77 protein-coding genes and 1 pseudogene are annotated in these 84010 nt (G+C 64.3%); 40 read left to right on the top strand and 38 right to left on the bottom strand.

The features are described 5' to 3' along the window. The first annotated feature begins 228 nt into the window (after positions 1 to 228). A complete protein-coding gene (gene nadB, locus IE083_RS07935; protein WP_189353075.1) occupies positions 229 to 1812 on the top strand; it encodes an L-aspartate oxidase in 1584 nt (527 codons plus the stop codon). Positions 1813 to 1859: 47 nt separating this feature from the next. Here the strand turns inward: nadB and IE083_RS07930 are convergent, their stop codons facing one another. Beyond that, positions 1860 to 4163 carry a PAS domain-containing sensor histidine kinase gene (locus IE083_RS07930; protein ID WP_189353074.1) on the bottom strand — a complete coding sequence of 768 codons (2304 nt, stop codon included), beginning with the start codon at positions 4161 to 4163 and terminating at the stop codon, positions 1860 to 1862. A 168-nt stretch (positions 4164 to 4331) separates the two neighbouring features. Here IE083_RS07930 and IE083_RS07925 point away from each other — a divergent pair, with 168 nt between their 5' ends. The 5 genes from IE083_RS07925 to IE083_RS07905 all read left to right on the top strand — a co-directional run bounded on the left by IE083_RS07925 (position 4332) and on the right by IE083_RS07905 (position 10061). Next, positions 4332 to 5330: a TRAP transporter substrate-binding protein gene (locus IE083_RS07925; protein ID WP_189353073.1), complete on the top strand. Its 999-nt coding sequence runs from the start codon at positions 4332 to 4334 to the stop codon at positions 5328 to 5330. A 57-nt stretch (positions 5331 to 5387) separates the two neighbouring features. Then, positions 5388 to 6044 (top strand): TRAP transporter small permease, encoded by a 657-nt coding sequence (locus tag IE083_RS07920; protein WP_189353072.1) that lies wholly within the window; start codon positions 5388 to 5390, stop codon positions 6042 to 6044. Then, complete coding sequence (locus tag IE083_RS07915) at positions 6041 to 7321, top strand: TRAP transporter large permease (protein WP_189353071.1); 1281 nt, start codon at positions 6041 to 6043, stop codon at positions 7319 to 7321. Before IE083_RS07920 ends, IE083_RS07915 begins: the two co-directional genes overlap by 4 nt. A 135-nt stretch (positions 7322 to 7456) precedes the next feature. Then, positions 7457 to 9733 (top strand): NADP-dependent malic enzyme, encoded by a 2277-nt coding sequence (locus tag IE083_RS07910; RefSeq protein ID WP_189353070.1) that lies wholly within the window; start codon positions 7457 to 7459, stop codon positions 9731 to 9733. Between the two features lie 82 nt (positions 9734 to 9815). Then, positions 9816 to 10061 carry a PhaM family polyhydroxyalkanoate granule multifunctional regulatory protein gene (locus tag IE083_RS07905; RefSeq protein WP_189353069.1) on the top strand — a complete coding sequence of 82 codons (246 nt, stop codon included), beginning with the start codon at positions 9816 to 9818 and terminating at the stop codon, positions 10059 to 10061. Positions 10062 to 10115: 54 nt separating this feature from the next. Here the strand turns inward: IE083_RS07905 and IE083_RS07900 are convergent, their stop codons facing one another. From IE083_RS07900 to IE083_RS07830, 15 genes are all read right to left on the bottom strand, one after another. Next, positions 10116 to 10610, bottom strand: a complete 495-nt coding sequence (locus IE083_RS07900; protein ID WP_189353068.1) for a hypothetical protein — start codon at positions 10608 to 10610, stop codon at positions 10116 to 10118. A gap of 78 nt (positions 10611 to 10688) precedes the next feature. Beyond that, on the bottom strand, positions 10689 to 12071 hold the full coding sequence (locus tag IE083_RS07895) for a sodium-dependent transporter (protein WP_189353067.1): 1383 nt from the start codon (positions 12069 to 12071) through the stop codon (positions 10689 to 10691). 274 nt (positions 12072 to 12345) lie between these two features. Then, positions 12346 to 13509, bottom strand: coding sequence for an acetylornithine deacetylase (argE, locus tag IE083_RS07890; RefSeq protein ID WP_189353066.1), 1164 nt, complete (start codon positions 13507 to 13509; stop codon positions 12346 to 12348). A gap of 6 nt (positions 13510 to 13515) precedes the next feature. Then, on the bottom strand, positions 13516 to 14478 hold the full coding sequence (gene flgL / locus IE083_RS07885; protein ID WP_189353065.1) for a flagellar hook-associated protein FlgL: 963 nt from the start codon (positions 14476 to 14478) through the stop codon (positions 13516 to 13518). Positions 14479 to 14499: 21 nt separating this feature from the next. Then, entirely contained in the window at positions 14500 to 16350 is a 1851-nt protein-coding gene (flgK, locus tag IE083_RS07880; protein ID WP_189353064.1) for a flagellar hook-associated protein FlgK, read from the bottom strand. Between the two features lie 46 nt (positions 16351 to 16396). Continuing rightward, a complete protein-coding gene (flgJ, locus tag IE083_RS07875; protein WP_189353063.1) occupies positions 16397 to 17302 on the bottom strand; it encodes a flagellar assembly peptidoglycan hydrolase FlgJ in 906 nt (301 codons plus the stop codon). Positions 17303 to 17416: 114 nt separating this feature from the next. After that, entirely contained in the window at positions 17417 to 18514 is a 1098-nt protein-coding gene (locus IE083_RS07870; protein WP_189353062.1) for a flagellar basal body P-ring protein FlgI, read from the bottom strand. 11 nt (positions 18515 to 18525) lie between these two features. Further along, positions 18526 to 19212 (bottom strand): flagellar basal body L-ring protein FlgH, encoded by a 687-nt coding sequence (locus IE083_RS07865; RefSeq protein ID WP_189353061.1) that lies wholly within the window; start codon positions 19210 to 19212, stop codon positions 18526 to 18528. Positions 19213 to 19228: 16 nt separating this feature from the next. Continuing rightward, positions 19229 to 20011 (bottom strand): flagellar basal-body rod protein FlgG, encoded by a 783-nt coding sequence (flgG, locus tag IE083_RS07860; protein WP_047967015.1) that lies wholly within the window; start codon positions 20009 to 20011, stop codon positions 19229 to 19231. A 23-nt stretch (positions 20012 to 20034) separates the two neighbouring features. Continuing rightward, a complete protein-coding gene (locus IE083_RS07855; protein ID WP_189353060.1) occupies positions 20035 to 20778 on the bottom strand; it encodes a flagellar basal body rod protein FlgF in 744 nt (247 codons plus the stop codon). Positions 20779 to 20814: 36 nt separating this feature from the next. Then, entirely contained in the window at positions 20815 to 22101 is a 1287-nt protein-coding gene (flgE, locus tag IE083_RS07850) for a flagellar hook protein FlgE (RefSeq protein ID WP_189353059.1), read from the bottom strand. A 32-nt stretch (positions 22102 to 22133) separates the two neighbouring features. Further along, positions 22134 to 22799 (bottom strand): flagellar hook assembly protein FlgD, encoded by a 666-nt coding sequence (locus IE083_RS07845; protein ID WP_189353058.1) that lies wholly within the window; start codon positions 22797 to 22799, stop codon positions 22134 to 22136. A 16-nt stretch (positions 22800 to 22815) separates the two neighbouring features. After that, positions 22816 to 23226, bottom strand: coding sequence for a flagellar basal body rod protein FlgC (flgC, locus tag IE083_RS07840; RefSeq protein WP_189353057.1), 411 nt, complete (start codon positions 23224 to 23226; stop codon positions 22816 to 22818). 2 nt (positions 23227 to 23228) lie between these two features. Next, positions 23229 to 23639 carry a flagellar basal body rod protein FlgB gene (gene flgB / locus IE083_RS07835; RefSeq protein ID WP_189353056.1) on the bottom strand — a complete coding sequence of 137 codons (411 nt, stop codon included), beginning with the start codon at positions 23637 to 23639 and terminating at the stop codon, positions 23229 to 23231. Between the two features lie 231 nt (positions 23640 to 23870). Beyond that, entirely contained in the window at positions 23871 to 24290 is a 420-nt protein-coding gene (locus IE083_RS07830; RefSeq protein ID WP_047967021.1) for an OsmC family protein, read from the bottom strand. A gap of 106 nt (positions 24291 to 24396) precedes the next feature. On the opposite strand from IE083_RS07830, the gene tsaD reads away from it, so the two are divergent. Continuing rightward, entirely contained in the window at positions 24397 to 25422 is a 1026-nt protein-coding gene (gene tsaD / locus IE083_RS07825; protein ID WP_189353055.1) for a tRNA (adenosine(37)-N6)-threonylcarbamoyltransferase complex transferase subunit TsaD, read from the top strand. A gap of 151 nt (positions 25423 to 25573) precedes the next feature. After that, positions 25574 to 27475: an ATP-binding cassette domain-containing protein gene (locus IE083_RS07820; protein ID WP_189353054.1), complete on the top strand. Its 1902-nt coding sequence runs from the start codon at positions 25574 to 25576 to the stop codon at positions 27473 to 27475. A gap of 86 nt (positions 27476 to 27561) precedes the next feature. Here the strand turns inward: IE083_RS07820 and IE083_RS07815 are convergent, their stop codons facing one another. From IE083_RS07815 to IE083_RS07805, 3 genes are all read right to left on the bottom strand, one after another. Further along, positions 27562 to 29481 (bottom strand): B12-binding domain-containing radical SAM protein, encoded by a 1920-nt coding sequence (locus IE083_RS07815; RefSeq protein WP_189353053.1) that lies wholly within the window; start codon positions 29479 to 29481, stop codon positions 27562 to 27564. A gap of 125 nt (positions 29482 to 29606) precedes the next feature. Continuing rightward, positions 29607 to 32024, bottom strand: a complete 2418-nt coding sequence (locus IE083_RS07810; RefSeq protein ID WP_189353052.1) for a S8 family serine peptidase — start codon at positions 32022 to 32024, stop codon at positions 29607 to 29609. A gap of 418 nt (positions 32025 to 32442) precedes the next feature. Then, positions 32443 to 32766, bottom strand: coding sequence for a hypothetical protein (locus IE083_RS07805; RefSeq protein ID WP_189353051.1), 324 nt, complete (start codon positions 32764 to 32766; stop codon positions 32443 to 32445). Between the two features lie 260 nt (positions 32767 to 33026). Between IE083_RS07805 and IE083_RS07800 the strand changes: the two genes are divergently transcribed. After that, a complete protein-coding gene (locus IE083_RS07800; protein ID WP_189353050.1) occupies positions 33027 to 33353 on the top strand; it encodes a hypothetical protein in 327 nt (108 codons plus the stop codon). A 220-nt stretch (positions 33354 to 33573) separates the two neighbouring features. On the opposite strand, the gene IE083_RS07795 is transcribed toward IE083_RS07800, so the two are convergent. Next, positions 33574 to 35274, bottom strand: a complete 1701-nt coding sequence (locus IE083_RS07795; RefSeq protein ID WP_189353049.1) for an AMP-binding protein — start codon at positions 35272 to 35274, stop codon at positions 33574 to 33576. A gap of 132 nt (positions 35275 to 35406) precedes the next feature. Here IE083_RS07795 and IE083_RS07790 point away from each other — a divergent pair, with 132 nt between their 5' ends. From IE083_RS07790 to IE083_RS07725, 16 genes and pseudogenes are all read left to right on the top strand, one after another. Beyond that, the gene (locus tag IE083_RS07790) at positions 35407 to 35808 is read left to right on the top strand and encodes a MerR family transcriptional regulator (RefSeq protein ID WP_189353048.1); all 402 of its coding nucleotides are present in this window, start codon (positions 35407 to 35409) and stop codon (positions 35806 to 35808) included. A gap of 179 nt (positions 35809 to 35987) precedes the next feature. Then, positions 35988 to 37157: an isovaleryl-CoA dehydrogenase gene (locus IE083_RS07785; RefSeq protein ID WP_189353047.1), complete on the top strand. Its 1170-nt coding sequence runs from the start codon at positions 35988 to 35990 to the stop codon at positions 37155 to 37157. Positions 37158 to 37283: 126 nt separating this feature from the next. Then, positions 37284 to 38882, top strand: a complete 1599-nt coding sequence (locus tag IE083_RS07780) for a carboxyl transferase domain-containing protein (protein ID WP_189353046.1) — start codon at positions 37284 to 37286, stop codon at positions 38880 to 38882. 142 nt (positions 38883 to 39024) lie between these two features. Continuing rightward, entirely contained in the window at positions 39025 to 39810 is a 786-nt protein-coding gene (locus IE083_RS07775; RefSeq protein ID WP_189353045.1) for an enoyl-CoA hydratase/isomerase family protein, read from the top strand. A gap of 186 nt (positions 39811 to 39996) precedes the next feature. Further along, positions 39997 to 40128: a hypothetical protein gene (locus tag IE083_RS15960; protein ID WP_268245123.1), complete on the top strand. Its 132-nt coding sequence runs from the start codon at positions 39997 to 39999 to the stop codon at positions 40126 to 40128. Then, positions 40118 to 41455 (top strand): annotated as a pseudogene (locus IE083_RS07770) (acetyl-CoA carboxylase biotin carboxylase subunit); the annotation flags it as partial. The gene IE083_RS15960 and the pseudogene IE083_RS07770, both read left to right, overlap by 11 nt. Beyond that, positions 41429 to 42085 (top strand): acyl-CoA carboxylase biotin carboxyl carrier protein subunit, encoded by a 657-nt coding sequence (locus IE083_RS16085; protein ID WP_444545828.1) that lies wholly within the window; start codon positions 41429 to 41431, stop codon positions 42083 to 42085. The pseudogene IE083_RS07770 and the gene IE083_RS16085, both read left to right, overlap by 27 nt. 130 nt (positions 42086 to 42215) lie before the next feature. Continuing rightward, positions 42216 to 43109 carry a hydroxymethylglutaryl-CoA lyase gene (locus IE083_RS07765; RefSeq protein WP_189353043.1) on the top strand — a complete coding sequence of 298 codons (894 nt, stop codon included), beginning with the start codon at positions 42216 to 42218 and terminating at the stop codon, positions 43107 to 43109. Positions 43110 to 43301: 192 nt separating this feature from the next. Continuing rightward, positions 43302 to 44369, top strand: a complete 1068-nt coding sequence (gene rfbB / locus IE083_RS07760; RefSeq protein ID WP_189353042.1) for a dTDP-glucose 4,6-dehydratase — start codon at positions 43302 to 43304, stop codon at positions 44367 to 44369. Continuing rightward, entirely contained in the window at positions 44366 to 45274 is a 909-nt protein-coding gene (gene rfbD / locus IE083_RS07755; protein ID WP_189353041.1) for a dTDP-4-dehydrorhamnose reductase, read from the top strand. Before rfbB ends, rfbD begins: the two co-directional genes overlap by 4 nt. Then, a complete protein-coding gene (gene rfbA, locus IE083_RS07750) occupies positions 45271 to 46140 on the top strand; it encodes a glucose-1-phosphate thymidylyltransferase RfbA (RefSeq protein WP_189353040.1) in 870 nt (289 codons plus the stop codon). The genes rfbD and rfbA overlap by 4 nt, the downstream gene beginning before the upstream one ends. A gap of 59 nt (positions 46141 to 46199) precedes the next feature. Continuing rightward, entirely contained in the window at positions 46200 to 46742 is a 543-nt protein-coding gene (gene rfbC / locus IE083_RS07745; RefSeq protein ID WP_189353039.1) for a dTDP-4-dehydrorhamnose 3,5-epimerase, read from the top strand. A 138-nt stretch (positions 46743 to 46880) separates the two neighbouring features. Then, positions 46881 to 47213 (top strand): DUF2249 domain-containing protein, encoded by a 333-nt coding sequence (locus IE083_RS07740; protein ID WP_189353038.1) that lies wholly within the window; start codon positions 46881 to 46883, stop codon positions 47211 to 47213. Between the two features lie 307 nt (positions 47214 to 47520). After that, positions 47521 to 48060 carry a VOC family protein gene (locus IE083_RS07735; protein ID WP_189353037.1) on the top strand — a complete coding sequence of 180 codons (540 nt, stop codon included), beginning with the start codon at positions 47521 to 47523 and terminating at the stop codon, positions 48058 to 48060. Positions 48061 to 48256: 196 nt separating this feature from the next. Beyond that, positions 48257 to 50218 carry an acetoacetate--CoA ligase gene (locus IE083_RS07730; RefSeq protein ID WP_189353036.1) on the top strand — a complete coding sequence of 654 codons (1962 nt, stop codon included), beginning with the start codon at positions 48257 to 48259 and terminating at the stop codon, positions 50216 to 50218. A gap of 182 nt (positions 50219 to 50400) precedes the next feature. Then, positions 50401 to 51249: a hypothetical protein gene (locus tag IE083_RS07725; RefSeq protein WP_189353035.1), complete on the top strand. Its 849-nt coding sequence runs from the start codon at positions 50401 to 50403 to the stop codon at positions 51247 to 51249. Positions 51250 to 51290: 41 nt separating this feature from the next. Here IE083_RS07725 and IE083_RS07720 read toward each other — a convergent pair whose 3' ends face one another. From IE083_RS07720 to ilvD, 3 genes are all read right to left on the bottom strand, one after another. Further along, the gene (locus IE083_RS07720; RefSeq protein WP_189353034.1) at positions 51291 to 53228 is read right to left on the bottom strand and encodes a RecQ family ATP-dependent DNA helicase; all 1938 of its coding nucleotides are present in this window, start codon (positions 53226 to 53228) and stop codon (positions 51291 to 51293) included. A 124-nt stretch (positions 53229 to 53352) separates the two neighbouring features. Then, positions 53353 to 54969 (bottom strand): methyl-accepting chemotaxis protein, encoded by a 1617-nt coding sequence (locus tag IE083_RS07715; protein WP_189353033.1) that lies wholly within the window; start codon positions 54967 to 54969, stop codon positions 53353 to 53355. Positions 54970 to 55381: 412 nt separating this feature from the next. Beyond that, complete coding sequence (ilvD, locus tag IE083_RS07710; protein ID WP_189353032.1) at positions 55382 to 57238, bottom strand: dihydroxy-acid dehydratase; 1857 nt, start codon at positions 57236 to 57238, stop codon at positions 55382 to 55384. Positions 57239 to 57447: 209 nt separating this feature from the next. Here ilvD and lgt point away from each other — a divergent pair, with 209 nt between their 5' ends. The 10 genes from lgt (at position 57448) to IE083_RS07660 (ending at position 66566) form a co-directional block, all read left to right on the top strand. Next, a complete protein-coding gene (gene lgt / locus IE083_RS07705; protein WP_189353031.1) occupies positions 57448 to 58251 on the top strand; it encodes a prolipoprotein diacylglyceryl transferase in 804 nt (267 codons plus the stop codon). A gap of 141 nt (positions 58252 to 58392) precedes the next feature. Next, entirely contained in the window at positions 58393 to 58851 is a 459-nt protein-coding gene (locus IE083_RS07700) for a type IV pilin protein (protein ID WP_308426737.1), read from the top strand. Then, positions 58848 to 59345, top strand: coding sequence for a GspH/FimT family pseudopilin (locus IE083_RS07695; protein WP_189353030.1), 498 nt, complete (start codon positions 58848 to 58850; stop codon positions 59343 to 59345). Before IE083_RS07700 ends, IE083_RS07695 begins: the two co-directional genes overlap by 4 nt. Beyond that, on the top strand, positions 59336 to 59929 hold the full coding sequence (locus tag IE083_RS07690) for a prepilin-type N-terminal cleavage/methylation domain-containing protein (protein WP_189353029.1): 594 nt from the start codon (positions 59336 to 59338) through the stop codon (positions 59927 to 59929). The genes IE083_RS07695 and IE083_RS07690 overlap by 10 nt, the downstream gene beginning before the upstream one ends. Then, positions 59926 to 61815, top strand: a complete 1890-nt coding sequence (locus IE083_RS07685) for a hypothetical protein (protein ID WP_189353028.1) — start codon at positions 59926 to 59928, stop codon at positions 61813 to 61815. The genes IE083_RS07690 and IE083_RS07685 overlap by 4 nt, the downstream gene beginning before the upstream one ends. Further along, positions 61812 to 62192: a type IV pilus modification PilV family protein gene (locus IE083_RS07680; RefSeq protein ID WP_189353027.1), complete on the top strand. Its 381-nt coding sequence runs from the start codon at positions 61812 to 61814 to the stop codon at positions 62190 to 62192. The genes IE083_RS07685 and IE083_RS07680 overlap by 4 nt, the downstream gene beginning before the upstream one ends. A gap of 138 nt (positions 62193 to 62330) precedes the next feature. Beyond that, positions 62331 to 63173 (top strand): putative selenate ABC transporter substrate-binding protein, encoded by an 843-nt coding sequence (locus IE083_RS07675; RefSeq protein ID WP_189353026.1) that lies wholly within the window; start codon positions 62331 to 62333, stop codon positions 63171 to 63173. Beyond that, a complete protein-coding gene (locus IE083_RS07670) occupies positions 63170 to 63964 on the top strand; it encodes a phosphonate ABC transporter ATP-binding protein (RefSeq protein WP_189353025.1) in 795 nt (264 codons plus the stop codon). The genes IE083_RS07675 and IE083_RS07670 overlap by 4 nt, the downstream gene beginning before the upstream one ends. Beyond that, entirely contained in the window at positions 63958 to 65532 is a 1575-nt protein-coding gene (locus IE083_RS07665) for a PhnE/PtxC family ABC transporter permease (protein ID WP_189353024.1), read from the top strand. Before IE083_RS07670 ends, IE083_RS07665 begins: the two co-directional genes overlap by 7 nt. A 359-nt stretch (positions 65533 to 65891) precedes the next feature. Continuing rightward, positions 65892 to 66566, top strand: a complete 675-nt coding sequence (locus IE083_RS07660; protein ID WP_189353023.1) for a flagellar biosynthesis anti-sigma factor FlgM — start codon at positions 65892 to 65894, stop codon at positions 66564 to 66566. Between the two features lie 148 nt (positions 66567 to 66714). Here the strand turns inward: IE083_RS07660 and IE083_RS07655 are convergent, their stop codons facing one another. Continuing rightward, positions 66715 to 67158, bottom strand: coding sequence for an Lrp/AsnC family transcriptional regulator (locus IE083_RS07655; protein WP_189353076.1), 444 nt, complete (start codon positions 67156 to 67158; stop codon positions 66715 to 66717). 125 nt (positions 67159 to 67283) lie between these two features. Here IE083_RS07655 and IE083_RS07650 point away from each other — a divergent pair, with 125 nt between their 5' ends. Beyond that, positions 67284 to 67916, top strand: coding sequence for a LysE family translocator (locus IE083_RS07650; RefSeq protein ID WP_189353022.1), 633 nt, complete (start codon positions 67284 to 67286; stop codon positions 67914 to 67916). Between the two features lie 100 nt (positions 67917 to 68016). Here IE083_RS07650 and IE083_RS07645 read toward each other — a convergent pair whose 3' ends face one another. The 12 genes from IE083_RS07645 to IE083_RS07590 all read right to left on the bottom strand — a co-directional run bounded on the left by IE083_RS07645 (position 68017) and on the right by IE083_RS07590 (position 79333). Further along, positions 68017 to 70020, bottom strand: a complete 2004-nt coding sequence (locus IE083_RS07645; RefSeq protein ID WP_189353021.1) for a methyl-accepting chemotaxis protein — start codon at positions 70018 to 70020, stop codon at positions 68017 to 68019. Between the two features lie 332 nt (positions 70021 to 70352). Further along, positions 70353 to 71147, bottom strand: coding sequence for an aminodeoxychorismate lyase (pabC, locus tag IE083_RS07640; protein WP_189353020.1), 795 nt, complete (start codon positions 71145 to 71147; stop codon positions 70353 to 70355). Then, the gene (locus IE083_RS07635) at positions 71147 to 72445 is read right to left on the bottom strand and encodes an aminodeoxychorismate synthase component I (RefSeq protein WP_189353019.1); all 1299 of its coding nucleotides are present in this window, start codon (positions 72443 to 72445) and stop codon (positions 71147 to 71149) included. Before IE083_RS07635 ends, pabC begins: the two co-directional genes overlap by 1 nt. A gap of 259 nt (positions 72446 to 72704) precedes the next feature. After that, the gene (gene fabF / locus IE083_RS07630) at positions 72705 to 73946 is read right to left on the bottom strand and encodes a beta-ketoacyl-ACP synthase II (protein ID WP_189353018.1); all 1242 of its coding nucleotides are present in this window, start codon (positions 73944 to 73946) and stop codon (positions 72705 to 72707) included. Between the two features lie 164 nt (positions 73947 to 74110). Next, positions 74111 to 74350 carry an acyl carrier protein gene (gene acpP / locus IE083_RS07625; RefSeq protein ID WP_047965576.1) on the bottom strand — a complete coding sequence of 80 codons (240 nt, stop codon included), beginning with the start codon at positions 74348 to 74350 and terminating at the stop codon, positions 74111 to 74113. 197 nt (positions 74351 to 74547) lie between these two features. Further along, entirely contained in the window at positions 74548 to 75309 is a 762-nt protein-coding gene (gene fabG, locus IE083_RS07620; protein WP_373295178.1) for a 3-oxoacyl-ACP reductase FabG, read from the bottom strand. An 18-nt stretch (positions 75310 to 75327) separates the two neighbouring features. Further along, positions 75328 to 76257, bottom strand: a complete 930-nt coding sequence (gene fabD, locus IE083_RS07615; protein ID WP_189353016.1) for an ACP S-malonyltransferase — start codon at positions 76255 to 76257, stop codon at positions 75328 to 75330. A gap of 170 nt (positions 76258 to 76427) precedes the next feature. After that, positions 76428 to 77387 (bottom strand): beta-ketoacyl-ACP synthase III, encoded by a 960-nt coding sequence (locus IE083_RS07610; RefSeq protein WP_189353015.1) that lies wholly within the window; start codon positions 77385 to 77387, stop codon positions 76428 to 76430. Continuing rightward, the gene (gene plsX, locus IE083_RS07605; RefSeq protein ID WP_189353014.1) at positions 77384 to 78430 is read right to left on the bottom strand and encodes a phosphate acyltransferase PlsX; all 1047 of its coding nucleotides are present in this window, start codon (positions 78428 to 78430) and stop codon (positions 77384 to 77386) included. The genes IE083_RS07610 and plsX overlap by 4 nt, the downstream gene beginning before the upstream one ends. A gap of 62 nt (positions 78431 to 78492) precedes the next feature. Continuing rightward, complete coding sequence (gene rpmF / locus IE083_RS07600) at positions 78493 to 78672, bottom strand: 50S ribosomal protein L32 (RefSeq protein WP_017509929.1); 180 nt, start codon at positions 78670 to 78672, stop codon at positions 78493 to 78495. Between the two features lie 30 nt (positions 78673 to 78702). Continuing rightward, positions 78703 to 79203, bottom strand: coding sequence for a YceD family protein (locus tag IE083_RS07595; RefSeq protein WP_189353013.1), 501 nt, complete (start codon positions 79201 to 79203; stop codon positions 78703 to 78705). Beyond that, a complete protein-coding gene (locus tag IE083_RS07590) occupies positions 79196 to 79333 on the bottom strand; it encodes a hypothetical protein (protein WP_189353012.1) in 138 nt (45 codons plus the stop codon). The genes IE083_RS07595 and IE083_RS07590 overlap by 8 nt, the downstream gene beginning before the upstream one ends. Between IE083_RS07590 and IE083_RS07585 the strand changes: the two genes are divergently transcribed. Both IE083_RS07585 and IE083_RS07580 read left to right on the top strand, forming a co-directional pair. Next, positions 79332 to 79910 (top strand): Maf family nucleotide pyrophosphatase, encoded by a 579-nt coding sequence (locus IE083_RS07585; protein WP_189353011.1) that lies wholly within the window; start codon positions 79332 to 79334, stop codon positions 79908 to 79910. The two genes, IE083_RS07590 and IE083_RS07585, sit on opposite strands and share 2 nt — an antisense overlap. Beyond that, positions 79910 to 80614, top strand: a complete 705-nt coding sequence (locus IE083_RS07580) for an SAM-dependent methyltransferase (RefSeq protein ID WP_189353010.1) — start codon at positions 79910 to 79912, stop codon at positions 80612 to 80614. Before IE083_RS07585 ends, IE083_RS07580 begins: the two co-directional genes overlap by 1 nt. Positions 80615 to 80670: 56 nt before the next feature. On the opposite strand, the gene IE083_RS07575 is transcribed toward IE083_RS07580, so the two are convergent. Continuing rightward, on the bottom strand, positions 80671 to 81534 hold the full coding sequence (locus IE083_RS07575) for a Rossmann-like and DUF2520 domain-containing protein (protein ID WP_189353009.1): 864 nt from the start codon (positions 81532 to 81534) through the stop codon (positions 80671 to 80673). A 69-nt stretch (positions 81535 to 81603) separates the two neighbouring features. Here IE083_RS07575 and IE083_RS07570 point away from each other — a divergent pair, with 69 nt between their 5' ends. Beyond that, positions 81604 to 82173: a LemA family protein gene (locus IE083_RS07570; protein ID WP_189353008.1), complete on the top strand. Its 570-nt coding sequence runs from the start codon at positions 81604 to 81606 to the stop codon at positions 82171 to 82173. An 11-nt stretch (positions 82174 to 82184) separates the two neighbouring features. After that, positions 82185 to 83066 (top strand): hypothetical protein, encoded by an 882-nt coding sequence (locus tag IE083_RS07565; protein ID WP_189353007.1) that lies wholly within the window; start codon positions 82185 to 82187, stop codon positions 83064 to 83066. On the opposite strand, the gene IE083_RS07560 is transcribed toward IE083_RS07565, so the two are convergent. Next, a complete protein-coding gene (locus IE083_RS07560) occupies positions 83063 to 83806 on the bottom strand; it encodes an aminotransferase class I/II-fold pyridoxal phosphate-dependent enzyme (protein WP_229799652.1) in 744 nt (247 codons plus the stop codon). The two genes, IE083_RS07565 and IE083_RS07560, sit on opposite strands and share 4 nt — an antisense overlap. Between the last annotated feature and the right edge of the window lie 204 nt (positions 83807 to 84010).

The following is an 84010-nucleotide window of genomic DNA, read 5'->3' as shown; positions in this document are numbered from 1 at the left end:
GACCACCGGCGTCAACACCCGATAGCGGAGTTTTTGGCATCACAGCGGCAAGTCGTTGATTTCAAAAACACCTCAACACTAAAGAAAAATGAAAAAGGTTGGCAGAAAAATGAAAAAGGTTGGCCGCAACGATTCTTTGGCGTGACGCAGCACGCGGCAGGCGATTCTGCTAATCTTGCTTTTTTGTTTCAGCGTGTGCTTTCACCACGGTTTCAGAGCGATTCGACAATGACAACACTGAAGTTTGATGTCCTGATTATTGGTAGCGGCCTGGCCGGCATGACCCTGGCGCTGCATCTGGCCGAGCATTACGAGGTCGGCCTGATCACCAAGCGGGATTTGCTGGAGGGTAGTTCTTCTTATGCGCAGGGCGGCATTGCCGCAGTGCTGGACACCGGTGACTCGGTCGCCAAGCATATAGATGACACGCTGATCGCCGGTGCCGGGCTATGTAATGAAGAAACCACCCGCTTCATCGTCGAGAACTCGAAAGATGCCATTGACTGGCTGGTGGACCTCGGCGTGCCTTTCACCCGGGATGCCAGCCACCAGACCGGCTTTCATCTGACCCGCGAGGGCGGCCACAGCCATCGCCGCATCATCCACGCCGCCGATGCCACCGGCGCGGCGGTAACGTCCACGCTGGGTCAGAAGATCAGGGCTCATCCGCACATCAGTGTGCTGGAAAACCATATCGCGGTCGACCTGATTACCGGCAAGAAGCTGGGGCGTGCCGAGAACCGCTGCTATGGCGCCTATGTGCTGGACAAGGAACAGGACGAGGTGGTGACCATTGCGGCCAACCATACCATTCTCGCCTCCGGCGGCGCCGGCAAGGTGTACCTGTACACCACCAACCCGGACACCGCCACCGGCGACGGCATTGCCATGGGCTGGCGCGCCGGCTGCCGGGTCGGCAATATGGAGTTCATCCAGTTCCACCCGACCTGCCTGTATCACCCGCACACCAAGTCGTTCCTGGTCTCGGAGGCGGTACGCGGCGAAGGCGGCATCCTGCGCCTGCCGGACGGCACCCGCTTCATGCCGCAGCACGACGAGCGCGCCGAGCTGGCGCCGCGCGACGTGGTGGCGCGTGCCATCGACTTCGAGATGAAGAAGCACGGCCTCGACTGCGTGTATCTGGACATTTCCTACAAGCCGGCCAGCTTCATCCAGGAGCACTTCCCCAATATCTATGCGCACTGCCTGGAGCTGGGCATCGACATCACCCAGCAGCCGATTCCGGTGGTGCCGGCGGCGCACTATACCTGCGGTGGCCTGGTCACCGATCTGGAAGGTCGCACCGATATTGACGGCCTGTACGCGGTCGGCGAGGTCGCCTGCACCGGTCTGCATGGCGCCAACCGTCTGGCCAGCAATTCGCTGCTAGAGTGCATGGTGATCGGCAAGGCGGCCGCGGCCAATATCGTGGCGTCGAAGACGGTGCCGCTGCCGGCGATTCCGGACTGGGACGACAGCCGCGTCACCGATCCGGATGAAGAGGTGGTGATCTCGCACAACTGGGACGAGCTGCGCCGTGCGATGTGGGACTACGTCGGCATCGTGCGCACCAACAAGCGGCTGGAGCGGGCGCTGCATCGCATCAACCTGCTGTCGGAAGAGATCAACGAGTACTACAGCCACTTCCACGTCACCAACGACCTGATCGAGCTGCGCAACCTGGTGCAGACCGCCGAGCTGATCGTGCGCTCTGCCCTGCTGCGCAAGGAGAGCCGCGGCCTGCACTTCAGCCGCGACTATCCGCAGACCGACGCCAGCTGCCACGATACCGTGCTGACGCCGGCAGGCTGAAGCACAAGGTTGGCCGCAGCCGTTGCGGCCAACCTTTGCGCGCCCGGCTACTGCGCGCCGTTGTGGCCGGACAGCGGCAGGGTGAACCAGAACACGCAGCCGCCGGCCAGCGTGTCGTTGACACCGAATTCGCCATGGTGGAATTCGACGATGGAGCGGCAGATATTGAGGCCGATGCCCATCCCGTCCGGCTTGGTGGAATAGAACGGCGTAAACAGGTTGTCCTTCACCTCCTGCGCCAGCCCCGGCCCGCTGTCGCTGACCTCCACCCGCCAGAAGCGCTCGCCGGCCTCGGTACGGATCGCCACCAGCGGCCGCCGCACGTCGGCCTCGCGCATCGCCTCCACCGCGTTCTTGATCAGGTTGAGCAGCACCTGCTCGATCAGCACCGGATCCATCTGCACCGTCACCGGCTTGCCGCCCGGCTCCCACAGCAGCTGAGCGCCGTACTTCTCCGCCAGCGGCAGCGCCAGCGCATGGGCGCGCGATACCGCCAGATCGGGATCGGCATTCTCCAGCTGCGGCGCGTGCTTCTTGACGAAGGCGCGGATGCTGTTGACGATCTGCCCGGCCCGGCGCGCCTGCTGCACGATGGCCTGGATCGCCTCCTGCACGCCGTGCTGCTGCTGCACCGCCTCCGGCAGCCGCCGCGACACGCCGGCGGCGTAGGTGGAAATGGCGGTCAGCGGCTGGTTCAGCTCGTGCGCGAGGCTGGACGCCATCTCGCCCATCGCGATCAGCCGCGAGGTGGTCTGGAAGCGCTCGTCCTGCGTGCGCGCCCGTTCGTCGCGCTGGCGCTGCTCGGTCACGTCGACCAGCATCGCCAGCCACGCCTCTTCCTCGTTGACCCAGCTGATCTTGCGGTACTGCAGCTGGAACCAGTGCTCGTCGTGGTCTGGCGAAAACTCCAGTGACACGCGATCCGCCGGCGCCGCGCCGGCCAGCCCCGGCAGCATCGGACAGTACAGTCCCGCCGGCTCGAACTGCGCCCACATCTCGGCGAAGGCCGGGTTGGCGTATAGCAGTTGCGAGCTGGCGCCGTCGGTCACGCACAGGCCGACGTCAAGGCCGTTGAGCACCGACAGGAAACGCTGGTGCGAATAGTTGAGCGCCAGCCGCTTTTTCTTCAGCTCGGTGATGTCGTACAGCGACGCCACCCAGCCGGTATGGCGGCCGTCGTTGCCGCGCAGCGGCGTGGCGTAGAAGCGCACCTCGAAGCGTTCACCGTCGCGATGGCAGAACGGCAGCTCGAAGCCGTGCTCCGGCAATTCGCCATTAAGCACCGCCTGCATCGCCGCCTGCAGCAACGACGCCTCGTCCTGCGGCCAGAAGGAATACGGCGGCGACTGGCCGACCAGCTCGGCCGCCTCCAGCCCGGTCAGCTCGCAAAAGGCACGGTTGACGTGCACGATCCGGCCGCGCAGGTCCAGCGCCAGCAGCCCGCTTTTCATGCTGTTCTCGATCGCCTGGCGCAGGATCATCTCGTGCTGCAGCGCCTTTTCCGCCTGCGCCCGCTCGCGCACGTGGCCGCGGATGCGCCACAGCGAATACAGCAGCGCCAGCGTCAGCAGGCCGATGAAGCTGGACAGCACCGGCAGCGCCAGCCCGACACCGGCGCGGTAGCTGACCGCGCGCAGGCTAAGGCCGTAACCGGGCGGATCGAAACTGATCTGGTGGAACAGCGTGTTTTGCGGCGGCGTCTGTTCAAACTTGCTGGCCAGCGTCCTGCCCTCCAGATCGACCACGCTGATGTGGTATTGCGAGGCGATCCACCACGGCACCTGGTGGTGCAGCAGCCCTGCCATGTCATAGACGATACGCACCCCGCTCTGGTAGCGGCCGTGCACCAGCACCGGCACCGCCAGATCGAAGCGGTATTTGCCGTCCGCAGCCCGGTACGGCACGCCGAACACCGGCCGCTTCAGGCGCTCGGCACGCCACAGGGCATCATAACTGCTGCCTCCTAGCTGCTGGCCACCATTGACGACTCCGTTGGTATCGAGCAGCACCTGGCCACGGCCGTCCACCCATTGCACTTCGGCAATCTCGCGGCTCTCGCGCCGCAACAGGTTGGCGGCGGCGACAAAACGCCGCCGCCCGGCGTCTCCACCCAGCAGGTCCGGCGTCATGCTCTCCGCCGTCTGCTGATGCCCTTCCAGATGCAGGCGCAGGCTCTGCTCCAGCCATAACAGCTCCTGCACCAGGCTGTCGCGCTGCTCGTCGACCCAGTCGCGGTAGACCACGGAATAGAGGCCGGCCAGCGCCGCCAGCAATGCGGCCAACGTTAGCGCGACACCCAGCCATAGCCGGCGGGGCGAGGATTTCAGGGGCGGGGTATCGATGATGCGCATGCTGGCGACCTGAGGCAATCACAATCAATCATCAGGGAAAACCCCAATGCGGAAGTCCCTAATGGCCAGTCCCCATTGCGGGAACTACTGTTGATCTGGTGGACAGTCCGTTTGTCCGAACACGGACGATAACACGCACAACACGACAAATAACAGGAGAGTATAGAGATGAAACTGAAATACGCAGCCCTTGTGATCGGCGCCACTTTCGGTCTTGCCGGCGCAGCCCATGCCGCCGATTTCGTGATCAAATTCAGCCACGTAGTAGCCCAGGACACCCCGAAAGGCAAGGCCGCCGAATACTTCAAAAAGCTGGCCGAACAGCGCACCAAGGGTCGCGTGCAGGTACAGGTATTCCCGAACAGCCAGCTGTACAAGGACAAGGAAGAAATGGAAGCGCTGCAGCTGGGTGCAGTGCAAATGCTGGCACCAAGCCTGGCCAAGTTCGGCCCGCTGGGCGCCAAGGAATTCGAAGTCTTCGACCTGCCGTACATCTTCGACAACTACGATGAACTGCACAAGGTGACCCAGGGCCCGATCGGCATGCAGCTGCTGGCCAAGCTCGAGAACAAGGGCATCAAGGGCCTGTCGTTCTGGGACAACGGCTTCAAGGTGATGTCCGCCAACAAGCCGATCAAGACCCCGGCCGACCTCAAGGGTCTGAAGATGCGTATCCAGTCGTCCAAGGTGATCGAGGAGCAGATGCGCAGCATGGGCGCACTGCCACAGGTGATGGCCTTCTCCGAAACCTACCAGGCGCTGCAGACCGGCGTGGTGGACGGCACCGAGAACCCGCCATCCAATATGTACACCCAGAAGATGCACGAAGTGCAGAAGCACGCCACGGTGACCAATCACGGCTACCTGGGCTACGCGGTAATCGTCAACAAGAAGTTCTGGGATGGCCTGCCAGCCGACGTGCGTGTCACGCTGGAAGGCGCCATGAAGGAAGCCACCGTTTACGCCAACAAGATCGCGCAGCAGGAAAACGAAGGCGACCTGGCCAAGATCAAGGCTTCCGGCAAGACCCAGATCTACGTCCCGACAGCCGCCGAGCGCGCTGCATTCAAGAAAGCACTGGTACCGGTCCACACCAAGATGGACGACCGTATCGGCGAAGGCCTGGTTCAGCTGATCTACAAGCAGACCGGTTACACACCACAGTAAGGCCTTGGCACAAGGGCGCCCGCTTGATGCGGGCGCTTTTCTATACGGAGAACCACCGTGCTCAAACTACTCGACTATCTGGAGGAGTGGCTGATCGCCTTCCTCATGGCTGCGGCCACCCTGATCACCTTTGCCTCCGTGCTGCACCGCTACGGCAGCGGTATCGAGGCCCTGCAGCCCGTTTTCCTTGAAATCAACATGGGCTGGGCGCAGGAGCTGACCATCTACATGTTCGTGTGGATGGCCAAGATCGGTGCCGCCTACGGCGTGCGCACCGGCATCCACGTCGGCGTTGATGTCTTGATCAACACCTTCGAGACCCCGCTGCGCAGCAAGTTCGTACTGTTCGGCCTGTTTGCCGGGGCCTTGTTCACCGGCATCATTAGCGTACTTGGCAGTCATTTCGTATGGGAAAACGGCATGGCTTATGCCACCTACACCACCCTTGGCATGGACAGCGGCGACTTCTTTGAAGGCCCGACCACCCCGGACCTGGAATGGTCAACCTGGAAAGTCTACTCCGCCATTCCCGTAGCCTCGCTCCTGATGTGTTTCCGCTTTTTGCAGGTGGCGTGGATATTCAGCAAGACCGGTGAATTGCCGCATCATGACCAAGGTCATGTCGAAGGTATCGAGGATGATGCCGTTGCGGTGACCACAGAAGGACAAGAGCAAGCTGCCAGCAACAATGCTCGCAAAGGAGGCCAACAATGACCGCCCTCATCATCTTTGGCATCCTTACCGTACTGATGCTGACCGGGATGCCGATCTCGATTTCCCTCGGCCTGACGGTACTGACCTTCCTGTTCACCATGACCGACGTGCCGGTCGAATCGGTGGCACTGAAGCTGTTCACCGGCATCGAGAAGTTCGAGATCATGGCGATCCCGTTCTTCATCCTCGCCGGCAACTTCCTCACCCACGGCGGCGTGGCCAGGCGCATGATCCACTTCGCCTCCTCCATCGTCGGCCACTGGCATGGCGGCCTGGCACTGGCCGGGGTGGTGGCCTGTGCACTGTTTGCCGCGGTGTCCGGCTCCAGCCCGGCGACGGTGGTGGCGATCGGCTCTATCCTGCTGCCGGCGATGGTGAAACAGGGCTATCCAAAGGAATTCGGTGTCGGCGTCATCGGCACCGCCGGCGGCCTCGGCATCCTGATTCCGCCGTCGATCGTGATGGTGATCTATGCGGTGTCCACCAACTCCTCGATCGGCAAGCTGTTCATGGCCGGCGTGGTACCGGGGCTGCTGTTGGCCATGCTACTGCTGGCCGTGACCTGGATCGTCGCCAAGAAAAAGAACTACCCGCGACTGCCGAAAGCCAGCTGGGGCGAGCGCATCAGCGCCTTCCGCGAAAGCTTCTGGGGCCTGTTCCTGATCATCGTGGTGATCGGCGGCATCTACTCCGGCATTTTCACCGCCACCGAGGCGGCGGCGATGTCGGCGGTGTACGCCTTTGTCGTGGCGCTGTTCGTGTACAAGGACATCGGCTGGAAGCAGGTGCCCAAGGTGCTGATCGACTCCGCCAACATGTCGGCGATGCTGCTGTACATCATCACCAACGCGGTGCTGTTCTCCTTCCTGCTGACCAGTGAAAGCATCCCGCAGAACCTGGCCGGCTGGATCAACGAGCAGGGCCTGTCGCCGTGGATGTTCCTGCTGGTGGTCAACCTGCTGCTGCTGGTCGCCGGCAACTTCATGGAGCCGTCGTCGGTGCTGCTGATCACCGCGCCCATCCTGTTCCCGGTGGCGATGTCGCTGGGCATCGACCCGATCCACCTCGGCATCGTGATGACCGTCAACATGGAGATCGGCATGATCACGCCGCCGGTGGGGCTGAACCTGTACGTGGCCTCCGGCATCGCCAAGATGGGGTTGACCGACGTCACCAAGGCCTGCGCACCGTGGATCCTGGTGATGATCGCCTATCTGATGCTGATCACCTATGTGCCCGCCGTTTCACTGTGGCTACCCAATGCACTAGGCATGTAAAGGTTGGCCGCAAAACGCGACGGGATTTTCCCGTCGCGTTTTTTGTCGGACACGGCATAGCCCGTAACCAAGGGTTGGCCCTATAATGTCAACCCTCTCCACACCCTCATGAAATAATAATCAGGAGCCAACAGAATGGACGAGCAACTGCGCCAAGCCGCACTCGATTTCCACCAGTTTCCGCAGCCGGGCAAGATCCAGGTCGCCCCTACCAAGCCGCTGGCCACCCAGCGCGACCTGGCCCTTGCCTACTCGCCAGGTGTGGCAGCACCTTGCGACGCGATCGTGGAAGACCCGCTGAACGCCTACAAGTACACCGCCCGTGGCAACCTGGTGGCCGTGGTCACCAACGGTACCGCCGTGCTGGGCCTGGGCAATATCGGCCCGCTGGCCGGCAAGCCGGTGATGGAAGGCAAAGGCGTGCTGTTCAAGAAGTTTGCCGGCGTCGACGTGTTCGACATCGAGCTTAACGAAAACGACCCGGACAAGCTGGTCGACATCATCTGCGCGATGGAGCCGACCTTCGGCGGCATCAACCTGGAAGACATCAAGGCTCCGGAGTGCTTCTACATCGAGAAGAAGTGCCGTGAGCGCATGAACATCCCGGTGTTCCACGATGACCAGCACGGCACCGCCATCGTGGCCGCCGCCGCGGTACTGAACTCGCTGCGCCTGGTGAACAAGGAAATCGGCAACGTGCGCGTGGTCGCCTCCGGCGCCGGCGCCGCCGCCATCGCCTGCCTTGAGCTCTTGGTAGCGCTGGGCGTGAAGCGCGAGAACATCACCGTCTGCGACTCCAAGGGCGTGATCTACCAGGACCGCGACGACAAGATGGACGAATCGAAGAAGCGCTTCGCCATCCCGGACAACGGCCAGCGCAAGCTGGCGGACGCCATGGTCGGCGCCGACATCTTCATGGGTCTGTCCGGCCCGAAACTGGTCACCCAGGACATGGTGAAATCCATGGCCGCCTACCCGGTGATTCTGGCCATGGCCAACCCGGAACCGGAAATCCTGCCGCCACTGGTGAAGGAAGTCCGTCCGGATGCCATCATCGGTACCGGCCGTTCCGACTTCCCGAACCAGGTCAACAACGTGCTGTGCTTCCCGTTCATCTTCCGCGGTGCGCTGGACGTGGGCGCCACCACCATCAATGAAGAGATGAAGCTGGCCACCGTGCGCGCCATCGCCGACCTGGCCATGGCCGAGCAGAACGACGTGGTCGCCACCGCCTATGGTGACCAGGAGCTGTCTTTCGGCCCGGAATACGTGATTCCGAAGCCGTTCGACCCGCGCCTGATCGTGAAGATCGCCCCGGCAGTGGCCAAGGCGGCGATGGATTCCGGCGTTGCCACCCGCCCGATCAAGGACTTCGACGCCTACATCGACCAGCTGGCGCAGTTCGTGTACAAGACCAACCTGTTCATGAAGCCGGTGTTCTCCCAGGCCAAGAAAGCACTCAAGCGCGTGGTCATGGCCGAAGGTGAAGACGAGCGCGTGCTGCACGCCACCCAGGAAATCGCGGCACAAGGCCTGGCGTTCCCGATCCTGATCGGTCGTCCGGCCGTGATCGAGAAGCGCATCAAGAAACTGGGCCTGAAGCTGGAAATCGGCAAGGATTTCGAGCTGGTCAACAACGAATCCGATCCGCGCTACGCCGAGTACTGGAAGGACTACTACCAGCTGATGAAGCGCAAGGGCGTGTCGCAGGAACAGGCACGTCGCCGCGTGATCGGCAATACCACCCTGATCGGCGCGCTGATGGTACGTCGCGGCGAGGCCGATGCGCTGATCTGCGGTACCTACGGCCCGTACCGCCAGCACTTCGACATCATCGAGAACGTGATCGGCTACGCCCGCGAGGACAAGGTAGCCGCCGCGATGAACGCCCTGATCCTGCCAAACGGCAACATCTTCATCGCCGATACCTATGTCAATGCCAATCCGGATGCCAAGCAACTGGCAGCCATTACCGAGATGGCGGCACAATCGGTACGCCGCTTCGGCATCAACCCGAAAGTGGCACTGCTGTCCAACTCCAGCTTCGGCACCTGGAACACCGAAGGTGCCTGCAAGATGCGCGATGCTCTGGATCTGATCCAGCAAGCACACCCGGGGCTGGAGGTAGACGGCGAGATGCAGGGTGACGCGGCACTGGTGGAAAGCATCCGCCAGCAGGCAATGCCGGACAGCCCGCTGAAAGGTGCGGCCAACCTGCTGGTGATGCCGAACGTGGAAGCGGCCAACATCAGCTACAACCTGCTGCGCGTATCGGCGTCCGACGGCGTGACCATCGGCCCGATCCTGATGGGCATGGCCAAGCCGGTGCACATCCTGACCCCGATCTCCTCGGTACGCCGCATCATCAACATGGTGGCGCTGGCGGCGGTGGATGTACAGGCAAATGGCTAAGCGCCGATAGTGGTTATACTGAACGGGTGAACGTCATGTTCACCCGTTTTTTTATGTTGCGGCCAACCTTGTGGAGATTACGATGAGTGCCGATTTCAACCCTGCCGATCCGTTCGCCCTGTTCCGCCAGATGATGCAAAACGCAACACCGCCGGGTGCGCAGCCCTTCCTGCCGCCGATGAGCGAAGAGGAAATCGACCGCCGCATGGCCGAGCTGCGCGTGGTGGAAAGCTGGCTCACCATGAACCTGGGTGCGCTGTCGATGCAGATCCGTACCCTGGAAATGCAAAAGGCCGCCCTCGCCGCCCTGCGCCCGAAAGGCGAATGAAAAACGTTGGCCGCAATCACTTGCGGCCAACGTTTGCCTGATGGCGTGACCGGCTCAGCCCGCCAGCGCCGCGATGTCGAAACGGCAGGGATTGAGCGGCGTTTCCCCGTGCGGAATGCGGCTGGCGCTGCGTTCGTACTGCTGCCACAGCTGGCGCCGCGCCGGGGTATCGAACATCCGCGCATGCAGCAGGTCGAGGAAGTGCAGCATGGTCTGCGCATCAACCCTGGCCTTGCCCAGCGTAGGCTCACCCAGCACACAGGACATCGCGTAGCGTACCTGCGTCACCTCCGGCCCCAGCCTGGCCGGATCGGTCTGCCGCACCGCGCGCTGCCACGCCCGCGCCAGCTGGCTGCTGGCGGCAAACGCCGCGGCATTGCCGGCAAAACGCGCGGCGATCATGTCGCCCACGTCGTCACGCAGCAGGTCGCCATTGCGATCCGGCGGAAACACGGACTCCGCCACCGGCAGGCGCTCCGGCGCCAGCAGCAACCACAACCCCAGTACGCCACCGCAGGCAGCGGCACTGATCAGCAATCGGCTGGCCATCCTCATCTCCCGTTTCCGCTCGTTCTGCCCCTGCTTGTTCTATAGCAGAGACCGCCGATACGGCAGCCCCTGCCCGACTTACAGCAGCCCCAGCCCCTTCAGCATCACCAGCAGGATCAGCAGCGGGGTCACGTACTTCAGCAGCGCGTACAGCAGCTGCACCACGACACGGTTGTGCAGCACACCCTCGTTCGACAGCGCCACCATCATCTTGTCCTTGCCCCACATCCAGGATACGAACAGGCAGATGAAGATGCCGCCTATCGGCAACAGGATGGACGACGACACGAAGTCGAACAAGTCGAAGAAGGTCATGCCCAACAGTTTGACGTCGGCCAACACACTATTGGACAGCGCGCAGCTGGCGCCGATCACGACCAGCAGCAGCAGGTTGATCAGCGTCGCCCTGGCACGGCTGATATTGAAACGCCCCACCATCACCGATACCGGTACCTCCAGCAGCGACAGCATCGCCCCGGTGGCTGCCACCGCCGACAGCACGAAGAACAGCACCATGAACAGGTGCCCCATCGGCATGCTGGCGAACACCGCCGGGATGGTGATGAACAGCAGCGACGGCCCGGCTTCCGGCTTGAAGCCGAAGGTGAACACCGCCGGGAACACCACGATACCGGCCAGCATCGACACGAACAGGTCGGCGCTCATCACCCGCACCGTGGTGGTGGGGATGTTCTGGTCGTCACGGAAATAGCTGCCGTAGGTCATCATGGTGCCCATGCCGATCGACAGCTTGAAGAACGCCAGCCCCATCGCGATCAGCGCCACTTCGGCGGTGATCTTGGCAAAATCGGGGGCGAACAAAAAGGCCAGCCCCTGCGCCGCGCCCGGCAGCATCAGGCTGCGCACGCCCAGCACCAGCAGCAGGATGAACAGCACCGGCATCAGCCGCTTGGTGACCGCCTCGATGCCCTTGGCCACGCCCAGCAACAGGATGCTGCCGATGAACAGCAGCACGCCCCACTGCCACAGCAAAGACTGCACGGGATCGGACACCAGCGCGCCGAACGCGGCCGAGGTCTGCGCCGGGTCCTTGCTCAGGATGTCGCCGCCGATGGCCTTGAACACATAGGCGAACACCCAGCCCGCCACTTCGGAATAGAACGACAGAATCAGGAACGCCGCCAGCACCCCGGAGGCGCCGATCAGCCACCAGTATTGCCCGGCCGGTGCCAGCACCCGCAAGGTGGTGACCGCGTCGGCCTTGGCTTTGCGGCCAAGCATGATCTCGGCAATCATCACCGGCAGGCCGACCAGCAGCGTGGCCAGCAGGTACACCAGCAGGAAACCGGCGCCGCCGTTGGCGCCGGTGACATAAGGAAACTTCCAGATATTGCCCAGCCCGACCGCAGAGCCGAGCGTCGCCGCCAGCACGCCGAAGCTGCTGGTAAAGGCATCCCGCGCCTGACCCGCGGGTGTCGCGGGTTGCGTAGTTTGTTTCATGGTTTGTCCCACCTTGAAATGACAACAAGCCCGCCGCCGTGGATAACGGCGCGGGCATCACACTCCACCGCAATGGAGGGTCGGGATTTTGAAGGGGGAACGAAAGACAGTAAAGAAGATTCTTAGAGCGTGTTCATGATCTCGCGAGCTAGAGCGAGACAAGGCGAAAACGGCTGAGGAAGCGGAGTTGACGTGGAGTCAATGAGCATTCCGAAGCCGTTTTCAACGCAGTATCGCCCCGTGAGCCCAGTTGCAGCAGATCGTGAACAGGCTCTTACAGCCCGGCCGGGCGGGAAAGACGTGCCGTCAGCCGCAACAGCCAGTCACGGCACAGCGCCAGTTGGCCAAGCTCGACAAACTCGTCGGGACGGTGCGCCTGCTCGATCGAGCCGGGGCCGCACACCACTGCGGCAATGCCGGCCTCGGCAAAGCGGCCGGCCTCGGTGGTATAGGCCACCGCCTCGCCGCGGCAGCCGTGACACAGCGCGTCGACATGCTGGCGCACGCTGCTGCCGGCGTCCGATTCGAACGGCGGGCAATTGACCAGCGGCTCGAAGCTGATCGCCGCCTCCGGCGCCACCTGCCGCATCTCCACGCTCAGCAGCGCCGCGTATTCGCGCACCGAGTCGACGAAACGCTGGTGATCGTCGCCCGGCAGCCAGCGGCACTCGAACACGAACTCGCAATCCTTGGGCACGATATTGGCCGCGGAGCCACCGTGGATGACGCCGGTCTGCAAGGTGGTGAACGGCACGTCGTACAGCGCCTGACGCATGCCGAAGCTCTGCTCGGCATCGGCCAGCTTGCGGAGGTGCACGATCAGCCTGGCGGCATACTCGATGGCGTTGACGCCCTTGGGCGTCAACGAGGAATGCGCGGCGCGGCCGAGCACGCGGCAACGGTAATGGGCAATGCCCTTGTGCGCGATCACCGGCCGCATCATGGTCGGCTCGCCAATGATGCAGCCCTCGATCGGCAGCTGCCGCTGCTGCAAGTCGGCAATCAGGCGCCCGATGCCCAGACAGCCGACCTCCTCGTCGTAAGACAGCGCGATGCCGATGGCACGCTGCAGCCGGCCGGCTGCGGCCAACCTTGTCCACTCCTCGACCAGGGACAGCACGCAGGCGATGAAGCCCTTCATGTCGCAGCTGCCGCGGCCGTAGAGACGGCCGTCGCGCTCGCTCATGACAAAGGGGTCGCTTTGCCAGCTCTGACCGTCAACCGGCACCACATCGGTGTGCCCGGACAGCACCACGATCGGCAGCGCCGCGTCCCCGATCACCGCGAACAGGTTGGCCTTGTCGCCGGCATCGGAAAAGGTCAGCGTGCTGGCCACGCCAAACTGCCCCAGATAGATCTCCACCCACCGGATCAGGGCCAGGTTGGATTCACGGCTGGTGGTGTCGAATGCAATGAGCCGGGCGAGGATGGCTTGCATGGCGGATCAGAGGTAGTTGAACAGTGACAGGCTTTTTACCTGGGCAAAGGTCTTCTGCGTCACTTCCAGCGCGGTCCTTGCCATTTCGAAGTCGGACACCGCCTTGGCCAGATCCAGGTCTTCCAGATTACTGATCTGCGATGCGTACTGCACGCTCAGCGCGTCCCCCATCTCGATCAGTGCATCGGTTTCCTGCATACGCGAGCCCAGCGATGCCCGGCTGGCCAGCACCTGCGACAGGCCGTCATCCAGGCCCTGGATCGCGCTTGCTATATTGGTCGTATAGTTGGGGTCCAGCGGACCTGCCGACAGTGCCTCGTCGAACACCGATAGCGACTGCCACAGCTCGTTGCCGGCCGAAGTCGGCCCCCCCGGAGCAGGACCAGGTGGCGTCGAGGTGCGGCCGAATACCTGCGAACCCGGCTCGGTGACCGCAATCTCGCGGCTGGACGAGATCGCCATGAACTGGCGCTGGTCATTGCCCTGATACTGGATGTCCAGCTGCGGCACGGTGGCCTGTATCGTCATGGTAAACGGCGGCTGGCTCTTGTCGGTGCCGCCGAAGATATAGTTGGCCGCACCGTCGGTACTGTTGGCAAGTGCCACCAGCTCTTTCACTTTCTCGCGCATTTCGTTCTGGATCGCCTGCCGGTCCTCGTTGGTCAGCACGGTATTGCCCGCCTGCACCGCCAGGGTCTTGATCGAAATGATGGTGTTGGAAACATTGCCGAGAATGGTATCGGTAACCGCCAGCTGCGAGGCGGCCGCCTTGGCATTGCTGGATTGCTGCGTATTCATCGACTTGGACTGGCTGATATCCACCAGTGTTGCTGCCGCCACCGGATCATCCGATGCCCGGTTAATGCGCTTCAGGGTTGACAGCTGCTCATTGAGGCGATTGAGCTGGGAACCCTTGTTTTGCAGGTTGTAGGTGCCCATGATGTACTGGGTATTGCTGCTGACTCTCATTGCCTTGTCCTCTGAAAACCATCAACGCAGATCCAGCAGTGACCGGAACATTTCCTGTGCTGTCTGGATGACCTTGCTCGATGCCTGATAAGCTTGTTGATAGCGTATGAGATTCGCTGCTTCCTCATCAAGATTGACGCCGGAGAACGATTCCCTCTTCAATTTCACTTCCTGCAATGCTGCCTCCTGTGCCGTCTGGCTCACCTGTACCACATTGGTACGGCTGCCAACATAGCTGACGGTTTGGCCATAAAAGGATTGCAGGTTGCCGGTACGCGCAGCTCCCGTCGCCGGCCAAAAGGTGGTGGTGGAATTGGGCGTGGCTGCCATGAGCGGCCTGGTCTGCACGCGGGCCATTTCCAGTAGGTTGGCGTTGTCCAGCTGTGCCGACTCACTGGCAGCACCGGTACGTGGCGTCACCGGGATGGTCTGGGCGGTTGCCGGTTGGCCCTCGAACTTGAAGGCGATATGCTGGCCACCAGGAAGAGGTCCCGGAATGGTAAATTCATACACGCCGGCTTGGGTTGCCGACTGGGTTACCGGCACGATGGTGCCTCCGAAATCTGCCTCGAACGGCGGGGTATTGCCCGGAATATAGTTCAATGCCAGCGCCGGTGCCGCCGGCAAGACCGGATTATCCGCCGGAGACAGGTTGGACACTTGCCAGATCGACGAGATGGATGGCTTGCCACCCGGCACCTCGGCCGGGTTGACCGGTACCGCAGCACCCGCCTGGATGCCGGACGCCGCCGCCAGCTGTGCCGGCTCCTGTATGGCAACGGCAAAACGGCGCAAGGCATCACGCATTGCCTTGGCTTCACCGGCCGGTGTCGTCGCATTCTCTGCCGAGGTGCGAAAAGCAGTCAGATCGGCGAACATCGGAGTCGTGGCCGGCTGGCCGTTCAGGTCGACACCCAGCGCCTGCTGCCTGTTCATGGCATCGGAAAACTCGACCGCCATGCGGCCAAGGTCGGTCTGCACGCGGGCGACATCGTAATTCAAGGTGGTCATGGCACCAGCAATGCTGCCTCCTGCGATCAGCTGCGAATTGAGCACCACCGCGTTGTTGGTACCCGGCAGCTTGATGGCCAGTGACGGTGCCTCCGGGTCTTCCGGCTGCGCCGGTGCGCCACGCATCATGGTCATTTCATAACTGGTCTCGCCGATCACCAGCGGGTGACCCTGGCCAACAAAAACGCTGTACATGCCATCGAATTGCTCGACCACATCGGTCTTGACCAGCTTGTTCAAGCTCTGCACCAGTTCGTCGCGCTGATCCAGCAGGTCATTGGGCGCACGGCCTTCGCCCTGGTTCAGGGAAATGATCTGTGCGTTAAGGGCTGCGATCTGCTTGGCATAGGAGTTGACGCCCTCTACCGAAGTGCCGATTTCGGTAATCAGCCCGTTACGCACCTCTTCCAGGCGCGTGTTCATCGACTGGAAACGGCCGGATAGCGCCTCTGCCTGGCTGATCACCGATTGCCGTGCCGCAATGGATGCCGGCTGCTGGCTGAGCGTCTGCATGCTGGCATAAAAACCCTGCATCAGGTTGGAGAGGCCGGCATTGCCGTCGGTGATCAGGTTGTCGATATTGGTGAGCGCCGCAGCCTGGGTCTGAAAACCGCTGCTGGCCGCGGTTACGCTTTGCAACTGCTCTTCCATGAATCCATCGTACAGGCGGGACACCGCATACAGATCGACACCGCGACCGGCATAGCCATAGCCGACAAACTGCGGCGTCGCCGCACTCTGGGAGAGCCGCTGGCGATGGTAGCCATCGGTATTGACATTACTGATGTTATGGCTGGTCACGTCCAATGCCGCGCGCGCCGCATTGAGACCACTGATACCGATACCAAAAATAGCACTCATGATTCACTCTCCCGTTGTTCTTTATCGGCAGCCAGACATCCGGACTTTAGCGCGCCAGCAGGGACTGGGCGACACCGGCCAGTTTGCGCGCATACGCCGGATCGGTGGCATAGCCACCCTGTTGCAGCGCCACGGCAAAGCCCTGTGCGTTATCCCCCTGGTTCAGCGCCTGCTGGTAGCGGCTGCTGCTTTCCAGCAACGTGGCGTAATCATCGAATGCCGCCTGCAGGCTCGGGTAGGAACGGAACGACTCCACCTGTTTTCGTGCCTTGCCATCGACATACTCGGTAGTCAGGGTTGCCACCGATTCACCGCGCCACGCGCCGCCGGCCTTGATGCCGAACAGGTTGTAGCTCTCGCGGCCATCCGGATGGCGGATACTGCGACTGCCCCAGCCGCTTTCCAGCGCCGCGTGGCCGACCAGCAATTCCGGCGCCACGCCGAGGCGCTCGGCCGCCTGGCCGGCATGCGGCAACAGGGTACTGACAAATGCCTGCCGCTCGCTCGGAATCGCCACCGGTGCCGGCGCCACCGTGGCGGTGCCGGCGGCTTCCGCGTACTGGCGGATGGCTTTCGCCGCCGTGGCGGGCAGCGCCGGCAAGGGCAACATACCGCTGCTGGCCGCCGGCGTCGCCGTCCGGTCTATCCGCGCCACACCCTCGATCTGGCGCGCCAGCATGTCGGCCAGCCCGGTACCGCCGCCCTGCACCATCACATTGACCATCTGCTGGTCGAGCATGCCGCGGTAGGTGCCCAGCGCCGAAGAATCTTCTTCGCCGTCAAAACCGTTGCTGCGCATCGACGTCATCATCTGGTTCAGCAGGATGGCCTCGAACTGGCTGGCAACCTGCCGGATCGCCTCCTTCGGATTGCTGCGCGCAAGCGAGGACAGGCGCTCGGTCGCACTGGGATCAATCGCCAGCTGATTGCTGGCATCGCGGGAAACTTGCATGGCGGGAACGCTAAACAGACACAGATGCCTGATTTACAGCAAGAATCAGGCCAGCAAAAAGGCGATGCCCGTCGAGACATCGCCTTGCCTGCTGCCTGCGGCCAACCTTGCCGCTCAGATGATTTGCAACTCCGCCTTTAGCGAACCGGAGACCTTCATCGCCTGCAGGATGGAGATCAGATCCTGCGGCGTGGCACCGACCGAATTCAGGGCGCCGACCACCTCCGACAGCGAGGCGCCGCCGGGAATGTTCACTACCTTGCTGCCGTCGGCACTGACGCTGACGTCGGCCTTGCGGGTGACGGCCGTCTGACCGCCGCTCAGCGGCGGCGGCTGGCTCACTGTCGAAGTGCTGTTGACCGTCACCGACAGGTTGCCGTGGGCAATCGCGCACGGGTCGATGCGTACCGCCTTGTTCATCACGATGGAGCCGGTGCGGGCATTGATGATCACCACGGGGGAAACTTCTGCCGCCTCAACGGCAATATTTTCCAGCCGCGACAGAAACTGGATGCGCGCATTGCTGTCCTGCGGTGCCCGCACCTCGATCTGGCGGCCGTCCAGCGCGCGCGCCGTCTGGCCGCCCAGCTCGCGATTGATTGCCTGCACCACACGGTTGGCGGTGGTGAAGTCCGATTCCAGCAGCTGTAGCGCCACCATATCGCCCATACCCAGCGAGGCCGGCAATTCGCGCTCGACCGTTGCTCCCGCCGGAATGCGGCCAACGCTGAGGTGGTTGATCTGTGCCTTGCTGCCTCCGGCAGCGGCACCGGCACCGCCGACTACCACATTGCCCTGTGCCAGCGCGTAGATCTGGCCGTCGATACCCTTCAGCGGCGACAGCAGCAAGGTGCCACCGCGCAGGCTCTTGGCATCGCCGAGCGACGATACCGTGATATCCAGCGCCTGCCCGCGCCGCGCAAACGGCGGCAACGTTGCGGTCAGGCTTACCGCAGCCACGTTTTTCGGATCGATCTTCAGCCCTTGCGGGATCTGCACTCCGAGCTGGTTCAGCATATTGCCCAGCGACTGGCCGGTAAACGGTGCGGCACTGGCCTTGTCGCCACTGCCGTCGAGGCCAACCACCAGGCCATAGCCGATCAGCGGGTTGGAACGCACCCCGGCCACGCTGGCCAGCTCCTTGATCTTCTGGGCGGCAAACAGCGGACCGGCCGCCAGCGCCAGACAGACCATCACGATAAAACGCGACATCGTTATATCCCTTAAAACGGCAGCAGTGACAGGAAGATTTTCTGCAGCCAGCCGGTGTCATTATATGCGCGGCTGCGGCCCTGGTTGATCTGCTCGATACGGGCATCGGCCATCCGCGTCGATTCGACGTTATTACCCTGCTTGATATCGCGTGGATTGATCACCCCGGACAGGCGGATGAATTCATGCTCACCGTTGATTTTCATCTGCTTCTCGCCGCTGACCAGCAGGTTGCCGTTCGGATAGACGTCGATCACGGTCACGGTGATGGAGGTGTTGAAGGAACTGCTATTGGTGTTGCTGCTGGAACCGCTCTCACTGGCGCTGCCGCTGCCGTTCAGGCTGGCACCGCCCAGTTTTTTCTCGATGGCACCGGGGAAGAACGGCAGCGACACGCCGGCATTGATACCGCCGTTGATGGCTGATTTGCGTTCGCCCTCGGTTTCTTCCTTGCTGCTGGAGCGGTTGTTCTCGCGAATGGTGACGGTGAGGATGTCACCGACCCGCACCGGCACCTTGTCCTCGAACAGCGGCTGGTAGCTGGCGGCCTGGAAGATGGAGCCGTCGGCCGGCAGCTGCGCCGGCTGCGGCTGCGGCCGCACCGCCATCGGCTGGTGCGTGATCGGCGCTGTCTGCACCGCGCAGGCGGTCAGCAGCACCGAACACAGCAGCAATACGGGATTCAGCAGGCGCTTCATGGACTACTCCTTAGGCTTAGAGCTGGGTCAGCTTCTGCAGCATTTCATCGGCAGTCTTGATCGCACGCGAGTTGATCTCGTAGGCACGCTGCGCGGTAATCATGTTGATCAGCTCTTCGGTCACGTTGACGTTGGAACCCTCGACATAACCCTGCGAAATGGTGCCGCGGCCATCGAGACCGGGCTGGCCTTCGATCGGGTCGCCGGACGCACCGGTCGCCAGATACAGGTTGCCGCCTATGCTTTCCAGGCCTTGCGGGTTGATGAAGGTGGCGGTGTTGATCTGGAACGAGCCGGTGGCGGTCGTCGCCCCGGCATCGAAATATTCCAGCAGCCCTTCCGGCGACAGCGTGATCTTGGTGGCGGTCGCCGGAATGGTGATTGCCGGATCCAGCGCGAGGCCCGCGGCATTGACTACCAGACCTTCATTGTTGCGCTTGAATTCGCCGTTGCGGGTGTAGGCGATGGTGCCGTCAGTCTGCTGGATGCGGAAAAAACCGTCGCCGGCGATCGCCATGTCCAGCGACTGCTCGGTGCGGATCATCTCGCCTTGGGTGTGCACCCGCGCAGTGGCCACCGGTGCGGCGCCGGTACCGGCGTGCAGGCCGGTCGGCAGCACGTTGCCGTTCGACAGCTGGGCACCGGGTTGGCGCAGGGTCTGGTAGTACAGGTCTTCAAAAATGGCGTTGGAGCGCTTGAAGCCCTTGGTATTCACGTTGGCAAGGTTATTCGATACCACGTCCAGCTTGAACTGGCTGGCATCCATACCGGTCTTGGCCACATACAAGGCACGAATCATGTTGTTATCCTGTTATTGCTTCGTTAGCCGGTAATCGACAGCAGTTCTGTCGCCTGGCGGGCGTTCTGCTCCGCCGTCTGCATCAGTTTGACATTGAGGTCGTAATGGCGGGAGTGGCTGATCATCTGCACCAGGCTCTCGACCGCATTGACGTTGCTGGCTTCCAGAAAGCCGCTCTTCAGTTGCACGTTGGCCGCAGCCGGCGCGTCCTGGCCGTCGTGCTGGCGGAACAGGCCGTCATCGCCCTTGTACATCGCCCGCTCCGCCGGGTTGACCAGCTTGATGCGACCCAGCACCTGCACGGTACGGTCGGCACCGACACTGGCAGAGGCCGATACCGTACCGTCGACACCGAGGGTAATGCGTGAACCGGGAGGCACCACGATCTGACCACTTTCCCCCAGAATCGCCAGCCCGGAGCGGGTGCGCATCACCCCTTCGTTATCGACGATATAGCCGCCATCGCGGGTATAGGCTTCGTTGCCATCCGGCGCCTGCACCGCAAAAAAACCCGGCGTTGCCAGTGCGAAGTCACTTTCGTTGCCGGTCTGCTGCAGCGAGCCTTGGCTCATGTCGTGACCGACGGTATTGTCGACTTGGTAGGTACGCGTCGGCGCGCCGTCGCCGATCACGCGCAGCGCCCGAAAAGACGCCAGATCGGCCTTGAAGCCGTTGGTATGGACGTTGGCAAGATTGTTGGACGTGGTCGCTTGCTGCCATGCGACGTGCTTCGCCCCGTTCATTGCCAGATACAGCACCCTATCCATGAATCCGTTTCTCCACGCTCAGTGTTTCAGCCCGCCTTAGCGCAGGTTGAGCAGGGTTTGCATGACTGCATCCTGGGTCTTGATGGTCTGCGCATTGGCCTGGTAATAGCGCTGCGCCACAATCATGTTTACCAGTTCGGCGGTGGTATCGACGTTGGATTCCTCCAGCGCCGACGGCTTGATGTAACCCATGCCGCCGGAGTTGGGATCGGCCATGCTGCGGGCACCGGCATCGCTGGTATACAGCCAGCGGTTATTGCCGTTTGGGGTCAAGCCATGCAGGTTGGTGAAGTTGTACAGCATGATCTGGCCGATCGGCTCGGTAATGCCGTTGTTATAGTTGGCATAAATCACCCCGGTCGAGTCGGCGCCGATACCGGTAAACTTGCCGGCCGGATAGCCGCCGGCCACCTGGCGGGTAACGCTGTAATTACCGCTGTACTGGGTGGTATCGCTGATATCGATATCGAATGCCGGATGGGCAGATGCAGCCGTGGTATCGGCGGCAATGGTGATCGGCGTGCTGGTCGACGTCAGCTTGCCATTCTGGTCAAACGTTACCTGTGCCGGCGTCGGCGTCGGCGCACCAACCAGGGCTCCGTCCACGGCATGGTACAGATCCCAGTTGTTGACCTCCGGCGGACCTGGCAACGGGTCCCGGCGTGCGAAGTAAACCGACACGGTGTGCACATTGCCGTAGTTGTCGTAGAACTTGGCGCCGCTGGTATAGGAATAGGTGGTCGCATCCAGCGGATCGAACGGCTTGGCGACCGGATCAATCACCTTGGCGCCGCCATCAAGGTTGAAGCTCCAGTCGATACCGCGTTCACCGATGGCGCCGGTCGCCTTGGCAATGCCGCTATTGATGGTAGATACCTGTAATGGCTGCTCGGCGCCGGTCTTCACGCCATCGACGATACGGTAGCCGTTCAGGTAATAACCGTTGTTGACGATATAGCCTTCCTTGTCCAGCTTGAACTCGCCGTTGCGCGAGAATGCCTCGATACCGCCGTTACCCGTATTTTCACTGGTCAGCCGGTAAAAACCGTTGCCGGAAATCGCCATGTCCAGCGGGTTGTTGGTGGTGGTGATGTTGCCCTGCTGGAATTGCTGCGACACCGCCAGCACCTGCACCCCGACGCCGGCCTGGGTATTGGTACCGGCCTGGGTCGAGGCCGAGGCCAGCGTGCGGGCGTATATGTCGCCGAACTCGACACGCGAGCCCTTGAAACCGATGGTGCTGCCGTTGGCAATATTGTTGCCGATCACGTCCAACTGTTTGGACGCTGCGCTCAGACCACTCAAACCTTGCTGGAAACCCATGTTCTATCCCCCGAATGCTTAACCGGAATGTCTCAGATAAGTTGCGTCACGTCGCTCATCGACATCCGCTTGCCGTTTTCCAGCACCAATGAAGAAACGCCTTTGTCGATCGCCACACTGCTGATCTTGACCGGATTCAGGATCTTGGCATCCACCGCCACCGAGCCGTTCACCGCCTGGACCGAGATCGAGTACTGGCCATCCGGCTGCTGCACGCCGGCAGCATTCTTGCCATCCCAGCCCACCGTCAGCTGCCCTGCCGTCTGCGCTCCAAGCTTGATCTCGCTGACCACCACACCGGCGGCATTCTTGATGGTGACCACGGCATTGCTGGCCGACTGCGGAAAATCCACCACCGCCTTGGCCGCACCGCTGCTGAGACTGATTTCGTTGCCGGGAATCAGTGCATGACGACCGATCATCAGCGTTGCCAGCAGCGACTGGCTGGCAGACTGGTTGTCCGACAGCGCCTTGATCGACTGATTGACGCTTTCCAGGCCGCTGACAGTGCTGATCTGCGCCATCTGGCTGGTCATCTGCGCATTGTCCATCGGGTTCGACGGATCCTGGGTTTTCAGCTGCGTGGTCAGCAGCTTCAGGAAGCGGTTCTGTATGTCCTCGGCATTGCTGGTCGCCTTGTTTTTGGTGACGTTGTACGACTCGTAGTCGATGCCGGTAGAGCTGTTTACGGTTGCCATGCGAGACCTCTAACGGTTACTGGCCAAGCTGCAGGGTTTTTTGCAGCAGGGTCTTTGCGGTATTCATTACTTCGACGCTGGTCTGGTAGGAGCGCGAAGCGGAAATCATGTCGGCCATTTCTTCCACCGGGTTGACGTTGGGCATCTTGATGTAGCCGCGCTCATCGGCCAGCGGATGGCCCGGTTCGTACTTGAGGCGGAACGGCGAGGTGTCCTCGACGATGGAGGTCACCCGCACACCGGCCACCTGCGGCAGGTCGACGGTTACCGGCGTGGCGGTGAATACCGCGTGGCGGCCGCGGAACGGCTCGCCGGTAGAGCTGGTGGCGCTCTCCGCGTTGGCGATATTGCTGGCCACCAGGTTCAGGCGCATCGACTGCGCCGTCAGCGCCGAGCCGGCAATATTGAAGACATTAGACAGCGACATGCTTATTGCCCACCCTTGATTGCGTCCATCAGCCCGCCGATGCGCCGGTTGAGAAAGGTCAGCGTGGACTGGTATTTCATCGCGTTGTCGGTAAACGCGGCGCGCTCGACATCCATGTCGACGGTGTTGCCGTCGAGGCTGGGCTGTACCACGCTGCGGTACTGCAGGCTGCCGTCATCGCCGCTGGCGTGGCCCTGGGCCGCCAAATGGCGCTCGTTGCTGGTCGTCAGCGTCAGCCCGCCTTGCGATGCCCGCAGCTGGCCTTGCAGTGCCTTGCCGAAATCGAAATCCACCGCCTTGTAGCCTGGCGTGTCCGCGTTGGCGATATTGCTGGCAATCACTTCCACCTTCTTGGCACGCAGACCAAGCGATTGCTGGAAGAAATTGAGGTGGTCGGAAATCTTGTCGAGCATGATCGGTCGTCCGTTAAGTTGGCATCCTTAAAGCATGAACTGTGCCAATCAAAAAACGGCCGGCCAGCGCTCAAGTTCCGGCTGCGACGGCCGAAAAGTCCTGCCCGGCAGCGCATCCGCCGCCGGCAAGGCGGCAAGATTTGCCGCCGCGCGCCGGAAACGGCAACGCCACCGGCAAGGGTGGCGTTGGGAACGGCAATGGCGGCCAAGGTTGGCCGCAAGGCAGTGCGCTTAGTCGTCGCTGCGGATCTCGAAATCGTGGGTGATATCGGCGGTCTTGCCGAGCATGATCGAGGCCGAGCAGTACTTCTCCGCTGACAGCTTGATGGCGCGCTCCACCACGTCCGCCTTCAGCTCGCGCCCCACCACCACGAAGTGGAAGTGGATCCTGGTGAACACTTTCGGATCGCTGTCGGCGCGCTCGGCGTCCATCTCCACCCAGCAATCGCGCACGTCCTGGCGCGACTTCTTCAGGATGTTCAGCACGTCATAGCTGGTGCAGCCGGCGGTGCCCAGCAGCAGCAGTTCCATCGGCCGCGGGCCGAGGTTGCGGCCGCCACCCTCCGGCGCACCGTCCATCACCACCGCATGGCCGCTGCCGGTTTCGCCCATGAAACACACGCCGTCCACCCACTTCAGTCTTGCTTTCATCTTGCCTTCCCCCAGGATGTCAGACCGCAAGCGTATCACTGCCGATTTGGGCGAACAAAGAATCACCGGTAAAATGGAAAGATTGTTTAGTTTTGAAGCCACTCACATGCTCGTACTGGGAATTGAATCGTCTTGCGACGAAACCGGCGTCGCGCTGTACGACACCGAACGCGGCCTGATTGCCGACCAGCTGCACTCGCAGATGGCGATGCACGCCGAATACGGCGGCGTGGTGCCGGAGCTGGCCAGCCGCGACCACATCCGCCGCGTCACGCCGCTGACCCGCGCCTGTCTCGCCGAAGCCGGCAAGACGCTGCAGGACATCGACGCCATCGCCTACACCGAAGGCCCGGGCCTCGGCGGCGCGCTGCTGGTCGGCGCCAGCTTCGCCAATGCGCTGGCGGTGGGACTGAACATCCCGGTGATCAGCGTGCACCACCTCGAAGGCCACCTGCTGTCGCCGCTGCTGGCCGATCCACGGCCGGAGTTCCCGTTCCTGGCGCTACTGGTCTCCGGCGGCCACACCCAGATCATGGCCGTGCGCGGCGTCGGCGATTACGAGATCCTCGGCGAGACCGTGGACGACGCCGCCGGCGAAGCCTTCGACAAGACCGCCAAGCTGCTCGGCCTGCCCTATCCCGGCGGCCCGCTGTTGTCGAAACTGGCGGAAGAAGGCGACCCGGAACGCTTCACCCTGCCGCGCCCGATGCTGCACAGCGACAACCTGGACATGAGCTTCTCCGGCCTGAAAACGGCGGTGCTGATGCTGAAAAAGCAGGTCGAGGCCGAATACGGCAGTATCGACGAACAAACCCGCAAGGACATCTGCCGCGCCTTCCAGGAAGCCATCGTCGACGTGCTGGTCAGCAAGTGCATGAAGGCGCTGAAACGGTACGGCCTGGAGCGCATCGTGGTCGCCGGCGGCGTCGGCGCCAACAAGCAGCTGCGCGCGGCGCTGGATGCAGCCGCCGCCAAACGCCGTTTCGGCGTGTTCTACCCGCCGCTGAAGCTGTGCACCGACAACGGCGCGATGATCGCCTTCGCCGGCGCCATGCGCCTGCAGTACGCGCGCACCGCCGGCAGCTTTACCGTGAAGCCGCGCTGGGACCTGTCCAGCCTGCCCAAGGCCTGAGTGCCGCCCACGACCCCTTAATTTTTCGCCACAGAATCCACGGAAGACACGGCAACCATTCCGACGGCAAGCAGACTGTCGATTGCGACCGTCCTCCGGAGATACCGCCTTTCCTGTCCGTGCTTTCTGTGGCTTCTGTGGCTAAAAACCCATGATCCAGCTAAAAAACCTGTCCCTGCGCCGCGGCCTGAAAGAACTGCTTGTTGCGGCCAACCTCACCATCAACCCCGGCAACAAGGTCGGCATGACCGGCGCCAACGGCGCCGGCAAGTCCAGCGTGTTCGCGCTACTGAAGGGCGAGCTGCACGCCGAAAGCGGCGAAGTGCTGCTGCCGCCGCACTGGACCATGGCGCACGTGGCGCAGGAAACCCCGGCGCTGCCGCAATCGGCGCTCGATTTCGTACTCGACGGCGACGCCGAGCTGCGCCGCCTGCAGCAAAGGTTGGCCGCAGCCGAAGCCAGCGCCGACGGCAACGCCATCGGCAGCCTGCACGCCGAGCTGGACCGCATCGACGGTTACTCCGCCGCCGCCCGCGCCGGCAAGCTGCTGGCCGGCCTCGGCTTCCCCGTCGAACACCAGAGCCGCGCGGTGTCCACCTTCTCCGGCGGCTGGCGCATGCGTCTGAACCTGGCGCAGGCGCTGATGTGCCGCTCCGACCTGCTGCTGCTGGACGAACCGACCAACCACCTGGACCTGGAAACGGTGCTGTGGCTGGAAGACTGGCTGAAGGCCTACGAAGGCACGCTGATCGTGATCTCGCACGACCGCGATTTCCTCGACAGCGTGGTCACGCACATCGTCGACGTGTCGCAGCAGAAGCTCACCCTCTACACCGGCAACTACAGCCAGTTCGAGGTGATGCGCGCGGAAAAGCTGGCCCAGCAGCAGGGCAACTACGAGAAGCAACAGCGCCAGGTCGCGCATCTGGAATCGTTCATCACCCGCTTCAAGGCCAAGGCCAGCAAGGCACGCCAGGCGCAGAGCCGCATCAAGGCGCTGGAGAAGCTGGAACGCATCGCGCCGGCACACGTCGATTCGCCGTTCGACTTCCACTTCGACACCCCGGACAACCTGCCCAACCCGCTGCTGAAGCTGGAACGCGCCGATGTCGGCTACGGCGACACCCCCATCCTGCGCCAGCTGTCGCTGTCGGTGGAATCCGGCAGCCGCATCGGCCTGCTCGGCGTCAACGGCGCCGGCAAGTCGACGCTGGTGAAGCTGCTGGCCGGTGAGCTGCAACCGCTGGCTGGCGAGGTGATCGGTGCCAAGATGCTGCGCATCGGCTACTTCACCCAGCACCAGCTCGACACGCTGCGTTCCGACGAATCGCCGCTGTGGCATATGCAGAAGCTGGCGCCGCAGGCGCGCGAACTGGAGCTGCGCAGCTTCCTCGGCGGCTTCAACTTCCGCGGCGACACCGTCAACAGCCTGGTCGGGCCGATGTCCGGCGGCGAAAAGGCGCGCCTGGCGCTGGCGCTGCTGGTGTGGCAAAAGCCGAACCTGCTGCTGCTGGACGAACCGACCAACCACCTCGACCTCGACATGCGTCACGCGCTGATGCTGGCGCTGCAGGACTTCGGCGGCGCGCTGATCGTGGTATCGCACGACCGCTCGCTGCTGGAATCCACCACCGATGCCTTCTGGCTGGTAGCCGGCGGCAAGGTGCAACCGTTTGACGGCGATCTGGAAGACTACCGCCAGTGGCGCCTGCAGCAGCAGGCCGACAACGGCAAGGCGCCGGGTAGCGCCGCCAGCGACGGCGTCAACCGCAAGGAACAGAAGCGGCTGGAGGCCGACGCCCGCAACAAGCTGGCGGCACAACGCAAGCCGTTGCAGACCAAGCAGAACAAGCTGGACAAGGACATGGCGACGCTTAACGCCGAAAAGGCCGAGCTGGACGCCTTCCTGTTGCTGGAAGAGGCCTACCAGGAGCACAACAAGGCGCGGCTGGCCGCCTCGCTGAAGCGCCAGGGCGAGCTCACCGCCCAGCTGGACGAGATGGAAATGGCGTGGCTGGAACTGCAGGAAGCGATGGAGGCACTGGAGGGCTGAGCGCCGGCAACCGCCAGCCCCACCCTGAACAGCACTGCGGCCAATCTTGGTGACAAGGTTGGCCGCAATGTTTTCCGTCCGCCGCATCAGCGCTGGCTGAACAGCGCCTTGCTGATGAAGTGGCGCGACACCCGCGTGCGCGGCACCTTGCTGTCGAACCACTCGCGCACGTCCGCCTCCAGCCCGATGCCGTGCATGTAGTTGTACAGCGCCTTGTTCAGCGCGCGGCCCATCGCGTCGTGGTCGATAGCGGTCGGGTCGATGAAACCAATATCGTTCTTGGCGAAGGTCACCTCCGGCAGCGGGATCAGCCTGATGCCATACTCCTCCGGGTTCTGCCCCACCGGCGAGTGCACGGTGCAGGAAAAACGGTGGAAGAAGCCGCTCTGGATGCAGCCGTTCTCGAACAGCTGGCGCACGTACTCCAGCGCGTCCACGGTGTCCTGCACCGTCTGCGTCGGGAAGCCGTACATCAGGTAGGCGTGCACCAGCACGCCGGCCTCGGTAAAACCCTGCGTCACCCGCGCCACCTGATCGACCGACACGCCCTTCTTCATCAGCTTCAGCAGGCGGTCGGAGGCCACCTCCAGCCCGCCGGAGATGGCGATGCAGCCGGATTCGGCCAGCAGCTGGCACAGCTCGGGGGTGAACGACTTTTCGAAGCGGATATTGCCCCACCACGAGATGCTGACATTGCGGCGCAGCAGCTCCTCCGCCAGCGCGCGCAGCATCTTGGGCGGCGCCGCCTCGTCGACGAAATGGAAACCGGTCTGGCCGGTTTCAAGAATGATGGCCTCGATGCGGTCGACCAGCGTGGCGGCAGACGCCGTCTCGTAGCGCGAGATGTAATCCAGCGTCACGTCGCAGAAGCTGCACTTCTTCCAGTAGCAACCGTGCGCGACGGTCAGCTTGTTCCAGCGCCCGTCGCTCCACAGCCGGTGCATCGGGTTGAGCATGTCCAGCAACGACAGATACTTGTCGATCGGCAAGCCGTCCCAGGTCGGCGCGCCGACGTCCTCGAAGGCGATGTCGCCTTCCATCATGTTGACGTAACGCACGGCCCCGTCCTCGCGCACATAGGTGCGCACCAAGCGGCTGATGCCACGCTGCCCCTGCAGGTGCTCCAGCAGCGCCAGGATCGGCTTTTCGCCGTCGTCCAGCGTCACGAAGTCAAAGTAATCAAACACCCGCGGCTCGCGCAGTTCGCGCAGTTCGGTATTGGCAAAGCCACCACCCAGCGCGGTCTTGATCTGCGGCCAACGTTGCTTGATGGTCTGCGCGATGCGGAACGCGGCGTACACCGAGCCGGGGAACGGCACCGACAGCAGCACGAGGTCCGGCTGGTGCTTGTCGATGGCGGCAATGGTCAGCGTCTGCAAGGCGTCGTCCACCAGCGTCGGCGGCGCCGCCAGCGCAGCGGCCAGCGGCTCGAAGGTCGGCTGGCTCATGGCCAGCGACTCGGCGTAGCGCACGAACTCGAAACGCTCGTCCACTGCATCGCGCAGCACGTCGGACAGGTCATTGAGGTACAGCGTGGCCAGATGCCGCGCCCGGTCCTGCGCGCCCAGCGCGCCGAACGCCCACGCCAGCGGATCGCCACCGTCCGGATCATCCGGATCGACGTAATTGTCCAGCGCGGCAAAGCGTGCCCCCTCCGGCAGAAAACCGCGGCTGCAGATGCGGTGGCAGACGGTGGAATCGCCGCCCTGCAGGAAACGGATCACCGGGCCGATGGTGGCGAGATAGCGGTCGAAGAATTCGACGAAGTGGCGCACCTGATGGCTGCGCTTTTTCGGCGCGATGGTGTCGATGCGCTCACGCACCGCCTTCAGGCCGGCCACCGAGAACAGCTGCAACACCAGCGCCAGCGCCAGATCCTCCTGCACCGCGTCGATCTGGCGCGAGCGCAGAAAGCCGGTGATGTAGGCGGTGGACGGGTAAGGCGTGTTCAGCTGCGTCATCGGCGGGATGACGGACAGCACGCGGGGTGAAGCATGGTGGGGCATGGCAAGATTCCGGCTGCAAAACAAGGCGGGCAGCTGCAAGCTGCCCGTGACGCCGGGGATTTTCTCATGAAACGACGAGCGTGGGCAGCATTGCGGCCAACCTTGCGGCAGTGCACTGTCCGCCGCTAGCGCACCACAAGATCCACGTATTGGCTATGGTTCAGGCTGCCGCCGCTGCCGGTGACCTGCAGGCGATGGCTGCCGACCGGTGTCGTCTTGCCAGTCTTGACGGTCAGCGTGGACGAGCCGGCACCGGCCACCGGATTGGGGCTGAAGCCAAAGGTGACGCCGGGCGGCAGCGCATTGAAAGGTGGCAGCGTACCGGAGAGCGTGAGCGTGACGGCGCCGCTAAAGCCGTTCAGCGGGCTGATGGTAGCGGTATAGCTGGCGCGGCCGCCGCGCTTCACCGTGCGGCTGGCCGGCGACACCGCCAGCGCAAAGTCGGCATTGGGCTCCGTCACCACCAGCGTGGCCGTGCTGCTGCGGCTCAGCCCGCCGCCGATGCCGCCGATCAGCAGCGGGTAGCTGCCGGCTGCGGTGTTGCTGCTGGTGCTCACGCTGAGGGTGGCCGTACCGGCGCCGCCGCTGAGCGGATCGGGGCTGAAGCTGCCGCTGGCACCAAGCGGCAGGCCGCTGACGCTGAGATCGACACTGCTGCCGAAGCCCCCGGTGGCGGTGACGGTGGTGGTGTAGCTGGTGCTGCCGCCGCTGACCACGCTGCGGCTGGCCGGGGTCGTGCTCAGCGAGAAATCGGGGCTGGCCACCGCGGCGACCAGCGGGCCGCGCGACAGGTCGAGTGCGAAGCTGCCGCCCTTGCCGTTGTTGACGTCATCGACGGCGCCCTTCACCTCAATGCGGTAGGTGCCGGCGACGGTCGGCATCGCGTGCAATGTTTCCTGTCGCCCGAGCGCCACCAGCGGCGCGCGCGGCGCCGCGCAGTCGCTGCCCTCGCCCATGCAGCCACTGGCCGACAGCAGCGTGCCGTCCGGCGCCAGCAGCCGGGCGTCGAGGTCCGGGTCCCACTGGTAGGCAAAGCAGAAACCGCCAAACTGCAGCACGCACAGCGGCTGGCCGACGATGGTCACCGTGGCCGCCAGCGGCTGGCCGAGATCCCCTTCTGCAAGATTGAAACTGTGGCTCCACACCTGGTTGTTGCCGACGCTGGCGTCCAGATGCACGGCGGTGGGCATCGCGGTGCGGACGCTGGCGGCGGCATTCTGCGCGCGGGCGACAAAAGCGTAGCCGTCGAGCAGGCCGGCGCCCCACTCGTTGTCCTTGCCGCTGGCGCCGCGATCCTGTGCGCTGCTCTCCAGCAGGCTGCGCAGCTGCGCCGGATTGCCCTTCAGCGCCGGGTTGGCCTCCAGCGCCAGCGCCACGGCACCGGCGACAAACGGCGTCGCCATCGAGGTGCCGCTATAGACCACGTAGTCGCCGACGCTGCCGGACTTGGCCGCGGCAATGCGGTGTCCCGGGGCGCACAGGTCTGGCTTGATGTAGCTGGTGCTGGCGCTCACCGTAATCGGGCCGCGGCTGGAAAACGCCGTCAGGTACACGCCGTCGGAATGGTTGGCCGCAGCCGGTGCCGCCGACCACTCGGCACAGGCGCCGACGGTGATCGCCCCCACCGCCGCGCCAGGCGAGCCGACGGTGCCGGGTTCGTCGCCGTCATTGCCGGCGGCCACCACCAGCACCTTGCCCGCCGCCACCGCGGCGTCCACCGCCAGGCTCATCGCATCCTTGCCATCGGCTGGCGGCAGCGCGGCCAGGCTCATGGAAATGACGTGCACCCCGGCCTGAGCGGCACACCACTGGATGCCGGCGACCACATTGCTTTCCGCCCCGCTGCCCTGCGCGTCGAGCACCTTGGCGGCGTACAGCGCCGCGCCGCTGGCCACGCCCTGCAACGCCGCGGCGGCCGATCCCCCGCTGCCGTCGCCGGCGGCGATGGCGGCGACATGGGTGCCGTGGCCGTTATCGTCGTAGGGTACGCTGCGCCCGGCGACATAGTCGATGAAAGCGGCCACCTTGCCGTTGTCCAGCTGCTCGTGCAGCGGATCGACGCCGGTGTCGACGATACAGATGCCGACATTGCGCCCGACCAGGCCGCTGGCCGCCAGCCCGCGCGCAGCCTCGATGCCGAAGTCGGCGCGCGCGGCGTCGAGCTGGGTGCGCACCGTGGCGTCTTCCTCGATACGCAGCAGGCCCGGCGCGTGCAACAGCCCGCGGATCTGCGCCGCGCTGAGGCGGCCGGCAAAACCGGGGATCAGCTTGAACTCATGGCGCGGCACGAAGTTGCCCAGCGTCTGGCGTGCGGCCGCCGCCTGCGCCGGCTGCCGGAAGGTGACCACCACGTCGAAGCGCGCGTCCGGCGCCGCCGTGGCCAGCTGCTGCTGCAGGCTGTCGCCGAGACCGTCGCCGTCGCGGTCCGCCAGTACCGCCGGCGGTGCCAGCAGTGGTGCCGCCGCTGTCGGCGCAAGCTTGGCCGCAGTGGCGAAACACGGCAACAGCAAGGCCAGGCAGCAAAGCAGGATGGAACGATGCATGGCATCCCCCTTCACGCCGGATCGCGGCCAGGCCGCAACGGCAGCCGCTCACCACGCCCAGTGCCAGTCACGCCACGGCCGGCGCCGCCACTCGCATGCGGTGGCGGCAGCCGGCACGGCGACCGGTTTTATTGCAACGGCGCGGCCGCTTGCCGCGCGCCAAGCCGACCTTTCCGGCAGAGCACGGCCGGAAAGGTCATCTCACCGTTATAGAAGGCCGCCGGCAAAATGCCCACACCGGCCGGCGGCGGGCATCGCGGCAGGATGACCCTGGCGCAGCAGGCCGCGACACGGAGAAGGCATGGATCAGACAAGTGCACGATGACAGGGCCGCGCTGGCCCGGCATGCAATCCGTGGCGGCGGCAGGATGGCGCCGAGGCGGTCACGTCCGCCCGCACCGGCACGCTGCGGCATCCCTCACGCCTCGTCGTCACCGCGCCGGAAACGCCGCAGCAAGGCCTGCCACTGCGCATCGCTGCCGCCTTCCGGCTGCTCCAGCCGCAGCAGCTGCAGGTGCAGCAGCAGGTTCTCCAGCACCAGATGCGCGGTGGACAGCAGGTAGACCAGCCGGCACTCCTCCGCCGAGGCACTGGCCTGCAGTTGCTGGTCGCGCTGCAGCAGGTCGCTCAGCACCAGCCGTCGCAGCTGCTCCTCGTCTACGGGCAGATCGGCAAAATCCAGCGGATCGCCCTGCTCCACTTCCTGCAGCAGCTGCAGCATTTCCTCCAGCCCCGGTTTCATGATTCACCCTCCCGGCCCCCTGTTCTTGAGTGTAGCCAGTAATGGTGCCGCGCGCGCCCGGCCGCACCGCCGGCACACCCTGACACAGCGCGCATTGCAGGATTGCGGCCAACCTTGGTCTGTCCCTTTCCCGCCCCGGGCCCACGGGCATCATCAGGCACAAGCCCGGAGACATGGCACCGCCACCGAACCAAACTGCGGCTATAAAGCACTATGGGTGCAGCATTGGTGCGCCCGAAACCGATACGGAGGCAGAGACCATGGGTGAGAAAATCAATGAACTGGTTGCCAGCTGGTGCAGCGGCACCGCCAGCGCCTATAGCTGTGACCTGCGCAGCTCCTCGGTACGCAATGTATCCGGTCCGGTGCCGGCGGCGCTGGTGCGCGATCTGGAGGCGCTGGCACACCTGCGACAGCGCGATCCTGCATGCATGATCGGCGATCTGCTCGCTGCCGCCATCTCCGATGCCATGGCTGCGCTACCGGACAACATACGTGCCCAAATGGAGCAGGATCGCCTCGCCACGGCGCGTGCCGAGGAGGAAGAACAGCGCGAGGTGCTGAGCTGGCACGTAGGGGGGACCTAGGCGCTGGTGGTCGCCGGCCGGCAGCTGGTGAGCGCCTGGCCGCAGCGTTTGCCACCCACCGATGCCAAGGCGCACCGGACACGAACCGGCACTCGCAACCGCGCCGCGCGCCGGTCGGCCGCTAGTGCTTGCGGCCAACGTTGGCCGCAAAAAAAGCCGTGGCGGTGGCGACACCGCGCACGGCTGTTGCTGCCCCGGCGCGCCGCAGGGCGCCGGCGCATCAGGCGGTCTTGTCTTCCTGCAGCCCCAGCTTGTCCTTCATCTGCTGGCGCATCATGAACTTCTGGATCTTGCCGGTGATGGTCATCGGAAAGGCGTCGACGAACTCGATGTAGCGCGGGATCTTGTAGTGCGCGATCTGACCGTCGCAGAAGGCGCGGATCTCTTCCACGGTGCAGCTTTCGCCGTCGCGCAGCCGGATCCATGCGCACAGCTCCTCGCCGTACTTGGCGTCCGGCACGCCGACCACCTGCACGTCCTGCACCTTGGGATGGCGATACAGGAATTCCTCAATCTCGCGCGGGTAGATGTTCTCGCCGCCGCGGATCACCATGTCCTTCACCCGGCCGACGATATTGCAGTAGCCGTCATCGTCCAGCACCGCCAGGTCGCCGGTGTGCATCCAGCCGGCGGCGTCGATCGCCTCGCGCGTCTTTTCCTCGTCGCCCCAGTAGCCGAGCATCACCGAATAGCCGCGGGTCAGCAGCTCGCCGGTTTCGCCGCGCGGCACGATGCGGCCCTCGACGTCGACGATCTTGACCTCCACGTGCGGGTGGATGCGGCCAACGGTGGACACCTTCTTTTCCACCGGAGTGTCGGTGTAGCTCTGGAAGCTGACCGGGCTGGTCTCGGTCATGCCGTAGGCGATGGTCACCTCGGCCATGTGCATCTGCGCCACCACCCGCTCCATCACCGAGATCGGACACGGGCTGCCGGCCATGATGCCGGTGCGCAGCGTGGACAGGTCGAACTCGGCGAAGCGCGGGTGATCCAGCACCGCGATGAACATGGTCGGCACGCCGTGCAGCGCGGTGCACTTCTCCTCCGCTACCGTCTGCAGCACCGCCAGCGGCTCGAACGCTTCCGACGGGAACACCATCGCCGCGCCGTGGGTGAGGCAGGCCAGCACGCCCAGCACCATGCCGAAGCAGTGGTACAGCGGCACCGGAATGCACAGGCGGTCGTGCTCGGTCAGGCGCATCGCCTCACCGACGAAAAAGCCGTTGTTGAGGATGTTGTGGTGGGTGAGCGTGGCGCCTTTCGGGCTGCCGGTGGTGCCGGAGGTGAACTGGATATTGATGGCGTCGTCGAACTGCAGCGCATCGCCGATTGCGGCCAACGTGGCGCGCTCGTCGGCCGTCGGCTCGGCCAGCAGGCTGTCGAAGTTCAGCATGCCCGGTGTGGCGTCCGCGCCCAGGCGGATCACCCAGCGCAGCGCGGGCAATTTGGCCGCCTGCAGTTCGCCCGGTTGGCTTACGGCCAGCTCCGGCGCCAGGTCGTTCACCATCGCCAGGTAGTCGCTGCTCTTGAAGCTCGGCGAGAGTACCAGCGCGCGGCAATCGACCTTGTTCAGCGCGTATTCCAGCTCGCTGCGGCGGTAGGCCGGGTTGATGTTGACCAGCACCAGCCCGGCCTTGGCGGTGGCGAACTGCATCAGCAGCCACTCGCTGTTGTTCTGTGACCAGATGCCGATGCGCTCGCCCGTCTGCAGCCCCAGCCGGCGCAGGCCGCAGGCGAGGCACGTTACCTGCTCCTGCAGCTGCGCATAATTCCAGCGCACGCCCTGGTGACGCACGATCAGCGCGTCGCGCCCGGCAAAGCGGCGGCAGGCGTCGTCAAAAAACTGGCCGATGGTCTGGCCGATCAGCGGCTTGTCACCGGTGCCGTGCACATAACTGGGTAGAGCGGACATCGACGTCATGGTGTGTTCTCCGTTGCATTGTGCTGTTATCGCTTTGCCGCTAACTTACTATTACGTTAACGTAATCTCAAGCCTTGTCGCGGCAAGGCCGGCAAAAAACGCTACAATCGCGCCAGACCAACAGGAACCATCATGAGCGAAGAACGCCTTTTCACCATTTCCGACCTGGCACGGGATTTCGACATCACCCTGCGCACCATCCGCTTCTACGAGGAACAGGGCCTGATCGAGCCGCAGCGCGAAGGCCGCCAGCGCCTGTTTACCCACCGCGACCGCGCGCGGCTGAAGCTGATCCTGCGCGGCAAGCGCATCGGCCTCGCGCTGTCGGAGATCCGCGAGATCCTGGACCTGTACGAGCTGGCGCGCGACGAGGCCAGCCAGTCGCTGAAGCTGCTGCAACTGTTGTCCGAGCGCAAGAAGCAGCTGGAAGAACAGCGCAACGACATCGACGCGGTACTGTCCGAGATCGTGGTGTTGGAAGGCCACTGCCGCCAGGTGATCGACACCATGACCGGCAAGGACGCCACAAACTGAGGCTTTCCCGCCATCCCGGTGGATGGTCTCGTCATTTCGTATTGACGTTAACGTAAGCGTAATTCAAGATTAAGTGATGCCGCAGCGCAGATGGCGCAATCGCCACCATCCGCTACAACACAGAGATAGCCGCCACGAGATGCCAACGGCACCGGGCAGTTCGCATAAAGGAGAGACACATGTACAGCAGCTTGCGCTTTGCCCACGGTGACACCTACGACATGCTGCGCGAAACGGTGCGCGACTTCGCCCAGAGCGAGATCGCGCCGCGCGCCGCCGACATCGACCGCGACAACCTGTTCCCGGCCGACCTGTGGAAGAAGTTCGGCGACCTGGGCCTCTTGGGCATCACCGTCAGCGAGGAATACGGCGGCGCCAACATGGGCTACCTCGCGCACATGATCGCGATGGAGGAAATCTCCCGCGCCAGCGCCTCGGTCGCCCTCTCCTACGGCGCGCACTCCAACCTGTGCGTGAACCAGATCTACAAGAATGGCAATGAAGAGCAGAAACGCAAGTATCTGCCCAAGCTGATCTCCGGCGAACACGTCGGCGCGCTGGCGATGTCCGAGCCGAACGCCGGCTCCGACGTGGTGAGCATGAAGCTGCGCGCCGACAAGGTGGCCGGCGGCTACCAGCTCAACGGCAGCAAGATGTGGATCACCAACGGCGGCGATGCCGACACGCTGGTGGTGTACGCCAAGACCGACGTGGGCGCCGGCGCGAAAGGCATCACCGCCTTCATCGTCGAGAAAGGCTTTGCCGGCTTCAGCCACGGCAGCAAGCTGGACAAGCTGGGCATGCGCGGCTCCAACACCTACCCGATCTTCTTCGACGACTGCTTCGTGCCTGCGGCCAACGTGCTGGGCGGCGAGGGCAACGGCGTCAAGGTGCTGATGAGCGGCCTCGACTTCGAGCGCGCGGTACTGTCCGCCGGTCCGCTGGGTATCATGCAGGGCTGCATGGACGTGGTGGTGCCGTACCTGAACGAGCGCCAGCAGTTCGGCCAGGCCATCGGCGACTTCCAGCTGATGCAGGGCAAACTGGCCGACATGTACGTGAAGCTGTCCGCCAGCCGCGCCTACGTCTACGCCGTCGGCCAGGCGCTGGACCGTGGCGAGTCGGGACGCCAGACGCGCAAGGACGCCGCCGGCGCCATCCTCTACGCCGCCGAGAACGCCACGCAGATGGCGCTGGACGCCATCCAGTGCCTGGGCGGCAACGGCTATATCAACGAATACCCCACCGGCCGCCTGCTGCGCGACGCCAAGCTGTACGAGATCGGCGCCGGCACCAGCGAAATCCGCCGCTGGCTGATCGGCCGCGAACTGATGGCCGAGACCCGCTAACCCTCTTTTCGCCACAGAATCCACGGAAAACACAGACTAAACCAGCCGTTCAAACCGCTGTTTTCTTGCTGTTCTTTTCCATGGTTTCTGTGGATTCTGTGGCAAAAACAAAAGGTCTTCCAGATCATGCCCATCATCGAATCCAAGCTCTCCCCCCGCGCCGCCGACTTTGCGGCCAACGCCGACAAGATGCGCGCGCTGGTGGCCGACCTGAAAGAGAAAGTCGCCCGCGCGGCGCTGGGTGGCGGCGACAAGGCCCGCGCCAAGCACGTCGCCCGCGGCAAGCTGCTGCCGCGCGAACGCATCGACCTGCTGCTGGACGCCGGCAGCCCGTTCCTGGAGCTGTCGCAACTGGCCGCCTACGGCATGTACGGCGACGACGCGCCCGGCGCCGGCGTCATCACCGGGGTTGGCCGCATCGCCGGCGTCGAGTGCCTGATCATCGCCAACGACGCCACCGTCAAGGGCGGCACCTACTACCCGCTGACGGTGAAGAAGCACCTGCGCGCGCAGGAGATCGCCGGCGACAACCGCCTGCCCTGCGTCTATCTGGTCGATTCCGGCGGCGCCTTCCTGCCGCTGCAGGACGAGGTGTTCCCCGATCGCGACCACTTCGGCCGCATCTTCTACAACCAGGCCAAGCTGTCTGCCGACGGCATCCCGCAGATCGCGGTGGTGATGGGCAGCTGCACCGCCGGCGGTGCCTATGTGCCGGCGATGAGCGACGAGACGGTGATCGTCAAGGACCAGGGCACCATCTTCCTCGGCGGTCCGCCGCTGGTGAAGGCGGCCACCGGCGAGGTGGTGACCGCGGAAGAGCTGGGCGGCGGCGACGTGCATACCCGGATTTCCGGCGTGGCCGACCACCTGGCGCAGAACGATGCCCATGCGCTGGCCATCGCCCGCCGCATCGTGTCCGACCTCAACTGGAAGAAACAGGGCGAGATGGACCGCGCCGAGCCGAAGCCACCGCGCTACGCCGCGGAGGAAATCTACGGCGTGATCCCGGCCGATCCGAAAAAGCCGTTCGACGTGCGCGAGATCATCGCCCGCCTGGTGGACGACTCCGACTTCGACGAATTCAAGCAGAACTACGGAACAACTCTCGTTACCGGCTTTGCCCGCCTGAACGGCTACCGCGTCGGCATCATCGCCAACAACGGCATCCTGTTCAGCGAATCCGCGCTCAAGGGCGCGCACTTCGTCGAGCTGTGCTGTCAGCGCGGCATCCCGCTGGTGTTCCTGCAGAACATCACCGGCTTCATGGTCGGCAAGAAGTACGAGAACGGCGGCATCGCCAAGGACGGCGCCAAGCTGGTGACCGCTGTGGCCTGCGCCAGCGTGCCCAAGTTCACGGTGCTGATCGGCGGCAGCTTCGGCGCCGGCAACTACGGCATGTGCGGCCGCGCCTACTCGCCGCGCTTCCTGTGGATGTGGCCGAACAGCCGCATCTCGGTAATGGGCGGCGAACAGGCCGCCGGCGTGCTGGCGCAGGTGAAGAAGGAACAACTGGGCGACGCCTTCACGCCAGAGCAGGAAGAAGCGCTGAAAGCGCCGGTGCGCGAACAGTACGAGCAGCAGGGCCACCCCTACTACGCCAGCGCACGGCTGTGGGACGACGGCGTGATCGACCCGGCACAGACGCGCGAGGTGTTGAGTCTGGCGCTGGAAGCCAGCCTGTCGGCACCGGTGGAGAAGACACGCTTTGGCGTGTTCCGGATGTGATTTTTGATTAGCCACAGAACCCACGGAAAACACGGACAAAAGCAATGAAAACCGCTGCCAAGCGGATGAATCCTCCTCTCAATAAAAGCATTTTTCTGTGTCCTTCTGTGGTTTCTGTGGCAAAGAAAAGAAAGGTTTTCCAATGACTTACAGCACTTTGGAAATCGAACGCGCCGGCCAGGTCGCCACCGTGTGGATGAACCGCCCGGAGCTGCACAACGCGATGAACGAGCACCTGATCGCCGATCTCACCGCCGCCTTCCGCACCCTGAACGAGGAGGCCGGCGTGCGCGTGATCGTGCTGGCCGGCCGCGGCAAGAGCTTCTCCGCCGGCGCCGATCTGGACTGGATGCGCCGCGCCGCCGGTTACAGCGAGGCGCAGAACCTCGACGACGCACGCAAGCTGGCGGCGATGCTGAAAGGCATCTACCGCAGCAAGAAGCCGGTGATCGCGCGCATCCACGGCGCGGCGATGGCCGGCGGCACCGGCCTGACCTCGGTGTGCGACATCGCCATCGCCACCGACGCCGCCAGATTCGCGCTGACCGAAGTACGGCTGGGCCTGATTCCGGCCACCATCGGTCCTTATGTCGCCGATGCCATCGGCTGGCGCCAGGCACGACGCTACTTCCTGACCGCCGAGCGCATCGATGCCGCCACCGCCGAGCGCATCGGTCTGGTGCACGAGGTGGTGCCGGCCGAGGCGCTGGATGCGCGCGTCGCCGAGGTGGCCGCCGAGCTGGTCCGTGGCGGCCCGCACGCGCTGAGCGCCGCCAAGGAATTGCTGGCCGACCTGCGCCAGGGCTCGCCGCTGGAGGACACGCTGCTGGACGACACCGCGCACACCATCGCCGCCACCCGCGTCACCGACGAGGCGCGCGAAGGCCTGGCTGCCTTCTTCGACAAGCGTCCACCCAGCTGGATTTGATCCCCCTTTAGCCACAGAAACCACAGAACAACACCGACATGAACCCGGTACCCAGTGAAGGCTTCTGTGTCTTCCGTGGGTTCTGTGGCAAAAAGTTGAAGAGATGCCATGCACGCCTACCCTACTCCTTGCGCCAGCCGCGCTGCGGCCAACCTTGAGCAGACCACTAGCCAGGTAACCAGCACCATGTTCACCAAGATTCTGATTGCCAACCGTGGCGACCAGCAGCCGCAAGGCTGCGCAGCTGCGCAGCAAAATCGCCTGGCGGCACGCATGTGCCGCGGCGGGTTCGCCACGGGAGACCACCATGTTCACTAAGATCCTCATCGCCAACCGTGGCGAAATCGCCTGCCGCGTGATCAAGACCGCCCGCGCCATGGGCGTGACCACCGTGGCGGTGTATTCCGATGCCGACGCCAGCGCCCGCTTCGTGAAGCTGGCCGACGAAGCCTACCGCCTGGGGCCGGCGCCGGCCGCCGAGTCCTATCTCAAGGCCGACCTGATCCTCGACATTGCCAAACAAAGCGGCGCGCAGGCGGTGCATCCGGGCTACGGCTTCCTGTCGGAGAACGAGGACTTCGCCGCCGCCTGCGAGGCCGCCGGCATCGCCTTCATCGGCCCGCCGGCTTCCGCCATCGCCGCCATGGGCAGCAAGTCCGCCGCCAAGGCGCTAATGGAAAAAGCCAAGGTGCCGCTGGTGCCGGGCTATCACGGCGACAATCAGGATGAACAGTTCCTGAAGGCCGAAGCCGACAAGATGGGCTACCCGGTGCTGATCAAGGCCAGCGCCGGCGGTGGCGGCAAGGGCATGCGCATCGTGGAGCGCAGCGACGACTTTATCGCCGCGCTGGCCAGCTGCCAGCGCGAGGCGCGCGCCAGCTTCGGCGACGACAAGGTGCTGGTGGAGAAATACCTGACCCGCCCGCGCCACGTGGAGATACAGGTCTTCGCCGACAGCCTGGGCGGCTGTGTCTACCTGTTCGAGCGCGACTGCTCGGTGCAGCGCCGCCACCAGAAAGTGCTGGAAGAAGCGCCGGCGCCGCACCTGCCGGCGGCAACCCGCCAGGCGATGGGCGAAGCGGCGGTAGCGGCCGCCCGCGCCGTCGGCTATGTCGGCGCCGGCACCGTGGAATTCATCATGGATGTGGAGTCGGGGCAGTTCTACTTCATGGAAATGAACACCCGCCTGCAGGTGGAGCATCCGGTTACCGAGATGATCACCGGCCAGGATCTGGTGGCGTGGCAGCTGAAAGTGGCCTGCGGCCAAGCTTTGCCGCTGCAACAGCCACAGCTGGCGATCCACGGCCACAGCATCGAGGCACGCATCTACGCCGAGGACCCGGACAAGGGTTTCCTGCCGGCTACCGGCACGCTGGTGCACCTGGTGCCGCCAGCGGAGTCCGCCCACGTGCGCGTCGATACCGGCGTACTGCAGGGCGATACCATTTCGCCGTTCTACGACCCGATGATCGCCAAGCTGATCGTGTGGGGCGAAACGCGCGAGGCGGCGCTGCAGCAGCTGGACGCCGCGCTGGCCGCCTACCAGGTGGTGGGCGTCACCACCAATATCCGCTTCCTGCGCCGCATTGCCGCCAACCCGGCGTTTGCCAGCGGCGACGTGGACACCGGCCTGATCGCCCGCTACCACGACAGCCTGCTGCCCGCCCCCGCCGCGCCGTCCAGCGAACAGCTGGCGCTGCTGGCGGTAGGCGAAACGTTGGCCGCAGCCAGCGGCGACGACCATGCCTTCGGCGCGCTGCAGGGCTGGCGCCTGAACGGCACGCAGGAACGCCGCATCGGCTTTACCCACGGCGAGGAGCGCTGCGACGTGCTGCTGCGTTACGACGGCAAGGGCTTTGTGCTCACCATCGGCGATGACACCTTCCACGCCAGCGCCAGCCTGCACGGCAACCGGCTTGCGGCCAACCTTGGCGGCAAGCAGTTGCAGGCCACGCTGGTGCGCCACGGCTTGCAGCGCGTGCTGTTTACCGGCGGCGAACGCATTGCCGTGGACTACCTCGATCCTTACGCCTATGAAGAAGCAGGCGTACACGGCGAAACCCACATGAAGGCGCCGATGCCGGGCCGCGTGGTGGCACTGCTGGCCGAAGCCGGCAAGCCGGTCGCCAAGGGCGAGCCGCTGCTGATCCTGGAAGCGATGAAGATGGAGCACACCATTACCGCGCCGGCCGACGGCAAGGTGCTGGCGTTCTACTTTGCCGCCGGCGAGCAGGTCAGCGACGGCGATGAGCTGGTGGATTTCGAGGCGGACTGATCGTTTTATTCGCCACAGAATCCACGGAAAACACAGAAAAAGCGTGACACCGACAGCACCGGCGGTAGTGGGGGCTCCCGGTTTTCTTTCTGTGTCTTCCGTGGATTCTGTGGCAAGAAAAGAGGTTCATATGACAAACGTCAAGATCGTCGAAGTCGGCCCGCGCGACGGGCTGCAGAACGAAAAACACACGGTCGCGCTGGCAACCAAGCTGGAGCTGATTGAAAGGTTGGCCGCAGCCGGCTTGCGCACCATCGAGGCCGGCGCCTTCGTGTCGCCCAAGTGGGTGCCGCAGATGGCGGACTCCGCCCAAGTACTGGCGGCGCTGGACCTGAATGCCGGCATCGACTACCCGGTACTGGTGCCCAACGACAAGGGGCTGGATGCGGCACTGGCAGCCGGCGTGCGCGAGATCGCGGTGTTCGGCGCCGCCAGCGAGGCGTTCAGCCAGAAGAACATCAACGCCAGCATCGCCGAGAGCCTGCAGCGCTTCGAATCGGTGATGAAGCGCGCGCTGGCCGCAGGCATCAAGGTGCGCGGCTATGTGTCCTGCGTGCTGGGCTGCCCGTACGAAGGCGACATCGCCCCGTACAAGGTGGCCGAGGTGGCGCGCGCGCTGTACGGCATGGGCTGCTATGAAATCTCGCTGGGCGACACCATCGGCGTGGGCACCCCCAACAAGGTCACCGCGATGCTGGATGCGGTGAGCGAGGTGGTGCCGGTAGCCCGGCTGGCCGGCCATTTCCACGACACCTACGGCATGGCCATCGCCAATATCCACACCGCGCTGCAGGCCGGCGTGCGCACCTTCGACAGCTCGGTGGCCGGGCTGGGCGGCTGCCCGTATGCCAAGGGCGCCTCCGGCAATGTGGCCACCGAAGACGTGGTCTATCTGCTGCACGGCCTGGGTTATCACACCGGGGTGGATCTGGAGCAGCTGGCCGATACCGCCTGGTTCATTGCCGAGGCACTGGTGCGCGAGCCGGGCTCCAAGTATGCCAAGGCGCGCGGCCTGCGCAGCTGAGTCCTTGCCGTTCATGCGGCCAGCCGGCGGCCAACGGTCGCCGGCTGCCCGTTGCGCTTTGCCGCTGCCGGCGTGATGCCGGCGGCTCGTGTTGCACCGCCAAGGCAAGTACAATCCGGCAACAAGCAGAGCCGTGGCGGTGCGCCGCCGCACTGCGACCTTCCCGATCGACTTTCGCAAGCAAAGAGCAACATGACCATTCTGGTAACCGGTGGTGCCGGCTTCATCGGCGGCAATTTCGTGCTGGACTGGCTGGCCGGCAGCGACGAGCCGGTCGTCAACCTGGACAAGCTGAGCTACGCCGGCAATCTGCAGACGCTGGCCAGCCTGCAAGGCGACGAGCGGCACCGCTTCGTGCACGGCGACATCGGCGACCGCGCGCTGCTGGGCCGCCTGCTGGCCGAACACCAGCCGCGCGCGGTGATCCACTTCGCCGCCGAGAGCCATGTCGACCGCTCACTGCACGGCCCCGGCGACTTCATCGACACCAATATCGTCGGCACCTTCCAGCTGCTGGAAGCAGTGCGCGGCTACTGGAGCGGGCTGCCCGCCACCGGCAAGGCCGCCTTCCGCCTGCTGCACGTATCCACCGACGAGGTCTACGGCACGTTGGCCGCAGACGACGCCCCGTTTACCGAGCAGCACCGCTACCAGCCGAACAGCCCCTACTCCGCCAGCAAGGCCGCCGCCGACCATCTGGTACGCGCCTGGCACCACAGCTACGGCCTGCCGGTACTGACCACCCACTGCAGCAACAACTACGGCCCCTACCACTTCCCCGAGAAGCTGATCCCGCTGGTGATCCTGGGCGCGCTGGCCGGCAAGCCGCTGCCGGTTTACGGCGACGGCCAGCAGATCCGTGACTGGCTGTTTGTCACCGACCACTGCGCCGCCATCCGCCGCGTGCTGGACGCCGGCGCACCGGGCGAGACCTACAACGTCGGCGGCTGGAACGAAAAAACCAACCTCGACGTGGTGCGTACCATCTGCCGCCTGCTGGACGAATTGCGGCCGCGCGCCGATGGCAAGAGCTACGCCGAACAGATCAGCCATGTGCAGGACCGCCCCGGCCACGACCGCCGCTACGCCATCGACGCACGCAAGCTGCAGCGCGAGCTGGGCTGGAAACCGGCCGAAACCTTCGACTCCGGCATCCGCAAGACCGTGCAGTGGTATCTGGACAACCCGGACTGGGTCGCGGGCGTCAGCAGCGGCCGTTACCGCGACTGGCTGGACCGGCAATATGGAGAACAGTCATGAGCCATCCGGCAAAGATCCTGATCACCGGCGCCAGCGGCCAGGTCGGTTTCGAACTCCGGCGCGCGCTGGCGCTGCACGGCCGGCTGATCTGCCCGGACCGCAGCCAGTTCGACCTGGCGCAACCGGCAACGCTGGCCGCGGCGCTGGATGCCTGGCGGCCCGACATCATCGTCAATGCCGCCGCCTATACCGCCGTTGACCGTGCCGAAGACGAACCGGCACTGGCCCACGCCGTCAACGCCGACGCCGTCGCCGTACTGGCGCAGTGGGCTGCGGCCAACGATGCGCTGCTGCTGCACTACTCTACCGACTACGTATTCGACGGCCACAAGGACGGCGCCTGGCGCGAGGACGACGCCGCCAGCCCGCAATCGGTCTACGGCCAGAGCAAATGGCTGGGCGAGCAAGCCGTCCACGACAGCGGCTGCCGCCACTTCATCCTGCGCAGCTCGTGGGTGGCCGGCGTCTACGGCCAGAACTTCCTGAAGACCATGCTAAGGTTGGCCGCAAGCCGCGACAGCCTCGCCGTGGTCGCCGACCAGTTCGGCACGCCGACACCGGCCAGCCTGCCGGCCGACGTGGCGGCCAACCTTGTCGCGTGCTGCCTGGCCGATACGGCCCAACCCTACGGCACCTATCACGTTGCCGCCCGGGGGCGCACCAGCTGGCATGGCTACGCCGGCTTCGTCATCGCGCTGGCACGCGACGCCGGCTGGGCACTGATGCTGCCGCCGGACGGCCTGCACGCGATCAGCAGCGACGAGTACCCGCAACAAGCCGTCCGCCCGGCCAACTCGCAACTGGATTGCAGCAAGCTGATGCACACCTTCGGCCTGCAGCTGCCGTCGTGGCAGGAAGGCGTGACGCAGGTATTCCAGACCCTCGATAACGCGAGAAAACCATGACGCGCAAAGGCATCATCCTGGCCGGCGGTTCCGGCAGCCGCCTGTACCCGGCCACCCTCGCCGTCAGCAAGCAATTGCTGCCGATCTACGACAAGCCGATGATCTACTACCCGCTGAGCACGCTGCTGCTGGCAGGCATCCGCGACATCCTGATCATCTCCACGCCGCAGGACACGCCGCGCTTCCGGCAGCTGCTGGGCGACGGCAGCCAGTGGGGCATCCGGCTGGCGTACACGGTACAGCCCAGCCCGGACGGGCTGGCACAGGCCTTCATCCTCGGCGAGGCCTTCCTCGCCGGCGCCCCGTCGGCACTGGTGCTGGGCGACAATATTTTCTACGGTAACGACTTCCAGAAGCTGCTGCACCGTGCCTGCACCCGGGACAGCGGCGCCTCGGTATTTGCCTATCACGTCAATGATCCGGAGCGCTACGGCGTGGTGGAATTCGACACCGCCGGCCGCGCCATCAGCATCGAAGAGAAACCGCAGCAGCCCAAGTCCAGTTACGCCGTCACCGGTCTGTACTTCTACGACGGACAGGTAGTCGATATCGCCAAATCGATCAGGCCGTCGCCGCGCGGCGAACTGGAGATCACCGACATCAACGCCGCCTACCTGCGTCAGGGCACACTGGACGTGCAGACCATGGGCCGCGGTTATGCCTGGCTGGATACCGGCACCCACGAGTCGATGCTGGCCGCCAGCCAGTTCATCGCCACCGTGGAGAACCGTCAGGGCCTGAAAGTGGCCTGCCCGGAAGAAATCGCCTACCACGCCGGCTGGATCGACGCCGCCCAGGTAGAAAAACTGGCCGCCCCGCTACAGAAAAACGCCTACGGCCAATACCTGCTGGCCATGCTCCGCTAATCCTGCCGGGGTTGGCCGCAAGCAGCATTGCGGCCAACCTTGCATCACCGGGCCCCCGCATGAACATCCTTGATACCGCCATTGCCGACCTCAAAATCATCGAGCCGAAAGTCTTTGCCGACGAACGCGGCTTTTTCTACGAGAGCTTCCACCAGCAGCGCTTCGATGACGCCATCGGCCGCCACGTCGGATTCGTACAGGACAACCACTCCCGCTCCGGCCGCGGCGTGCTGCGCGGCCTGCACTACCAGCTGCCGCCGCAGGCGCAAGGCAAGCTGGTGCGCTGCACAGCCGGCGAGGTGTTCGATGTTGCCGTCGACCTGCGCCGCGGCAGCACCACCTTCGGCCGGCATTTCAGCACCATCCTGTCTGCGGCCAACCATCGCCAGCTGTGGATTCCGGAAGGCTTCGCCCACGGCTTCGTCGCACTCAGCGAACAGGCCGAAGTGTTGTACAAAACCACCGCCTACTGGAGTCCGCAGCATGAGCGCGCCATACGCTGGGACGACCCGCAGCTGGCGATTGCCTGGCCGCTGCGCGACCATCTGCAACTATCGTCCAAGGACCGCTCGGCACCGCCGCTGGCCGATGCCGAGTTCTGAGAACCTGTTCAAGGTCTTTTTGCAGCGCGTGACCCCGAAGGGCTGGCCCCTCCTGCCGGCGCCCCGTACTTGTTCTGCCTCAAGGAAAGCCGTACCACGGGCGCGTAAGCTGCCCACTGTTTCTGACAGGAGCACACCATGCACACCCACACCCCCGATTTGTCCGTTTTCCCGTTTGATGCACGCGGCGTCGCCAAGCGTTTCCGCCATGCCGCCATTTTTGGCGCACTGGAATCGCTGAACCACGGTGAGCGCATGCGCTTCATCAACGATCATGACCCGCTGCCCCTGCTCAGCCAGATCGAGCAACGCTACGGTGGCCAGGTGCTGATCAACTACATCGAGCGCTCGCCGCAACAGGTCGTTATCGACTTCACCATCCACGTTGCCGACAGCGAGCCGGCTCCGGCCCCGGCCCAACAGCAAGGCGGTTGTGGCGGCGGTGGCGGTTGCGGTTGCTCCGGCGGCTAAGCATCACGAAAACGGGCCGGCATCTTGCCGGCCCGTTTTTTCATCCGCCGCCGGCTCCTTGCCGGCCTGCCCGGAAATGCCGGGCATATCACGCCCCTGCCGTTCCCCTTTGCCTCACCGGCATCCGCGGCAGACTGCCGCCCGCCCCGGCTGATTGCATTTTGCAGCGCCCCTGCCACTCCCCGCCTCGCCATCCGCCGCGCCAGCAATGGCAACCGTGTTTGCCGTCGCCACTGGTCATCACCGCAATCCGTGCCAGACTGAAACCAGTGCCACGGCACAGCCACAGCTCACGGGGAGAACCATCATGCTGATCAAGAAAATCCACCACGTCGCCTATCGCTGCAAGGACGCCAAGGAAACGGTGGAGTGGTACGTGAAACACCTCGACATGAAGTTCGTGCTGGCGATCGCCGAGAACGAGGTACCGTCCACCAAGGCTCCGGACCCGTACATGCACGTATTCCTCGACGCCGGCCAGGGCAACATCCTCGCCTTCTTCGAGCTGCCGACGCGGCCACCGATGGACCGCGACCGGAACACGCCCAACTGGGTGCAGCATCTGGCGCTGGAGGTGGACTCGCTGGACACCCTGTTCGCCACCAAGGCCCGGCTGCAGGCCGCCGGCATCGACGTGATCGGCCCCACCGACCACACCATCTTCCAGTCGATCTACTTCTTCGACCCCAACGGCCACCGCCTGGAACTGGCCTGCAACACCGGCACACCCAGGATGATGCAGATGCTGGACGAGGTGAAGTGGGACATGCTCAACGAATGGGCGGAAACGCGCAAGGCGCCACAGCACGCGCGCTGGATGCACGACGGCAGCTACTCCGAAGACTGAGCCGCCGCGCTTGCGGCCAATCTGGCACAAGGTTGGCCGCAACACGCCGCCAGCCGGCCACACGCGGCACCGATCGCGCGGCCGGCGACCTATACCGCGGGCATGGCTGTGCAGTAAACTGGCCGGCAAACAGCTTTACATCATAAAGAACGACACCCTTGAGCGACCCCACACGCTTCCTGAGGAGAGACTTGATATGCACGCAGCAGACCATCCGATCTGGCAGCCGTCGCCGGCCCGCCTGAGCGCCACCCACCTGACCGCCTTTACCCGGCTGGCGGAAACGCTGGACAACCAGCGCTATCCCGACTATTCCAGCCTGTGGCACGCCAGCATCGAGCGCCCGGAGCGCTTCTGGAGCCAGCTGTGGGACTACGCCGGGGTGATCGGTGACAAGGGCAGCGTGGCGCTGGAAGACAAGGACGGCATGCGCGCCGCGCGCTTCTTCCCGCAGGCGGCGCTGAACTACGCGGAAAACCTGTTGCGCCGCCGCGATGACACGCTGGCGATGGTGTTCTGGGGCGAGGACAAGGTCAAACGCGAGCTGACCTGGTGGGAGCTGTCCGATCTGGTGTCGCGCCTGCAGCAGGCGATGCTGGCGCACGACATTGCCGAAGGCGACCGCGTCGCCGGCTACATGCCCAACATGCCGGAAACGGTGGCCGCGATGCTGGCCGCCAGCAGCATCGGCGCGGTGTGGACCAGTTGCTCGCCGGACTTCGGCACCGACGGCGCGCTGGACCGCTTCGGCCAGACCGCGCCGCGCCTGCTGTTCTGCCCGGACGGCTACTGGTACAACGGCAAGCAGGTCGACATCGCCGAAAAGATGCAGATCATCTCCAGCGGCCTGCCGTCGGTGGAAAAAGTGATCGTGGTGCCCTACCTGGAACGCGCCGACGCCTTCGCGGAAACGGTGCCCAAGGCCGTCACCCTGGAGCGCTTCGTCGGCAGCTTCGTCGCCAGCGAGCTGCTGTTCCGCCGCGTCGGCTTCAACCACCCGCTGTTCATCCTCTATTCCAGCGGCACCACCGGTAAGCCGAAATGCATCGTGCACGGCCACGGCGGCACCCTGCTGCAGCACCTGAAGGAGCACCAGTTGCACGCCGACGTGCACGCCGGCGACCGCCTGTTCTACTTCTCCACCTGCGGCTGGATGATGTGGAACTGGCTGGTGTCCGGCCTTGCCAGCGGCGCCACGCTGATGCTGTTCGACGGCTCGCCGTTCGCCAAGGGCGGCCACATCCTGTGGCAATACGCCGAGGCCTATCGCTGCGCGCAATTCGGCACCTCGGCCAAGTACATCGACGGCCTGAAGAAGATCGACCTGCAGCCCAAGCGCGACTACGACCTCAGCTGCCTGCGCGCGGTGTTCTCCACCGGTTCGCCGCTGGTGGCGGAAAGCTTCGACTGGGTGTACGACGCGATCAAGGACGACATCAATCTCGCCTCCATTTCCGGCGGCACCGACATCGTGTCCTGCTTCGCGCTGGGCTGCGCCAGCCTGCCGGTATACCGCGGCGAGCTGCAGTGCCGTGGCCTGGGCATGGCGGTGGAGATCTGGAACGACGCCGGCCAGCCGGTGGTCGGCGAAAAGGGCGAGCTGGTGTGCACCAAGCCGTTCCCGTCGATGCCGGTGGGCTTCTGGGGCGACGCGGACGGCGAGAAGTACCGCAAGGCCTACTTCGAGCGCTTCGACAACGTGTGGTGCCACGGCGACTACGCCGAGCTGACCGAGCACGACGGCATGATCATCTACGGCCGCTCCGACGCGGTGCTCAACCCTGGCGGCGTGCGCATCGGCACTGCCGAGATCTACCGCCAGGTGGAGACCTTCGACGCGGTACTGGACAGCATCGTCGTCGGCCAGCGCTGGCAGGACGACGAGCGCGTGGTGCTGTTCGTCAAGCTGCGCGACGGCTGCGAGCTGGACCAGACGCTGCAGGCCGCCATCCGCGACAAGATCAAGAACGGTGCCAGCCCGCGCCACGTACCGGCCAAGATCATCGCCGTTGCCGACATCCCGAAGACCATCAGCGGCAAGATCGTCGAGCTGGCGGTGAAGAACGTGATCCACGGCCTGCCGGTGACCAACCTCACCGCGCTGGCCAATCCGGAGGCGCTGCAGCTGTTTGTCGACCTGCCCGAGCTGCAGGACTGAGTGTTGCGGCCAACCCTGGCCCGAGCCGGCCCGGCCGGCTCCGCCGGGGCCATACCGTTAAGAACCTGTTCAAGGGACATCCGCTGTTTTCTACCGCCACCACATGCCGCAACGCCTGACGCATGGCGGGCAATGGTGTAGGCTAGGCCCCAACCGCCACGCACGATTGAAACCATGCCGCCATGTCCAACCGAAGCCTGAAAACGCCACCGAAAACCGACAAGACCGCCAGCGAGCCGGAAGCTGCCCCGCTGCCATCGCCGGAGGACGAGAGCCATCTTGCCGGCCGCAGCACAGCGCAGGCGGAACAGCTGATCGCACTGTTCGACAACGGCGTGCCGATCTACCTGTTCAGCCGCATCAGCAGCGGCCACTCCGCCCAGTCCGACTTTTTCCGCATCCAGTTTGTTACCTATGCCCGCGCCGAAGGCAATCGGTGGTTGTCGCTGAGCGGCGAGGCTTCCGAATGGATGGCCACCCGCAACTGCCTGCAGGTGGCGGTCGATCATCCGTCACAAACCGTATCGTTCGGGCCGAAATCCGGCTTCAGCCTCAGCCCGGAGATTGCCGGTCTTGGCCTGTCCGGCTATGCCTATTCACAGGCCATCAACTGGCTGAAACAGCGCTATCCGGATTATCGCGTGCTGCCCAGCGTGCTGCCGGCACCGGAAGCGGAGGGCGAAGAAGCGCGCACGCACCGCAACAGCCGGCTGGCGGCGCACGGCTTCGATTTCGAGTGGGACGACAGCACCCAGGTGCACGGCCGCTATTACAAGGCCAGGGTGCGGCAGCTGATCAGCGGCTGGGACAGTGCCAAGGTCACCGAGATATCGCTCAGCGCACTGCTGGGCACCATGTCACGCCACGACGAGGAACACGCCGAGCTGCAACAAAAACTGCATGGCCTGCAGACGCAGGAGCACTCGCTGGAAACCTCGCTGCACAAGGAAAAACAGACCAACCTGCTGCTGACCGGCATCACCTGCTTCGTGCTGATCTTCAGCCTGCTGGGCGCGCTCGGCTTCTACTGAGCGCGCCGCCGCTTGCGGCCAACGTTGGCCGCAACCTCCCCTTATTCCCTCGCCACCGACAACAGTGCGCGCACGCCGGCAAACGGATAGCCGGCGAAGCGGCCGAAGCCGGGCAGCCGCGCCGCGCGCAGTGCCGTCAGCCGCGGCAGGGTGATGCCGCACAGGAAACAGGCCGCCAGATGCGCATCCGCAGCCGCGCCCAGCTTGTCGTGCAGCGCCGCCAGCGCGCCGTGCAGCATGGCGGCGTCCAGCGCAACCTGTTCCGGCGCCGCCGGCAGCCGCGCCGGCTTGCCGCGGCACACCAGGCAATGGCCGCACTCGCGCGGCGCGGCGCTGTCGCCGAAGTAGCTGGCCAGCGCGAAACTCAGGCAGCTTTCCGTTTCGAATAGCTGCAGCATCTGCTGCAGGCGCATCAGCTCGCTGTCCTCGCGCGCCTGGAACTGGCGATAGAGGCTGGCGGCCAGCGTGGCGACATCGAACGTGGCGTCGTTCACCGCGTACACCTCGGTCATCTGCTTGGTCTCCAGCGTCAGCCAGCCGCGCTCGTCCATGAATTCCAGCGCCGTCACCGCGCGCTGGCGCTGGCCGGGGAAAGCCTGCAGGAAGCTGTCGAAGTCGAAGGCGTACCAGCTGCGCCCGAGCTTGCTGTGCGCCAGCAGCGCGGCAACGAACTCGCGGCGCTCGTCCTTGAAGTGCGCCAGCAGCGCCGCCTCGTCCTCGCGCAGCTGGAAGCGGTACTCGCTGTAGTAGCTGTACTGCGCCTGCAGCACGCCCTGCACCTCCAGATACACCAGCAGCGTCTTCAGCGGCAGCTGGCGGATATTGCTGTCCGCCGACAAGCCGTACAGCGTCATCTCCCACTGTCCGTGCTGCGCCTCGTCGCGGATGCGCTGCAATACCTGCGCGATCGACGCCTGCTGCGGCGTGTCGCCGTAGACGAAGTTCTCCAGCACGTGCAGGCCGTCGCGGTTGCCCAGCAGCGTGCACAGCGACACCTCGCCGTCGCGGCCGGCGCGGCCGATTTCCTGGCTGTAGTTTTCCACCGATTTCGGCAGATCGTAGTGGATCACCTGGCGGATATTGCCCTTGTCGATGCCCATGCCAAAGGCAATGGTGGCGACGATCACCAGCGTATCGCCGCGCATGAACTCGTCCTGGATCTGCTCGCGCAGCGCGCTGTCCAGCCCGGCGTGGTAGGCGGCGGCGCCGACGCCCTGCGCCTGCAGCCGTGCGGCCAACGTTTCCGCGGTCTGCTGCTGGGTGACGTACACCACGCAGGCGGCGCCCGGCGTGCGCGCCAGCAGCTTCAGCAGCATCGCGTCCTTGTCCGCCTGCGCCACCGCGCGCACGTGCAGGTGCAGGTTGGGACGGTAGAAGCCGGTGACGGTGATGTGTTCGGGCGCAATGTCGAAGCGGCGCGCCATGTCCTGCATCACCGCCGGGGTGGCGGTGGCGGTCAGCAGCAGCACCTGCGGGATGTTCAGCTGCTGGCGGTATTGCGGCAGCTTCAGGTAATCCGGGCGGAAGTTGTGGCCCCACTCCGAGATGCAGTGCGCCTCGTCCACCACCAGCAGCGACAGCGGCACCTCGGCGATGAAGCGGCGGAAGCGCTCGTTCTTCAGCCGCTCCACCGACACCATCAGCACCTTGATGCGCCCGGCGCGCACGTCGGCCATCACCTGCTGCGCCTCGTCGCGGCTTTGGCTGGAGTCGATCGCCGCTGCGGCGATGCCTTTCTGCTGCAGGAAGGCCAGCTGGTCGCGCATCAGCGCCAACAGCGGCGAGATCACCAGCGTCAGGTGCGGCAGCTGCGTCGCCGCCAGCTGGTAGCACAGCGACTTGCCGGAGCCGGTGGGGAAGATCGCCATCGCGGAATGACCGTCCAGCAGCGCCTGCACCACCTCGCGCTGGCCGTCGCGGAAGCCGTCAAAACCGAAATACTGCGCCAGCGCGGCGTCAAGCGGGGAAGGAGAGGTCATCGGAGGCTCCGGCGGCAAAGGCGCAAGGAGAACACACTCCCCGGCCACTGCCAAGGTTGGCCGCAGGCCGTGCCGGTAACAGCCGCCACCGGCGTGGCCGGCGGCGGGTACGAACAGGCGGCGCTTAACCGAGGTGGAACTTGGTCACCGACTGGTGCAGCTCGCCGGCGAGGCCGTGCATGCTCTGCGTCGCGTCGGCGGCGGCACGCGCCGCGGCGGCGTTGTCGCTGGCACTGCCGGCAATGCCTTCAACATTGACGGCGATGTCGTTGCTGGCCACGCTCTGCTCCTTCAACGCCAGCGAGATGTCTTCCACCGCGCGCAGCACCGCCGCCGACGCCTGCTCGATGCTGGCGATGGCGTCGCCGCCCTCGTCGGCCAGTGCGCGGCCGGCAGCGACGCGCTCCACCGTCTCCACCATCGCCCGGCTGGTATCGGCCGACAGGCGGCGTATCTGCTCGATCTTGTCGACAATATCGCCGGTGGCCTGCGCGGTGCGCTCCGCCAGCTTGCGCACCTCGTCGGCGACCACGGCAAAGCCGCGCCCCAGCTCGCCGGCGCGCGCCGCCTCGATCGCCGCGTTCAGCGCCAGCAGGTTGGTCTGATCGGCAACATCACGGATCACACCGACGATGGAGGAAATATTGCCGACATCCTCCACCAGCCGCTGCAGGCTTTGCGAGGCGGTACCGACCACGTCGCTGATCACCCGCATCTCGTCCACTGCCTTGCGCACCACCGCCGCACCGTCACGCGACAGCTGGCCGGAATTGCGCCCCAGCTCGTGCGCGTGCTCGGCGTTGGCGGCGATATGATTGATGCCGACCGTCATCTGCTCTATCGATGCCGCCATCGCGGTCGCGGCTTCACTCTGGTTATCGGAGCCGCCGGCAACACGGTTGACGTTATCCATCAGTCCGTCGGCCACCGATACCAGGTAGTCGGCATTGGTAATCACCTGCCCCACCATGTCACGCAGGTGCTGCTGCATGTCGGCAATGCTGGCCAGCAGGCTGCCCTGTTCTGCCTGGCTGACATCAACCGCCGTATCCAGCCGCCCGGCGGAAATGGCCGCCACCACTTCCACCGCGTAGACCGGCTCACCGCCGAGCTGACCGATCAGGCGGCGGCCGATGACATAGCCGAGGGCCAAGAGCAACAGCAACAAACAGCACAGACCGGCACCGAGGAACAGCGCCTGGCGCTGCACTGCATCGTCGATATGGTCGACGTAGATGCCGGTGCCGATCACCCAGCCCCAGCGCGCCGTTTTTTCGACCATCGCGATCTTGCCTACTGGCTGCGAAAAGCCCGGCTTGGCCCAGTGGTACTCGGCCACCCCGCCGCCGGCCAGGGCCTGGCGGAAGGCTTCACCGAGGTTAACGCCGTTGGGGTCAACCTGCGCCGTCATGCTGGTGCCGACCAGATTGCCGCGAATCGGGTGGCCCAGGTAGGTGAAGCGCTCATCGGTGACGAAGAAGTAGCCGTCCTCGCCAAAGCGCATCGCCATCACCGCGGCCATCGCCCGCCGCCGCGCCTCGTCCTCGCCCAGCGTCGCCGCCTGTGCCTCGTAGCTTTCCACCAGTCTGGCCGCGCTTTGCGCCAGCTGACGGGTATCGCGTACCGCCTGCTCGGTCAGGGTCTGGCCAAGATTGAACAACGCCCAGATCGTCATCAGCACGATGCCGATGGCGGCCGCGCCCACCATGACCATGAACTGGGCCTTTACTGTTTTGAACATGCGTCTCTCCCGCTTACTGTCTGTTTTTCGTCACGCAATGCTGCGTGCATCATCCGCCTGCCGCCTGCCACTCGTTCCGGATAGCCCAATCTGACTGTAGCAGGCAACCCTCACCAATCAAGCCGCAGCGCCTGCAGCTTGCAGCCACTCACGCTGCCGGCCCTTCACTACCGGCCGTCCGGCAATACGAGCAGCCAAACATGCACACCTGATTATGTTTGTTTCTCTATCGAAACAGAACCATAAAAAACACATATCTTTTTAATATGCTGGTAACAGCATGGTAGCGGCAGCACGCCCGGCAAACTGTGACAAATCGTAAGCAGCGCTGCGACGGCCATGAAAAACGGCAGCCCGCAGGGGCTGCCGTTTTTTGGGGGTGCGGCCAACGTTGGCCGCAACGGGGTGTGACTTACTTGCGTTCCACCTGCGACACGTCGCGCACCGCGCCGGTGTCGGCACTGGTGGTCATCGCGGCGTAGGCACGCAGCGCCGGGCTGACCACGCGCTGGCGGTCGAGCGGTTTCCACGCCTGCGCGCCACGCGCTTCCTGTACGGCGCGGCGTGCGGCCAACGTTTCATCACTGACGGCCAGACGAATGCCACGATTGGGGATGTCGATCTCGATGCGATCGCCCTCTTCCACCAGGCCGATGGCGCCGCCTTCGGCCGCTTCCGGCGACACGTGGCCGATGGACAGGCCGGAGGTCCCGCCGGAGAAACGGCCGTCGGTCAGCAGCGCGCACGCCTTGCCCAGGCCCTTGGACTTCAGGTACGAGGTCGGGTACAGCATTTCCTGCATGCCCGGGCCGCCTTTCGGGCCTTCGTAGCGGATCACCACCACGTCGCCGGCCACCACGCTGTCGGCCAGAATCGCCGCCACCGCGTCATCCTGGCTTTCGAACACGCGGGCGCGGCCGGTGAACTTGAGGATGGAGTCGTCGACGCCGGCGGTCTTCACGATGCAGCCGCGCTCGGCGATATTGCCGTACAGCACGGCGAGGCCGCCGTCCTGCGAGTACGCGTGTTCCTTGTCACGGATGCAGCCCTCGGTGCGGTCGTCGTCCAGCGTCGGATAGCGCATCGACTGCGAGAAGGCGATGGTGGTCGGCACGCCGCCCGGCGCAGCGCGGTAGAAGCGGTGCACCTCGCTGTCGGCGCCGTGACGGCGGATGTCCCACGCTTCCAGACCGGCGCCCATCGTGGCGCTGTGGATGGTCGGTACCTCGCGCTGGATCAGGCCGGCGCGGTCCAGCTCGGACAGGATGGCGACCACGCCACCGGCGCGGTGCACGTCTTCCATGTGGTACTTCTGCGTCGCCGGCGCCACCTTGGACAGGCAGGGCACGCTGCGCGAGATGCGGTCGATGTCGGTCATCTTGAAGTCGACACCGGCCTCGCTGGCGGCAGCCAGCAGGTGCAGCACGGTGTTGGTGGAGCCACCCATCGCCACATCCAGGCTCATCGCGTTCTCGAACGCGGCCTTGGTGGCGATGCTGCGCGGCAGCACGCTGTAATCGTCCTGCTCGTAGTGGCGCTTGGTGATGTCCACGATCAGGCGGCCGGCGCGCAGGAACAGCTCTTTCCGATCCGCATGGGTGGCCAGCATCGAGCCGTTGCCAGGCAGCGACAGCCCCAGCGCCTCGGTCAGGCAGTTCATCGAGTTGGCGGTGAACATGCCGGAGCAGGAGCCGCAAGTCGGACAGGCGGAGTGCTCCACCTTGTCCACGTCCTCGTTGGAGATCGCGCTGTTGGCGGCCTCGACCATGGCGTCGACCAGGTCCAGCTTGCGCTCGGTGCCGCGCCAGTTGACCTTGCCGGCCTCCATCGGGCCGCCGGACACGAACACCACCGGGATGTTCAGGCGCAGCGCGGCCATCAGCATGCCGGGGGTGATCTTGTCGCAGTTGGAGATGCACACCAGCGCGTCGGCGCAGTGGGCGTTGACCATGTACTCCACGCTGTCGGCGATCAGGTCGCGGCTTGGCAGCGAGTACAGCATGCCGCCGTGGCCCATGGCGATGCCGTCGTCGACGGCGATGGTGTTGAATTCCTTGGCCACGCCACCGGCCTTCTCGATCTCGCGCGCCACCAGCTGGCCCATGTTATGCAGGTGCACGTGGCCGGGTACGAACTGGGTGAAGGAGTTGGCGATGGCGATGATCGGCTTCTGGAAGTCCTCGTCCTTCATGCCGGTGGCGCGCCACAGGGCGCGGGCACCCGCCATGTTGCGGCCGGAAGTCGAGGTCTTGGAACGGTATTGAGGCATGATGTGTCCTTGAATGCAGTAATGGCTTTGTCGCTTTGATCTGGCGGCGCGTCGCGGGCCGGGCGGGATATTGCCCGGCCGGTAGAACTTGCGAGTGCCGGCATGTTCTACACATAAGGCGTCGCGCGGCGGGTAGCAGCGCGACGACCGGTAACGCTTTCCGTATAATTTATCCCTATCCTTTTACCGCAAACGCCCATACCTGACAAATGCTGATCCATCCCCAGTTTGATCCTGTCGCCATCCAGCTTGGCCCGCTGGCCATCCACTGGTACGGCCTGATGTACCTCGTCGGCTTCGGCCTGTTCCTGTGGCTGGGCCATGTCCGTATCAAACAGCAGCCGGATTGTGGCTGGAACGGCAAGGATCTCGACGATTTCCTGACCTGGGCGGTGCTCGGCGTCATCGTCGGCGGGCGGCTGGGCGAGGTGCTGTTCTACCAGCCCGGCTACTATCTGGCGCACCCGGCCGAGATCCTGATGGTGTGGAAAGGCGGCATGAGCTTCCACGGCGGCTTCATCGGCGTGCTGGCGGCGATGCTGCTGTTCGCGCGCAAGAAAGGTGTCAGCTTCTGGCAGATCAGCGACTTCGTCGCACCGCTGGTACCGACAGGGTTGGCCGCAGGCCGCATCGGCAACTTCATCAACGGCGAGCTGTGGGGCCGCATCGCCAGCCACGACCTGCCGTGGGCGATGATCTTCCCGCACGTCGACGCCATGCCGCGCCACCCGTCGCAGCTGTACCAGGCGGCGCTGGAAGGCCTGGCGCTGTTCGTGATCCTGTGGCTGTTCTCGGCACGGCGCCGGCCGCTGGGGCAGGTGTCGGCAGTGTTCCTGACCGGCTACGGCAGCTTCCGCTTCATCGCCGAATTCTTCCGCACCCCGGACGCCGGCATCTTCGGCCAATCCGACATCATCAGCATGGGACAGTGGCTGAGCCTGCCGATGATCGTTGCCGGCCTCGTGCTGTACCGTTATTTCGGGCGCCGCACCACGATAAAGGGGAACATGTAGCCGGCAACCCGCCCATGCCGGCCGGCCACACCGGACAATAAAATATGTGCTTGATTTGAGAATATTTATGCAAGCACCGATTCCTTTTTCTAGTTGCCGGCCACCGGATACATTTGGCACAATGCCGGGGGCATCCACCCCGTGCTCCACATTCGAGATCAATGCGGAACATTTACCCAAACCACCTGCGCCAACCCTTACATGACCCTACCTTGCCGCGGCTTTTCCCTGATCGAACTGATGGTGGCACTGGGCATAATCGCCCTGCTTGCCGCTTTTGCCCTGCCTGCTTATCAGAGCTACGTCATGCGCGCACGCCGGGCAGACGCCACCAGCATGCTGTACCAGGTACAGCAGAGCCAGATCCGCTACCGCGGCTTCAATGCCGGTTACGCTTCCAACATGACGACGTTGGGCTTGTCTGCCAGTTCACCGGAAAATTACTACAACATCACCACCGGCCTCATTGCCAGCGGCTTCTACGTTGTAGCCAAACCGGCATCCGGCAGTGCGCAACTGAAGGACAGCGTTTGCCAGACCATCAGACTGGAACAGGTCAACGCCAATACCCCGCAAACTCCGGAAGCATGCTGGAAATGACCGGATCCACCGTGCGCGTGCACGGCTTTACCCTGGCCGAGCTGCTGGTTACGCTGGTCATTATCGGCATCATGCTGATGCTGGCCCTGCCCGCAATGGGCAGCTGGAACAAGCGCCAGCAATTGCAGAATGCCGTTGACGACCTGACCGACACGCTGAGACTGGCACGCCAGCACGCCATCACCAGCCAGCAAGATGTCTGGGTGGAACTCACCACTGCCAGTGCAGCACAGTGGGAGCTACGGGTGGTATCCACCACTGAAACGGTCGCCAGTCGCAGCTCGGCCAGTTACGGCGCGGTAACGCTGGCCAGGCAAGGCGGCAGCCTGCCGTTGAAATTTGCCTTCTCGCCGTTGCGCGGCATGCCGGTAGACAACAGCAGCACAACCCTCAATGAGGTCAAACTCAGTCTCGGCCGCAGCGGATGCAGCAGCGGTACCATCACCCTGCTGGTGACCGGCTTTGCATACGGGAGCAAAACCACATGCGACTGAACACCCAGCGTGGCATGAGCCTGCTGGAATTGCTGGTATCGATGACCATTGGCCTGATCCTGCTGCTGGCACTGTTCAACCTGATGGCCAACCTGCTGGCAACACAATCCGTCGACAAGCGCCGGGCGCTGGCAGGCAGCGTGCTCGACACCGCCGTATCCATGATGGGCATGGAACTGCGCCGTGCCGGCTATTGGGGCAGCACGGCCAGCGGTACCAATCCCTACGGCAATCTTTACATCGAAAATAGCGGCAGCTGCATACGTTACGCCTATGCCCCGCTACCCGGTGAAAGCGCCGCAGCATCAGCCAGCCGCTATCTCGCCTTCCGCCTCGATAACAACAAGCTGCAACACCTGCAAACCACTGCTGCCAACTGGTCATGCAGCGCTGCGGCCAACCTTTGGCAAGACATGAGCAAGGCCGATCAGGCCTCCGGATTGCAACTGCAGTTTGCTGCCCTTAATGCCGGCAAAGCCATTGACATTGCCGTTACGGCGCGCGATCCGGGCAACGCCTCACAAACCTTCAGCCGCAGCACCACGGTGCAACTGCGCAACCTGCCTGCCGTGACCACCCCATGAAACCTGCCCATCCCGCCACGCTCCGCCGCCAGCATGGCCTGGCAACGCTGTTTGTCGCCATCACCCTGCTGGCCATTTCCAGCCTGGTCTTGCTGGCCAGCAGCAAGCACCTGGTGGTAGACCAGTTCAACGCCCAAAACCAGCACCGCTACAATCAGGCACTCAATTACGCCGAAGAAGGCCTTGACCGTGAGCTGGCCGCGCTGATCAGCAGCGCACAAGCTGGCACCACGGTACTTGACGCCAAGATTGACGAGCTGAGCACCACCGGCCGAAGCGGCACGCATTACACTGCCCGCCTGGTCGGTACCGCTCCGGATTACCGGCTCATCGTCGCCGGTACCTACGATGGCCAGCAGGTATCCGTACAACGCATGTTGCACCGTGACAGCGGAGGCAGCTCCGGAGGAACCGCATCCCCACTGACACTGATCGGCGACCTCAATCTGGGCGGCAGCGTCACCATCCTGGGCGGACAAGCCGCCTCCTTTACCGTGGATGGCAATATTTCGATGAACGGCAGCATCAACGGCATCGACAGCCTGCGCTCCACCGGCACCATCACCATCGGCGGCAACCAGACCGTCAACAACCTGCAAGCCAACGACGATATCACTATCCAGAACGGCACCTACCAGACCATCAAGACCATGGGCAATATCGTGATGAGTGGCAATGCGGTTGTCAGCGTCGTCAAGGCCAACGGCAGCGGCACCTTCGGCAACAGCAATGTCGGGTCCGCAGAAATCATCGGCAACGTCAACATCAACAATGGCGGCACCAGCATGGGCAGCCTGAAAACCCAGGGCAACCTTACCAGCAACACCAGCGGCACCGTCGGGCCGGTACAGGCAGAAGGCAACCTCACCATCAGCGGCTGGGGCGGCACGATGACGGCCACCATCGGCGGCAGTGCTAGCTACAGCAAAGGCAACACCGATATCAAGGTCACCCAGATCAGCGGCCTGCAAGTGCCGATTGACCCGGTCACCGAGGTAAAAGCCAGCCAAGGCAGGATCGATGCCAATGATTACCGCTCGCAAGCCAACTATGCGTTCACGCGGGATACCGACAACAACATTATCGTTACTGTAAGCAATGTCTCGGGCCTGGCCGACGGCGACTACCGCATCGGCCACAACAGCAGCAAGCATCGCAACTACCTGTGCAAGACAGTAAACAGTGGTGTTTGCAGCAGCGGACAACCCATGGTCAAGTTCTGCAGTGGTTATTCGGACTATAACGACTGTCTGAGCGTGAATAACAGCGGTACCTGGTCGCTGAACGGCACCACCATGGCCCCCGGTATCCTGTGGTTCGACGGTGCGGTCACCGCCGGCAATGGTACCTACTACAACACCATCATCGCGACCGGCAACATCAGCACCTCGGGCAGCCATGTGTTATATGCGCCCAACTATGCGGGCTATAGCACGGTATGCACCAACACCGGCTTTACCCTGCGCCCGGCCAATCTGTGCGACTTTACCAACAGCAAGCTGCTTGAGCTGCCCACCGCCAACATCGCCTACCTGTCCGGCGCCTACAAGAATGGCAGCTATACCGGCGGCGACATCACACTGGGCGCCAGCAATCATGTCTACGGCAGCGTGATTGCCGGCAACCACCTGAAGACCGGCGGCAGCACCACCGTACACGGCTATGTCAGCGCCGGGCGGTGCGACAGCATCAGTAACGGCAGCTGCGTGAAGCCCGCCGGCCTGGCCGGCCACACCTGGAATGGCAGCACCACCATCGACCTGCGCGATCTGCCCGCATCATTCAACCCCGGCAATACCGGCACGAGCGGAGCAGGAGGCAGCGGTAGCGCGACCACCATCACCCGCGTCGCAGCCAGCTGGATCGACTCGGGAACCGCGCCATGAGACGCAGCCAACGCGGCATCTCGCTGATCGAGGTACTGGTCACCATGCTGGTACTGGCCTTCGGCGTACTGGCGCTGGTACGCATGCAGGGCTACCTGTACCACAGCCAGATCAGTGCCAACGACTACAATGCCGCCACCACCCTGGCACAGAACGCACTGGAACAGCGGCACGCCGGCTTGAATGGCCCAGACGACCTGTGCACTAAAAGCAGCTTTGATTCCCCGCTGCCCGATGCCTCCGGCTCACTCGCCCGCTTCAAATGCCAGAGCACCACAGCTGGCAGCCAGACCACCGTAACCGTGCGCTGGGACGACAGCACTGGCACCATGCGCCAGATCAGCCTGAGCGCCCCCACCCTGCTCACAGACTCCTGAGTCCTATCCGGCTGCGGCCAACCTTTGCTAGAATCTGCCCCCGGCGGCCTTTTGCCCGCCACCCTGTGATGCAGCCGCCCACGGCTGCATTTTTTTGCTGTCGGCGGCCTGTTGTCCGCTCAGACCAAGAGAATTCCGATGAAAACCAAAATCGCCCTGGCCAGCCTGCTGCTGGCCGTTTCTGCTGTTGCAAGCGCCGAAGCGCTGCTGAAAGTCTCCGCCATTCCGGACGAAGCCCCGACCGAGCTGCAACGCAAGTTCGCGCCGCTGGGCCAGTACCTGGAAAAAGAGCTGGGCATGAAGGTGCAGTTCGTGCCGGTCAGCGACTACGCCGCGGTGGTGACCGCGCTCAACGCCGACCAGATCGACATGGCGTGGCTGGGCGGCTTCACCTTCGTGCAGGCCAGAGCGCGCGGCAAGGTGGTACCGCTGGTGCAGCGCGAGGAAGATTCGCGCTTCACCTCCAAATACATCGTCAATGCCGACAGCGGCATCAGCAAGCTGCAGCAGCTGAAGGGCAAGAGCTTTGCCTTCGGCTCCGCCTCGTCCACCTCCGGCCACCTGATGCCGCGCTACTTCCTGCAAAAGCAGCACATCAAGCCGGAAACCTTCTTCAAGAGCGTCGGCTACTCCGGCGCGCATGACGCCACCGTGGCCTGGGTTGCCTCCGGCAAGGTCGACGCCGGCGTGCTGAACGCCTCGGTGTGGGACAAGCTGGTCGAAGCCGGCAAGGTCGACCAGAGCAAGGTCAAGCTGCTGGGCACCACCCCGCCGTACTTCGACTACAACTGGACCGTGCGCGGCAGCCTGGATAAAAAACTGCAGCAGAAAATCCAGCAGGCATTCCTGAAGCTGAATGCGGCCAACCCTGAGCACAAGGCGATCCTTGAGCTGCAACGCGCCAGTCGTTTCATCCCGACCAAGGCCGCCAACTACAAGGGCATCGAAGCCGCCGCCAAAGAAGCCGGTCTGCTGCAATGAGCCTGCGTTTTGACTCGGCCAGCCTGAGCCTGGGCGGCAGCCGCATCCTGCAGCCGCTGTCGCTGCAACTGGCGCAGGGCGAGCAGGTGGCGCTGATCGGCCCGTCCGGCGCCGGCAAGTCGTCGCTGCTGCTGCTGGCGGGCAGCTGCCACCGTCCCGACGGTGGCAGCGTGCAGCTGCTGGGGCAGGACCCGTGGCAACTGCGCGCGCCGGCGCTGCGCCGGCTGCGCAGCCGCATCGGCAGCGTGTACCAGCATCCGCCGCTGCCGGCGCTGCAGCGGGTGGTCACCGCCGTGGGTGCCGGTCGCCTGGGCAGCATGTCCACGTTGGCCGCACTGCGCCGCCTGCTGTGGCCGCAGGATGTCGCCGCCATCCGCGACGCGCTGCAACGGGTGCAGCTGGGCGACAAGCTGTGGCAGCGCTGCGACCGCCTCTCCGGCGGCCAGCGCCAGCGCGTCGGCATCGCCCGCGTGCTGTACCAGCGTCCGGAGCTGCTGCTGGCCGACGAGCCGGTATCGGCGCTCGACCCGCGCCTGGCCGACGACACCGTCGCGCTGCTGTGCAGCGACGCACGTCAGCGCGGCGCCACGCTGCTGGTCAGCCTGCACTCGGTCGAGCTGGCGCTCGCCCACTTCCCGCGCCTGATCGGCCTGCGTGACGGTCGCATCGCCTTCGACCTGCCGCGCGCCGAGGTCACCCCGCCGCTGCTGGCGGCGCTGTACGCCGGCGAACAACCGGCCACCGCCGACGAGCCGGCGCTGGGCAGCGGCATCCGGATCGCGCCATGCTAAACAGCAGCCTGCACGACCCGGCCCACGCGTCGCGGCTGGCCGGCCTCATCGCCACGCCGCTATTGCTGCTGGCGGCGATGGCCTACACCGGCTTCAACCCGCTGCTGCTGGCCGATGGCGACACCGCCGGCACGCTGTGGCGCTTTGTCGCCGACTTCTTCCCGCCCAGCCGTGACGGCGCCTTCCTGCACGACCTGCTGCGCGAAACCGCCACCACGCTGGCGATTGCCAGCAGCGGCCTCGCGCTGGCGGTGTTGCTCGGCCTGCCGCTGGCACTACTGACCAGCCGCGCGCTGGACCGCGACCACCTGTGCGGCGACGCGCCGGCCTGCCCCTGGCAATGGCTGCAACGCCTGCTGCGCGCCGTGCTGATCGTGCTGCGCGGCGTGCCGGACCTGGTGTGGGCGCTGCTGCTGGTGCGCGCCGCCGGGCTGGGCAGCCTGCCGGCGGTGCTGGCGCTGGGGCTGGCCTATGGCGGCATGCTGGGCAAGGTCTACGCCGAGATCCTGGAATCGCAGCCACCTCAGGCCGCGGCGGCGCTGGCCGCCAGCGGTGCCTCGCGGCTGGCGGTGTTCGGCTACACGCTGCTGCCGCAGGCGGCCAGCGAGCTGATCAGCTACAGCGTCTACCGCTGGGAATGCGCGATCCGCGCCTCGGCGGTGATGGGCTTCGTCGGCGCCGGCGGCCTCGGCCTGCTGCTGGATACCTCGATGCGGATGCTGAACGGCGGCGAAGTCGGCAGCCTGCTGCTGCTGTTCGCCGCGCTGGTGGCGCTGACCGAGGGCGTCAGCCGCGTCAGCCGCGCCGCCATCCATAGCCGCGCCGGCGGCGCCGCGCTGGCCGCCGGCACGCTGTCGCTGCTGGCCCTGTCGCTGCTGTGGTTGTGGCCGCAATGGCGCGCGGCGCCGTTCGATATCGCCGGGCTGTGGCGCTTCGCCCAGGAATTCCTGCGGCCAACCTTGCGCAGCGATTTCCTCGTCCAGGTCGGCAGCAGCGTGCTGGAAACGCTGCTGGTCTCGGCACTGGGCAGCGCACTGGCCTTCATCGGCGGCGCGCTGCTGGCGCTACCGGCCAGCAACCGCGGCCCGCGTTGGCTGCGCGCACCGGTGCAATTGCTGCTCAATTTCCTGCGCGGCACGCCGGATCTGCTGTGGGGCGCGCTGGCGGTGCTGGCGCTGGGCCTCGGCCCGGCCGCCGGCGTGCTGGCACTGGCGGTGCACACCAGCGGCGTGCTGGGCCGGCTGTTCGCGCAGACGCTGGAAAACACACCGCCGGACGCGGAAGCCGCGCTGCGCCACAGCGGCGCCGGTCACCTGGCCTGCCTGTGCTACGGCCTGCTGCCGCAGGCGCTGCCGCAGTGGCTGGCCTACACCCTGTATCGCTGGGAAAACAATATCCGCATCGCCGCCATCCTGGGTCTGGTCGGCGCAGGCGGCCTCGGCCAGCAGCTGTATCTGGCGCTGTCGCTGTTCCAGCTGTCCAACGCCGCGACGCTGATCCTGGCCATGCTGCTGCTGTCGTGGGGAGTGGAGAGCTTCAGCCGCTGGCTGCGACAGCGGCTGCAATAGCCTGCCAGCTGGCTTGAAAACGATGCGGCCAACCTTGGGAAAGGTTGGCCGCAGTGTTTTGAGGCGCGTCGTCGGCCGGAGGGGTGAACCATGCCCGTGTGCTAGTGTAGTGCTGCGTTCTTGATGGAACTTGAAATCAGCTTGAAACCCGCATGGATATTGGTTTTCATATGTTTCAAATAGCGTGAAACACTACACTAGCATGTCTGCTGTCGGCCACAAGCGGACTGTCAGGCTTAGTCACAGAAAGCAGCCATTCGATAGTGGTTATGCTTTCATCAGCAGCAATTTAGGGGCGCTTCTGTACTCCATGGCATGCTTATTGCATTTTCCAATAAGCATACTCAAAGGAGTGAAAAATGATTATCCAAGGCTTCAGTACTATCGCCTCTGCCTACAGCACGAACACCAAATCGGCTGTTGGGCGGCAAACATCACCGGCACCTGCGGCAAATTATGCCGATAAGGTAAGCATTTCCGATGCAGCAAAAGCCCTAGTGGCTGCCTCTCAGGCTGCAACGCAAGACCCCGGGATTCAAGCCCGGATTGACGCAATCAAGGCCAAGCCAGGCGTTGAACGAACTGAAGCAGATTTTGAATATCTCTCTAAAAACGACAAACGTTTCGCGGAACTTCAGGAAAAGATGAAGGCCAGCGGTAAGGCGGGCTTCGATTCGCTCACCGCCGACGAAGTCGATTATATGCAGAAGGCTGGCGGCTTCGTGAACACGATGGCTGAGTTGTCGCCCAAGGAAAAAGCGCTTTACGATGAACTCGTCGCTAATGGCAATCTTGAAGCGGCACACGGGTTGATGCTTGTAGGTATGTCGCGCATAGGAATGAGTGGTCAGCAGGTAACACTACCCAATGGCAAAACCTTTGACCCCGGTAATACGGAGGTGACGGCAGATAACATCCGAAGTCTCTTTAAATACATGTTCGTAGACCCTAGCGGCAATACCGACCGTCAGTTCGAGGCACTCGCTTCATATTTGGATAAACGAGGAACGTCGGATACGACTGTCAAGTCATAATAAAGCAGAGGCTAAGGGAGGAGTATCCACCGCAACTTTTTGCGGATGCCCAAGTTTCAGAGTGTCTGCTTCTCTTGGTCTCCGACTTCCGCTAAGGGTCGATAGCAGGCATCCCGCCTCCAAGGAAAGACCACCTGCTCCACCTCCCCTAACGCGGCGGCAGCACCGGACGGTTGCTGAGCGGGGTCGACAGGATGATGCTGGTGCGCGTCTCGCCCAGATCGTTCAGCCGCGACACCAGCAGCTCCAGATGCGACACGTCGCGCGCCAGCACGCGAAAGACGTAGGAATCGACCCCGGTCACGTGGTGGCACTCCTGCACTTCCGCCATCGCGGCCAACCTTTCCAGTAGCACCTTCTTCGCCGGTTGCGGTACGGTGATGCCGACCAGCGCCGACAGCGCAAAGCCGGCCTTCAGCGGCGCCACCACGGCGTGATAGCCGCTGATCACCCCCGCCTCTTCCAGCCGCTTCACCCGCTCCGATACCGCAGGCAGCGACAGCCCCACCGTCTGCGCCAGTTCGGTCAGCGATTGCCGCGCATTGTCCTGCAACGCCTGCAGGATCAGCCACGATTTGCCATCTACTTCCATTTGCAAGCCTTTCTGCTGTTTGGCCTAAGAATATAAACCCGACATCGTATTTTGGCGAAGATACCTGATGGCGCGCGCGGCGGCGCCGTCGCACACTAGGGCATCACATCGAGGAGCCAGACGCCATGCAAAGCAGCCACCTGTTTGTCGAGGCCGCCCTCATCGGGCTGGCGATTGCCGCGCCGGTCGGGCCGGTGGGTTTGTTGTGCATCGAGCGCACGCTGCGCCAGGGCGCGGCCACCGGCTTTGTCACCGGGCTGGGCGCCGCCACCGCCGACGCCATCTACGCCGCGATCGGTGCCGCCGGCCTCGGCACGCTGATCGCGCTGCTGACGCGGCTGGCGACGCCGCTGGCGCTGGCCGGCTGCGTGCTGCTGCTGTACCTGGGCATCGCCACCCTGCGCCGCGACGCGGCCAGCCACGCCGCCCGTGCCGCCGGCGCGCACAGCCTGCCGCGCGCCTACGGCAGCGCGCTGGCGCTGACGCTGACCAACCCGATGACCATCCTGTCCTTCATCGCCATCTTCGCCGGGCTGGCCGGCGCGCGCACGCCGTCGCTGGCCGACAGTGTGCTGATGGTGGTGGGCGTGTTTGCCGGCTCGGCGCTTTGGTGGTTGCTGCTGGCCTACGGCGGTGGCCGGCTGCTGTCGCGGCTGGGCGTACGCGGGCAGCGGCTGGTCGACCAGGCCTGCGGCGTGCTGCTGATCGGCTTTGCGCTGCTGCTGGCGTGGCGCACGCTGGCGGGGTGGCAGGCTTGAAAACGATGCGGCCAACCCTGGAAAAGGTTGGCCGCATCGTTTTGGGGCGCGTCGCCAGCCGGAGCGGTTAGCCACGCCCATGCGCCAGCTGCAATACTGTTCAGCCGGCCGGAGCAATCCTGAACTGGCTGATGGCGCGCTGCAGGTTGTTCGACAGGCTATCCAGATCCTCCGCATTGCGGTTGTTCGACTGTGCCACCATCACATTCTCTGCCGTCATGTTCGCAATTTGTTCGATCCGCTGCACGATCTGCTGGATGGCACCATCCTGTGCCTGAATCGCACTGGCGACGCTGTGCATGTGGTGTGCTACCTGCTGCGAGCTGTGATCAATATTGCGCAGCGCGCTTTCGCTCTGCGATACCAGCTGCAGGCCGTGCTGTGCCTGGCTATTGGCCTGCTGCATACAGTCGATGGCACTGCCGATGCGCTGCTGGATATCGCTGATCAGCTTCACGATTTCCCCGGTGGCGCCACCGGTGCGCTCTGCCAGCTTGCGCACCTCATCGGCGACCACGGCAAAGCCGCGTCCCTGCTCACCGGCACGCGCCGCCTCGATCGCGGCATTCAGTGCCAGCAGGTTGGTCTGGTCGGCAATATCCTTGATCACCTGCACGATGCCGCCGATCTTCTTGGAACTTTCATCCAGCTGGCCAACATCGCTGCCGGAGGTTTCAATCTGCACAGCGATGCCTTGCACCGTACCCACCGTGCTTACCATTACTGCCAGCGCATGCTCGGTATCCTGTCGCGTTTGCTCCACCATCGTCACCGCAGCCCGGGTGCTGGTGAGTGTTTCGCTGATGCTGCCGGAGGCCTGTTCAACTGCTGCCGCCACGGCGGCAGTGGCATCCCCCTGACTGGCTGCGCTGTGCTGGATCTGGGTGCTGGATGATGCCAGTGCCGCAGAAACGGCAGCAATATTGCTGCTTCCCCGCTGGGTATCGGCAATCAGTGCAGAGAAAGTCTGCATCAGGTGATTGAAAGCCTGCGAAGTCCGCTGCAATTCCTCAGCCCCCTGCTCCGCCACCCGGCGGCTGAAGTCACCGCTGCTGACCGCTTGCTCGGCAGCAGCTGCCACCACCTGCAATGGCCGCACGATGCCATGTGCGATACGGAGCCCGCCGATTACCGTCAGCAGCAGTGCCGCCAGCACCAGCACCGACAGCCACAGCAGCTTTTGCCATGCCGCGGCCTCGATAGCGGAAGCCTGCGCCACCACGTTGCGGGTCAGCAGCTGCTCGGTGGTGTACAACAGATTGATCTTGTCGGTGATGGCGGTAAACCATACCTCCGGGTCCACATCGAAGCCGCCGCTCAGCGCCTGCTCTGCCATGCGGTCACGCAGGCGTTGCACGGCAGCGGCTGCCGGGCTGTCCAGCGCGGACTGCAGCGAGGCCAGCTCTTCCGGCTCTGCCTGGCTACGGAACAACTCCAGAAAGGCATCCTGCTTGTAGACTTTGGAAAGGATCGTGCGGTAGGCCTGCGGCGTTACCGCATTGGCGATAAACACCGGTACTGACAGTGCCCGCTCCAGCCCGGCATTTTCCTTGGTCCGGATCAGCGCCTGATAAGCAAGCAGCTTGCGGGAGATCAGTACATTCTGGTTGTAGCGCCCCATTGCACTCATTGCATCCAGCTGCGCGGCCACCGTTGCGGAGTAATACGCCGAACTGGCGGCCGGCTCGATCTGCAACTGGTCCACCTTGGTACGCAGCGCCGCCAGCTGCATCAGCTGTTCGTCGACCCGGGCCAGCGTCCGGTTCAGTGCCGCATCCTGCTCCGGCGAAGCCGTCTCACGAGTGGCCAGCAACTGGCGGTATGTCTGCAAGCGCTGTCCGGTCTCGGCGCGGATACCCGACAGGCGGCTGGCAAATTTCTGGCCGTGCGATTGCAGGAAGCCGGCCGAGGCTCCCCGTTCGATCTGCAGGGCATGGATCAGGTTGCCGGCAGCGACCGATATTTCCATCATGCCCAGTGTTTGCCTGGCATCACGATAGCTGCCCAGGTTGTGCCAGAGCAGGGAACCGGCAAATAGCAGCAGGCTCACCACCGGCACCAGCAGCAGCAAAAGAAGTCGCTGGGAAATTGTGACGAATCTCATGATCATGCCTTTTAAATAAAAGAGTTATTTAACAATTCCATAATCATGGATAATCGTGCAGTTGCCACTCACCCAAATTGACTAACATCAAACAAATACACCGTCTCGGCGCGCCTTTCCGCTCTCTTGCCTGCCGGCCATCGGCGTTGATAGCTGCACCTATAAAATATGCATCACAGTTGAAAGAGAATCCCTAAGGCTGTGGACCTGCTGACGCGGCAGGGCACCTGCGGGCGGGATGGCACTGCGCCTGTGCCGTGAGCGGCGAATGGCCACGGATCAAGGCCCAGTTCAGGGGATGGCGAGTGCCGGCGATGAAAACCGGCGATGAATCAGAGCAGCTGCTGCAGGTGGCGGGTCAGTGTGCCGGGCTGCCACTGTCGCGTCCCCAGCTGTCGCAGCGGCCAGATGCCGGCCAGGCTGTTACAGACGAAGGCTTCGTCCGACGCCAGCACCTCATCCGGTGACAGCCGCGTCTCGCGCATGTGCAGGCCAAGGTTGGCCGCAGTGTCGATCACGCAGGCGCGCATGGCGCCGGACACGCCGCAGCGGTCCAGCGGCGGGGTGATCAGCTCGCCGGCACGCACGATGAACAGGTTGCTCATGGTGCCTTCCACCACCGTGCCGTCCATGTCCAGCATCAGCCCCTCGGCGATGGCCGGGTCCGTCCACTCGCTGCGCGCCAGCACGTTTTCCAGGCGGTTGAGGTGCTTGATGCCGGCCAGCCGCGGCTGGATGGCCAGCCGCGTGTCGCACCAGCGGGCGACGATGCCGGCCGCCGCGCACTCGGCCGGGTAACCGCCCCAGGCGCTGGCGCTGACGATGCGGGTCGGGCTGCACGCGGCCGGCATCGCGTAGCCGCGCTGGCCGCTGCCACGGGTGAGCACGATCTTGACCACCGCGCGCTCAAGCCTGGCCGCCACACTGGCGATCTCGCGCAGCAGCAGCGCCTCGTCCGGGCACGGCAGGCGCAGTGCGGCGCAGTCTGCGGCCAACCTTTGCCACTGCCAGTGCCACAGCAGCGGCGTGCCGTGGCGCGCTTCCAGCGTGCGGTAGATACCGTCGCCATAGGCCAGGCCGCGATCGCCGGCGCTGATGCGGTCACCGGGCTGGCCGTTGACCAGCATCAGGCCTGCTCCACACCCAGTGCACGCAGCAGGCCGCGCGCCTTGTGGCGGGTTTCCTGCAGTTCGCGCTCGGGGTCGGAATCGGCGACGATGCCGCCGCCGGCGCGGAAGCGCAGCTGCTGCCCCTGCTGCATGAAGGTGCGGATCAGGATGTTGAGGTCCAGTGTGCCGTCGCGGTTGAGGTAGCCGAGGCTGCCGGTGTAGGCGCGACGCGCGCTGTTTTCCAGCTCACGGATGATCTGCATGGTGCGCACCTTCGGGCAGCCGGTGATGGTGCCGCCGGGGAATAGCGCACGGAACACGTCGACGGTATTGACGCCGTCACGGATGCGGCCACGGACGTTGGACTCGATGTGGTGCACGTAGGCGTAGCTGGCCACCGCCATCAGCTCGTTGACCTCCACGCTGCCGGGCTGGCAGATGCGGCCGAGGTCGTTGCGCTCCAGATCGATCAGCATCACGTGCTCGGCACGCTCCTTGATGCTGGAGATCAGCCGCTGCTTCAGCGCGGCGTCCTCTGCCGCATCCGTTGAGCGCGGATGGGTGCCGGCGATGGGGCGGGTATCGACCCAGCCGTCGTGCACGCGCACCAGGCGCTCCGGCGAGGAGCTGACGATGTGCGCGTCGCCGAAATCGGCCAGTGCCGAGAACGGCGCCGGGTTGCTGCGGCGCAGCGCGGCGTACAGGTCCGCCGGCCGCACGCCCTCCGCCAGCGTGGCACGCCAGCCGCGCGAGATATTGACCTGGAACACGTCGCCTTCGTAGATGTAGTCCTTGAGCTTGACCACCGCGTCGGTGTACCAGTGCGGCGGGTCCTCTTCCAGTGCCTGCAGCACCACAGGGTTGGCCGCAAACGGCTCCGACTCCACCAGCGCCTGTTTCAGTGCATCCAGCTGCGCCGGCGTTTCCGCCAGCAGCCAGCTTTCCCGCTTCTCGCGGTCATGCAGCAGCGCGGCGGGCATGCGGCTAAGTACCGCCAGCGGGAAGCTGTCGCTGATCGCCTGCGGCACGCTGGGCTCGAACTCGGACAGCAGGTCGTAACCGAGATAGACAAACCAGCCGCCACTGAACGGCAGCCGGTGCGGATTGGCCACCGCCTGCGGCAGCGGCAGTGCGCGCACGTCGTCGAGGAACAGCGCGCCCTCGCCTTCGCGATAGATGCGGGTGTGCTGCGGCAGGGCCATCAGGATGTCCCAGCCGCTGTCACCCGACGACTGCATCAGGTAGGGGAAACGGGCGCGATCGTGGGCGTGCAGCGCCAGCAGATCGGGGGTAAAACTCAGCAGTTCACAGTGCATGGCAGCAGGGCCCGAGGTTCGGTTGCGGCAAGGATGGCGGGGCGGCTGGCCGGGCGCGGGCGACGGCGATGACTCCCGCCGACCGCCACCTAATAGGACTATACATCCGCCGCCAGGCCTTGCCAGCACGACGCCGACGCAGGCACTACCCGCCGCCTTGCGGCAACAGCAACGTCACGTTGGCCGCAAAAAGAAAAGACCGCGCGAGTTTATCGCAGCGGTCTTGGCTGTCAACGGTTTCGACACCGTTGGGCAAGACTTACACGCGCTTGAATACCAGCGTGCCGTTGGTACCGCCAAACCCGAAGGAGTTGGAGATCGCCACGTCGATTTTCATGTCACGCGCGGTGTTGGCGCAGTAGTCCAGATCGCAGCCGCCTTCGATGTCCTGATCGTGCAGGTTGATGGTCGGTGGCGATACCTGGTTGTGCACGGCCAGAATCGAGTAGATCGCTTCCACACCGCCGGCGCCGCCCAGCAGGTGGCCGGTCATCGACTTGGTGGAGTTCACGACCAGCTTCCTGGCGTGGTCACCGAACGCGATCTTCAGCGCGTTGGTTTCGTTGGCGTCGCCCAGCGGGGTGGAGGTACCGTGCGCGTTCACGTACTGCACGTCTTCCGGATTCAGCTTGGCGTCGCGCAGCGCGTTCAGCACGCCGCGGGCCGGGCCTTCGGCGCTCGGTGCGGTGATGTGGTGCGCGTCGGAGCTCATGCCGAAGCCGACCAGCTCGGCGTAGATCCTGGCGCCGCGCTTGACCGCGTGCTCGTACTCTTCCAGTACCAGCACACCGGCGCCCTCGCCCATCACGAAGCCGTCACGGCCCTTGTCCCACGGCCGCGAAGCGGTCGCCGGATCGTCGTTGCGGGTCGACAGTGCCTTCATCGCGGCAAAGCCGCCCACCGCTAGGCTGGAGATGGTGCCTTCGGCGCCACCGGCCACCATCACGTCGGCGTCACCATACTGGATCACGCGTGCGGCATCGCCGATGCAGTGTGCACCGGTGGTGCAGGCGGACACGATGCCGTAGCTCGGACCCTGATAGCCCTTGAGGATGGATACGTGACCGGCAACCATGTTGATCAGCGAGCCGGGAATGAAGAACGGGCCGATCTTGCGGATGCCGCCTTCGTGGCGGGCCACGCCGGTTTCTTCGATCAGCGGCAGGCCACCGATACCGGAGCCGATATTCACGCCGACACGGGTCTTGTCGAGGCCCGGCACATCGTCGAGACCGGAGTCGGCTACCGCCTGCAGCGCAGCCGCGATGCCGTAATGGATGAATACATCCATGCGGCGCGCGTCTTTCGCCGAAATGTACTGGCTAATATCGAAGCCCTTGACCTCACCCGCGACCTGGCAGGAAATATCACTGGCATCGAAACGGGTAATGGTGGTGATACCACTCTTGCCGGCCAGGAGATTGGCCCAGCCACTGCTCACATCGTTGCCGACCGGGGACACATGGCCCAGGCCAGTCACTACTACTCTGCGTTTTGACACAGGGTATCTCCGCGAAAAAAGGGAGGAAGCTCCCGATAGTCCCGAACGGGCGGTATTCAATGGGCTGTCATTAAATCAAACGCACGTTTCAGGGCCACTACAGCAAAAGACCCCTGCTGGCGAGCCTGGGCTACACCGGCAGAGGTCCTGGCAAGCCCGGGAAATTACTTGTTCAGGTGAGCGGTAACGTAGTCGACTGCTTGCTGAACGGTGGTGATTTTCTCGGCTTCTTCATCCGGGATTTCGCACTCGAACTCTTCTTCCAGTGCCATCACCAGTTCAACGGTATCCAGGGAGTCGGCGCCCAGATCGTCAACAAACGAAGAGTCGATCTTGACTTCGGCTTCGTTCACGCCCAGTTGCTCGGCAACGATCTTTTTAACGCGCGCTTCGATGTTTTCCATTTGTTTAAATCCTTTACCTTTCTGTGTACGGGACAACAAAACCCCGCCATTCTACAAAAAAAACCTGCCCAAGCCTACCGCAGTCACATCATTGCCATGATATCGGCTGCGAATCGGCAATCAGTCCGGCTTTTGACCCGCCAGCATGCTCATGCTGCGCTGGCAAAAACCCCAAAACCATTCCCTGCCATTACCATTTATGGCATCAACATGCCGCCGTTCACGTGCAGGGTCTGGCCTGTCACGTACGCCGCGCGATCGGAGGCCAGGAAATCCACGGCATCGGCGATGTCCTGTGCCGCGCCCAGGCGACCCAGTGCAATCTGTTGTACCAGCGCCTCACGCTGCGCTTCCGGCAGCGCGCGGGTCATGTCGGTATCGATGAAACCCGGCGCCACGCAGTTGACGGTAATGCCGCGGCTGCCGACTTCGCGCGCCATTGACTTGGTAAAGCCCATGATGCCGGCCTTGGCGGCCGCATAGTTGGCCTGACCGGCATTGCCCATCGCGCCGACCACCGACGCGATATTGATGATGCGGCCCCAGCGGGCCTTCATCATGCCGCGCATCACGGCCTTGGATGTCTTGAATACCGACTTCAGGTTGGTATCCATGATCGCATCCCAGTCCTCGTCCTTCATGCGCATCAAGAGGCCGTCGCGGGTAATGCCGGCATTGTTCACCAGGATGGCCACGTCGCCATGCTCCTTGGCGATGGTGTCGATCAGCGCGTCAATGGCGCCGTCTTCGCCGACGTTCAGCACCATGCCGATACCGCCCCACTGCGCCAGGCGCTCGCCGATGGCGGCGGCACCGCTGTCGGAAGTGGCGGTACCGATCACCTTGGCGCCGGCGGCAGCCAGGGTATCGGCGATGGCGGCACCGATGCCGCGCGAGGCGCCGGTAACCAGCGCAACCTTACCTTGCAAACTCATTGTCTCTCTCCTGGCCGGCCGCATGCGGCCAACCTTATGTCTTTACGCCAGCTCGGCACGGGCCGCTTCCAGCCTGGCGGCATCGGTCAGCGCGTGGCAGTTCACGTTGCCGTCGATACGCTTGGCGAGGCCGGCCAGCACCTTGCCCGGACCGCATTCGGCCATCAGCACGATGCCACCGGCGGCCAGCTGCTGGACGGTTTCGGTCCAGCGCACCGGACGGTACAGCTGGCGCGTCAGCGCATCGCGGATCTGGTCGGCATTGTCGTAGGCGGCAACGTCGGCATTATGCAGCACCGGAATCTGCGGCGGGTTGATCTGGATCGCGGCCAGTGCCGCGGCCAGCTTGTCGGCGGCAGGTTTCATCAGCGAGCAGTGCGACGGCACCGATACCGGCAGCGGCAGCGCGCGCTTGGCACCTTTGGCCTTGCACAGCTCCATCGCGCGCTCCACCGCGGCCTTGTTGCCGGCAATCACCACCTGCCCCGGCGAGTTGAAATTCACCGGTTCCACCACCTCGCCCTGCGCCGCTTCGGCGCAGGCGGCGCGGATGTCGTCATCGGACAGGTTGAGGATCGCGGCCATCGCGCCCTCGCCGGCCGGCACCGCATCCTGCATCGCCTCGGCGCGCAGGCGCACCAGCTTCACCGCATCGGCAAAATCCAGCGCCCCGGCAGCCACCAGCGCGCTGTACTCGCCCAGGCTGTGGCCGGCCAGCGCGGCCGGCAAGGCGCCGCCTTGTGCCAGCCAGGCACGATAGGTCGCCACACCGGCGGCCAGCATCAGCGGCTGGGTATTGACCGTGGCGTTGATCGCCTCCGGCGTCTCCGCCTGCAGCATGGCCCACAGGTCTTCACCCAGGGCGGCCGAGGCTTCGTCAAATGTCTGTTTTACTACCGGCAGGTCGGCAAAGCCGTCCATCATTTTCAGGCTCTGCGAGCCCTGGCCGGGAAAAAGAAAGGCAAACGCCATCTCGGGGTCTCCTTTTGAAACGGGGTGAATGATGACCGCTTGCTGCGATTTATGCAAAAGAAACTGTCAAACGCTCGTATGATCACCGCAGTTCACTGCAGCTGGACGAGGTTTTGACAGTTTCACAGCGCAAGGCGCGCGACAGGCGACCGCCTGTCGCGCATGGCACCTTAGAAGCGCAGCAGCACCGCGCCCCAGGCAAAGCCGCCACCGATACCTTCCAGCAGCACAGTCTGGCCACGCTGGATGCGACCATCGCGCACCGCGCAGTCAAACGCCAGCGGAATGGAGGCTGCCGAGGTGTTGCCCTGCTCCGGCAAGGTGACGATCACCTTGTCCATCGACAGTTTCAGATGCTTGGCAGTGGATTCGATGATGCGCAGGTTGGCCTGGTGCGGCACCAGCCAGTCGACATCGGCTTGCGCCACGCCGGCTTCGTCCAGCGTCTTCTCCGCGATATCGGACAGCGCCTTGACCGCAAACTTGAACACCGCCGGGCCATCCATATGCAGGTAAGGCATGCCCTGGATCTTGCCGCCGGCGATCTGCGCCGGGGTATTCAGGATGCCTTGGTAACGACCGTCTGCGGCCAACTTGGCGTGCAGCAGGCCCGGTTCGTCCGATACCTCCAGCACCATGGCGCCCGCGCCATCGCCAAACAGCACGCAGGTACGGCGGTCGTCCCAGTCCAGAATGCGGCTCATCAGCTCGGCACCGACCACCAGCACCTTCCTGGCCATGCCGGCCTTGATGTAGTTGTTGGCGGTAACCAGCGCGTACATGAAGCCCGCGCACACGGCCTGCACGTCGAACGCAGGAATGCCCGGCACGCCGAGCTTTTCCTGCAGGATGCAGGCCGTGCTGGGGAATACCATGTCCGGAGTGGTAGTGGCGACGATGATCAGGTCCAGTTCGCCGGCTTCAATGCCGGCGCTTTCGATAGCCTTGAGCGACGCCAGATAGGCCAGATCACTGGTCTTCTGGTCATCGGCAGCGATGTGGCGTGCACGAATGCCAGTGCGAGAGACAATCCACTCGTCACTGGTTTCGACACGTTCAGCCAGCATCGCATTCGTCATCAGTAGCTCCGGCAAGTAGCTGCCGGTACCGAGAATGCGGGAATAGGTCATGCGCTGTCTTTAGCTTCTGGCCCGGATTGCCTGATATTTTGTAATTGAACGGCAACCCGGTCTGCAATGTGACCAATCACGTTGGCGCGAACTTCCTCGCAAGCCTGCTCCAGCGCGATACGAAATCCCAGCGCGTCGGTACCGCCGTGGCTTTTCACCACGATTCCCCGCAGCCCCAGAAAGCTGGCGCCATTGTAACGGCGGGGATCGACACGGGCCTTGAACCGCTTGAGCACCGGCATCGCAGCCAGGGCACACAGCTTGGTCCACCACGTGCGGGCAAACTCTTCGCGCAGGAAGGTAGAAATCATGTGCGCCAGCCCCTCGGAGGCTTTCAGCGCGACATTACCGGTAAACCCGTCGCAGACTACCACATCCACTGTTGATTTGAAGATGTCGTTGCCTTCAACGTTACCGTAGAAATTGAGGCCGGATTCGCGCAGCAGCTCGGCTGCACGCTTGATCGACTCGGTACCCTTGATATCCTCGGAGCCGATATTCAGCAAGCCGACGCTTGGATTCGGGCGATGTTCAAGGCTGACCACCAGCTCGGAACCCATGATGCCGAACTGCAACAACTGCTCCGGCGAGCAGTCGACATTGGCACCCAGATCCAGCACGCAGGTATTGCCCTTGATGCCGGGCATCATCTTGGCAATGGCGGGGCGATCAATACCGGGAATGGTTTTCAGGACGAATTTGGCCGTTGCCATCAGCGCGCCGGTGTTCCCTGCGGACACCGCTGCCTGCGCCAGGCCTTCCTTGACCAAATTGATCGACACCCGCATCGACGAGTCTTTCTTGTTTTTCAGTGCCAGCTGCGGTGACTCGTCCATCCCCACCACTTCGGAGGCATGACGAACCGTGATGCGCGCGCGCACGGAATCCGGCAGTGCCATCAGCTCAGCTTCGATTGCCGCCTGATCGCCCACCAGTACAAGATTGACATCGGGAGTGTCGCTAAGGAACTGGACAGATGCAGGGACAGTGACCTTGAGGCCAACGTCACCGCCCATTGCATCGACCGCTACGGTGATAGTCATCAACGTGACACGGTAGTTAACCTACCTGTTGTTATGAAGGTAAGGATAATAGTAAGGAACGATTACTCGCCCTTGGCCTTCACAACCTGGCGACCACGGTAGAAGCCGTTCGGGCTGATGTGGTGACGCAGGTGGGTTTCACCGGTAGTCGGCTCTTTAGCGAGCGACGGAGCGGTCAGAAAATCGTGTGCGCGGTGCATGCCACGCTTGGACGGGGACTTTTTGTTCTGTTGAACAGCCATGGTCGACTCCTAAGGATTCAAGTTAAACGTTCAGGACCTGGATTGCTTCAACACCGCCAATACCGCAAACGGATTAGGCTTGTCAGCCTTGGCGCGCTTCAGTTCTTCCGTGTCGCAGTCGTCGTGCATCAACGACAGCGGCAAGCCCATGATAATTTCGTCTTCGATCAGTGCGATAACGTCGAAAGTTTCTTCCGCCAGAATGGCGTCCAGTTCGTCATCGGCCTCTACCGCTGCTTCCAGCTTGTCCTCGCGGGAGAACAGGGTAATCACACCCCCTGCTTCCAGTTCGAACGGCATCGGCGTCAGGCAACGCTGACATTCAACGCTGAGCGTGACAGACAGACGGTAACGCAGCGACGGTCGCAGCAGATGGTCCTGAAAACCTTCCACCTCGAATTTCACCACGCCAGCATCGGATGCCAGCAGCTCATGTACGCGCCCGGCGAGCGCCGCAACCGGCCGCTCGTTCTGCAACGAAGCGCCATCGCGGGCAAACGCGAGCGGATCAATCAAAATCGGGTTAGACATAAACCCGGCATGATATTATCAGCGCCATCACTTTGTCAAAATAAACCAGCATACTGACTGCGGCAGCGGCGGCAACAAGCCATTGATGCAACAGGCAGCCTGCGCCCTCTTTACCACGGATGACCGACATGCAGATCGTGCTTGCCTCTACTTCTCCTTACCGCCGCGAAATCGTGGAACGCCTCGGCCTGCCGGTCACCGCCGTGGCACCGGTGTGCGACGAAACCCCGCTAGCGGGCGAAACCGCGCTCGATACCGCCGTGCGCCTGGCACGCAGCAAGGCGATGTCGCTGGCGGAGCACTTCCCGGAGGCGCTGATCATCGGCGGCGACCAGGTGGCACTGCTCGACGGACAGCAGATCGGCAAGCCCGGCAGCTTCGAAAACGGCGTGGCGATGCTGAAGTGGATGAGCGGCCGCACCGTGGTGTTCCACTCGGCACTGGCGCTGTACAACAGCAAGAGCGGCCATATCCAGGAAGACGTCGGCATCACTAAAGTCACCCTGCGCCAGCTGACCGAACAGCAGATCCGCAACTACCTGACCCGCGAACCGGACGCGCTCAACTGCGCCGGCAGCGCCAAAAGCGAGACGCTGGGCGGCGCACTGCTGCAGAAAGTGGAAGCCGACGACCCCAACGCGCTGATCGGCGTGCCGCTGTTCGCGCTGGTAAGCATGCTGCAGAACGAAGGCGTGGGGATCCTGTGATGGCCGGCACCCTGTACCTGATTCCCACCCCGCTGGGCGATGGCGACACCCCGTGGCTACCGGAGGGCGAGCGCACCCGCGTCACCCACATTTCCCACTTTGTGGTGGAAGCGGAAAAAACCGCGCGCAAGCACCTGAAACAGCTCGGCGTGAGCACGCCGATCCGCGAGCTGGTGATGAACACGCTGAACGAGCACACCAAGCCGGCGGAAATCGCCGCGCTGCTGGCACCGTTGGCCGCCGGACTGGACGTGGGACTGGTGTCGGAAGCCGGCTGCCCGGCGGTAGCCGACCCCGGCGCCCAACTGGTGGCGCTGGCGCACGAGAAGGGCTACCGCGTCGAGCCGCTGATCGGGCCGTCGTCGATCCTGCTGGCAATGATGGCCAGCGGTGCCAACGGTCAGTGCTTCGCCTTCCACGGCTACCTGCCGGTGGACGCCGCCGAGCGTGGCAAGGCGATCAAGGCACTGGAACTGCGCTCGCGACAGAACAACGAAACCCAGCTGTTCATCGAGACGCCGTACCGCAACAACGCGCTGCTGCAACAGCTGCGCGACACGCTGGCCCCGACCACCCGCCTGTGCGTGGCCGCCGACCTGACTGCGCCGACGCAGACCATCGTCAGCCGGCTGGTAAAGGACTGGCCGAAGGACGCACCGGACTTCCACAAGCGGCCGGCGATCTTCGTGATCCACGCCGCCTGACGACAAAGGTTGGCCGCAACACTTGCGGCCAACCTGTATCACCCTCCACCCCAACGCTAAACGGCCGGCGGCGCCAACGCCGCAGCCAGCGCCTGCTGCTGCGCCGCCGTCAGCCGCGTTGCGGCCAACCTTGCCGTCGCCGCGCCCAGTGCGCAGTACAGCGCGTCGTCCTGCGCCGACAGCACTGCGCGATGCTTGGCCACGGTGCCGGCATCGCCACGCGCGATCGGGCCGGTCAGCGCCGCCGCCGGCCCCAGCGCCAGCGTGTTGTCCAGTGTCTGCCGCATCAGCCCGCCCAGCACCGCGGCCGCCACCTCATCTGCCATGCCGGCCTGTGTCGCCACCCGCGCCGCCAGATCATGCAGTGTCACCAGGTAGTTCGAAGCAATCGACAGCGCGGCGTGGTAGGCCGCCTTGCCGCCCGGCGCCAGCACGAAGGGCACGCCGCCGATGTCTGCGGCCAACCCTTGCAACAACGGCAACGCCGCAGCATCACCCTCCAGCGCACAGCGGGCACCGGCAAAGCCGGCCACCGCGCGCGCCGGATCGGCAAAGGAAAACGCCGGATGCAGGCTGGCGCAGTGCACGCCCTGCACCGCCAGTGGCGCCAGCAAGGCCGCCTCGCCGACACCGCTGGCGTGACACACCACGCTGCCGGCGGCAATCACCCCCGCCGTCGCCAGCGCGGCCGCCACGCCGGCAATCTCGCCGTCCGGCACCGCCAGCAGGGTGATGCCGGCCGCCGGCAAGTCCGCCAGCGCCGTCAGCGCCACGCCGGCGCCGACAAAGTCGCGCGCCGCCAGCGCCGACGCCTGACTGCGGCACAGCAGCGCGCCGATGTGGTAGCGGCCGCTGTCGTGCGCCAGCCGCGCCACACTCTTGCCCAGACGCCCGCCACCGACAATATTGAGAGAAGTCATCTCGCCCCTTTCTTGACACCCGCCAGCGCTGCGGTGACGATGGCATCGAATTTCAAAGGACACCTGCTCATGCCATTTTTCCTGTTCGTTTCTGCATTCGTGGTGCTGCTTTTCTACGGCATCCTGCTCTACAACGGCCTGGTGCGCCTGAAGCACGAGGTCAGCAAGAGCTGGGCCAATATCGACGTGTTGCTGAAACAGCGCCACGACGAGATCCCCAAGCTGGTCGATCTCTGCCGTCACTACGGCCAGTTCGAGCAGGACACCCTGACGCAGGTGATGGAGGCGCGCGCCGCGATGTCGGAAGCCGCCCGCGCCGGCAACGTTGGCCGCATCGGTGAGCTGGAAGGCCAGCTGCGCGGCCTGCTCGGCCAGATTTTCGCGGTAGCCGAAGCCTATCCGGAACTGAAGGCCGACGTGCAGTTCAGCCACCTGGCGCAGCGCATCAGCCAGCTGGAAGACGGCATTGCCGATCGCCGCGAACTCTACAACGAAGCGGTCAACAACAACAACGTGCGCATCGAGCAATTCCCGGACGTGTTCGTCGCCAACCTGTTCGGCTTCCGCACCGCGCGCGCGCTGCGTTTTGCCGAGGCAGAAAAGCGCGACGTCGACGTCAAGGCGCTGTTCGAACGCTGAGCCTCGCCACCATGACCCTGCTCGCGGCGCTGCAACAGCGCTACGCCTCACTGCTGCTTTACCTGTTACTGCCCCTGCTGGCCTGGCAGCTGGATGACTTGCCGCCGCGGCTGCTGCCGGCGGCAGGCGCCCTGTTCGGCGTGGCGCTGTGGCTGCATTTCTACCGCCAGTACCGCCATGTGGCCGACACCCCGACCACCACCTCGCAGGCGGCGGCACAGGGCTATTGCGAATGCTTTGGCGAGGCCGCGGCGCCGGACGGCCCGCCGCTGGTGACCCCGTTTGGCGGCATGCGTTGCGTGTGGTATCAGGCGGAGCGGCGCCCGAACGGCCGCCAGCAGCAGCCACGGCGCAGCGAACGCCTGCGCAGCGACGATTCGTTCCGGCTGCTGGACCGGCGCGGCGAGGTCATCGTGCAGCCGGAAGGCGCCAGCGTCGAGGCCCGCCACCAGCGCAGCTGGCATGACGGCGACGACGTACTGAGCGAACGCTGGATCGCCATCGGCGACCCGCTGTATGCGCTGGGCGAGCTGCGCAGCCTCGGCGGCCAGCCGGACCGACAGGCCTTCCGCGACGACCTGCAGCTGACGCTAAACGAGTGGAAACAGGACCCGGCAGGGCTGCTGCGTCGCTTCGACCAGGACGGCGACGGCACGCTCAGTAGCGAGGAGTGGGAGCACGCCCGGCAGGCCGCCCACGACGAGGTTGGCCGCAACCACCGCGCGCTGGCCGCCATCCCGCTTGCCCATCACCTGCAACGCCCCGCCGACCGCCGCCCCTTCATTATCAGCTGGCGCTCGCCACAGGACACCGCCCGCGCACTACGCCGGCTGGCGTGGAGCCACGCCGCCTGCGCGCTGCTGGCGGCGCTGTGGCTGGCGCGCGGCGGCTAGCGCACCATCTTCATACGTGTCACCGCCTCGGCCAGGCGGTCGATGCCGGTGGTGTAGGCGACGCGCACATAGTTGCCGGCACGGTTGCTGCCGAAATCCGCCCCCGGCGTGATCGCCACCTTCACCTCGTCCAGCATGCGCTGGCAGTAGGCAAAGCTGTCGTCCGTCACCGCCGACACGTCGGCGTAGACGTAGAAGGCGCCGTCCGGCACCGCGTCGATGCGCCAGCCCAGCGTCGGCAACACCTGCAGCAGGAAATCCCGCCGCCGGCCAAATTCGGCGCGGCGGCTTTCCAGCACGTCCAGTACCGCCGGCTGGAACGCGGCCAGTGCGGCGTGCTGTGCCGCCGCTGGCGGACACAGGAACAGGTTCTGCGCCAGCCGGATCGCCGGCTCGACATAGGCCGGCGGCACCACCAGCCAGCCCAGCCGCCAGCCGGTCATCTGGAAATACTTGGAGAAGCTGTTGATCACGAAGGCATCGTCCGCCAGTTGCAAGGCCGAGAACGAATCGGCGCCGTAGGTCAGCCCCTGGTAGATCTCGTCCACGATCAGCGCGCCGCCACGGGCGCGGCAGCGCTCGGCCAGCGCGGCGATCTCGTCGCGGCTGAGCACGGTACCGGTCGGGTTGGCCGGCGTGGCCACCATCGCCGCCACCGTGTTCGGCTGCCAGTTGGCATCCAGCTCGTCGGCCAGCAACTGGTAACGCGTCGCCGCGCCGACCGGCACCGCCTGCGGCACGCCGCCAAGCAGGCTGACGAAGTGGCGGTTGCTACGGTTTTATCGACAGACAAATAATGTCAAATTAAATGGATTCATGCCAAATACACTGACAACATTGATATCTCCGCCACATCACAATCATTCCATTGACACTTTACACTTGAACCGCCCCGGGTTTTGCGGAGGCTCCCTCACTTGAGAGAATGGAGCCATGAGCAAATC

Origin of the sequence: Vogesella fluminis (assembly GCF_014652335.1) — a bacterium.
In the GTDB taxonomy this organism is placed as follows: Bacteria; Pseudomonadota; Gammaproteobacteria; order Burkholderiales; family Chromobacteriaceae; genus Vogesella; species Vogesella fluminis.
The sequence above is the reverse complement of the archived record's forward strand: the minus strand, read 5'-3'. Positions and strand labels throughout refer to the sequence as shown.

Excerpts from the sequence above, each read along its gene's own strand:
- flgB (WP_189353056.1), bottom strand. The coding sequence starts at position 23,639 with ATGCTCGACAAGATTTCCGACCACCTCAATTTCTTCCAGCAATCGCTT.
- flgE (WP_189353059.1), bottom strand. The coding sequence starts at position 22,101 with ATGGGTTTCCAGCAAGGTTTGAGTGGTCTGAGCGCAGCGTCCAAACAG.
- IE083_RS07895 (WP_189353067.1), bottom strand. The coding sequence starts at position 12,071 with ATGAAACAAACTACGCAACCCGCGACACCCGCGGGTCAGGCGCGGGAT.
- rpmF (WP_017509929.1), bottom strand. The coding sequence starts at position 78,672 with ATGGCTGTTCAACAGAACAAAAAGTCCCCGTCCAAGCGTGGCATGCAC.
- IE083_RS15960 (WP_268245123.1), top strand. The coding sequence starts at position 39,997 with ATGTTCACCAAGATTCTGATTGCCAACCGTGGCGACCAGCAGCCGCAA.
- IE083_RS07900 (WP_189353068.1), bottom strand. The coding sequence starts at position 10,610 with ATGGCCAGCCGATTGCTGATCAGTGCCGCTGCCTGCGGTGGCGTACTG.
- rfbB (WP_189353042.1), top strand. The coding sequence starts at position 43,302 with ATGACCATTCTGGTAACCGGTGGTGCCGGCTTCATCGGCGGCAATTTC.
- rfbC (WP_189353039.1), top strand. The coding sequence starts at position 46,200 with ATGAACATCCTTGATACCGCCATTGCCGACCTCAAAATCATCGAGCCG.
- fabG (WP_373295178.1), bottom strand. The coding sequence starts at position 75,309 with ATGCGGCCGGCCAGGAGAGAGACAATGAGTTTGCAAGGTAAGGTTGCG.
- nadB (WP_189353075.1), top strand. The coding sequence starts at position 229 with ATGACAACACTGAAGTTTGATGTCCTGATTATTGGTAGCGGCCTGGCC.
- IE083_RS07575 (WP_189353009.1), bottom strand. The coding sequence starts at position 81,534 with ATGACTTCTCTCAATATTGTCGGTGGCGGGCGTCTGGGCAAGAGTGTG.
- rfbA (WP_189353040.1), top strand. The coding sequence starts at position 45,271 with ATGACGCGCAAAGGCATCATCCTGGCCGGCGGTTCCGGCAGCCGCCTG.
- pabC (WP_189353020.1), bottom strand. The coding sequence starts at position 71,147 with ATGCTGGTCAACGGCCAGCCCGGTGACCGCATCAGCGCCGGCGATCGC.
- flgL (WP_189353065.1), bottom strand. The coding sequence starts at position 14,478 with ATGAGAGTCAGCAGCAATACCCAGTACATCATGGGCACCTACAACCTG.
- IE083_RS07715 (WP_189353033.1), bottom strand. The coding sequence starts at position 54,969 with ATGTTCAAAACAGTAAAGGCCCAGTTCATGGTCATGGTGGGCGCGGCC.
- IE083_RS07830 (WP_047967021.1), bottom strand. The coding sequence starts at position 24,290 with ATGAAAGCAAGACTGAAGTGGGTGGACGGCGTGTGTTTCATGGGCGAA.
- argE (WP_189353066.1), bottom strand. The coding sequence starts at position 13,509 with ATGCAAGCCATCCTCGCCCGGCTCATTGCATTCGACACCACCAGCCGT.
- IE083_RS07565 (WP_189353007.1), top strand. The coding sequence starts at position 82,185 with ATGACCCTGCTCGCGGCGCTGCAACAGCGCTACGCCTCACTGCTGCTT.
- IE083_RS07635 (WP_189353019.1), bottom strand. The coding sequence starts at position 72,445 with ATGCACTGTGAACTGCTGAGTTTTACCCCCGATCTGCTGGCGCTGCAC.
- IE083_RS07795 (WP_189353049.1), bottom strand. The coding sequence starts at position 35,274 with ATGACGTCGATGTCCGCTCTACCCAGTTATGTGCACGGCACCGGTGAC.
- IE083_RS07685 (WP_189353028.1), top strand. The coding sequence starts at position 59,926 with ATGAAACCTGCCCATCCCGCCACGCTCCGCCGCCAGCATGGCCTGGCA.
- IE083_RS07725 (WP_189353035.1), top strand. The coding sequence starts at position 50,401 with ATGTCCAACCGAAGCCTGAAAACGCCACCGAAAACCGACAAGACCGCC.
- IE083_RS07800 (WP_189353050.1), top strand. The coding sequence starts at position 33,027 with ATGGGTGAGAAAATCAATGAACTGGTTGCCAGCTGGTGCAGCGGCACC.
- IE083_RS07660 (WP_189353023.1), top strand. The coding sequence starts at position 65,892 with ATGATTATCCAAGGCTTCAGTACTATCGCCTCTGCCTACAGCACGAAC.
- IE083_RS07695 (WP_189353030.1), top strand. The coding sequence starts at position 58,848 with ATGACCGGATCCACCGTGCGCGTGCACGGCTTTACCCTGGCCGAGCTG.
- IE083_RS07675 (WP_189353026.1), top strand. The coding sequence starts at position 62,331 with ATGAAAACCAAAATCGCCCTGGCCAGCCTGCTGCTGGCCGTTTCTGCT.
- IE083_RS07905 (WP_189353069.1), top strand. The coding sequence starts at position 9,816 with ATGAGTGCCGATTTCAACCCTGCCGATCCGTTCGCCCTGTTCCGCCAG.
- IE083_RS07670 (WP_189353025.1), top strand. The coding sequence starts at position 63,170 with ATGAGCCTGCGTTTTGACTCGGCCAGCCTGAGCCTGGGCGGCAGCCGC.
- IE083_RS07765 (WP_189353043.1), top strand. The coding sequence starts at position 42,216 with ATGACAAACGTCAAGATCGTCGAAGTCGGCCCGCGCGACGGGCTGCAG.
- IE083_RS07580 (WP_189353010.1), top strand. The coding sequence starts at position 79,910 with ATGGCCGGCACCCTGTACCTGATTCCCACCCCGCTGGGCGATGGCGAC.
- IE083_RS07790 (WP_189353048.1), top strand. The coding sequence starts at position 35,407 with ATGAGCGAAGAACGCCTTTTCACCATTTCCGACCTGGCACGGGATTTC.
- IE083_RS07910 (WP_189353070.1), top strand. The coding sequence starts at position 7,457 with ATGGACGAGCAACTGCGCCAAGCCGCACTCGATTTCCACCAGTTTCCG.
- IE083_RS07590 (WP_189353012.1), bottom strand. The coding sequence starts at position 79,333 with ATGTCGGTCATCCGTGGTAAAGAGGGCGCAGGCTGCCTGTTGCATCAA.
- IE083_RS07570 (WP_189353008.1), top strand. The coding sequence starts at position 81,604 with ATGCCATTTTTCCTGTTCGTTTCTGCATTCGTGGTGCTGCTTTTCTAC.
- acpP (WP_047965576.1), bottom strand. The coding sequence starts at position 74,350 with ATGGAAAACATCGAAGCGCGCGTTAAAAAGATCGTTGCCGAGCAACTG.
- flgC (WP_189353057.1), bottom strand. The coding sequence starts at position 23,226 with ATGTCGCTGTCTAATGTCTTCAATATTGCCGGCTCGGCGCTGACGGCG.
- IE083_RS07815 (WP_189353053.1), bottom strand. The coding sequence starts at position 29,481 with ATGCCCCACCATGCTTCACCCCGCGTGCTGTCCGTCATCCCGCCGATG.
- flgK (WP_189353064.1), bottom strand. The coding sequence starts at position 16,350 with ATGAGTGCTATTTTTGGTATCGGTATCAGTGGTCTCAATGCGGCGCGC.
- IE083_RS07845 (WP_189353058.1), bottom strand. The coding sequence starts at position 22,799 with ATGGCAACCGTAAACAGCTCTACCGGCATCGACTACGAGTCGTACAAC.
- IE083_RS07740 (WP_189353038.1), top strand. The coding sequence starts at position 46,881 with ATGCACACCCACACCCCCGATTTGTCCGTTTTCCCGTTTGATGCACGC.
- IE083_RS07665 (WP_189353024.1), top strand. The coding sequence starts at position 63,958 with ATGCTAAACAGCAGCCTGCACGACCCGGCCCACGCGTCGCGGCTGGCC.
- lgt (WP_189353031.1), top strand. The coding sequence starts at position 57,448 with ATGCTGATCCATCCCCAGTTTGATCCTGTCGCCATCCAGCTTGGCCCG.
- IE083_RS07870 (WP_189353062.1), bottom strand. The coding sequence starts at position 18,514 with ATGTCGCGTTTTATCGTGATGGTCTGTCTGGCGCTGGCGGCCGGTCCG.
- IE083_RS07865 (WP_189353061.1), bottom strand. The coding sequence starts at position 19,212 with ATGAAGCGCCTGCTGAATCCCGTATTGCTGCTGTGTTCGGTGCTGCTG.
- IE083_RS07915 (WP_189353071.1), top strand. The coding sequence starts at position 6,041 with ATGACCGCCCTCATCATCTTTGGCATCCTTACCGTACTGATGCTGACC.
- tsaD (WP_189353055.1), top strand. The coding sequence starts at position 24,397 with ATGCTCGTACTGGGAATTGAATCGTCTTGCGACGAAACCGGCGTCGCG.
- IE083_RS07855 (WP_189353060.1), bottom strand. The coding sequence starts at position 20,778 with ATGGATAGGGTGCTGTATCTGGCAATGAACGGGGCGAAGCACGTCGCA.
- IE083_RS07780 (WP_189353046.1), top strand. The coding sequence starts at position 37,284 with ATGCCCATCATCGAATCCAAGCTCTCCCCCCGCGCCGCCGACTTTGCG.
- flgJ (WP_189353063.1), bottom strand. The coding sequence starts at position 17,302 with ATGCAAGTTTCCCGCGATGCCAGCAATCAGCTGGCGATTGATCCCAGT.
- IE083_RS07775 (WP_189353045.1), top strand. The coding sequence starts at position 39,025 with ATGACTTACAGCACTTTGGAAATCGAACGCGCCGGCCAGGTCGCCACC.
- IE083_RS07655 (WP_189353076.1), bottom strand. The coding sequence starts at position 67,158 with ATGGAAGTAGATGGCAAATCGTGGCTGATCCTGCAGGCGTTGCAGGAC.
- IE083_RS07720 (WP_189353034.1), bottom strand. The coding sequence starts at position 53,228 with ATGACCTCTCCTTCCCCGCTTGACGCCGCGCTGGCGCAGTATTTCGGT.
- fabD (WP_189353016.1), bottom strand. The coding sequence starts at position 76,257 with ATGGCGTTTGCCTTTCTTTTTCCCGGCCAGGGCTCGCAGAGCCTGAAA.
- IE083_RS07595 (WP_189353013.1), bottom strand. The coding sequence starts at position 79,203 with ATGTCTAACCCGATTTTGATTGATCCGCTCGCGTTTGCCCGCGATGGC.
- IE083_RS07735 (WP_189353037.1), top strand. The coding sequence starts at position 47,521 with ATGCTGATCAAGAAAATCCACCACGTCGCCTATCGCTGCAAGGACGCC.
- IE083_RS07645 (WP_189353021.1), bottom strand. The coding sequence starts at position 70,020 with ATGAGATTCGTCACAATTTCCCAGCGACTTCTTTTGCTGCTGCTGGTG.
- IE083_RS07585 (WP_189353011.1), top strand. The coding sequence starts at position 79,332 with ATGCAGATCGTGCTTGCCTCTACTTCTCCTTACCGCCGCGAAATCGTG.
- IE083_RS07805 (WP_189353051.1), bottom strand. The coding sequence starts at position 32,766 with ATGAAACCGGGGCTGGAGGAAATGCTGCAGCTGCTGCAGGAAGTGGAG.
- IE083_RS07650 (WP_189353022.1), top strand. The coding sequence starts at position 67,284 with ATGCAAAGCAGCCACCTGTTTGTCGAGGCCGCCCTCATCGGGCTGGCG.
- IE083_RS07820 (WP_189353054.1), top strand. The coding sequence starts at position 25,574 with ATGATCCAGCTAAAAAACCTGTCCCTGCGCCGCGGCCTGAAAGAACTG.
- IE083_RS07730 (WP_189353036.1), top strand. The coding sequence starts at position 48,257 with ATGCACGCAGCAGACCATCCGATCTGGCAGCCGTCGCCGGCCCGCCTG.
- IE083_RS07810 (WP_189353052.1), bottom strand. The coding sequence starts at position 32,024 with ATGCATCGTTCCATCCTGCTTTGCTGCCTGGCCTTGCTGTTGCCGTGT.
- plsX (WP_189353014.1), bottom strand. The coding sequence starts at position 78,430 with ATGACTATCACCGTAGCGGTCGATGCAATGGGCGGTGACGTTGGCCTC.
- IE083_RS07680 (WP_189353027.1), top strand. The coding sequence starts at position 61,812 with ATGAGACGCAGCCAACGCGGCATCTCGCTGATCGAGGTACTGGTCACC.
- rfbD (WP_189353041.1), top strand. The coding sequence starts at position 44,366 with ATGAGCCATCCGGCAAAGATCCTGATCACCGGCGCCAGCGGCCAGGTC.
- IE083_RS07785 (WP_189353047.1), top strand. The coding sequence starts at position 35,988 with ATGTACAGCAGCTTGCGCTTTGCCCACGGTGACACCTACGACATGCTG.
- IE083_RS07690 (WP_189353029.1), top strand. The coding sequence starts at position 59,336 with ATGCGACTGAACACCCAGCGTGGCATGAGCCTGCTGGAATTGCTGGTA.
- IE083_RS07610 (WP_189353015.1), bottom strand. The coding sequence starts at position 77,387 with ATGACCTATTCCCGCATTCTCGGTACCGGCAGCTACTTGCCGGAGCTA.
- IE083_RS07930 (WP_189353074.1), bottom strand. The coding sequence starts at position 4,163 with ATGCGCATCATCGATACCCCGCCCCTGAAATCCTCGCCCCGCCGGCTA.
- IE083_RS07925 (WP_189353073.1), top strand. The coding sequence starts at position 4,332 with ATGAAACTGAAATACGCAGCCCTTGTGATCGGCGCCACTTTCGGTCTT.
- ilvD (WP_189353032.1), bottom strand. The coding sequence starts at position 57,238 with ATGCCTCAATACCGTTCCAAGACCTCGACTTCCGGCCGCAACATGGCG.
- flgG (WP_047967015.1), bottom strand. The coding sequence starts at position 20,011 with ATGATTCGTGCCTTGTATGTGGCCAAGACCGGTATGGATGCCAGCCAG.